This window comes from Agrobacterium sp. CNPSo 2736, from assembly GCF_004005385.1.
GTDB lineage: Bacteria > Pseudomonadota > Alphaproteobacteria > Rhizobiales > Rhizobiaceae > Agrobacterium > Agrobacterium leguminum.
Genome location: NZ_RZTX01000007.1, coordinates 1 through 114,053 on the forward strand (window position 1 = coordinate 1; position 114,053 = coordinate 114,053).

Here is a 114,053-nt window from a genome sequence, read left to right on the forward strand (position 1 = left end):
CGTCCTTTTCCAGATGCACTTCCAGAGCCGGCCTACGACAGCAGCGAAACCATCCGATGCGTCAGCTCAACAAAGGGCTATGTCAGTTTCAAGGGCAAAGCCTGGCGGGTGCCGAACGCCTTCCGGAACGAACGTCTCGCCATACGATCCCTCAACCAGACCGGCCTCTATGGCGTCTTCTTCGGCGCAACTCAGGTCGCAGAAATAAACCTCGAAAACCCATGAAAACTGTCAGGGATGTCTCCGAACATCTGTCAGGGACGTCTCCGGTCTTTACAACAAGCCCGAGGATGACGTCAGAGAGTGAGACCACGCTTAGGGATCGCCGCCGCCATCAAGCAGCACCCAACTCAGGCCGCGTGCTTCCCGATCAGCCCCGGAATATCCACCGGCTCCATCTCGTCCGATGCCTGTTCGGCGGTAACGTCGCTCGTCTGCATCCAGGTGATCAGCTCGAAGCTGCCATCGGCATTTTCGGCAATCGCCGTGCAGCTTTCCACCCAGTCGCCGGTGTTGATGTAGCGGATGCCATCCATGTCTTCCATGACAGCATGGTGAATATGTCCACAGATGACGCCATCGACATTGTTGCGGCGCGCCTCTTCGGCCACCACGCGCTGGAATTCGCCGATGAAGTTGACCGCGTGCTTGACCTGCAGCTTGGCCCAGGCCGAAAACGACCAGTAAGGCAGGCCGATGCGGCGGCGCACGGCGGCGATGGCGATGTTGAGCGCAATCGCCGCGTCATAGGCCCAGTCGCCGAGATAGGCGAGCAGGCGGGCGTTGCGCACCACCACGTCGAACTCGTCGCCATGGATGATGAGGTACTTCTTGCCGTCGGCCGCCTCATGGATCATGCGCTCGGCCACTTCGATGCCGCCGAAATGCATGCCGGGAAATTCCCGCAGGAATTCGTCATGATTGCCGGGAATATAAACGATGCGCGTTCCCTTGCGGGCCTTGCGAAGAAGCTTCTGCACCACGTCGTTGCAGCCCTGCGGCCAGTACCAGCTGCGGCGCAGACGCCAGCCGTCGACGATGTCGCCGACGAGAATGATCGTCTCGGCCTCGTGATATTTCAGGAAGTCGAGCAGATAGTCCGTCTTGGCCGCCTTGGAGCCGAGATGAACATCCGAAATGAAAAGCGTTCTGAACTGTCTGGTTTCGATTTGACCGGCCACGGATTTCATCCCCCTGTTCGGTTGCGTCCCTGCGGCTTTCTTACCTCTCAGAACCAGACTCGTGTTTCAGCAACATGACAGACGCCGGTTTTTATAGGGAATATGACGAAAGCCTTCACGAAAACGCGAATAAGCCATGGCCGCATTTGCATAAGGTGCGGTCAAATAACGGCTGTACCACGGGGAAGTTTGTTGTATTCAGGGGTCCGGAATTGAACCAGACATGACGGTGGAAAATGACCTCTCACGATAAGAACAACACGCCCGCCAACACGGCAAAGGCCGACATCGAGGAACAGGCGCTCTTTTTCCACCGCTATCCGCGCCCCGGCAAGCTGGAAATCCAGGCCACCAAGCCGCTCGGCAACCAGCGCGATCTGGCGCTGGCCTATTCGCCGGGTGTTGCCGCCCCCTGCCTCGCGATCCACGAAAATCCGGAAACGGCGGCGGAATATACCGCCCGCGCCAACCTCGTCGCCGTCATTTCCAACGGCACGGCGGTGCTCGGGCTTGGCAATATCGGCCCGCTCGCTTCCAAACCGGTGATGGAAGGCAAGGCCGTCCTCTTCAAGAAATTCGCCGGCATCGACGTTTTCGACATCGAAATCGATGCGCCCGGCATCAACGACATGGTCTCCACCATCGCAGCGCTGGAACCCACCTTCGGCGGCATCAACCTTGAGGACATCAAGGCGCCGGAATGTTTCGAGGTGGAACGCCAGCTGCGTGAAAAGATGAATATCCCGGTCTTCCACGATGACCAGCACGGCACCGCGATCATCGTCGCCGCCGCCGTCACCAACGCACTGGAACTGGCCGGCAAGTCGCTCTCGAGCGTCAAGATCGTCGCCTCGGGTGCAGGTGCGGCAGCCCTTGCCTGCCTCAACCTGCTCGTCGCCATGGGCGCGAAAAAAGAAAACATCTGGGTCCACGACATCGAAGGCCTCGTTTATGACGGCCGCAACACGCTGATGGACGAGTGGAAGGAAGTTTACGCCCAGAAGACCGACAAGCGCGTCCTGGCCGAAACCATCGACGGCGCGGATGTCTTCCTCGGCCTTTCCGCCGCCGGCGTGCTGAAGCCGGAACTGCTGGAGCGCATGGCGGAAAACCCGCTGATCCTGGCGCTTGCCAACCCCAATCCGGAAATCATGCCGGAGGCGGCGCGCGCTGCCCGTCCGGATGCGATGATCTGCACCGGCCGCTCGGATTTCCCGAACCAGGTCAACAACGTTCTCTGCTTCCCCTATATCTTCCGCGGCGCGCTGGATTGCGGCGCAACCACGATCAACGAGGAAATGAAGATGGCCGCCGTGCAGGCCATCGCCGAACTCGCGCGGGAGGAAGTTTCCGAAGTGGCCGCCAAGGCCTATAGCGGCGAAACGCCGGTCTTCGGCCCGAACTACCTCATCCCCTCGCCCTTCGATCCGCGCCTCATCCTGCGCATTGCGCCAGCCGTTGCCCGCGCTGCGGCCGCAAGCGGCGTCGCCGCCCGGCCGATCACCGATTTCGAAGCCTATCTCGACCAGCTGAACCGTTTCGTCTGGCGCTCCGGCTTCATCATGAAGCCGGTCTTCAATGCCGCGAAAGCCGCCGAAAAGAAGCGCATCATCTTTGCCGAAGGCGAAGACGAGCGCGTGCTGCGCGCCGCCCAGGTGCTTCTGGAAGAAGGCACCGGCATTCCGATCCTCATCGGCCGTCCGCAGATCATCGAAACGCGCCTGAAGCGCTTCGGCCTGCGCATCCGCCCGCATACGGATTTCGCCGTGGTCAACCCGGAAGACGATCCGCGCTACCGCGACTATGTCGATGACTATTTCGCCCTTGTCGGCCGCGTCGGCATCAACCCGGAAGCAGCACGCACCATCGTGCGCACCAACACGACCGTCATCGGCGCGCTGTCGGTGAAGCGCGGCGAAGCGGATGCGCTGATCTGCGGCCTCGAAGGCCGTTATGACCGCCACCTGCGCGACGTCAACCAGATCATCGGCAAGCAGGAAGGCGTTCGCTCCTTCGCCGGCCTCAGCCTGCTCATCACCCAGCAGGGCGCGCTGTTCCTCACCGATACTTTCGTGAACTATGACCCGACCTCCGAGGAAGTGGCGGAAATGGCCATTCTCGCGGCCAAGGAAATCCGCCGCTTCGGCATCACGCCGAAGATCGCCCTCGCCAGCCATTCCAATTTCGGTTCGCGCGATTCCGAAAGCGCCCGCAAGATGCGCCGCGCCCTGAAGATCGTGCAGGAAGCCGCGCCGGAACTGGAAGTGGACGGCGAAATGCAGGGCGGCTCGGCCCTTTCGGAAGCGCTGCGCAAGCGCGCCATGCCGAACAGCGTGCTGACCGGCGAAGCGAACCTCCTGGTTTTCCCGAACCTCGATGCCGCCAACATCACGCTCGGCGTCACCCGCACGCTGACGGAAGGCCTGCATGTCGGCCCGATCCTGCTCGGCACGGCCCTGCCCGCCCATATCCTGTCGCCCAGCGTCACCTCGCGCGGCGTGGTCAACATGGCGGCGTTTGCCGTGGTGCAGGCCTCGCATCCTTCGGTGTGATAGAGGGCGCATTAACGCAATTTTGAACAGGCTGTTGCCGCCTTGCGGCAACAGCTTATGTTATCTTCCCGAAACACGGATGTCGTGAAGTATAACGCCCCTGCCACCGGCCGGGGACATCGAACGGATCGAACAATTGACCCGCCGCAGCCGCATCATCGGCCTCCTGCTTCCCCTTGTTTTCACCGCACCGGCCGCCGCTTTCGCGGATCAGGTCTGCGATACGCTTTATGCGCAATTGCGCGAGCCGCCCCGCGTCATCGGTAACACGGCCGAGGTGCGGCGTTACGCCAATGCGCTCGCCCGCCAGAATATCGTCATCCGCAAGATCAGGAACGACCTGCGCGGCTATGGCTGCTCGTCCGGCAGCGTCATCGTCTATGGCAATCCCAATGCCGGTATCTGCGCCGAAATCGGCGATGCGCTGGCGGAAGCGGAAAGCGAGCGCGACGCCATCATCCGTGACCGCGACGACGCCATGGCGGCCGCGCGTAGCGACGACGGCGACATCAGGCGTCAGCGCATTCTCGCCGCCCTCGGTGCCAATGGCTGCAACACCCTGCCGCAGACGGAAACGCAATTGCCGCCGCCTCCGGATGTGACGCGTTATCCCGACGCCTTTCGGCAGAACGGCGACGAACCGGGACAGGCGGGGCTTTCGCCCTACCCCAACGCCGCCGCCGAGGGCGGGCTTCGGACGCTGTGCGTGCGCACCTGCGACGGCTCGTTTTTCCCCATCGCTTCCAATGCCTCACCGCTCGATTTCCGCGCCCAGGCGGAGCAGTGCGAGAAAATGTGCCCGGGGACCGAGACGGAGCTTTATTTCCACTCCATGACGGATCAGGAAACCGCCGACATGGTGTCGGCGGAAACAGGTAAGCCCTACAGGGATCTGCCAACCGCCTTCGCTTACAGAAACGCCAGCACAAAAGCGCCGGGCTGCGCCTGCAACATGGCCGCCTATCACAAGGAAATGCAAAAGCAGGAAGAGGCCGCCCGGCCGCAGCCCGAAAAACCCTATTCCGGCATCACCACCATTCCATCACCGCAAGGTGACAAGGCTGAGAAACCCGCTGAGCAGCAGCAGGCCGCCAAGCCGCCGGAACAGCCCGTTCCCGAACGCGACTATGACCCGAACGACAGCCGCGTCCGCGTTATCGGTCCGAAATTCCTGCCCGACCAGACGGGCCGGATCGACCTGAAGAACCCGGCATTGAAGGGCATTCAGCCGCAGCAATAATGACGGCGCCACCAGCCCTTGCATATTCCAATGCACCAAACGCGATGCGTCACTTCCGTACAGGCCGCGCCCATCCCCTTGGCCTGCTTCGAGCCATCCGCAGCCATGGATAAACACATTCTTCACCCCATTTGCCGACAAATATTCATATAGAAGTTGTATACGTGAACGCGATTGACTTCGCTGTAAGAGTGCATATTATTAAAAAATCCACTTAAAGTGGATCAGCATCACATGCAAAATATATATACGCCGTGCGGCTTTAGCCGCGCGCGCCTTTCATGCATCTCCAGACGACCATGTCGCCCATCTCGAACCCGAGTGGACGATCAGAGTTTCATTGACCTATGAAGCCCACAACCATCAGGAGTATAGCCATGACATCCATTCAGATCACCGCAACCGGCGTCAAATTGCTCGATCCTTTCGTCCCGGTCATCGCAACTTTGCCGACAGGCGAAGCGAAGGAATCCTATTCCATCTCGGTTTCCGGCATGGGACAGCTGACCGGCATTTCCTATACCGTGCCGGCGCATACCACGGGAAAAATCAAGGCCCAGCTGCAAATCTCGGCCCTTTCCAGCCAGGATGTGAAGGACCTCAACACGCTTGCGCTCGGAATGCTTGATGCTTCCTACCGCGAGGAGATCAACGAATACGAAAAGACCACGGCCAGCGCCAATCTTTCGGTCTGGACGTGGTTCTTCGGCGGCGGCGGCGCTTCCGCCTCTTATGAAAAGACCAAACAGGAAATGCGCTCCAAGGGCCTGACGGATCAGCAGATCACCATGCTGATGGACGCCTTCCTGGAACGCGCAAAAAATATGTCGACGGTCGAGATCGAGTTCTATGTGAACAATCAGAGCAACGACTACGCCGTCTCCGGCGACGTCTATCTCTACACGGTTTCCGGCACCATCAGCACTGAAAAAGGCACCTCCCAATACCGCATGCTGGCCGATCAGGCGGCGGCTGGCGGTCCTCCGCCGGCCGGCGGCGGCGCTCCCTCCAGCGGCAAGATCATTCCGCTGAATTGAGGGCTCGCGGGCATGGGCGGCGCAGCCCTTCACCCCCCGGGGCGCGCCGCCCCTTTTGAGCATTTCCCGGAAAAGCGGAGCCCGGTTTTCCGTCCGGAAATGCGTGAAAACAAAGAGTTAGAGTGTTTTCGTGATTCGAAGAAAAGCGAAAAAACTCTAAAAAACCGGACATCCGTCCTTCATCCCCTTTTCCATGAGGCAAGCGAATGACTTTCGAGGAACTCACCGCGCTCAAGGAGCGGCACTACCATCAGCTGACAGGCATACCCGGCGTCACGGCGATCGGCGTCGGGTTGCTTGAGGACGCCGCCGGCGAACTGACACAGGAGCTTGGCCTGATCCTTTACCACCGCGCGCCGGACCCATCGCTGAAGGCAGGTCTGATGACGACGTTCGGCGGCGCGCCGCTGCAGGTGCGGGAAGGGTCCTTCGACCGCCCGAGCGAGGCGGTGCGAGAACTGCCCGCGCCCGGGACGGCATGGAAGGATCACCCCAGACGCCTCTCCGACAACCCGCGCGAAAAAGTCGTGGAGCCGATGGTCGGCGGCATCAGCGGCAGCCCGGATTACTGGTCCTGGACGGACACAGTCGGCACCATCGGGCTGGTCGTGCGGGCCGCCAACGGAACGCCGATGATCATGAGCAATGCGCATGTCATCTGCCGGGACAATGCCCAGGTCGGCGATGACGTCTCGCAGCCGGCGCGCACCTGGTTCGGCGATCTTGCCGCCAATATCGTCGCGTTCCAGAAGGGCAACATCGTCTATCAGGGAACGACCTATGGCGTCGATGCCGCCGTCGCCAGCCCGGCGAATGGCCGGCTCGCCACCATCGGCGCAATCTACAACCTCCCCTCGCCGGTGGGGGCGGCCGTTGCGGCGCTCAACATGAATGTTACGAAATCGGGTGTGACGACCAATATCACCAATGGCGTCGTTTCCGGCTTTTACGACGTACAGCAGCCGAATATGCGCAACCAGATCGGCATATCGCCGCGCCGCGCCGGCGAGGTCTTCAGCCAGCCGGGCGATAGCGGCAGCGCCGTCATCGACACCGCCGGCAATAATGTCGTCGGGTTGTTCTGGGGTGCAAGCGGCGCGATCAGCCTCGCCAGCCCCATTCACCCCATCCTCAATCTTTTTAACTGCACCGTTGTTTGAAGAGACGATGGCCACCCTTCCCGGCCCACCCTTCCCGGCTTCGTCCGGGAGGGGTGGATTGCGCCCGGTCAACCGCCCCAGCGGTTACGAAACACCAGTTCCTCCAGCGGCACGCGCTGCCGCCAGCCCTTCACCGCCAGTTCCGGCTCGTTATAGAGCGCATCGACCCGGCCGAGGCAAAGCCAGGCGACGATTTCGATATGGTCGGGAATATCGAGAATGGTGCGAATGTCGCTATCGTGGAAAATGCTGACCCAGCCGACGCCGATGCCTTCGGCGCGCGCCGCGAGCCAGAGATTCTGGATGGCGCAGACTGTGGAATAGACATCCGTGCGTGGATTATGGGTGCGGCCCAGCACCACCTTGCCGCCGCGCGTCGGATCGCAGGTGACGCAGATGCTGAGCGGCGCCTTGCGGATGCCTTCGAGCTTGAGACTGCGATAAAGCGCCTGCTGCTCGCCCGTAAACATTGCCGCCGCCTCCTCATTGGCGCGGCTGAAGGCCACAAAGGCCGCCTGACGGACAGCGCCATCGGTGACGAGGGTAAAATTCCACGGCTGCATGAAACCGACCGAGGGCGCGGAATGGGCCGCCTTCAAAAGACGCTCCACCAGATCCTCCGGCAGCGGGTCCGGCAGAAACTGGTCGCGCACGTCGCGACGGGTCTCGATGGCGCGGTAAATCGCCTCGCGTTCCTCACCGGAAAACGGGCGGGCGGGCGAGAGCGCATGATCGAACGAACTGGCGCCGGGCGGATTGCTCACGGACGAATCGGCTGGCATCGTTTATCCCCAACAATGCGAAGGCCGGGCGCAAATGCGCACCCCGCCTCGACAACAACCTGCCGCCGTCCGCGCGGTTCGGTCTATTTCGTCAGGCCGGTCTTCTGACTAGGCTTCATCCGCCCTTTTCGCCTTCCCGAATTGCTCCAGTGGCTTTTTAAAAAGAACGTCCGCCTCACAGCGCTGGGCACGTTCCGGTCTTTCACCGGATTCCCGATTCTCCCGCCGCATGGGCAGGCACCTGACAGGGAAGCTATGGGCAAGAAAGCTTGCGGATGCAAGCTTCTTTGCGGGCGGTGCGACGATGTGACCATGGCACCCCTCACCTCCGTCATTCCGGCCTTGAGCCGGAATGACGGGCCCTCCTTTTACCGCATCACTCCACGGGGAAATATCTGACATAAGCGAACTCATCCCCGTCAGGCGACCAGTTGGGCGAATTCATCGTTCCCTGCCCGCCGAAAAGTTCGAACAGCGTCTCGGCATTGCCGCCATCCATATCCATCAGCCGCACCCGCACATCGAGATCGCGCGGATGGTCGAAAACGTCACCGTCATAGGAAATGAACACCACCTTGTCTCCCTTCGGAGACGGGTGCGGAAACCAGTCACCATAGGGGCTGTCGGTGATGCGCTCGACGGCGGAGCCATCCACCCGCACGCGCCAGATCTGCATTCGCCCGGTGCGGCTGGAATTGAAATAGATCCACTCACCGTCAGGCGAATAATCCGGCCCGTCATTGCGGCCTTCGCCATGGGTCAGCCGCGTCTCGACGCCGCTTGCTATATCTATCGAATAGATATCGAAGACCTGATCGCGAATGCCGCAATAGGCAAAGCCCTTCCCATCCGGCGACCAGCCATGCCAGTAAGAGGGAAGATTTTTCGTCATCAACTGCGGCGCACCGCCCGCCGAGGCCATGAGATAAATGGCGCTCTTGCCAAATTCCACCTTGTCGGAAATGGCGTAAAGCGACCCATCCGGCGAAATGCCGTGATCGTTGTTGCAGAGCGTCGCAAAGCCGGTATCGACCTTTTCCGGCGCGATATCAACGGCGAGAGACAGGCGGTAAAGCAGTCCTTCGCTGTTCAGCAGCAGGTATTTTCCATCTGGCGACCAGTTCGGCGCTTCGAATAGACCGGGCGTCTGCCACACCACTCGCATCTGCCGGGTGCGGATGTTGAAGATTTCGATGGAGCTGCGCATTCTGCCTCCCGGGCGTGTCCGTGTCTCGTTCAAAGCGCCGACAATGCAGACATTCCGTTTGCATCCGCCATCGCCTCGATTATGATCCTAGGGCGGCAGGCACCGTCCTGCAAATTCAAACCGGAAAAAACGCCAGCGCTCCGGCACCGTCCGTGACCCTTGCCGTTTCTCCCAGATCCGAGGTTCCGCGATGAATACCATCGCCGATCACGGCATCCGCTTCGGCCGGATCGCCGCAATGCTTCCTGTCAAAAATATCGAAAAGGCCCATGATTTTTACGTTGGCGTGCTGGGCTTCGAAAAGACCTTCGAAAACGGCAACCCTGTCGGCTTCATGATCCTCAAACAGGGCAATGCCGAGCTGCACCTGACATTGCAGCCCAGCCACAAGGCAGCGCCCTTCAATGTGGCGCATATGATGGTGAGCGATGTGGACGCGCTGCATGCGCTCTGCAAGAGCCAGGGCTTGCGCATCATCAAGGGCCTGCAGGACAAGGATTACGGTCTAAGGGCCTTTGTGTTTGAAGACCCCGATGGCAACCGCATCGATGTGGGGCAGGTTATTTAAGGCAAGTGAACGGCGCGGCGTGTCCGCGCCGTCTGTTTAAACACGAAGCCCCACTGTGGAACGAGCGCATGCCACTTGTTTCTTCTCCCCGCTGGGGGGAAGAAACAAGTGGCAACGCCGGGCAAAACATCCGCTACCAGCGCCTTCCTTCAATCACCGATCCCTGAACCGGTTGGTGATCGGATAACGCCGGTCACGCCCAAAGTTCTTCTTGGTGATCTTCACGCCCGGGGCCGATTGCCGGCGCTTGTATTCGGCGAGATAGAGCAGATGCTCTACCCGGTGCACGGTGGCGACATCATGGCCGCGCGCGAGAATCTCCTCGACCGACATTTCCTTCTCGACGAGGCATTCGAGAATATCGTCCAGCACCGGATAGGGCGGCAGCGAATCCTGGTCGGTCTGGTTGGGGCGCAATTCGGCCGATGGGGCCTTGGAAATGATATTGGCCGGGATCACCTCGCCGGAAGGGCCGAGCGCGCCCGGCGGTACATGGGCGTTGCGCCAGCTGGAAATGGCATAGACCTGCATCTTGTAGAGGTCCTTGATGGGGTTGAAACCGCCATTCATGTCGCCATAAAGCGTGGCATAACCCACCGACATTTCCGATTTGTTGCCCGTCGTCACCACCATGGAGCCGAACTTGTTCGAGACGGCCATCAAAATGGTGCCGCGCGTGCGGCTCTGCAGGTTTTCCTCGGTAATGCCCTCTTCCGTGCCCTCGAAGAGATCGGAGAGCGCCGAGAGGAAACCCTCCACCGGCTCGATGATCGGCACGATATCGTAACGGCAGCCCAGCGCCTTGGCGCAATCGGCCGCGTCCTTCAGCGATTCTTCCGATGTATAACGGTAAGGCAGCATGATGCAGCGCACCCGCTCCTCGCCCAGCGCATCGACGGCAAGGGCGGCACAGATCGCCGAATCGATGCCGCCGGAAAGGCCGAGAACCACGCTCTTGAAACCGTTCTTGTTGACGTAATCGCGAAAGCCCAGCATGCAGGCGCGGTAATCCGCCTCCTCGCCTTCGGGAATCTTCGAGAAAGGCCCGCTGTCGCAATGCCAGCCGTCCGCCGTACGTTTCCAGTCGGTAACGGCAAGTGTGGCCTCGAACTGGCTCATCTGGAAGGCAAGCGTCTTATCGGCATTAAAGCCGAAGCTCGCGCCGTCGAACACCAGCTCATCCTGCCCGCCCAGCTGGTTGGCGAAGACGAGAGGCAGGCCGCTTTCGATAACCTGTCGCAACGCCACCTGATGGCGCACATCCAGCTTGCCACGATAATAGGGCGAACCGTTCGGCACCAGCAGGATTTCCGCCCCGCTTTCGGCCAGCGTCTCGCACACGCCCATGTCGTTCCAAATTTCCTCGCAGATCGGAATACCGATCCTAACCCCACGGAAATTATAGGGGCCGGAAATCGAACCTTCGGAGAAAACGCGTTTTTCGTCGAATTCGCCGTAATTCGGCAGGTCGATCTTGTCGCGCAGCGCGATGATCTTGCCGCCATCCAGAAGCGCCACGGAATTGTGCCGGCCCGTCTCACCCTGTCGCGGAAAACCGATGACGACGCCCGGCCCGCCATCGGCGGTTTCCGCCGCAAGCTCTTCCACGGCCTTCAGGCATGCTTTCAGGAAAGCCGGCTTCAGCACCAGATCCTCAGGCGGATAGCCGGATATGAACAGCTCCGTCAGCAGCAGAAGATCGGCGCCCTGCGTCGCCGCATCGGCCCTCGCTTCGCGCGCCCTGGCGAGATTGCCCGCCACGTCGCCAACAGTGGGATTGAACTGCCCAACGGCAATCCGGAGATGGTTCTCTATATCGTGTCTGTCGCTCATGGCTTTTCAATACCGCGCCCTTGCCCGCTCCGCAACGCGGCAATTGCATGGCGGCGTCCGTTACGCTTCGTCCGCGCGCGTTCACGCTAAGGTTATCGCCGCACCCGCCAGACTCTTCAAAGTTCATGTCGCGTTCATCGCGCTTATGTGACAGTTACATGACACTTTTGCGACACCCGATTCACCTCCCCGGATCGGCCGTGCCGCCTGCAATACCGGAGTATGGGTTTGAGAGATTCGGCGCCAAAAACAACGGCTTCCGAAAAGGCTGGTTTCGTCTTTTCGCCTGCATGGACAAGGAGCCTTTCCAAGCTTCCGGGCATCGCCTATCCGCTTGCCAATCTGACGGTCGCGTCCGTCGTGCTGGTCGTGGCGCTGGAGTGGATCGCCCGCGGTTCGCTGAACGATGTCGGCGCTTTCCTCACCTCCTCCGCCCGCCCCGGCATGACCACCATTGCCGCCGTGCTCGCCCTTCTCGTGGCGCTGGATGCACTTCTTGGCAGGCGTTACCTGTCGCTGATCGCGCTTGCGCCGCTCTGCGCGCTGACGGGGCTGATTTCGGCACAGAAACAGACCTATCTTTCCGATCCGCTTTATCCATCCGACCTGCTGTTCGGCCGGCAGATCCTCGAGCTTCTGCCGACCATGCTGAAGGCCCAGCCGATGACGGCAGCACTCGTCGCCCTCGGCATCTGCGCCACGATTGCCGCTCTCGCAGCGCTGTGGCTGCTGGCGCGCCGCCATTCACCGGGCTTGAGCTGGCGAGAACGCGCCGCCGGTCTCGCGCTGGCGCTGCCGCTTCTTGCGGGTCTCGCCTCGCTTATGGACTATTCGCATTATTCCTGGGTGCGCGATCGCCTCAACATCATTCCCATGATGTGGGATCAGCAGGAAAATTACCGCCATAACGGCTTCCTGATGGCCTTTGCCTTCAATATTCCGATGGCCAATGTCTCGGCGCCGCAGGGTTACGGCGAAAACACCATTGCCGACCTGACCTCCGAACCCGCCGCCTTCGCCGCCAACAAGGGCGATTACCCCGATGTCATCATGCTGATGAGCGAATCGCTGTGGGATCCGACGCGGCTGGAAAATGTGAGCCTCTCCGCCGATCCCATGCCGACGATCCGCGCCAAACAGTCCGGCAATGTCTTTTCCCCGGAATTCGGCGGCATGACGGCGAATGTGGAATTCGAGGCGCTGACCGGCTTCTCCAACGCCTTCCTGCCCTATGGCAGCATTCCCTATCAGCAATATATCCGCCGCCCCGTGCCCTCGCTCGCCAGCTTCTTCCGTGGCGAAGGTTATTCCGCCATCGCCATGCACCCGTTCCAGGAATGGTTTTGGAACCGCAAGCAGGTCTATCAGAATTTCGGCTTCGAGGAATTCCGCTCCGAAGAGACTTTGCCCGCCATGGAAAAACGCGGCAACTTCGCCTCCGACGATGCGCTGATGGACGAGATCATGGCGACGGCCGAAAAGGCGCAGAACCCGCTCTTCCTCTTCGCCGTCACCCTTCAGGGACATGGTCCCTACGAGGCGACCCGCTACGCCGAGAACACCATCGGCGTCGACGGCGCCCTCTCCGCCTCGGCCTCGCAGGCGCTCGCCACCTATTCTCAAGGGGTGGCGGAGGCTGACGAAGCGCTGCTGAAACTGATGCGCTGGGCGAAGAAGCGCGACCGCGAAACCATCGTCGTCCTCTTCGGCGATCACCTGCCGCCGCTCGGCCAGACCTTCGTGGAAAGCGGCTACATGCCCGGCATGGTGGCCAGCCGCCGCGCGCCGCTGGAGGTGATGAAGAAGGAACACGAAACGCCGCTCGTCGTCTGGTCCTCAAAGAAGGGCGTGCGCAAGAATATCGGCACCATCAGCCCGGCGCTTTTGCCCTATCACGTGCTGAAAACGGCGGGCTTCTCCGATCCCTTCTATACCGGCACGCTCGGCGAGGTGCAGCAGGCCTTTTCCGTCATCGACCGGCATATGCTGGTGGCGACGGATGGCAGGGCCCTGCCCGACTGGTCGATCGCGCCCAATGCCGTTCCCGACGTGGTGCGCGATTACCGCCTGCTGCAATTCGACATGATGTTCGGCCAGCAATATGGCCGCGAACGCTTCTTCCCCGGTTTCAACTGGCTGCACGAGGGCGCGCCATCGGTCTGATGTTTTTCGGCGGGGACGCCTGAACCGCATGGCGGTGGAAATCATTTGAATTCCACCGCCATGCGGGTTTATCTCGGGAAACATCCGCATCGCCCCATCAGAACCGGAGACACACCGTGTCAGATATCTCCGACTATATCGTTTCGCATTTCAAGCGTTCCTCCCGCGAAATCGGCGAAGTGGAGCGGCGCATTCTGGAACTGTCGCACCAGAAAAAACTGATTTCGCGCGACACCAATGCCGAATTTTCCGCCGGCGCCAGTCTCGGCGACAGGTTGGCCGATAATATCGCCAGGGTCGGCGGCTCCTGGGGTTTCATCCTCGGTTTCTGCTTTTTCCTGATCTTCTGGGCAATCATCAACACCATCATCCTGACGACCGGCGCTTTCGATCCATACCCCTTCATCTTCCTCAACCTGCTGCTTTCCATGCTGGCGGCCATTCAGGCGCCGATCATCATGATGTCGCAGAACCGCCAGGCCGCCCGCGACCGTTTCGAGGCCGCCAAGGACTACGAGGTGAACCTGAAGGCCGAGCTTGAGGTTCTTTCCCTGCATGAAAAGATCGATGTGAAGGTGCTGGCCGAACTGGCCGCGCTCCGTCAGGACCTTGCCGCACTGCACCGCCATGTCACCCGCAAGGAAGACTGACGCCGGAAAAATTCATCCCCGCTTTTCCCCACCTCGCGATGCGCTGTTAGATTAAACGCAGTCCCGCCGGGTGGACGCCAGACGTGGCGGAAACCGAGGGACGGTTCTGAAAGGGACGGTGGCGCGTTCGTGACGACAGGACCATTTCGCAAAGCGCGGTGCACGGCCCTTTGCGAAATACGGCATGGTGAAAGACCCGGCTGCGCAACGCATCCGACCCACACCAACCTCAACCGAAGCGCAGCCGGGCAATCACCCGACGCACGCTGACCCATCCCCGACCGGCAGCGCCGGGCGGGATGAAGCTGTTGGGGTTTTAGGGCGTTTTCAGGAGTGGACGGAGGAGCGTGGGGCTTACCCCCTCTGCCCTGCCGGGCATCTCCCCCTCAAGGGGGGAGATCGGCAGGAGGCGCGAACACCACTTCATTCGCAAATATCGAGATGGGCGAAACCTGCCTGCAGATCGATCTCCCCCCTTGAGGGGGAGATGCCCGGCAGGGCAGAGGGGGGTAAGCCCCACGCTCCTTCGCCCTCCATGAATCGCACAACCTCCTGAAACCTCACCCCCAGTTACGAATCCGTCAGATTCTTGCGCTACAGATTGACGCAGGCGTTTGTTGCATTGCACTCTTGCGGGCAAGGCTGAAGGGGAATCACTCCCCATCGTCAAAATGGCATCACGACCATTTCGCGGCGACGCCGTGCCGGATGCGACATCCGGTCATTGCAATAATTCTGTTCCGGGGTTTTTCATGCACCAGTTCGATCTGATTGTTGTCGGCAGCGGTCCGGCGGGAAGACGGGCCGCCATCCAGGCCGCCAAGCTCGAAAAGAGGGTTCTGGTCATCGAGAAGGGCAGCCGCGTCGGCGGCGTTTCGGTGCACACCGGCACCATTCCATCGAAGACCCTGCGCGAGACGGCGCTCAACCTCACCGGCTGGCGCGAGCGCGGTTTTTACGGCCGCGCCTATCGCGTCAAGCAGGAGATCGATGCGGAAGACCTGCGCCGCCGCCTGCTCATCACGCTGGATCACGAAGTGGAAGTGCTGGAACACCAGTTCGCCCGCAACCGCGTGCAGCACATTCGCGGCACGGCGAGCTTCATCGACGCCAATACGATGAAGGTGGTGAAGAGCGACGGCGAGATCATGACCGTGACGGGCACCTCCATCCTGCTCACCATCGGCACCCGCCCCTACCGGCCGCCGCATATTCCCTTCGATGGCGAGGCGGTGCTCGATTCGGACGAGATTCTCGAGATCAAGGAACTGCCGCGCTCCATGGTCGTGGTCGGCGCCGGCGTCATCGGCATCGAATATGCCACCATCTTCAGTGCACTCGATACGCAGGTGACGGTGGTGGAGCCGCGCGAGACCATGCTGGAATTCATCGACAAGGAAATCGTCGAGGACTTCACCTATCAGCTGCGCGACCGCAACATGAAGCTGATCTTCGGCCAGAAGGCGGAAAAGGTGGAGCGCGACGAAAGCGGCAAATGCCTCGTCTCGCTCGGCAATGGCCGCGTGCTGAAGGCCGAGACGGTGCTGTTTGCCGCTGGCCGCGTCGGCGCCACCGATACGCTCAACCTTTCGGCCTGCGGGCTGGAGGCCGACAGCCGCGGCCGCCTGAAGGTCGATCCCGAAACCTTCCAGACCTCGGTGCCGAACATCTATGCCGCCGGCGACATCATCGGTTTCCCGAGCCTTGCCTCCACCTCCATGGAACAGGGCCGCATCGCCGCCCGCCACGCCGTCGGCGCACCGGCCGGCGAACCGCCGCAATTCTTCCCCTATGGCATCTATGCCGTGCCGGAAATCTCCACCTGCGGCCTGACGGAAGAAGAAGTCATTGAACGCGGCATTCCCTATGAATGCGGCATCGCCCATTTCCGCGAAACCTCGCGCGGCCACATCATGGGTCTCGACAGCGGCCTGTTGAAGATGATCTTCTCGCTGAAAACCCGCCGCCTGCTCGGCGTCCACATCGTCGGCGAAGGCGCGACCGAACTGGTGCATATCGGCCAGGCGGTGCTGAACCTGAAAGGCACGGTGGAGTATTTCGTGGAGAATACGTTCAACTATCCGACCCTTGCCGAAGCCTACAAGATTGCGGGGCTGGATGCGTGGAACCGCATGGGTGAGATCAAGAAGGATTAGGCTTTGCTGCGGGTAAAGAGATCACTTGCAATATGCGAAAACCTCTCCTGCCGTCATGCTCGGGCCTGTCCCGAGCATCTGCAACGTTTCGATTTATGAGACGCGATTAGATCCTTGGGACAAGCCCAAGGATGACGCGGCGTCTGGAGCGAAGATGCCGATCACTCGCACCCGGTCCCTTGACGATAGGTGACGCCTACCCTCACCACCGAATACTATACCGCGCACTCACCCCCGGCCGGAAATGATCCGCATAACCCTGATCGAGCGTCCCCCGCACCGTCAGGTGATCGCCCAGTTTCTGCTCCACCGCCACACCGCTGCTGAACTCGTTGAAACTATTGCGGCTCGCCCCCGTCAGCACAAAGGCCGTGCCGGTTTCGGAGCGGGAAAGGCGCAGCGACTGCGATACATCCAGCCCGTTCCATTGCTGCGCCGTGCCGTCATAACGCACGGTGAAATTGCGGTTCGCCTCGATATCCAGCTCCGGAGTGACGATGCGCTTCTGCTGCGAGGTCACGGAAACGCTGCTCGATCCCGTCAGCGCGTTGACGATCACACCGACATCGCGCGCAAGCGAGACGCCGGGCAATTGTTCGGCCAGCAGCGTGACATTGCCCCATACCCGCACCGGCGTATCCACCACCTGCCCCGTCTTCGAGGCATTCATGCCCATTTCCAGTCCCGCCCGAATGGGCGTATCGACCGGCAGTTTCGCGCCGATGCGCGCCGTATAGGAACGGTCTGAATTCTTCACCGGCTTCCAGATCAGCCCCGCCTCATCGGCATGGGCCGTGGTGCCCGTGGCGGTGAAAAGAGACAATAGAAGGGTAAAACCCGTTCGTGGCGACATATCTTGTCCCCTTGCAAATTAAGGGCGCACCGGGAGAACCCGGCAGGCACGGTAAAAGCTTAAGGCCAATGGTTTGGCAGCGATAAGGCCGCATAAGCGCGGCACATAATGCCCGAACGACCGCATGCAGCGGCCGGGGCAAATCATGCTGCGCAGGGTGCCAGATGAACGGGAGATGAACAAGAGCAGATGCAGCAAAAAATCATGCTGCACTGCATTGTGATCGGTAAGCTTCCCATGAGCGGTGCGCCGACCGCTTGACGAATCGGCTTTTTCCAACGGATATTTGTCACCGCGTAGCCTGCGCCTAACCTCCACGACCTTCCCCAGCAAGGTCTTCAATGGAGGCAAAGGGACCATTGTCTCAGGCAATTGTCTTGGTCCGATCGTTTCGGGCGGGTTGCTGGGGAACTGCGTCCGGGACGTGAAAGGCCTGACAATGACGCAAAATAGTAATCTAAAACGGCGTGTAAGAGCGCGCGCAGCCAAAACCGGCGAATCCTATACAGCTGCTCTCCAGCATATTCGCAGAGTACCGGACGCTCCTTTGAGCAACTCAATAAGAGTGGCGGTCGCGCAGACATCCCTGTTCAACGACCCTCGTGACGTCTCCGCCCTAAAAACCTGCGGACAGGAAATACGCCGTCTCATGGACGATGCCCATAAAGCTGGCGCACGTCTCATACATTTCCCTGAAGGGGCAACGTGCTGGCCTCATAAACGGATCATGTCAGAGATTGGTCCGGGGCAAATCGGACCATCCGACTGGACACGCTTTGAATGGGAAACTCTGCGCGAAGAACTGGAGGCGATCAGAAAACTGGCGCGCAAGCTGAAGCTTTGGACAGTTTTGGGTGCGGCCCATCGACTGACACCGCCGCACCGGCCATATAACAGCCTGTATGTCGTCTCCGATCGTGGGAAGCTTGTAACGCGCTACGACGAACGTTTGTTGTCGAACACCAAAATCTCGTTCATGTACTCGCCGGGAAATGTCCCGGTGACATTTGAAGTCGATGGCTTCCGTTTCGGTTGCGCGCTTGGCATGGAAGCGCACTATCCGGAAATATTCATGGAATATGAGAAGCTGGATGTCGATTGCATGCTGTTTTCGACCGCAGGCGAAGATGCTTCCAATGCCCCTGCGTTTGCCGCCGAGATATTGGGACATGCAGCGAGCAACACCTATTGGGTCAGCTATTCAACCCTTGCCGCCCAGAGCCCCGGCGCGCCTTCCGGAATCGCAGCACCGGATGGTCAATGGGTGGCGCAATGCCCGATGAACGGTTTACCAGCTATCGCGCTCGCAGATGTCATCATAGATCGCGAACATCCCGCGCGACCATGGCGCAGAAAAGCTCGCACCTATCTCTACACTCCTCATCAGGTGGATAACGATCCGAGAAGCGACGGCCGGAAGGAGTTCTAGCATAGCGGCCAGTGGCGATGATTATGCCGCTGGCCAACCGGTTCAAGGCCGACCACATCGCATCCTGAAACAAACAAAAAGGCCGCAGCTTTCGCCACGGCCCCTTGTTCAATCAGCTTACACTGAAGAAGATTATTCGGCGTCGCCTTCAGCGGCCTTCTTCTTGGCCGGAGCCTTCTTCTTCGGAGCGGCTTCTTCGCCTTCAGCGGCGTCGTCAGCCTTGGCGGCAGCCTTTTTCTTGGCCGGGGCCTTCTTCTTGGTTTCCGTTGCTTCTTCGGCGTCGTCAGCCAGCAGCTCTTCCTTGGAAACGGTCTTGTCCGTTACCGAGATTTCGGAGAGCAGCTTGTCGATGACCTTTTCTTCGAAGATCGGAGCGCGCAGCGAAGCGGAAGCGCCGGGGGTGTTGCGGAAGAAATCGAGGATTTCCTTCTGCTGGCCCGGGAACTGCTGCAGCTGCTGGAACAGCGCGCGCTGCATTTCTTCTTCGGTCACTTCAACGCCGGCCTTTTCGCCGATTTCGGAGAGAACGAGGCCGAGACGGACGCGGCGTTCAGCAAGCTTGCGATATTCTTCGCGGGCTTCTTCTTCGGTCGTGTCTTCGTCAGCGAAGGTCTTGCCGGACTGGGCGAGATCGGTGTTGATCTGGCGCCAGATGTTGTCGAACTCGGCGTCAACGAGGCCAGCCGGCGTGTCGAACTTGTACATCTCGTCCAGCTGGTCGAGAATCTGACGCTTGACCTTCTGGCGGGTGACGTTGCCGTACTGGCTTTCGATCTGGCCCTTGACGATTTCCTTCAGCTTTTCAGCCGATTCGAGGCCGAGCTTTTCAGCCAGTTCGTCGTTGATTTCAACGGCAGCAGCGGCAGCAACTTCCTTGACGGTGATGTCGAAGTTGGCGTCCTTGCCTGCGAGGTTCGCAGCCGGGTAGTCGGCCGGGAAGGTCACGGTGATGGTCTTTTCGTCGCCGGCCTTGACGCCAACGAGCTGGTCTTCGAAGCCGGGGATGAAGCGGCCCGAACCGAGAACCAGTTCAGCGTCTTCAGCAGCGCCGCCGTCGAAGGCAACGCCGTCAACCTTGCCGAGATAGTTCATGGTGACGCGGTCGCCGTCAGCGGCCTTGCCCTTCTTGGTCTCGTAGGTGCGGGCGCTTTCGGCGATCTTCAGGATCTGCTCGTTGATTTCGTCTTCGGAGACTTCAACAACTTCGCGGGTAACCTTGATGCCGTCATTGGCCTTCAGCTCGATGGCCGGAATGATCTCATAGGCAACGGTGAATTCGAAATCGGATTCAGCCGACAGAATCTTTTCGGCTTCCTGCTCGTCTTCGGTCATGGAGATGGCCGGCTGCGTCGCAGACTTCTCGCCGCGGCTGGAAAGAATTTCGGTCGGCTTTTCACGAACCAGCTCGTTGACGAGGTCAGCCATGATGGACTTGCCGTACATCTTCTTCAGGTGGCCCATCGGCACCTTGCCGGGACGGAAACCGTTGATGCGAACCTTGTCCTTGGCGTCAACCAGGCGCTCGTCCAGACGGGCCTTCATGTCGGCGGCCGGAATAACGACCTTGAGTTCGCGCTTCAGCCCTTCAGCGAGCGTTTCGATAACCTGCATTTTCCTAACCTTCACATCATGGCGGCGGTGCTCAGACAGCCGTTGGTTTACTTTCGAGCACTGCGCCGGAAACATCGTTCCCCGGCCGTGGCTTCCCTTATTTCTTTACACAAGCGCCTGCCGGACACCATTTAGCCTGCACCGGAGAAAAAGACCAAAGGGGAGAAATGAACCCCGAAGCTCCCCGCATCTTATAAAGATGCACTCTGGCGCAAGCGTGGCGCAGCCATGCCTTGCTTGTGGTGCGGGTAGAGAGACTCGAACTCCCACGCCGAAGCGTTGGTACCTAAAACCAATGCGTCTACCAATTCCGCCATACCCGCACGTTGGGCGGCGGTATGTCACAATGTTCAGAAAGGGTCAAGCACGCCGTTCCCCCCGCCTTTCGTTTCCTCGGGACTTTTCTCGTCCCCCGTGCCGGTGGCAGGAGGCGGACGCCCTCTTCGCTTATTCGCCACCCGCACCGGGGACAGAGCGCAACAGCCGGGCGGAGGCGATTCCGGGCGGAAAACGGCAAGCCGCATCACATCCGCCTGCCATCGACTTCCCGATCCGCCTCACCCGGCATATCGCATGCAGGCAGGCGCGGAAAACTGGCAATATTTATGCGGCTACATTGACATTATATATAGCGCGCGCCCAGTCCACATTGCCAGATTGCCGGCCCATGCTCCAAAGCAGCGATTCAGGGCTTCCGCACCCTGCCCCGCCCCTTATCCGGTCATCCCTCACGCCTTCGCACTGCCGAAGCCCTAGAGGATCACCAAAAGCACACAAATTGGTCACAAATTATGCATGAATCGCCGCAATCGGCCTCTTTTACCGGCTTGCATTGCAATGCGCGCATAGGTGACATCTTGCTTTGTCTGTTTTTGTTTTGATTAAACCGATTATATTCATGGTCATACAGAGATCGAGTTCAGCCCCGGACCAAAGCCTCCCAAGACTGGCCGCAGAGACTGAACAGCACGAAGAGGAAGATGAAAATGAACATTGCACGCTCGCTCACCAACTGGCGCAAGTATCGTCAGACCGTAACCGAACTCGGCCGCATGACCGACCGCGAACTGAGTGACCTCGGCATTGGCCGTCAGGACATCCGCCGCGTCGCCAAGACCGCCGTCGGCTTCTGATTATACGCCCCGCCGCTCCTTGCGGCGGACGCGAGACGACCTACCCAAAAAGGCCTGAGGCTCCCGCCTCCGGCCTTTTTTTCGTTTTGGGCGGTTCTCCGGGTGGAAGCGGCACTGCCACAGCCGCCCGCAGGGTCGGTAGGTGAAAAATGCATCAATGGCCGACCATTTGCGCAGCGCCCGGATAGCGTCCGAGCCCCTCCCGATGCGCCTTTTTACACCGGAAAGCCTCTTTAGCGCCGCCAAAGGCTGCAAAACCCGGCAAAACCGCCTGAAACACAGGCATTTCCGCTCATATTTTGTCCAGATGATATTCAAAGCCGCAAATTTAGCCGACATACTGCACAAATGCATGGCAGTAGCCTAAATTCTGCACTGCACAACATGGCTCAATGTCTATATATAAACCTCAACAGCCGAGAGCACAGAGAAACGCTGAGCCGGCAGACGAAATCAACAGAGATAGATTGAGGAAACGACCATGAACCCCATCCGCATCGCAAAGAACTGGATCTCCTACCGCCGCACGATCAACGAACTTGGCAGCCTTTCCAACCAGGCTCTGAGCGACATCGGCCTGACCCGTTACGACATCCGTAACGTAGCAGCCCGTTCGTTCCGCTAAGGCGTAAACGATCGTCCCGCTGCCCGACCTCCAGGGCGCGACGATTGAGCGACAGGTTAAAAAAGCGGCGCCTCTGGCGCCGTTTTTGATTCTGGCAGGATCTACTGGAAATTCTCGCCAGTCGGCGATTGACGAACATCGGCCCGGCGCACCACGCCATGCGGCACCGCCCCCCCTTTCTTGTCGGTGGCTGGTTCGCTACACTCCTCTCCCGTCATGCCGGTCCCCGGAACAAGCCCGAGGATGATCCGGCATCCAGTCACGGCGCGTCTGCGCTGTGGGAAGAGTCCGTTCAGCCCAAAGACTTGGGCTGGCTGGATTCCGGCTCAAGGCCGGAATGACGGAGGAAGATGGTCCACTACCAAAAACGCTGCCAACCATCACAGCAAATTACACATCCAGGACGGAAACGAGATCGCTCGTTACATTCGGGCGGCTCGCGGGCATAAAGACCACATCCTCTCTCACATCCCTATCCTCAAAAACATTTGGCTGCCCCGGCCATGCATGCTAGTGCATCCGCAACAATGCCGCGTCCTTCGGGACCCGTGCGGAACAATCACTCGAAAGACAGCCGCCGGACGGGAGCCTTTGCCCCGCGGCCGCCCATGGACGCCAGATGGACGCCAGCATGCAAGACAAGACCACTTCTCCCATTCACGTCGTGGGCGGCGGACTGGCCGGTTCGGAAGCCGCATGGCAGATCGCGCAAAGCGGTGTGCCCGTCATCCTGCATGAAATGCGCGGCGTGCGCGGCACGGATGCGCATAAGGGCGATACGCTGGCGGAACTGGTCTGTTCCAACTCCTTCCGCTCAGACGATGCGACGGCCAATGCGGTCGGCGTCATCCATGCCGAAATGCGGCTTGCCGGTTCTCTCATCATGGCCTGCGCCGACAGGCACCAGGTGCCGGCCGGCGGCGCACTCGCCGTCGATCGCGACGGGTTCTCCGAGGCCGTGACGAAAGAGCTGGAAAGTCACCCTCTGGTGACGATCGTTCGCGAAGAGGTAAATGGCCTGCCGCCGAAGGAATGGGGCAACTCGATCATCGCCACCGGCCCGCTGACCTCGCCGGATCTCGCCGCCGCCATCCAGGCAGAGACGGGTGAAGATGCGCTCGCCTTCTTCGACGCCATCGCCCCCATCGTGCACCGCGACAGCATCAATATGGATATCTGCTGGTACCAGTCGCGTTACGACAAGGTCGGCCCCGGCGGCACGGGCAAGGATTATATCAACTGCCCGCTGAACGAGGAGCAGTACAACGCCTTCATCGACGCGCTGATCGCCGGCGATACGGTGGGTTTCAAGGAGTGGGAAGGCACGCCCTATTTCGATGGCTGCCTGCCGATCGAGATCATGGCCGAGCGCGGCCGCGAAACGCTGCGCCACGGCCCGATGAAGCCGATGGGACTGACCAACGCCCACAACCCCACCGTCAAGGCCTATGCCGTCGTGCAGCTGCGACAGGACAATGCGCTCGGCACGCTCTACAACATGGTCGGTTTCCAGACCAAGCTGAAATACGGTGTGCAGGCGGATGTATTCCGCATGATACCCGGCCTCGAAAATGCGGAATTCGCGCGCCTCGGCGGCCTGCACCGCAACACCTATATCGATTCCCCGATCCTGCTCGACCGCTCGCTGAGGCTGAAATCCCGGCCGGACCTGCGTTTCGCCGGCCAGATCACCGGCTGCGAGGGTTACGTGGAAAGCGCCTCCGTCGGCCTCCTCGCCGGCCGCTTCGCCGCCGCCGAACAGAAGGGCGAGACCCCGAGCCTGCCGCCGGCCACCACCGCGCTCGGCTCGCTCCTCAACCACATCACCGGCGGCCACCTTTCCTCCGATGATGAGCCGGGCAAACGCTCCTTCCAGCCGATGAACATCAATTTCGGCCTCTTCCCGGAACTGGCGCCGGGTTCAATCGTCAAGCCGGAAGGCGTGAAGCGTTTCCGCGGCAAGGACAAGACGATCATGAAACGCCAGCTCATTGCCGCGCGGGCGTTGAAGGATTGCGCGGCGTGGCTCGGAACTGACGAAACGGCACCGGAGACCGACAACGTTCAACATCGTTGAGCGAACTATCGCTATGAAAAGCCTGTAGCCAATTCCATCAGCGAACATTCCAGAACGACCAGTCCGACTTGCCCTTCTGATATTTGTAATGTCGGGAGAAATACGGGTTGACTGCCGCCACATACTCGAACTCGATGGTCGTGTCGCTCAGCAACGAAATGAGCGGGCGATATTTGTAGCGACCCGAAATCACGATTGCCGTCTCTTCGGCCTTGAAGTTTCCTGCCGTCAATACCTTGTCCCACTTCACATTTTCGGCGTTGCCAAAAAAATTGTGGGGAGGAAATTCGGTCACGGGGACGTCACCCACGAGCTTGGCGCTCCTGAGCGTCAGATCGAGCTTTTCGGGATCGAGCGGCCGGCCAGCTTTCATGACAAAGGATTTGACTCCGCTTCTGACGCGCTCCTCGAATTCCGGAAAGCGGGCGGACCAGCGAGCTGTATTGTCCACCAAAGTCACGAAACGGTCGTAGCTTAGCCAGCCGCGCCCGAGTTCGATTGCCAGCGCCAGCACCAGAATCAGCACAGGCATCAACAGGGCGAATTCCACGGCGGCCACGCCGGAACGGGAACGCAGCAGCAGGACAGAGAGAGATTTCAGCTGCATCGCGATCACTCCGTCACCCGAACGGCGGTGATCGCCAGCGACACATTTTGCAATTGCGGATTCTTTCCAGAGCCGGAGAAAAGCAGATGGGTGGTGGGAAGAATGAATTTCCACTCATAACCAAGCGCCAGCAGATATTGTCCGGCCGCCGCGCTTGGCGTTTCGAACCTGTTCTCAATCGGAAATTTCACCGGTGAAGCAGCAAGGTCCGCATCCGCAATAGCGGTAAGCGATATCTTCATATTCTCTTCCGTAGTGGGGAGCAGAAAATTGGACGCAATTATGTCCCTGAAGTCCACCTTGCTGACGACCGTTCTGTTGGCCGCGGCCTTGCGAAGATATTCAGCGCCGGCACCGGCGGCCGTCGACATGTTGAGGCTGAAAAAAAGCGCAAGGCTAACTTCGATGGTGCCAAAGATCAGCACGAAATAGATCGGCAAAAGCAAGGCGAATTCGATGGCGCTCGCCGCCCGGATATCGGCAGCGAATGGCCCAAACAGATCGCGCAGACGGCGACGCAATGTCTCAAAGAGAGTCAAGATATGTGACCTCGAATGCAGTGATGATACCGCCCAGACTGTCGCTCGTCCCGGCAGCCGCAATCGACAGTTTGTAAAGCGAATAGGTATCGACTGTGACTTTGTAGCTACGGCGCTCCCAGCGGATTTCATCCGCCTTCTGGCTCATCTGAATGATTTTTTTTGCTGGACCCGTTTGCGGACGCAGCACCTGCAGTGAAATCTCGATATCGTTCGAGCCTTCGTAATCTCGGTTACGCCCGTTATACCACACCGAGATTTCATATTTGCCGGGATGCATCTCCACATATTTGAAGATCGAGCTGTTGGCGTCGCGTCTTTTTTGCCCTTCCCAATGGCTGTCGAGTTCGACGGCATAGCGGGTTGGCGGTATTCGCTCGTTTTTGCTGACAAACGAAGTTTTGTCGCTGTTCTCCTCCTCTTTGTCGCACTGCTGCGCCTCCGGCGGCTGGGAGGCCTTTTCCTCCCGCTTTGAGGGTTTGCTGCCGGCGGTCGATGCTTTTTCCTCGGACTTCGAGGCGTCCTTGTCATTTGGCTGCTCTTTGCCGGCGACCGTCGTGTCGGTTTTCTCTTTGGGAGTAGCGATCTGCGGCTCTGAAGTGCACGCTATCCCGGCAGTCGTCGGTTTTTCCTGTTCCTGCTCCCCATAACCCTGCCAGCCATGGTTCTTTCGGCAATCGGCATTGCTCCAGTCCTGGAGCTCGATACCCGGCCCCGTACCGCCATCCCATCCCAGTTCGGCATAGGTATAAACACCCCAGCAGCCGTTCGGTGTTTTGGCTCCTTTGCCGTTTTTCAGTATACGTTCCGTGCCGTTCAGCGATTTTTCGAAGGTGTTGTTGACGATGACCTCACCGTCATGGGGATAGGGCGGAATACCGCCGCAACGATAGGACAGCCGGTAGTCCAGTTTTTCGGTCTGAAACATCTTGCCGAACACGGTCTTGTAGCTGAACTTCGCCTCTATATCCGTAGTCAACCAATCGATCTTGACATCCCGGCTCACCACATCCTGCTCGGTGGAACGGATCATGGCATCGAAGGTGTCCAGTACGTTTTTACGGCGCACGTCGTCCAGCGGCACATTCGTTCGCGTCGGTTTCGTCGAACGCTCGCAGGCCTGTGCAATCACACGTTTGGACTGGCTGTAATAGGCCAAGGCCCGGCCACCTTCGAACAGAAGCCCAAAAAACAAAAGGAAAACCGGCAGAAGCAACGCCGTCATGATCGCGAAGGAGGCCGCGCGGTCCTTCATGAAAAGCGAAAACAGCCCTTCACGAACACCCTTTTTTCTTGTCCACTCAAACATCCTGAAAACACCGTCTCATGTCGCTCATCGCGGCGGGAAAGGCGCGCTGTGAAAAGCGGTGCGCCAGGGTTTCTGCCACGCTAAAAAATATCCGGCCTACCGCCGGGTGCTAAAAATTGCCTGTCGATTGGCGACTGCTTTTTTCGCAAGCAGTTCTCGCCAACCTCTCAAAATCCACGGGGTTGTTAGCATGGAAACCGTAAACCAAAGACCAACAAAAACCGGAAAATATGCTGCAAATTCATATGCTTAATTCATTTATTAATAAATTAGAACATATGAATTATTGTGGCCGTGCCGGTCATCGCCGGGCCGTTTTCGGTAATGCAGTTTTCTTCGGGGCGACAAACTTGGGCTCGCCCCTTGTCCCTCCAGCCAAGCTCGGGCAAAACAGCCCTGTTCAATCACAAGACAATGCCAGGAGATAAGATATGGACGTTCGCGCCGCAGTTGCCATTCAGGCCGGAAAGCCGCTTGAGGTCATGACCGTTCAACTCGAAGGCCCCCGCGCCGGCGAAGTGCTGGTTGAGGTCAAGGCGACCGGCATCTGCCATACAGACGATTTCACCCTGTCCGGTGCCGATCCGGAGGGCCTGTTCCCGGCCATTCTCGGCCATGAGGGCGCGGGCGTCGTCGTCGATGTCGGACCGGGTGTCACCTCGGTCAGGAAGGGCGACCATGTCATTCCGCTCTACACGCCGGAATGCCGCGAGTGCTATTCCTGCACCTCGCGCAAGACCAATCTGTGCACCTCCATCCGCGCCACCCAGGGTCAGGGCGTGATGCCGGACGGCACCTCGCGCTTCTCCATCGGCAAGGACAAGATCCATCATTATATGGGCTGCTCGACCTTCTCGAACTATACGGTTCTGCCGGAGATCGCGCTCGCCAAGATCAATCCCGACGCGCCCTTCGACAAGGTCTGCTACATCGGCTGCGGCGTGACGACCGGCATCGGTGCGGTCATCAATACCGCGAAGGTCGAGATCGGCTCCACGGCGATTGTCTTCGGTCTCGGCGGCATCGGCCTCAACGTGCTGCAGGGCCTGCGCCTCGCCGGCGCGGACATGATCATCGGCGTGGACATCAACCCCGACCGCAAGGCCTGGGGCGAGAAGTTCGGCATGACCCACTTCGTCAACCCGAAGGAAGTCGGCGAGGACATCGTGCCCTATCTCGTCAACATGACGAAGCGCAACGGCGACCTGATCGGCGGCGCGGATTACACATTCGATTGCACCGGCAACACCAAAGTCATGCGCCAGGCGCTGGAAGCCTCGCATCGCGGCTGGGGCAAGTCGGTCATCATCGGCGTTGCCGGCGCGGGCCAGGAAATCTCCACGCGCCCGTTCCAGCTCGTCACCGGCCGCAACTGGATGGGTACGGCCTTTGGCGGCGCGCGCGGCCGCACGGATGTGCCGAAGATCGTCGACTGGTACATGGAAGGCAAAATCCAGATCGACCCGATGATCACCCACACCATGCCGCTCGAAGACATCAACAAGGGCTTCGACCTGATGCACAAGGGCGAAAGCATCCGCGGCGTCGTGGTTTATTGATTGGATAAGACGCAGGCGGGCGCGCGCAACCGCACGCGCCCGCCATTTCATGCAAATGTGATCGCCTCCAACCCGCTGCAGCCATTGCGATTAACGGGACGGTAAATCTATCGTCGTAAGCCGAGACTGCGCGGTGGAGTTGAAAATCCCTCCCCGCCCAGAACGACGCCAGACCTGCGGAGAGCGACCCTGAAAATCGTACCGATCGACAACGGAAACCGCGTCGCCGCCGTCGCTCTTCTGGCGAAAGGCTTCCCGGAAAAAAGCGAGGCCTTCTGGTCGCGCGGGTTGTCGCTCGTCAGCGAACATCACGAGCGGCGCGAACTCGGTGCGATCGGGCAATTGCTGATGAAGGGCGACGATGCCGCAGGTGTGCTGCTGACGATCAAAAGCCGCCTGCCGGAGACCGAAAGGATCGTCGTCAACCTGTCAAGCTGGTATGTGGAGCCTTCCTGCCGCTGGTTCGCCCCGCGCATGTTGCAGATGGCCTCCTCCAATGAGGGCGAAATCTTCACCGATCTCACCCCCTCTCCCGAAGCCTGCAAGCTGAATGAGAGGCTGGGCTTTGCGACGGTGACCGATTGCACGCTTTTTTATCCGCTGCCCCTTGCAGCGCTTCGCCCGGCAAGCGCACGGCTGCGCCCGCCAGGAGAGATAAAACCGGAAATACTCTCCGCCGAAACGCGCGACATGCTGGAAGACCATGCCCGTCTCGGCTGCATCGTGGCGGTTATGGAGGCGGAGAACCGCCATTACCCGCTGGTCTTCCTGAAAACCACGACCAAAAGATTGCCATCCGCGCGCCTCATCCATTGCGAAGACCGGCAGGTCGCGCAAAGGCACATATCCGCAATTGCCCGCCACCTGCTTGGCCACGGCCGGCTTGCGCTGACCATGGCGGCAATGGGCGCAGAGCGAAAGGCCGGCGGGCTTGCCGCACATAAATCTGCACCGATACAAGTAAAAGGCGCATGGAACCCACGATTTATTAACGAAGCATACTCAGAGTTGGTGTTATTGCCACCGTAGGTATTTTAGTGAGTCGTGCGCGACTTGATGGAATCTTGGCCTTTACAGAAAAAGCGCCGTTCCGGGCAGGTCATTGGGAAACACGCGGGAAATGGGAGAACGAGCATGCTTGCAGCGAAAAAGAGTGAAATCGACGTTGCCGATACCATCTATTCCTATCTCTCCAACCGTTTTCCCGCCTATGCCCCCTTTTCCGCCGACACACTGCTGCTCGAAGGCGGCGTGATCGATTCGCTCGGCTTTCTGGAGCTGATGATCTTCCTCGGCGAAAGTTTCGGCATCATTCTCGATGACGAGCATTTCACGCCCGACAATCTCGGCACGCCGGCCGATCTCATCGCCTTCGTCCTCAGGGAACGGAGGAGATGACACCCCACTTCCTGCTGCACCACCTGCTTACCGCCCGCGCGGCGAGCGACGATCAGGCCCTCGTCCACAAGGCCCGATCGCTGAATTATCGCGAATTCGCTGCGGCGGCGGCCCGTTGCGCGGCGGCATTGCAGGAAGCCGGAGCGCAACGCGGAGACCGCGTCGTCATCTATCTGCCGCGCGGCATAGAGGAATGCTGGTCGATCTTTGGCGTGAGCATGGCGTCCGGCGTCTTCGTGCCGGTGAACGCATTGCTGAAGGCGCAGCAGATTCGCCATATCGTCAGGGATTGCGGTGCAAAAATCGTCATCAGCGACACCGCGATGATGGATGAGCTGAAAGCGGCGCTGGAAGACCTTCCCGAGGTCACGGTCCTGCTGGCGGAAGAGATAGAGGCCCGCGCTGGCGCACCCGCCCGGCCTTCAGCGGCAATCGGCGAAGACCTGGCCGCCATTCTTTATACCTCCGGCTCCACCGGCTCGCCCAAGGGCGTGATGCTGTCGCACCGCAATCTTCTGGCCGGCGCGCGCATCGTGCGCACCTATCTGGCAATCACCGGCAGCGACCGCATTCTGTCCCTCCTGCCCTTCAGCTTCGATTATGGCCTGAACCAGCTGCTGACGGCGGTGGAACAGGGTGCGGCCACGATCATCTCCACCTTCCGGCTGGGCGATGAGATCGTCCGCGATCTGCGCGACCATGCCATCACGGGTCTCGCCGGCGTGCCGACGATCTGGGCGATCCTGACAAAAGCGGCCCCGTCGCTTGCAAAGACGCCTCTGCCGCATCTGCGTTACATCACCAATTCCGGCGGACGCGTGCCGCAGGAAACCGTAAAAGCGCTGCGCGAGAAGCTGCCGGATACGAAAATCTACCTGATGTATGGCCTCACGGAAGCCTTCCGCTCCACCTTCCTGCCGCCCGATGAAATCGACCGCCGCCCGACCTCCATCGGCAAGGCCATTCCCGAATGCGAAATCTTCATCGTCACCGATAAGGGACAGAGGGCGAAGCCGGGTGAGCCCGGCATTCTCGTCCATCGCGGCCCGACCGTCTCGCTGGGTTACTGGAACCGGCCGGAGGATACGGCAAAGGTGCTGCGCCCTCACCCCTTCATTCCGGCGGCGCTGGGCGGCGAGACCGTGTGTTATTCCGGCGATCTGGCGGTGGAGGACGAGGATGGTTTCTTCAGCTTCGTCGCCCGCAACGATGCGATGATCAAATCGTCCGGCTATCGCATCAGCCCGACCGAGGTTGAGGAAAGCCTGATGTCGACAGGCCTTTTCCAGCAGGTCGCCGTCATCGGACTGCCCGACCCCTTCGCGGGCGAAAAGGTCCATGCCGTGGCGACTGCCGCCAACCAGAATATCGATGTAACGGCGGCGCTGAAGAAGGCCGCCGAAATGCTCGCCCCCTTCATGATCCCGCGCGCCATCGAACTGGTCGAACGGCTGCCGGTCACGGCCAATGGCAAGGTGGATTACCGCGCGCTGGTGCGCGAACGGACGGACAATGGCGCCAACGGATAAACCCCAGAGCCACGGCCCGGCTTTTGCGGCCGGGTTGTTCGACATAAGCGAGAACGATCTGATGATCGGCGGACTTCCCGTGCGCGATATTGTCGCCGGGACCGGAACGCCTTGCTTCCTCTATGACGCCGCCGCCATGCGCCGCGCCTATCGCGATCTCGAAACCGCGCTCGGCGGTTTTGCCGATATCTATTATTCGGTGAAGGCCAACCCCCTGCCCGCCATCGTCTCGCTTTTCCGGCAGGAAGGTGCGGGTGCGGAAATCGCTTCCGTCGGCGAATACCGCGCCGCCATCAGGGCCGGCGTCGCAACGCAAAACATCATCTTCGCCGGCCCCGGCAAAGGCATGGCCGAGCTGCGCGAAGTGATCGAGGGCGGCATCGGCGAAATCCACATCGAAAGCGCCGAGGAAATCGCCCGCATCGAGGCAATCGGCAAGCCGGTCAAGGCTTCGATCCGCATCAATCCGGTGCCGGATGCACAGGCCGGCGCGATGCGCATGGGCGGCAAGGCCACGGCCTTCGGTTTCGATGAGGAAGAGCTGGAAAATGTCCTGCCGCTCTTCAAGGACGCCCGATATATCGATCTCGTCGGCGTCCATATTTACGGTGGCACGCAGATCCTCGATGCCGACATGCTTGTCTCCCAGTGGCGACACGGCATTTTCCTTGCCGCGCGCATGGCCGGGATGCTCGGCAAGCCGCTCGAAACCATCGATCTTGGCGGCGGTCTCGGCATTCCCTATTTCGCAGGCGAAACGCCGCTCGATCTTGAAAAAGTCAGCGCCGCCATTCCCGACCTCAAGGCGCTCGTAAAGGCGCATCCGCTGATAACCGACGCCCATGTCATCGTCGAACCCGGCCGTTTCCTCGCCGGTCCCGGCGGCGTCTATGTGGCGGAGGTGAATTCGGTAAAGACCTCGCGCGGCACCACCTTCGTGGTGATGGATGGCGGCATGCACCACCACCTCGCCGCCTCCGGCAATCTCGGCCAGATCGTCAAGCGCAACTATCCCATCATCGCACCGGCCATGATGCTGGCGGAGCATGAGGAAACGGCAACCATCGTCGGCCCGCTCTGCACGCCGCTCGATACGCTTGCCCGCAATGCGGCGCTGCCGAAGCTCAAGGCCGGCGATCTCCTCGCTATCCTGCAATCGGGCGCCTATGGCGCCAGCGCCAGCCCTGCGGGTTTTCTGAGCCATGCGGCGGCGAAGGAGGTGCTGGTGGAGAATGGGGTGTTTGAGGTGATCGGGCGATAATCACCCCCGCAGCAACCTGTCCCCCACCGCGAACTTCGATTTCAACAGACACTCGTCATATTCCGCCTCGGCAACGGAATCGAACACGATACCGCCGCCGACATTGAAGACGGCACGGCCGTCATCAAACAGGCTGAGCGTGCGGATCGCCACGGAGAACCGCATCTCACCACTTGGAGACATGAAGCCGATTGCGCCGCAATAGGCGTCGCGCGGCGTCGCTTCCAGCTCGCGCAGAATTTTCATCGCCCACATTTTCGGTGCGCCGGTAACGGAGCCGCAGGGAAACAGGGCGGCGAAGATATCTTCCACCGTCACGTCAGGCAGAAGTTTCGCCCGCACATGGCTGACCATCTGGTGCACGGTCGGATAGGTCTCGATATCGAACAGCCGTGGCACATCAAGGCTGCCGACTTCGGTGATGCGGGAAATATCGTTGCGCAGCAGATCGACGATCATGCGGTTTTCGGCGAGCGTCTTTTCGTCCGCCAGCATCGCCGCGACAATCGCCCGGTCTTCTTCCGCATCGGCTCCGCGCGGCGTCGTTCCCTTCATCGGATGGGTTTCGATGAAACCTTGCCCGTCAACCGAGAAGAACAGTTCCGGTGAGCGCGACAGGATGACCGGGCCGCCGAGATCGACCAGCGCGCCATATTTCACTGGCTGCCGTTCGATCAGCGACCAGAAGGCCGTCAGCGGATCGCCGCTCCAGCCGGCATGGACCGGCATGGTCAGATTGCCCTGGTAACAGTCGCCGCGACGCAGATGGTCGTGTAACCGCGCGAAACGCTGGCAATAGTCTTGAAGGGTCCATGCCGGCACGGGATCGGACAGAAACGCATCCGCGTCCGGCAGATTTGCCGGGCGCGCAAACCGTCCCTCATCCGGCTGCGGGCCGGAAAAGACGCCGAAATTGAGAAACGGCACGTTGCGAGGCTCGTCCGCAAATGGCGCGAGCTTCGGCTCGAACAGGAAACCCGCTTCGTAGGACATATAGCCGGCGAGGTATTTCCCGGCCCGGCGCAGCTCTTCCATGCGCTTGAGCGCAGCAAAAAACGACGCCGGTTCATCCGCGACGATGATCTCTTCCGGCTCGGTGAAGGCTGTCACCGTGCCGGTCGTATCATCCCGGAAAAGAACGTAAGGCGCGTGTGCCAAGGAAAGCGTCCGAAACAGGAGAAAAAGTCGGGAAGAGTCAGATGGGGTCTATATCGCCCCGCGCCCACATTTCGATGGTTTCCGCATAAAAATCGGCGAAACGGCCTTCCTCGATAGACTTGCGGATACCCTGCATCAGCTCCTGATAATAGGCAAGATTGTGCCAGGAGAGCAGCATGCCGCCCAGCGCCTCGTTGGCGCGGGTGAGATGATGCAGATAGGCGCGGGAATAATCGCGCGAGGCCGGGCAGTTGGACTGCTCGTCGAGCGGGCGCATATCTTCGGCATGGCGGGCATTGCGGATATTGACCTTGCCGCGACGGGTAAAGGCAAGCCCGTGACGGCCGGAGCGCGTCGGCATCACGCAGTCGAACATATCGATGCCGCGCGCCACCGATTTCAGAATGTCATCGGGTGTGCCGACGCCCATCAGGTAACGCGGTTTTTCGGTGGGCAGCACCGGCAGCGTGATATCGAGCATGCCGAGCATCACATCCTGCGGCTCGCCGACGGCAAGGCCGCCGACCGCATAACCCTTGAGATCGAGCTGCTTGAGGCCCTCTGCGGAACGAATGCGCAGATCCGGCTGGTCGCCGCCCTGCACGATGCCGAACATGGCCTTGCCGGGTTGCTCGCCAAAGGCAACGCGGCAGCGCTCGGCCCAGCGCAGCGACATTTCCATGGCGCGCTCGATTTCCTTGCGCTCGGCCGGCAGCGCGATGCATTCATCGAGCTGCATCTGGATATCCGAATCGAGCATGCCCTGAATTTCAATTGAGCGTTCCGGCGACATATGGTGCAGCGAACCGTCCACATGGCTCTTGAAGGTCACGCCCTGCTCGTCCAGCTTGCGCAGGCCGGAAAGCGACATGACCTGAAAACCGCCGCTATCGGTGAGGATCGGATGCGGCCAGCGGATCAGCTCATGCAGACCGCCGAGGCGGGCAACACGCTCCGGACCCGGCCGCAGCATCAGGTGATAGGTATTGCCGAGAATGATATCGGCGCCCAGCTCGCGCACCTGATCGAGATACATGGCCTTGACGGTGCCGACCGTGCCGACCGGCATGAAGGCGGGCGTGCGGATGACGCCGCGCGGCATGGCGACTTCGCCGAGGCGCGCGCCGCCGCTCGTGGCTTTCAGGGTGAAGGTGAATTTGTCGTGCATCAGTTTTTCCGGAACAACAGGCTGGAATCGCCATAGGAATAGAAGCGGTATCCGGTTTCGATGGCGCGCCTGTAAGCGTCACGCATCGTTTCGAGACCGCAGAAAGCCGAAACGAGCATGAACAGCGTCGATTTCGGCAGGTGGAAATTCGTCATCAGAATATCGACCGCCTTGAAGCGGTATCCCGGCGTGATGAAGATGCCGGTGGCGTCGGACCATGGGTGGATAACGCCATTCTCGTCGGCAGCACTTTCGATCAGGCGCAGCGAGGTCGTGCCGACACAAACAATCCGTCCGCCGCGCGCCTTTACGGCATTCAGCCGGTCGGCGGTTTCCTGCGACACATGGCCGATCTCGAAATGCATCTTGTGATCGTCGGTATCGTCGGACTTCACCGGAAGGAAGGTGCCTGCCCCAACGTGAAGCGTCACGAAATGCCGCTCGATGCCCACCTTGTCCAGCGCGGCAAATAGATCGGGCGTGAAATGCAGCCCGGCGGTGGGGGCGGCAACGGCTCCCTTTTCGCGGGCGTAGATGGTCTGGTAATCGGTCTGGTCCTGCGCATCTTCCGGGCGCTTGGCGGCGATATAGGGCGGCAGGGGAATATGGCCGACGGAGGCAATCGCCTCGTCCAGTACCGGGCCGGAAACGTCGAACAGCAGCGTGATTTCGCCATCCTCGCCCTTTTCCTCGACGGTGGCTTCCAGGTGGGCAAGGCCGCAGGCATTGTCGCGCTCATAACCGAACCGGATGCGGTCGCCCTGCTTGATGCGCTTGCCGGGACGCGCGAAGGCCTTCCAGCGAGACTGATCGGTACGCATGTGCAGCGTGGCCGAAACCGCCGTCTCCGGCGCACCTTCGCGCAGGCGTACACCTTCCAGCTGGGCGGGAATGACGCGGGTATCGTTGAACACCAGCGCATCGCCGGGCTTCAGGAAGGACGGCAGGTCGAAGACGCGATGGTCTTCCATGCGGTTCTCATTCGGATCGACGACGAGCAGGCGCGCGCTATCACGCGGGTTCGCCGGGCGCAGGGCGATATTCTCCTCGGGCAGATCGAAATCGAACAGGTCTACACGCATTGCAAAGGCTCTCGAAAATATCAAAACCCGCCCTGCATTGCATGGGGCGGGTGGAAGGTGGTGACAAGACTTCCTCTAACGAGGCGTCATCCTCGGGCTTGTCCCGAGGATCTAACGATCCACAACGTCAACGTGGTTAGATCCTCGGGACAAGCCCGAGGATGACGACGGAGAGGTTCTGACAACCTTCTCAACATTCGAACCGCCCCGCAGTTGCCTGCGGGGCGGCGTGATTCATTATCCCTCAGGCCGCAGAAGCGAGCTTGATGGAAACGATCGAATCCGGGTCCTTCACCGGCTCGCCGCGCTTGACCTTGTCGATGGCTTCCATGCCTTCGATGACCTGGCCCCAGACGGTGTACTGCTTGTTGAGCCACGGCGAATCCGTGAAGCAGATGAAGAACTGCGAGTTGGCAGAGTTCGGGTTCTGCGAACGGGCCATGGAGCAGGTGCCGCGCACGTGCGGAATGGCGGAGAACTCGGCCTTCAGGTCCGGCTTGTCGGAGCCGCCCATGCCGGCGCGTGCCGGGTTGAAGCTTTCCGCACCCTTCTTGCCGAACTTCACGTCGCCCGTCTGGGCCATGAAGTCTTCGATGACGCGGTGGAAAACGACGCCGTCATAAGCGCCTTCCGATACGAGTTCCTTGATGCGGGCGACGTGGCCCGGAGCAACTTCCGGCAGCAGCTGGATCACGACCTTGCCGGTCGTCGTTTCCATGATGATGGTGTTTTCCGGATCCTTGATCTCGGCCATGATTATTCTCCTCTGTTCGGGCTCTATTGCCCTTACCTTACTTTTTGCCGACGGTGACCTTGATCATCCGGTCGGGGTTGGAAACTTCGCCGTTACCGCCGGCGCCGCGCTTGATCTTGTCCACGGCTTCCATGCCGGACACGACCTTGCCGACCACGGTGTACTGGCCGTTCAGGAACGGGCCATCAGCAAACATGATGAAGAACTGCGAGTTGGCGGAATTCGGATCCTGCGAGCGGGCCATGCCGACCACGCCGCGCGTGAAGGGAACCTTGGAGAATTCGGCCGGAATATCCGGCAGGTCGGAACCGCCCGTACCCGCACGCTGGGCGTTGAAGCTCTTTTCCATGTTGCCATACTGCACGTCGCCGGTCTGCGCCATGAAGCCGTCGATGACGCGGTGGAAGGCGACATTGTCATAAGCGCCCTTCTTGGCCAGCGCCTCGATCTGCGCCACGTGCTTGGGCGCGACATCCGGCATCAGCTCGATGACAACGGGACCATCCTTCAGCTGGACGGTGAGAAGTTCGGCGGCGGAAGCAATGGTGCTGGCGGCAAGCGCGCCTGCAAACATGGCGCCGGCAAAGGCAAATCGAACGAGTTTCATCGGATTGGCTCCAGAATGTGGGGCTGAAGTCAGCGCTTCAGCTTGGCGTTGAGGGCTTCAAGCACGGCTTTCGGCACGAAGGCGTCGACATTGCCGCCCATGGCGGCGATCTGCCGGACCAATGTGGCTGTAATGGGTCGCGACGAGGTGCCGGCGGGCAGGAATACGGTCTGGATATCGGGCGCCATCTGGCGGTTCATCCCGGCCATCTGCATTTCATAATCGAGATCGGTGCCGTCGCGCAGGCCGCGCAGCAGAAGGCGCGCGCCGTGCTCCCGGGCGGCATCGACGACCAGATTATCGAAGGAGACGACTTCCATGCGCGCCGCTTCGCCCGGCAGATGTTCGGCAAGCGCCCGCTTTATCAGCCCTGCCCGCTCCTCGAAGCTGAACAGCGGCGCTTTTCCGGGATGAATGCCGACGGCGACGATGACTTTCGACGCCACGTTCAGCGCCTGAATAAGCACATCCAGATGTCCGTTGGTCATCGGATCGAAGGATCCTGGATAAAAGGCAATCGTCATATCGCTCTCAGGTGGTGGGCGCGTCTCGACGCTTCAGCATATGTGCCGCCTTTTGTCATGGAGAGGCACGCGGCGCAAGACTTTATAACCACCCCTCACAAGCGCGGCTGCGGCGTGAACCCCGGATGAATGGGCCGTTCAGTGCGGTTTCACAGCTATTTTGTTTAAATGCACAACATCGGGAAACCGAAACGCCCCTCACTCGTTAAGCATCCGGAGAATTGAAAATGCTGGCCTTCATGATCGTCCTTTCGATCATCGCATCATTCGCTGCCGAGTATCTTTTTCTCGAATGACGACATCAGCCAGTTTCCTGAACGCCAGATGAACGAGCCATTCAAGGAAGTTTCACAGGCGCGATGCTAATCGATTTTTACGGTTGACGCGGAACATGTCGAGACATGGCGCGTTAAGAAAGAACCAAAGGAACGGACAGATGTTTATAAGAGAAAAACAGTCTACTTCGGCGAAAATCAGCGTCATCAGCACAGCCTGGACAGTACTGGTTATCGCAATGGTAGCAACGACGTTTAGCCTTTATGAACAGAAGCCTGAAAAGCTGGGCCCGGACTATCCGCAGCTGACCGCCCGTTATCAGTATATGAATTATTACTGATAACGGAGAGAATTTTCTCAAAACTCCCGGAGACGATATCATGTTCACATTTCTGACAATGCTTCTTGCCCTGATCAGCGTTATGTTCGTGACATCGATGGTTTCCGTGGTCGCCGAGATGCGACGTGAGGACGAGGAATTCAAGGCGATGATCCGGCGCGACCGCGCCTTCTGAGCGCGACGGGCCGGGCAGACGGCCGCTTAAAAGTGATTCTTTTCAACCGCCTGGACCTTCCGGGCGGTTTTATTTTGCGCCTCGCGGGGGCAACACGGCGAAGACGATGGTGGAAAATCCCGCCTCCAATCACACAAGCGTTTTCAAAACCCCGTTTTTCCAAGGCAAATTCCCTTCAATTTCCGTTTGGATTGATTTAAGGAACGCCGATACGTTGCGGGCCGGACAGCCGGCGACCGCGATGACGTTCCTGTGAGGTTTGCATAACGATGCTCGATTCCCTGAGAAATGCTTCTCGAACCATGGCAGCCAAGCTGCTGCTTCTCCTGCTTGTTGTCTCTTTTGGCATCTGGGGCGTTTCCGCATCGCTTGTCACCGCCAATTCCCACGCCGTCATGACAGTGGGCGACCAGACGGTCAGCCCCGAGGAATTCCGCCTCGCCTATCAGCGCCAGATTTCCGATCTCAGCCGCCAGTTCGGCACAAGGCTGACGACCGAACAGGCCAAGGCCTTCGGCATCGACCGTCAGGTCTTCAGCCAGCTTGCGGCCGGTGCAGCGCTTGACGAGCTGGCCTCGAAGATGAATCTCGGCCTTTCGGAAAACCGCCTCGCCAACCTCATTGCCGAAGACCCGGCCTTCAAGTCGGTCAACGGCCAGTTCGACCGCAATCTCTTCAGCGAGCGCCTGCGCAATTCCGGTTTCCGCGAGGATGACTATATCAAGGAACGCAGCAAGGTCGCCGTCCGCAGCCAGATCGTCGAAGCCGTTTCCGACGGTTTTGCCGCGCCGCAGGTGCTGGTGGAAGCGCTCAAGCAATATCGCAACGAGCAGCGCGCCGTCGATTACGTCATTCTTTCGAACGCCGTCATTCCGCCGGTCAAGGCGCCGGGCGACGACGTGCTTGCCCCCTGGTTCGAAACCAACAAGACGAAATATCGCGCGCCCGAGTTCCGCAAGTTCACCTATGTGAAGCTTGAGCCGTCCGATATCGCCGATCAGGCCGCCGTCACCGACGCCCAGATCGCCGATTATTATAACAGCCACAAGGACAGCTTCCGCACCGCCGGCCGCCGCACGGTGGAGCAGCTGACCTTCCCTGAAAAGGAAATGGCAGAGGCCGCCGCCGAGCAGATCCGCCTCGGCAATACCACCTATGACCAGGTGGTGAAGGATCAGGGCAAGACCGCTTCCGACGTCACGCTCGGCGAATTCACCAGGGATACCATCCCCGACCAGTCGATTGCCGACGCCGCTTTCGCCATCCAGAAGGATGGCGGCGTATCGCCGGTGGTCCAGGGTTCCTTCGGCCCGGTTCTCCTGCGCGTCACCGGCATCAAGCCGGAAACGACCCGCACGCTGGAAGAGGCGAAGGAAGATATCCGCAAGGACCTCGCCACCGCCGCCGCTGCGGAAGAAATCACCAATGTTCACGACCGTTACGAGGATCTGCGCGCCGGCGGTTCTTCGCTCGCCGATGCGGCAACGCAGTTGAACCTGAAACCCGTCACCATCGCCGCCATCGACGCTTCCGGCCTCGATGAAAAGGGCGATGCGGTAGAGGGCCTGCCCTCCCCGCAGCTGGCGCAGGAGGTCTTCAAGACCGAACCCGGCACGGAAGCGCTGCCGATCAATCTCGGCCGTGAAGGCTACATCTGGTTCGATGTCGACCAGATCATCGCCGCCCGCGACCGCACGCTTGCCGAAGTTCGTGACGATGTCGTGGCCGACTGGACGGCGGAGCAGCAGCGCAACGCGCTTGCCGCCAAGGCCGAGGAACTGAAGGCGCGCGTCGAAAAGGGCGACACGCTGGAAACCGTGGCCGGTGAGCTCAGCCTTGCCGTCGAACAGAAATCCGGCCTGCGCCGCAACAGCGAAGACGCTATTTTCGGCCAGCAGACGATCGCGGCGGTCTTCTCCGGCGCGGAGGGCAAGGTAGGCACGGCGGCCGATGCTGACGGTTCCAGCCGCATCCTCTTCAAGGTCACCTCGGTCGACACCAATGCGCCTGCCGACGCGCTCGCCAATGACGACCAGCAGTTCGCCGCCATTGCCCGCGCGGCCGGCGACGACATGCTGGACCAGATGGTCAACCGCCTGCAGAATGACTATGGTGTCACCATCAATCAGGCCCTCGCCGATCAGGCGATGGTCGGCTTCTAACCGGGGGGGGGCGACAAGATGGCCGAACTGAAGCCGCTGATCGCCAAGGTCGCAAATGGAGAAAGCCTGAACCGCGAGGAATCGCGGGCGGCTTTCGACATTCTGATGTCGGGCGAAGCCACGCCGTCGCAGATCGGCGGTTTCCTGATGGCGCTGCGCGTGCGCGGCGAAACGGTGGACGAAATCGTCGGCGCCGTCTCCTCCATGCGTTCCCGCATGCTGCCGGTTTCGGCCCCCGCCAATGCCATCGATATCGTCGGCACCGGCGGTGACGGCATCGGCACCTATAATATCTCGACGCTCGCCTCGATCATCGTCGCCGGCACCGGCCTGCCGGTCGCCAAGCATGGCAACCGGGCGCTGAGCTCCAAATCCGGCACGGCGGATGCGCTCTCGGCGCTCGGCGTGAAGCTCGATATCGGTCCGGAACTCATCGCCCGCTGCATCAGCGAGGCGGGTCTCGGTTTCATGTTCGCGCAGCTTCACCATTCGGCCATGCGCCATGTCGGCCCAAGCCGCGTCGAACTCGGCACGCGCACCATCTTCAACCTGCTCGGCCCCCTCTCCAACCCGGCCGGCGCCAAACGGCAACTGCTCGGCGTCTTTTCGCCGCGCTGGCTGGTGCCGCTTGCCGAAGTGCTGCGCGATCTTGGTTCGGAAAGCATCTGGGTCGTGCATGGCGACGGCATGGACGAGGTGACGACCACGGGCGTTACCCATGTCGCGGCACTGGAAAATGGCAAGATCCGCACCTTCGACCTGACGCCGAAGGATTTCGGTGTCGAGCCCGCTTCCATGGAAGATCTGAAGGGCGGCGACGGCATTGCCAATGCGGCGGCGCTGCGCGAGGTTCTGTCCGGCAAGCGCAACGCCTATCGCGACGTGTCGCTGTGCAACGCGGCCGCAGCGCTGGTTATCGCCGGCAAGGCGGAGACACTGTCTCAGGCGATGGCGATCGTCAGCGAAGCGCTGGATAGCGGCAAGGCCGCAGCCGCGCTCGACCGTCTGGTTGCCGTGTCCAACGAGGATCAGGAATGAGAGCGAGATCATGAGCGACATTCTGAAAAAGATCGAGATTTACAAGCGCGAGGAAATCGCCGCCGCCAAGGCGAAGGTTTCGCTGGCCGATCTGAAGGCCATGGCCGCAGGCCAGAGCGCACCGCGCGGTTTCTACAGGGCGCTCCGGGCAAAGCAGGCCGAAGGCAAGTTCGGCCTGATCGCCGAAATCAAGAAGGCCAGCCCCTCGAAAGGCCTGATCCGTCCGGATTTCGATCCGCCGGCTCTGGCCGCCGCCTATCAAGCCGGCGGCGCCGCCTGTCTGTCCGTGCTGACGGATAGCCCAAGTTTTCAGGGCGCCCCGGAATTCCTGACCGCCGCCCGCAATGCCTGCGCCCTGCCGGCGCTGCGCAAGGATTTCATGTTCGAGACTTATCAGGTGCATGAGGCTCGCGCCTGGGGCGCGGACTGCATTCTCCTCATCATGGCCTCGCTTTCCGACGACGAGGCGAAACGCCTTGAAGATGAGGCTTTCGCGCTCGGCATGGATGTGCTGGTGGAAGTACATGATGAGGAAGAAACGGAACGGGCGCTGAAGCTCGCTTCGCCGCTTCTCGGCATCAACAACCGCAATCTGCGCACCTTCGAAGTCAGCCTCGAAACCAGCGAGAAGCTCGCAGGCCTCGTGCCGGCGGAAAAGCTGCTGGTCGGCGAAAGCGGCATCTTCACCTTCGAGGATTGTAAGCGTCTCGAAAAAAGCGGCATCGGCACCTTCCTCGTCGGCGAAAGCCTGATGCGCAAGGACGATGTGACGGCGGCCACCAAAGCCCTTCTGACCGGCCAATCCGGCATTCTGGCAGCGGAATGATGCAGCGATGAGCGAGGCTGGAAAGCTCACCCATATCGATGCGGGCGGCGAGGCACATATGGTCGATGTCGGCGACAAGGCCGAGACCGTCCGTGTCGCCGTCGCCGAAGGCTTCGTGAAGATGAAGCCGGAAACGCTGGCGCTCATCCGCGAGGGTAATGCCAAGAAGGGCGATGTCATCGGCACCGCACGCCTTGCCGGCATCATGGCCGCCAAACAAACGGCAAATCTTATCCCGCTCTGCCATCCGCTGATGCTGACAAAGGTGGCGGTGGATATTACCGAAGACGCTGCCCTGCCCGGCCTGCGGGTTGAAGCGCTGGTAAAACTGTCCGGCAAGACCGGCGTGGAGATGGAAGCGCTGACCGCCGTGTCCATCGCCTGCCTGACGATCTACGACATGGCCAAGGCCGCCGACAAGGCGATGGAAATCGTCAATATCCGCCTTCTCGAAAAGAGCGGCGGCAAATCCGGCGATTTCCGGCGACAGGAGACTTGAATGAAACCGCTGCTGCCCGTGGATGAGGCCATAAGACGCCTTCTGGAAGCAGCGGTTCCGGTGACCGAAAGCGAAACCCTGCCGCTTGCCGAATGCGATGGCCGGGTTCTCTCGGCCGATCTCACGGCGCGCCTCACCCAGCCGCCATTCGACGCCTCGGCCATGGACGGTTATGCGCTGCGCAGCGCCGATGCGGCGGCGCTCGGCTCGGTCCTCACCGTCATCGGTCAGGCCGCCGCCGGCCATGCCTTTACCGGCACGGTGGGTGAAGGCCAGGCCGTGCGCATCTTCACCGGCGCGCCCGTGCCGCAGGGTGCGGATTCCATTCTCATTCAGGAAGATGCCGAAGTGCTGGAGGGCGGAAAAATCCGCACCACCTTCGACGTCACCGCGGGGCGACATATCCGCCCGCGCGGACAGGATTTTACCGAAGGCGAAGCAGCCCTGAAGACCGGGCAGGAACTCGGTTTCACCGACCTGACGCTCGCGGCAGCGATGAACCATGCCGCGCTCACTGTCTATCGCAGGCCGCGTATCGCCATACTCGCCACCGGCGATGAGCTGCTGCCGCCGGGAAGCGCGCCGCAGCCCGCGCAGATCATCGCCTCCAACACCTTCGGCGTCGCAGCCCTCGCCCGGCAGGCAGGTGCGGACGTTCTCGATCTCGGCATCATCGCCGATGATGACAGGCTGATCCGCACCGCCATCGGCAAGGCGGTCGCGGCGAAGGTCGATGTGCTGGTGACGCTCGGCGGCGCCTCCGTCGGCGACCACGACCTCGTACAGGCCGCCTTGAAGGCGGAGGGCATGCAGCTCGATTTCTGGCGCATCGCCATGCGTCCGGGGAAACCGCTGATGGTCGGGTCCATCGGCGCCATGCAGGTTCTGGGCCTGCCCGGAAACCCGGTTGCCAGCCTCGTCTGCGGCCTGCTGTTCCTCGAACCGCTGCTCCGCAGCATCGCTCGCCGCACGCCGCTGCAACGCACGACCACCGCCCGCACCGCCACGCCGTTGAAAGCGAATGATCACCGGCAGGATTACCTCCGCGCCCGTTTCAGCACGGACGAAAACGGCCTGCTGGTGGCGGAAGCCCATGCGAAGCAGGATTCATCGATGATGAAGATATTGGCCCATTCCGACGGGCTGATCGTGCGCCCGCCAAATGCGCCGGCGGCGGCGGCCGGGGCGGAATGCCCGGTCATCAGGCTGAAACCCTGACACGCATGCGATGCGGCCGGACCTGCGGCCGGCAGCATAACTGACCTCTTCCTGAACCCTACCGAATGGTTGCCGCGCCGTCACAAAACGGCGCTGCCGCGTGCCGCATGGCACAGAAACCGAAGATAAGACTGTAACATTCCTGTATCCCGGCACGAATGACAAAAAAAACCGCCTATAGGCAGGATTTCCACGAATTCAAAAACCACCGCGCCTTTCCGCCCCGGGATTATTTCTCCATATTGTTGTGCCAAAATAAATCACACGAATCCCGTTATTGGGATTGACAGAATAAATGCGATGCTGTCACCAAGGCGAATAGTAGAGGGAAAAATTTCCGGAATTCTTCAAAATGAAAATTACTTATATTTATCAATTAAATAAAATAAAAAGTGACGAAAATGAAGTTTCCGGGCACAAAAATTAGTTTCCCATAAATTAAGCTTTCCAAAACGAGCTTCATAATAATAATCATAGTCGATAAGCAGACTCACTGGAGTTTCTTGATGAACACGGCATCCACGCCCAAAACCACGGGGCCCGACATTGCCGGGCAGATTGCCTATGCCATGCGGAGCATGGGTGTTTCGCCGATCCCGCGTAACTACAGCCTCTTTTACGAAGCCTATATCGGTTCGAACCCTGCCCTGACGAAGGATCTGGCCGCGCTTGGAAACCGGGTCACGCAGGAGGATCTGGACGAGCTGTCCTCGCGTTACGGGGAAGGCAATCCCGCCCGGTCCATCGACGATGCGCATGAGAAGCTCAGGCGCGAACTGGAGGGTCTTCTGGGCACGCTGAGGCGCGAACAATCCTCCATCGAAAACTACAACAGGATTCTCGGCGAAACGCGCCAGCGCATCGATGACAAGAACGCCGCCAGCAGCAATATTCTGAGGAATGCGATTTTGCTGCTGGCCGAGGCCACCGGCTCGAAGATCATCGACGGCGAAAAGGCCTTCAATGATGTCAACCGCCATGCCGAGGAAATGCACCAGGTGCGTCTGGAGCTGGATGAGTACAAGCGCATCGCCAATACGGATTCGCTGACGCGCCTGTCCAACCGGCGCGCCTTCGACGACCGGCTGGCATCCGTCTATGACAGCTCCATCGGCCTGCAATATACCACGCTCGTCCTGCTCGATATCGATCATTTCAAGCGCATCAACGACACTTTCGGCCATCCGGTCGGCGACAAGATTCTTGCCACCGTCGCCTCGGTCATCCGCGCCAATGTCCGCAAGGATGGTTTTGTCGCCAGAAGCGGCGGCGAGGAATTCGCCATCATTCTGGATGGCAATACGCCGGAAGAGGTGATGGTGATGTGCGAGCGCATCCGCCTGTCACTGGAAAGCACGCCCTTCCGCAATTCGAGATCGGGCGCCGACTACGGCACGGTGACGATCTCCCTCGGCTTCGCTTCCGCCGCGCAGGCCGCCAACCCGAGCGAGCTTTACGGCCATGCCGACACCGCGCTCTACCATGCCAAGGAAACCGGCCGAAACCGCTCCGTCTATTACGAGGACGGCATGCAGAAGAACTATACAGGCAAGAACTGGCTGATTTATCGGACGTAAGAAGGATGGCGTGCGCGCCACTATCTCCCCGTCATGCCGGACTTGATCCGGCATCCAGTCACGGCGCGTCTGCGCCGTGAAAAGAGTCTCTTGCGATCAAGGACTTGATCGCAAGAGACCCCGGATCCAGTCCGGGGTGACGGAGTGAGACGCTCCGCTTTCGCCAATAGCGCAAGCCTTGCGAGGCTTGCCTCAGCGGCCCCGACGGTCGCGTCGCTATTGCGCCTCACCACATGGTCTTCGCCGCCCGCGCCGCCCATTCCCGGTCATAGGTCTCCTGATCGAATTCAGCCTTGGCCGCCTTGAGCAGAAGACCGGGTGTCGGAAGCGAGGCCGGATCGACGAAATTATCGGGGTTCCACAGTTCCGAGCGCATCAGCGCCCGGGCGCACTGGAAATAAACTTCATCGATTGTCACCACGATGACGGTGCGCGGATGTTTGCCGTCCATCTCGAAGCTTTCCAGCAGATCGGGATCGACGGAGACCACGGCGCGGCCGTTGATGCGCATCGTCGTATTCGAGCCGGGTATCAGGAACATCAGCGCCACGCGCGGATCGCGCACGATGTTCAGAAGCGAATCCACGCGGTTATTGCCGCGCCAGTCCGGCAGAAGCACGGTCCTCTCATCGGCCACCCGGACCACGCCGCCCTTGTCGCCGCGCGGCGAACAGTCCATGCCTTCCGGCCCGACCGTCGCCAGCGCCAGGAAGGGCGAAGTCTCGATCATCAGCCGGTATTCGGCCGTCAGCGTGGCTGTCACCTTGGCGATAGATGCCTCGCTCGTGCTGTCATAGATGGCCTTCAATTCCTCAACCGTGCGAATGATCGTCATGTCCGTTCCTATCCCTGCCAATTCCCTCTGTCGCCGCCGAAAGACCAGGGCGCCCTATTCCTCTGCCGCTTCCGCCTTCTCCCGCTCTGCCCGCTCGCGCGCGGTGCGGGCGGCGACGAGGTCGGCCGGCTGGGCGTTGCCGCGGATCAGCGAACGGCCGGCATAAATGCCGCCGACGACTTCCATGGCGAAACGTTCCTCATCGCGGTCGCGGAATTCTTCAACCAGACGGGCGGCGTCTTCCCGCTCCTCACCCATGGCGCCCAGCACTTCCTCGCTGAAATTCAGCGCCGATTCCAGCGTTTCACGGATCTGGTAATCGACGCCCGCCTTCAGCAGATCGATAGCGTGGCCACGGTCGTAAGCACGGGCGAGAACAGGAACCAGCGGGAATTCGTGCTTGACGATCTCCGCGATCCTGACGGCCGCCTCCTTGTCGTCGACGCAGATGAGAACCGCGCGCGACGTGCCCGCACCGGCAGCATGCAGGATTTCCGCCCGCGACCCATCGCCATAATAGACCTTGAAGCCGAATTCCGCCGCATCGCGCACGAAGTCGGCATCCTTGTCGATCAGCGACAGCGTGTAGCCCCGCGCCAGAAGCGGCTGGCTGACGATCTGGCCGAAACGCCCGAAGCCGATGAGGAGAATACTGCCCTCGACATTTTCAGGCACGTCGAGATCGTCGGTATTGGGAACCGCCGCCGGCACCAGCCGGTCATGCAGGATGACCATCAGCGGCGTCAGCACCATGGAGATGATGATGGTCGCCGTCAGTATGGCGTTCGCCTCCCGGTCGAGAATACCGGCGCTGACGGCGGCCGAATAGAGCACGAAGGCGAATTCGCCGCCCTGCGCCATCAGCACCGCCCGTTCCAGGCTTTCGCGCCGGGTGGTGCCGAGCGCCCGCGCCACGCCGTAGATCAGGAAGGCCTTGAGCAGCATGTAGCCCGCGACGCTGACGACCACGAGCTGCCAGTTGGAGGCGATGACGGCAAGATCGATCGCCATGCCGACACCGAGGAAAAACAGGCCGAGCAGGATGCCGCGAAACGGCTCGATATCCGCTTCAAGCTGGTGGCGGAAGGACGATTCCGACAGCAGCACGCCGGCAAGAAACGCTCCCATGGCCATGGAAAGTCCGCTGACCTGCATCAGAAGCGCCGAACCCAGCACCACCAGCAGCGCCGCGGCCGTCATCACTTCCCGCGCGCCGGAAGCCGCGAGCAGGCGAAAGAACGGGTTGAGAAGATAACGCCCGGCAAGGATGAGCGCACCGACGGCGGCAAGCGCAATACCGACGGAAGCCCAGCGCTCCGACGCCGTCACATGTTCGCCGCCCGAACCGAGGAAGGCGACAAGCGCCAGCAGCGGCACGATGGCCAGATCCTCGAACAGCAGGATGGCGATGATGCGCTGGCCTTTCAGGCTCGACATGCTGTTGCGCTCCTGCAGCATCTGCATGACGATCGCCGTCGATGTCAGCACGAAACCGGTGCCGGCGACGAAGGACATGATGACGGGAAAACCGAGACCGACCCCGATCAATGTCAGGCCCGCCATGCAGACCAGCACCTGCAGCGCACCCAGCCCGAAAATATCCTGCCGCATCGACCACAGCCGCGACGGCTGCATTTCAAGGCCGATGATGAACAGGAACATCACCACGCCGAGTTCGGCTATATGCAGAATGGCCTGCGAATCGGAGAAAAAACCGAGACCGTAAGGCCCGATCACCAGACCGGCGGCCAGATAGCCGAGCACCGAACCGAGGCCGATGCGCTTGAAGATCGGCGCGGCGACAACGCCTGCCGCCAGCAACACGACCACCTGGGCCAGATCATTTCCGTTCGCTTCTACAGCCACACGCCACCCCGTTTAAATAGTGAGACAAGAGCTTTGCCCTCGTCCGATTATCGGCAACGCGCAAGAACATTTCCTCCGTCATGCCGGACTAGATCCGGCATCCAGCCACGGCGCGTCTGCGCCGTGAAAGGACTCTCCCGCGATCAAGGGCTTGATCGCGCTGGACCCCGGATCAAGTCCGGGGTGACGAAGCGCGGATGCAACAACGTTGCCAAACGCAGCAGTTCTTCAACCCCTTTGCCATCATTCTCACGAGGGCGTCTCCCTCGCTGTTTTCTCTACCGGTATCGCGGTTCCCTGCTCAAGCCCTTTTCGGCGAGCTGCCGCTCATAATCCGCAAACAGCGCATCCCCGGTCTCACCCAGTTCCTTCAGATATTTCCAGGTGTAGATGCCGCTATCGTGGCCATCGTCGAAAACGATGCGAACCGCATAATTGCCGGTGGCGACCATGGAACGGATGGTAACATCGCGTTTGCCGGGCACCGTGACCTTTTGTCCCGGCCCATGGCCCTGCACCTCGGCCGAGGGCGAAAGCACGCGCAACATCTCGGCCCGAAGCCGGTAAACGCTTCCATCATCGAAGGAAACGGTCAATTCGCGCCGGTCTTTCGACACAAGCAGCTCGGTCGGCCAGGCATCGCTCATTTTTCACTTCCGTAAGCTTATGATATGCGTCAGAATTACGGACTTGCCTCACGATAGGCAAGCCACTACATCATTTGAAAGGCGCATCGCGCAATGAGGATGGAGACGTGAACAGTTTCCCCGGATCGCTTGAAAAAGCGCAATTCCTGACGGAAAACAACGCACCGATGATTGATCCCTTCGGCCGCGCCATCACCTATCTGCGCGTTTCCGTCACCGACCGTTGCGATTTCCGCTGCACCTATTGCATGTCCGAACACATGACCTTCCTGCCGAAGAAAGACCTTCTGACGCTGGAAGAGCTTGATCGGCTCTGTTCCGTCTTCATCACGCGTGGCGTGCGCAAGCTCAGGCTCACCGGCGGCGAGCCGCTGGTGCGCAAGAACATCATGTCGCTGGTGAGGAACCTCGGCCGCCATATTCGCACCGGCGCGCTGGAAGAATTGACGCTGACCACCAATGGCTCGCAACTTGCCAAATATGCCGATGAGCTGGCCGATTGCGGTGTCAAGCGCATCAACGTCTCGCTGGACACGCTCGACCGCGACAAATTCCGCCATATCACCCGCTGGGGCGATCTCGACCGTGTCATGGAGGGGCTCCACGCCGCCCAGGCCGCGGGCATCAGGGTCAAGCTCAACGCGGTGGCGCTGAAGGACTTCAACGACGCCGAAATTCCCGATCTCATGCGTTTCGCCCATGGTCGCGGCATGGACCTGACGGTGATCGAAACCATGCCGATGGGCGAGATCGAGGAAGACCGGACCGACCGCTACCTGCCGCTTTCGCAGTTGCGCGCCGATCTGGAAAAGAGCTTCACGCTCATCGACAGCGATTACCAGACCGGCGGCCCCGCCCGTTACGTGACGGTGAAGGAAACCGGCGGCCGGCTCGGCTTCATCACGCCCATGACGCATAATTTCTGCGAAAGCTGCAACCGCGTCCGCCTCACCTGCACCGGCACGCTTTATATGTGCCTGGGCCAGGACGACGCCGCCGATCTGCGCACCGCGCTGCGCGCCTCCGACAGCGACGCCTATCTTTCCAGCGCCATCGATGAAGCCCTTCTGCGCAAGCCGAAGGGGCATGATTTCATCATCGACCGCACCCACAACCGGCCTGCCGTCTCCCGCCATATGAGCGTGACCGGCGGCTGAGCGACGGCTGAGACTGTTTCTCGTCCACCCACCCATATAAACGGTTGAAATGCCGGCTGTGCCGTGCCACGTCTCTTTACATGGAGGAATGCGCGGTGACGCCGGAAAGGCGGCCCAAATCGCCCCGAAAGGGCGGCCTGGAAAACCGCGCATGGTCTGGGATATTTTGGAATGGCATTGACGGACAATACGCGCGGCGCCCTGTTGATGGCGCTCGCCATGGCAAGCTTCACGGCCAATGACGCCCTGACGAAATCCGTCACCCCCTATATCAACACCGGCCAGATCATGTTCGTCCGCGGCATCATGACGGTGGTGCTGATCTACATCGCCGCCCGCCATTTCGGCGCGCTCCGGCCGCTGAAAACCCTCATGCGCCCCATCATCATCCTGCGCTGTCTCTGCGAGGTGACTGCGGCCGTGCTCTATCTGACGGCGCTCGGCCTTATCGAATTTTCCAATGCCTCGGCCATATTGCAGTCCCTGCCCCTGGTGGTGACGCTGGGTGCGGCGCTGTTCCTGCGCGAACCCGTGGGCTGGCGGCGCTGGGTGGCGATCATCGTCGGTTTTATCGGCGTGCTCGTCATCATCAGGCCCGGCCCGGAAGGCTTCACGCCGGGTGCGCTTCTGGTCGTCGCATCGCTCGCCGTCACCGCTGCACGCGATCTGCTGACCCGGAAAATGTATGCCGATGTGCCCTCGCTCGCCATCACCGTCATCACCGCCTTCGTCAACATGGCGGTGGGCGGCCTGCTGATCGTGCCCTTCGGCGGCTGGCAGCCGATGAACTTCATGATCGTGTCGCATCTGGCCGCTTCGGCTATTCTCGTGCTCGTCGGTTATCAGGCGATCATACTGTCGATGAGATCGGGCGAAATCTCCTTCGTCGCGCCGTTCCGTTATACCGGCCTGCTCTGGGGTTTCATGATCGGCGTGTTCTTCTTCAACGAAAAGATCGACAATTACACCATCGTCGGCGCCATGATCGTCATCGGCTCGGGCCTTTATACCTTCTACCGCGAAAGCCTGCGCAAGCGCTCGCAGATGGCCAAGCGCGCAGCCGCCACACCCACCGCCGCGACCACGGTACGGCCGGCTTCCGTAACGAAAACTGCCGTTACGGAAGAAGCGGGAGAATGACATGAACAGCGGCCGTTTTCTGGACAGGACCACCCCGCCCCACATCATCACGCTGGTCGTCATCGCCGGCGTCGCGGCGCTGTGCATGAATGTGTTCCTGCCCTCGCTTGCGGCCATGGCGGTTTATTTCGAGACCGACTACGCGGTGATGCAATTTGCCGTTTCGGGTTATCTTGCCGCCACCGCCTGCCTGCAGCTCATCATCGGCCCGCTTTCCGATCTCTTTGGACGCCGCCCGGTCATGCTGGCCAGCATCGCCATCATGATCGTCGCAACGCTCGTCTGCATGCTCGCGCCCAACATCACCGTCTTCATGGTCGGGCGCGTCGCGCAGGCGGCCGTCGTTTCCGGCTTCGTGCTGGCGCGCGCCATCGTGCGCGACATGGTGCCGATGGAACAGGCGGCCTCGATGATCGGCTATGTGACCATGGGCATGTCCGTGGTGCCGATGGTGGGGCCGACGGTTGGCGGCCTGCTTAACGACATTTCCGGCTGGCAATCGAGCTTCGCCCTCCTCTCCCTGCTCGGCGTCGGCATTCTGGCGCTCGCCTGGTTCGATCTCGGCGAAACCAACCACAATAAATCGGCGAGCTTTTCGCAGCAGTTTCACGCCTGGCCGGAACTTCTGCGCTCGCCGCTGTTCTGGGGTTACGCGCTGACCTCGACCTTCTCATCGGGCATGTTCTTCTCCTTCCTCGGCGGTGCGCCCTTTGTCGGCAGCGTGCTTTACGGGCTTGCGCCGGCCATGCTCGGCCTGCAATTCTTCTTCATGGCCAGCGGTTACATGCTCGGCAACTTCATCTCCGGCCGTTATGCCAGCGAAATCGGCATTACCCGCATGATGCTGTCGGGCAATGTCATCGCCATTGCGGGCATCGCCACGACCATGCTGCTGATCTCCGCCGGGGCGGAAAGCGCCTATGCGTTTTTCGTGCCGCTCGCCTTGATCGGCGTCGGCAACGGCGTAACACTGCCCAGCGCCAATGCCGGGATGGTCAGCGTCCAGCCGCATCTGGCCGGCTCCGCCTCCGGCCTCGGCGGCGCGATGACCATCGGCGGCGGCGCCGCCCTCTCGGTGCTCGCCTCCTCGGTCCTGTCCAGAGAGGACGGAACCTGGCCGCTTCTTCTGGTGATGCTGGCGACCGGCCTTGTCGCCCTCCTCACCACCTATGTCGTAAGGCTGCAGGAAAAGCGGGAATGACGGCCCCTTTCGAAATACCCGGTCTCGTGCTCGCCGGCGGGCTTTCGCGGCGCATGGGCAGCAACAAGGCGATGGTGCAATTGGGCGATGCGCCCCTCATCTCCCATGTCATCAGCCGCATCACCCCGCAGGTCTCAGATGTCACCATCAACGCGGCCTATGGCTGGGCGGAGAGTTTCGGCCTGCCGCTGCTGCCCGATACGCTGAACGGCCATGCCGGGCCGCTCGCGGGTATTCTGGCCGGCATGCGCCATTTCCAGCACCGCGGGGATGCGGCGAGCCACTTCCTGACGGTGCCCGCCGACAGCCCGTTTTTCCCGGACGATCTCGTGGCGCGGCTTTGCGAACACCTGTCGGTCAATGCAATCGTCATCGCCGCCTCCAGCGGCCAGCTTCACCCGGTCTTTGCGCTGTGGCCGCTGGCGCTGGCCGACGATCTCGAGGCGTGGCTGAAGAACGATGCGAACCGGCGCATCCGCGCCTATCTCGCCCGCCATGTCACCCTCGGCGTGGCCTTCCCGCCGCTGGAAACGGCAAAGGGCAGCCTTGATCCGTTCTTCAACATCAACACGCCGGATGAACTGGCGCTGGCGCGCAGCTATCTGGAGAACCTGCAATCATGACAGCACAAAAGGTCTTCGGCATCGCCGGCTGGAAGAACTCGGGCAAGACCGGCCTTGCGGTCCGTATCGTCACCGAGCTGACGGCGCGCGGCTACCGCGTCTCCACCATCAAGCACGCCCATCATGATTTCGATATCGACAAGGTCGGGGCGGATAGCTGGCGTCACCGGCAGGCCGGCGCACATGAAGTCACTATCGTTTCCGGCACCCGTTTCGCCATCATGCATGAATTGCGCGGCGAACCGGAACCCTCCTTCGAGGATATTCTCGCCCGCCTCGCCCCCTACGATCTGGTGCTGATCGAAGGTTACAAATACGAGCCCGTGCCGAAGATCGAAGCACGCCGGCTGGAGGCCGCCAAGACCGAACCGCTTGCGCCGCTCGATCCGCATATCGTCGCAATCGCCGCCGATCACGCGGTGACGGACACGGCGCTGCCGGTTTTCGATCTCGACGATACCGGCCCGATTGCCGATTTCATCGAAACGACGGTGGGTCTGGTCAGGGGTTAGACACGTAGCGGCTCGACGTGACTTGGGCTGCATCCCCACATCCGTCATACCGGCCTTGAGCCGGTATCCAGCCAGCCCAGGTCCTTGGGCTGAGGAGACTCATTCCGCCGCGCAGACGCGCGTCGACTGGATGCCGGATCGAGTCCGGCATGACGGAGGAGAAAACCGCGAGAAACCAATACCCACCAAGCCCGAAGCACCCATTCCAGCACCTTTTCCGCACGCATCACCCCAAAAATGAAAAAGCCGGGCTCTTCACCCGGCTTCATCATTCCTTGAGACGCAATACCTATTCAAGGAAACTGGAGGGGTTCACCGGCGTCGCATCCTTGCGAACTTCGAAGTGAACCTGCGGACGCTTGGCGCTGCCGGTCATGCCCGATGTGGCGATGGTCTGGCCGCGCTGGACCTTCTGGCCGCGCTGCACGTCGAGATTGGCGGCGTTGCCGTAAACGGTGACCTTGCCGTCGTCATGGCGGACGAGAACCGTGTTGCCGAGCTGCTTCAGGCCGTTGCCCGCATAGATGACCACGCCGTTTTCGGCAGCCTTGATCGGCGTGCCTTCCGGAACGGAGATGTTGATGCCATCGTTGCGGCTGCCTTCGACATTGTCGCCGAAATTGTTGATGACCGCGCCACGAACCGGCCAGCGATATTTGCCGATGCCCGTGGATTCCGGTGCGACGGAAGCCATGTCGGCCTTCTTCTCGATGTCGCTGACACTGGCGGTGGCCGGTGTGGCAGGCGCAGTCGGAGCCGCGGCAGCAGCCGGCGCCTTGTAGGGCTCAGGCTTGGCGGATGCGGTTTCGACCGGCTTGGCCGCTTCCTTGGCGGGAACGGAAGCTGTCTTGATGGCATCCGTGGAAGCGCCCGGCATGTTGAGCGTCTGGCCGACGCGGATGCTTTCGTTGCTGAGACCGTTCGCCGCCTTGAGGGCAGCAACCGACACGCCGTTTTCGCGGGCGATCTTCGCAAGGCTGTCGCCCGGCTGAACCTTGTAACCACCGGTGGGCGGCAGCGGCTTGCCGCCGGGAGGCGTCAGCTTGCCGGTCTCGGAGGAAACCTTGTCACGGGCGGCGGCCTGCGACGGCAGCACGGCCACATTCCCCTCAGGGCTACGCAGCGGTGTCGGCTGGTCGCCGTTGCGGTTAAGGGCGATATCGCCAGCCGCGTCCTTGGCGGCGTTGCGGATCTGACCGAACTTCGGAATGAGGATCGACTGGCCAGCCTGCGCCGAGGATGCGGTTTTCAGACCGTTGACGCGCAGCAGTTCCTTTTCCGGAACGCCGTAGCGGTTGGAGAGGGTCGCGATGCTTTCACCGGGACGCAGGGTCACGGAGGAAGCGCCATCGGTGTGCCAGCCGTTCTTGTCGGAACGAACGGTTGCAGTCGTCAGATTGTCGGTGACGGGAGCGGCAGCCTGCCGGGCGGGCGCTGCAAGAGATGGCGCGGCCTTGGGCTGAGCGGACGGGAAAGGCTGGGCCATGGCTTCGTTGCGGGTCGACGGATCGCGGCTTGCCACCGCCGTCGGCGCCGACAGCTCGGAGCGCTGCACCGGAGAGGCCGAAGCCGAGCGGGCCGTGGAAGGCTGGACGCCGCCATAACCACCCGATTGCGGGTAGGAATTGCCCGCCATGTTCTGGTTGGCATAACCGCCCTGCGGTGCGGCAGAGGCGTAACCGCCATTCATGTCACCCTGCGGAACCGGGGCCTGCCCGTAAGCACCGCCGCCCTGACGGGCAGGAATTGACGCCGTGGTCATCTGGTCCGGTCCACTGGAAAAGAGGCCGCTGAACCGCGTTGCATCCGAGCTACAGCCCGTTGCGACGCTTGCCAGCAATGCCGCTGCGAACATTTTTGCGACTGATTTTCCGATTTTAGACGAATGTCTCATACGCATGACTCGATCTACACTGACGCCAACCCGCCGCATCGAGACCGATCCGGCACAAATTTCACTTCTTGCAAGGCCCATTTCCCGAGGTGGGGAAAACCATGCGTCGATGTTTATGATTAAAGCGCGTTAGTGTTACCACGCCGTTAAAACGTTAAGCCGTTCGGCGCTTTTTTGACACTTCGATAACCATGACGAAAACCGGATGCGTCATGTTGATACAATAATGATATTGAAAATCAGATAGTTGCGGCAATTCAGAACATTAGGAGACAAAAATAGAATGTCTCCAAAATTTTCATTTTGTCACAAATGACGCGCAATATGGGTGCTGAGCGGCAGGTAAGGCGCCTCGAACAGCTCTTCCTTCTCGAAGCGGCTGCCGGTCTTGGAGAAGCGCGTCATCACGCAACGCTCATCTTCAAGGATGATCGGCGCGATCATCATGCCGCCCGAAACGATCTGCTCGGCAAAGAAGCGGGGCATGGTGGTGAAGGCGGCGGTGGAGACGATGCGGTCGAAGGTGCCCTCGCCCACCAGACCGTTGCTGCCATCCGCCTGGCGGATGACGACATTGCGGATGGAAAGATCGTCTAGACAGTTCTGCGCCTGCTGCACCAGCGTCTTGTAACGCTCCAGCGAAAAGACGCGCTCAACCCGGCGCGCGATGATCGCGGTCATGAAACCGCTGCCCGTGCCGATTTCCAGCACGCGCTGGCCGGGTTTCAGTTGCAGCCGGGCAAGGATCTTCACCGCCATGTCGGCGCCCTCCATGAAGGCGCCGCAGTCTATCGGGATTGTGCGGCTGGAATAGGCGTCCGCCGCAAATTGCGGCGGCACGAATTTGGAACGCGGCGTCTGCTCAACCGCCGTCAGAAGGTCGAGATCGGAAATCCCCTCGCCCCTTAAGCGGAGAACGAGAGCGGCAAAACCTTCCTTTTCGACCATTGCGGATTTCAATCGGCGACTCCGAATCCAAGTGCTTGCGCAACCCGATCCTTCACCGTGTAGTCCGTCAGGTCAAGCTTAAGCGGTGTGACGGAAATCTTGCCATGTTTCAAAGCGTGGATATCGGTGCCTTCGCGGAAGGTGCCGAGACGCTCGCCGAAGCGCAGCCAGTAATAGGGAAAACCGCGGCCATCCTGGCGTTCTTCCACCGTCAGGCCGAAATCGAGCTTGCCCTGCCCCGTCACGGAAACGCCCTGCACATCGCTTAGTGCGCAATTGGGGAAATTGAGATTGAGGAAGGTGCCATCGGGCAGTTCCACATTCATCAGCTTGCGCAGGAGGTCCGGCGCATAGGTCTCGGCGACTTCCCACGGCACGACGCGGCCATCGGCGTGGCTGAAGGCCTGGCTGAGCGCAAAGGAGCGCACGCCCTGCAGCGTGCCTTCGATTGCGCCGGCAATGGTGCCGGAATAGGTCACGTCATCGGCCATGTTGGCGCCGGCATTGACGCCGGAGAGCACGATATCCGGCTTTTCCGGCAGGACTTCGCGAATGCCCATGATGACGCAATCGGTCGGCGTGCCGCGCAGCGCGAAATGCCTGTCGGAAACTTTTCGCAGACGCAGCGGTTCAGACAGGGTCAGCGAGTGCGCGAGACCGCTCTGGTCGGTCTCCGGCGCGACGATCCAGACATCGTCGGACAGCGTGCGGGCGATACGCTCCAGCACGGCCAGACCTTCGGCGTGGATACCGTCGTCATTCGTCAGCAAAATCCGCATGTTTTCCTCCGCTGCTGTATCCCACTATGAGGACACAATGATTTCTCTCACAGAAGCACCCCCACGACCGTCATTTCGGCCTTGAGCCGGAATCCAGTCGACGCGCGTCTGCGCGGCGGGAAGAGTCTTTTTTCAGCCCAAGGACTTGGGCTGGCTGGATTCCGGCTCAAGGCCGGAATGACGGCCGCGTCTTTAGCAGACGAACAGTCAGGCCGCCTTCTCGATGCGCTTCAGACCGCCCATATAGGGCAGCAGCACGTCTGGAATTGTGACGGAACCGTCCTCGTTCAGATAATTTTCGAGAACCGCGATCAGGCAGCGGCCGACGGCCGTGCCGGAGCCGTTCAGCGTGTGCACGAACTTCGTCGCCTTGTCGTCCTTGCCGCGATAGCGCGCATTCATGCGCCGCGCCTGGAAATCGCCGCAGACCGAGCAGGACGAAATTTCGCGATAGGTGTTCTGGCCGGGCAGCCACACTTCCAGATCGTAGGTCTTGCGGGCGCTGAAGCCCATGTCGCCGGTGCAGAGCGTCATGGTGCGGAAATGCAGGCCAAGGCGCTTCAGCACCTCTTCGGCGCAGGCCGTCATGCGCTCATGTTCCGCAACGGCGCTTTCCGCATCGGTGATGGAGACAAGTTCGCACTTCCAGAACTGGTGCTGGCGCAGCATGCCGCGCGTGTCGCGGCCGGCCGAGCCCGCTTCCGAACGGAAGGACGGCGTCAGCGCCGTGAAGCGCAGCGGCAGCTTCTCCTGATCGAGAATTTCACCGGAGACGAGATTGGTCAGCGTCACTTCCGCCGTCGGGATCAGCCAGCGGCCATCCGTGGTCCTGAACAGGTCCTCGGTAAATTTCGGCAATTGGCCGGTGCCGAACATCGCCTCGTCGCGCACCATCAGCGGCGAAGACACTTCGGTATAACCGTGTTCGCCGGTGTGCAGGTCGATCATGAACTGGCCGAGCGCCCGTTCCAGACGCGCGAGCTGGCTGGTCAGCACGGTGAAGCGCGCACCGGAAAGCTTGGCGGCGCGCTCGAAATCCATGTAGCCGAGCGCTTCGCCGATATCGAAGTGTTCCCTGGCCTCATGGTTCCAGCCGGGCTTCTGGCCGACCACGCGGGCCACCACATTGTCATGCTCGTCATTGCCGTCGGGCACGTCGTCGAAGGGCATGTTGGGCAGGCGCGACAGGGCATCGTTGAGCTCGGCGGTGACCTGACGGTCCTCCTCCTCCGCGCGCGGCATGTTTTCCTTGAGATCGGCGACTTCGGCTTTAAGCTTTTCGGCAAGCTCCATGTTCTTCTGCGCCATGGCGGCGCCGATTTCCTTGGAGGCGGCATTGCGGCGCGACTGCATGTCCTGCAGGGACTGGATGACGGAACGGCGCTTTTCATCGAGCGCGATCAGGCCGCTGGCGGCAGGCTCCGCACCTCGGCGTGCAAGCGCCGCATCGAAAGCTTCGGGGTTTTCGCGTATCCATTTAATGTCGTGCATCGTCGTTCCAGACCGTTGTTGCATCGTCCGTGTTTTACAGCAAAACGCCGGGCATCAGCCCGGCGCGAGGAAATGTCGTGAGCGGCGAGACCTTCAAGAATATCAGGTCTCCTCCAGCTCCGTGCTTGCGGATTCTGCCGCACGTTTCCTCTCCACGAGTCGAGCCATGTAGATGGAAATCTCGTAGAGAATGATCGCAGGCAGCGCAAGACCGATCTGGGACATGGGGTCCGGCGGCGTCAGCACGGCGGCGACCACAAAGGCCATGACGATCGCAAACTTGCGCTTCTCACGCAGCCAGTCGCTGGTCAGAAGCCCGACACGCGCCAGAAGCGTGGTCACGACGGGCAACTGGAATACCAGACCGAAGGAAAGAACCAGCGTCATGATGAGGCTCAGATATTCCGACACCTTCGGCATCAGCGAAATCGCCACCTCGCCATCCTCGGGCAATTGCTGCATGGCGAGGAAGAACCACATGACCATGGGCGTGAAGAAGAAATAGACGAGCGCCGCACCGATGAGGAAAAGAATGGGCGAAGCGATGAGGAACGGCAGGAAGGCTGCCCGTTCGTTCTTGTAGAGACCGGGCGCCACGAATTTATAGAGCTGCGAGGCGACCACCGGAAACGAGATCACCATCGCGCCGAACATGGCGACCTTGATCTGCGTAAAGAAGAATTCCTGCGGCGCGGTATAGATCAGCGACGATTTCGTGACATCGAGGCCCGCCCAGAGAACCGCCCATTTGTAAGGAATGACGAGCAGGTTGAACAGGTGCTTGGCAACGGCGAAACAGGCGATGAAGGCGACGAAGAACGCGCCGAGCGCCCAGATCAGCCGCGTGCGCAACTCCATGAGATGTTCGATAAGCGGCTGCGGCTTATCCTCGATATCCCCGCTCATGCTTCATCCTTTTTGGGCTTTGCGGCCTTGGTTTTTGCCGTTTTCGCCGGCTTGGTCTCGGCCACGACCGCCTTGTCTGCGGCAGACTTCCTGACGGTCGCCTTTTTGGCGACGGCCTTCACGGCGGGATTGGAAACAGCGGGCTTCGAAACGGCAGGCTCACTGGTTTTCGCGGCAGTTTTCGCGGCAGTTTTCACAACCGGGGCGGTTTCAGGCGTTGCCGCCGCGGCCTTGCTGCGGGCGGCGCGTTTAGGCTTGGCGGCAACCGCTTCGGCCTCCACGGTCGCAATCGATTTCGCCCGCGCGCGCTTCGGCTTCTCCTCCGTAGCGACGGCTGCGGCAACCGGCGCGGCGGATGCGGCGACAGAAGGCGGCGCATCCGGCAGCTTCATCTCCGGCTCGGGCACGCTGACCAGCGGCGCAACCGGCTCGCCTGCGACAGGCGCAGGGGTGGAAGACAGGCCGTCCGGCGGGGTGGTCGCCTTCTGCAGATCGGACTTGATCTCGTTGCCAAGCTGGCGAAGCGGGTTCATCGCATCGCGAAGCGAGTTGGTGGGGTTGAGATTGCGGACATCGGAGATGGTCTGGCGCACATCGTCCATGTCGGCCTCTTTGAGGGCCTCGTCGAACTGGGTGCGGAAATCCCCAGCCATCTTGCGAAGGCCGGCCATCGTCTTGCCGAAAGCGCGGATCATGGGCGGCAAGTCCTTCGGCCCGACGACCACGATCAATACGACCGCAATCACCAGAAGCTCGCTCCAGCCGATATCTAACATCAATATGCTCCCGAGACCCTAGCGCATCGGCCCCAAAAATCGGAATCGATTTTCGACCGGAACGATGCGCAACATACAAGTGGTAGAGCGTCCTTGTGCGTCCGAAAGAACGCACGGCGCTCTAGCGCCAGTCCCACACCAAGCGGCGACAGGCCGCTTACTTGATCTCGTCAGCCTTGTGGTCGACGGTCTTTGTGTTGGCATCGGCCGGCGGCGGCGTCTGGTCTTCGTCAGCCATGCCCTTCTTGAAGCTTTTGATGCCCTTTGCGACATCACCCATCAATTCCGGGATCTTGCCGCGTCCGAAGAGGACGAGAACGATCACCAGCACGATGAGCCAATGCCACACACTAAAAGAACCCATAACTGAAACTCCTGAATTTCGCTTTCAGACGATGTAAGACGTTTGAAAGGCTTTTTCAAACGACAAATCGTCGCTTCAACAGCGAGTGCGCATAAAGTTTTCGTGGCCCCGCCAACAGGATGGCGATATCAGTCGTCGCCATCGCCGCCGCCCGGCGCAAGCAGGCCCAGTTCCTCGAGATCGAGCTGCGTGATCGGGTCTTCGTCCTCCCGCAATTCGTCGCTCATCATCGGCAGAGGAACGCCGAAATTGGAGGGAATGCGGCCGGAAAGCAGCCCTGCCCCCTTAAGCTCCTCGAGGCCCGGCAGATCGCGCAATTCCTCAAGGCCGAAATGGTCGAGAAACTCCACCGTGGTGCCGATCGTCACCGGCCTGCCGGGTGTGCGCCTGCGGCCACGGAACCTGACCCAGCCCGCCTCCATCAGCACGTCAAGCGTGCCGCGCGAGGTCTGCACGCCGCGGATTTCCTCGATTTCGGCGCGTGTCACCGGTTGATGATATGCGATAATCGCCAGAACTTCCAGCGCCGCGCGCGACAGCTTCTTCGGCTCCTTTTCCTCGGCGCGGATGACGAAGGAAAGATCGCCGGCGGTGCGGAAGGCCCATTGCCCGCCCACCTGCACGAGATTGACGCCCCGCTCCGCATAAAGAACCTTGAGATGCTGCAGAATGGCGATGACATCCATGCCGCGCGGCAGGCGCTCGGCGATGAAAGCCACGGAAACCGGCTCGGACGAGGCAAAAACCAGGGCCTCGGCGATCCGCTCGGCCTCCCTCAGCTGGCGCTCGGAAAATACCGTGGGTTCGGGCTCTGCCCCTTCGGCCGCGATGGTGGCCTCTGCGGTCTCATCGTCATTCATCATTGTCAGTCCTTTCGGCATTCACCGCACGGTCGTCTCGTCCACCCTTGCGCATATAAATCGGCTGGAAAGCGCCCTCCTGCCGGATTTGCAGCGAGCCCTCGCGCACCAGCTCCAGCGAAGCGGCAAAGGCGCTGGCAATCGCCGTCACCCGCATGGCGGGATCGGGCACATATTGCAGCAGATACTGATCGAGCACGGTCCATTCCCCGACATCGCCGAGGAGATGGGTCAGAAGCTCACGCGCCTCGACAAGCGACCAGACCTGCCGTTTTTCAATCGTGACCTGGGTAATCGCCTGCCGCTGCCGCAGATTGGCATAGGCGCTCAGGAGATCGTAAATATTGGCCTCATAGGCCGAGCGGTTGATATGGGGAATATGCTCCGGCGCGCCACGGGCAAAAACATCGCGGCCGAGCTGGGCGCGGTTGACGAGCCGTTCCGCCGCCTCGCGCATCGCTTCCAGGCGTTTCAGCCGGAAGGCCAGCGTCGCGGCCATTTCCTCGCCCGAGGGACCGTCATCCTTCGATTGCTGCGGAATGAGGAGCTTGGATTTGAGGAAGGCGAGCCACGCCGCCATGACGAGATAATCGGCCGCAAGCTCAATGCGCACGCGGCGCGCGCTTTCCACGAATTGCAGATATTGTTCGGCGAGCGCCAGCACGGAAATCCGCGACAGATCGACTTTCTGCGTGCGGGCAAGATGCAGCAGCAGATCGAGCGGGCCTTCGAAACCCGCGACATCGATGACCAGCCCGGCCTCGCCCGTCAGCCGCTCCGGCGTCACATCCTGCCAGAGCTTGTCCATCGGTGTCGAATTGCGAGACTTGTCTGCGGCCATTGTTCCATCCGCCGGGCGTCCGGCCTGTCGTCCCGAGTAACGGGCCGCCGCCCGACTGTCAGGAAACGGCCCACATGGCGTTGAATTCGGCTCTCAGCTCCGCTTCGTCGGAAGGGTCCGCAACGGGGAAACCCGCTTCCACGGCCCGCACCCGCTCCAGCGAACGGCCGGAAAGAACGGGAACCTCCTTCACGACCTCAAGCATTTCACCCATCACACCGTTGCAATGCAAGACTATATCGCAGCCGCCCGCAACAATATTCGCAGCTCTTTCACCGAGCGTGCCCTTCAGCGCATTCATGGAACTGTCGTCGGACATCAGCAGGCCGTCAAAGCCGATGCGGCCGCGAATGATTTCCTCGATCACCTTCGGCGAGGTCGTCGCCGGCCGTTCGCGGTCGACGGCGTTGAACACCAGATGCGCGCTCATCGCCATCAATTCGCGGTTCAGCGCCCGAAACGGCACGAAATCATGGGCGTCCAGCTCATCGAGCGGCACATCAACGACCGGCAGTTCATGGTGCGAATCCACCATGCCGCGGCCATGGCCTGGCATATGTTTCATGACAGGCAGCATGCCGCCCGCCTTCAGGCCGTCGGCCGCCGCCTGCCCCATCTCGGCCACCATGGTCGGGGTATAGCCATAGGCGCGGTTGCCGATGACATTGCTGGCGCCTTCCACCGGCACATCGAGCACCGGCAGGCAATCGACATTGATGCCGAATTTCATGAGGTCGAAAGCATGCAGGCGCGACATCAGCCAGGCGGCGCGCAGGCCCGCCCCCCGGTCGCGCTCATAGATTTCACCGAGAATGCGGGCATTCGGATAGGCCTGCAGGATCGGCGGCTTGATACGCTGCACGCGCCCGCCCTCCTGATCGATCAGAACCGGCGCATCTGGCCGCCCGACAGCATCGCGCATGGCGGCGACGAGATCGGTAATCTGCTGCGGCTCGCCAATATTGCGCCCGAACAGGATGAAGCCCCAGGGCTGCTCATCGCGGTAAAGGGCAATCTCGTCGGCAGTCAGCGAAAGCCCGCTGCATCCGAGGATCATAGCTTTGCAATCGGTCATGGTGTCACGCCTGTTACAGAATAGATGGGAAGAACTTTGCCTGCTCCTCGGCCAATGCCGGGGCAGCGACGTTTACCGTCCGTCACCCCGGCCTCCGAGCCGGGGTCCAGCGCGATCAAGTCCTTGATCGCGTAAGACTCGTTTCACGGCGCAGACGCGCCGTGGCTGGATGCCGGATCAAGTCCGGCATGACGGAGGTTAGCTGCTCCGTCACTGTCGTCAGACAATCAGCGCCGGGGTACTACTCCCGGCGCATCTCTATCACCGCGCCACGAGGCAGCTACCGCCGGCCGAGCGGAACTTTTCGCACAGCGCCACGGCTTCGTTCTTGTCACCCGCCGGGATGCGGACGCGGTAGAACGTGCCCTTGCCGGCGATTTCAGCGGCCTTGATGTCGACGCCGCGTCCACCGATGACCGAGCCGAACTTGGCCGACATGTTCTGGTAGGACTTCTGGGCTTCCGCCTGGCTCGGCAGCGAGGCGATCTGGATGTAGTAGCCACCGGCGGAAGGCGTGCTGGTCGCTGCCGGCGTCGCGGCTGCCGTCTGCTGCTGCGCGGCCTGCGGCTGCGCCGGAGCGGTCGCGGGGCGGACGTTACCCTGGTTGGTCACCGTTGCCACCACATTGGCGGGCTGCGAGGACGGACGCGCCGCAGGAAGCGGTGCTGCCGACTGCGCTGCCGGCTTGGCAGCGGCGGCAGGCGTATTTGCCTGCGGCTGAGCCTGTTCCGGCGCGACCGGAACCCGCGATGCGGCGATGACGGCGGGAGCGCCCTCACCGGGCTTGGCGGTCTGCGGTGCTGCAAGCTCCTCGACCTTGTCGGTCTTCGGCGGCTGGGCTGCCGGCACCTCGACTTCCTGGGCAACCAGCGTGCCGTCAGGCTTGACGATCATGGTGCGGACCTTGCGCGGCGAAACGCCGGTTGCAGCCGAACCTTCGGTCTGTGCGGCCTTTTCTTCCGGCGAAAGCAGGCGCGGATCCTCGGTCTCGCCAACCGGCGTGCCGGCGGCTTCCACATCCGCGTCGTTTTCGCCTTCCAGCGGCAACTGTTCGGGGATCAGCGTGCGCTGAACCACATCCACCGGCTGCTCGTTGCTGGAAATCAGCGCCGGCTGCTTCGGATCGGCAGCGCTGCCGCCGGCCACGCGGTCATAAACCGCCTTGTCCTGGTTCGGCACAACGCGACCGCCCGGATTTTCCGGAACGACCTTCATCGGATCGTTATCGGCGGAGATGATGACCGGCGCGCCATTGGAACCGGTGCTGGACGAACCGCCGGAGACCAGCGCGTAAACGCCGCCGCCGATCAGCACCAGACCGATTGCGGCGGCAACCGGCATGATCCAGCGGCGACCGCCGCGTTCATCTTCCTCACGATAGGCCGCCTGATGGTCGACATAGGTGTTTTCGGCATCGCGCGGGGCGCTGCCGCGGGAAGCCGCAGCCTCCTGCATGGAGCGGCGGAAATCCTCTTCCAGCGCCCGTTCGAATTCGTCGGCCTCTTCCGGAGCCTGCGCGGGACGCGCCTGGGCGGCGCCACGGTTTTCCGCATGTTTATGACGGTCGAGACCGCCGGCGACGGCCGGCGCAAACAGCGTCGCAAGCTCGGTATCGATGTCGAGATCTTCCTCGTGACGGCGCGCGGCCGGCTTGGGTTCGAAAACCCCGACGGGCAGTTCCGGCACGTCCATCTCGATAATGTTTTCCGGATGTTCTTCCGTCTCGCCGATCTGCGAAGGATCGAAAGGCAGGCTTTCCAGCGTCTGCGGCGCGGCCGGCTGCGGTGCTGCGGCGGCCGGGCGCGGCTGAACCGCAGCAGCGGCCACCGGTGCCACGGCGGCAACGGGGGCCGGGCGCGGCTGAGGTGCCGGCTGTTCCCTCACCGGCTGCGGCGCAACGGCAGCAGCGGCAACCGGAGCGGCCGGCGGCTGGCGAACGGGCTGCGGTGCGGGCGCAGGCGCAACTTCCGCCTCGGCAATTTCAGACAGGTCCAGATCAAGATCGAGATCGTCGAGCGCAAGCTCGAAATCATCGTCGTTGAAGCCGGCGAAATCCGTGAAATCAAGTTCTTCAACAGGTGCTGCGGGCGCAGCAGCGACAATCGGCGCTGCCTTCACCGGCGCGGCGGCAACCACGGGCGGCTCCACCTTCGCGGCCTGCGCAGCGGGAACGTCCTGCACCAGCGGCGTTTCGCCGCGACCGGGAATGGAATATTTCGCGACGTCGTAGATCAGCTCGTCCATCGGCGAGAGATGTTTCGCTGCCGGCTTCTCGGCAACCTCGAACGCCAGAGGCTCTGCGGCAGGCGCAAAGGTCTCGGCGACCGGAGGCGTAAAGGACGGCGCGGTCTCTTCCGCCCGCACGACGGCAGGCGCGGGAGCGGGAGCGGGAGCGGGCTCGACCTGCGGCTCGATACGGACTGCGGCAGGCTGCTGTTCGGAACGCGGCTCGACCCGCTTCGGATCGGCGGCAGACACATCCCGGCGCGCGCCGAAATTGGCGAGCGGCAGCCGCAGGCTGGAAAATTCCAGCGAGGAACGGCCGCCATGCGACGGCGGACGCACGGAAACCGGTGCGGGCGCCTCCTCGGCGACAGCTATTTCCACCTCATCGGCGAGATCGAAAGCCTGCGGCTCTGGCGCATAGGAATGAACATCGGCGTGAATGTTGCTCGAAACATCGGCCGGAAGCTCCGGCATCGTGTGCCATTCTGGCTCGACGGGTTCTGCGGCCTGCGGTTCTTCCCATGCGACCTGCTGGGCGGCGGGCTGGTAAACCATCGGCTCGGCGGGACGCGGCTGGCGCGAATGCACATCGAAAACTTCCGCCACCGCGGAGGCATCGTCGCGGAAATCCGCGCGAATATCCTGGGTGGTCGTTTCGACGTAGTTGTGAATATAGGCCTGATCGACTTCCGGAAGCGGCTCTTCCCTCACCTCCGGTGCGGATGCGGCCACGGGCGCGGGTTCGTCCGCCGGCGCAAGCTCAGGCTCGCGGCGGGCGAAAACCGATTCGACACGCTGCATGAAATCGTTGGGGTGGATGCCCGCACGAACATCGTTTGCCGGGTCAAGAACGACCGGATCGGCGTGCGGCGCATCGTAAACCTCGAACTCCCTCAGAAGCTCATCTTCGAGGTTGAATTCCGGTTCGCGGCGGGTCGCCGGCGAAGCGGCGCGCGGCGCAGCCTCGGAACCCGCATGCGAAGGACGATCTTCGAAGCCGACGATACGCGCCAGTTCTGCCAGAGGATCGTTGTCAGCGAACCCTTCGGACCGGGCGTCCCGGTTATACGCGACATTTTTTTCGACCATTACGTGTTCCACCATCTACGCATTGCAGCTCTTGCCAGCGTATTGTGAGCAAATAATGGTGATATGTTATCGCATTTCAGCAGGTGCGTCCGCTCCTAAAAGCGTAAGGCCGGACCTCAAAACATTTGCGACAGCATTCACCAGCCCAAGTCTGGCAATGCTCAATTCTCGGTTTTTATCGTTAATAAAACGTAATTCCGGCTGGTCTTTACCCTTGTTCCAGTGTCCATGGAAGGAACTGGCGAGATCGTAGAGGTAAAAAGCAAGCCGGTGCGGCTCGTGCGAAAGGGCCGCCGATTCGATCAGGCGCGGATATTCCGCAAGCTTTGCAACCAGCTGCAACTCATTGATATCGCTAATCAAAGCAACAGAGGCCGCCATCTCCTCAGGCGAAGGTGAAAGCCCCGGAAACGCTTCCTGCGCCTGCCGGAAGATCGACATCGAGCGGGCATGCGCATATTGCACGTAAAAAACCGGATTATCCTTCGATTGTTCGGTCACTTTCGCGAAATCGAAGTCCAGCGGCTCGGAATTCTTCCGATAAAGCATCATGAATCGCACCGGATCGCGACCCACTTCGTCGACAACATCGCGCAGCGTGACGAAGTCGCCGGAGCGCTTCGACATCTTCACCGGCTCGCCATCGCGGAACAGCTTGACGAGCTGGCACAGAAGCACCGTCAGTTTCGACTTGCCTTCGGAGACGGCGCGCGCAACCGCTTCCAGCCGCTTCACGTAACCGCCATGGTCAGCCCCGAGCACATAGATCATCTCGGAAAAACCACGGTCGAACTTGTTCTTGAAATAAGCGACGTCGGCGGCGAAATAGGTGTAGGAACCGTCCGACTTCATCAGCGCGCGGTCCATGTCGTCGCCCACTTCCGTCGAGCGGAACAGCGTCTGTTCGCGGTCTTCCCAGTCTTCCGGCAATTCGCCCTTCGGCGGCGGCAGGGTGCCCTTGTAGACATGGCCCTTGAAGGTCAGATCATTGATGGCCGAGAGGATCGGGCCGCCATTGCCCTCATGCAGCGTGCGCTCCGAGAAGAACACGTCGTGCCGTACGTTGAGCAGCGCCAGATCCTCGCGGATCATCGCCATCATCGCGTCGATCGCCTTGCCCTTGACGATCGGCATCCACTTTTCCTCGGGCATGGCGCGCAGCTTGATGCCATATTCATCTGCCAGCGCCTGGCCGACGGGAACGAGATAGTCGCCGGGATAAAGGCCGGACGGAATGGTGCCGATATCTTCGCCAAGCGCCTCGCGGTAACGCAGGAACACCGAACGGGCCAGCACATCGATCTGCGAGCCGGCATCGTTGATGTAATATTCCTTGGTAACGCCATAACCGGCAAAAGCGAGCAGGTTCGCCAGCGTGTCGCCGACGACGGCGCCACGGCAATGGCCGACATGCATCGGGCCTGTCGGATTGGCGGAAACATATTCGACGTTGATCTTTTGGCCGGAACCGATGGTGGAGCGGCCGAAATCGACGCCCTGCCCGATCATGTCGGCGAGAAGACGCTGCCAGTAACCGACGGAAACCTTGAGATTGATGAAGCCCGGACCCGCGACATTGACGCTGTCCACATCGCCATCGGCCTGAAGAGCCGGCACGATGAGTTCTGCCAGCGCGCGTGGATTGGTGCCGAGCGGCTTTGCCAGCACCATGGCGGCATTGGTTGCGACATCGCCGTGGCTGAGATCGCGCGGGGATTCGACGGTAATTCGACTGAAATCGACCTTTTCGCGGTTCTCTTTCACGAGATCGAGGGTCTCGAGCGCGTTTTTGATCCTGGTATCGAAATCAGCAAAAATGTTCATCGTTCCAACCTGCGCGAAGGGCTTCTGTTTATATCCGGTCTTTTAACCGGGTCGGCTTCGCGATCGCCCGCTGCCCTATCGCAAATCGGGGGTGTGGTCAAACAGCCGCTGGTGGGCGCGCAGTGCATAACTGTCGGTCATGCCGGCCAGATAGTCGCCCACATGCCGGGCTTTTGCGGCCACGCTCATGCCGGAAATGCTGTCCACCCAGTAATGGCTCTGCATTTCCGCCGGCGTTTCCATATAACGGTGGAAAAGATCGGTGACGATCTGTGTCGCGCCGGCGCGGATGCGCATGATTTCCGGATGCCGGTAGATATGGCCGAACAGCAGTTTCTTGATCTGCCGGTCGGTCTCGGCCATTTCCGGCGAGAAGGTCGCGACGGTGAAATCGGCAGCGCGGATATCCGCCGCACTCTTCGGCTTCAGACGGGCCAGATTTTGCTGCGCAACGCCGATCACATCTTCCACCATATGAGTGATCTGCCGGCGCATGATCTCATTGGCGAAACGCTCCTTGTCGAGCACCGGATACTTCGCCCGCACCTCGGCCATCAGGCCGCCGAGGAACGGCACCTCCTCCAGCATCTCGAAGGTAAGGTAACCGGCGCGCAACCCGTCATCGATGTCGTGGGTATTATAGGCGATGTCATCGGCAATCGCCGCCACCTGCGCCTCGAGGCTGGCATAGCTGCCGATTTCCAGATCCTGCAGCTCGCAATATTCGAGAATGGGCAGCGGAACCGGTCCCTTGGTCCCCTCGCCCTTCGCATTCACCAGTGGTCCATTGTGCTTGACCAGCCCTTCGAGCGTCTCCCAGGTCAGGTTGATGCCGTCATATTCGGCATAACGGCGCTCCAGCTTGGTGACGATGCGCAGCGACTGTGCATTATGATCGAAGCCGCCATAGGGCAGCAGCACCGCATCCAGCGCATCCTCGCCGGTATGGCCGAAAGGCGTGTGGCCGAAATCATGCACCAGCGCCACGCCTTCAGCCAGATCCTCGTCGAGCTTCAGCGCGCGGGCGAGCGCCCGGGCGATCTGCGCCACCTCGATGGTATGGGTGAGACGCGTGCGATAATGGTCGCCGTCAGGGCTGATAAACACCTGCGTCTTGTGCTTCAGGCGGCGAAAGGCTGTCGTGTGGACGATACGGTCGCGGTCGCGCTGGAACTCCGAGCGCGTCAGGCTTCCGGTTTCGGGAAAAAGACGCCCGCGCGTGGTCCATGGATCCGAGGCGAAAACCGCCCTCTCGCCGCTTCCGAAACCCAATGCGCGCTGGTCTATGATCATGCATCCACCTGTTGTCTTCTCCAGCCGGGACTTCCTTTTGGTCTCGGCCATTGACCTTTTCATTCACCCTTCATACCTATCGCAGAGGTCAGCGCAAAGCATCATCGCCGCGTTGACCGTCTTCACACAGGCTATAGACCGTTAATTTGACCGGTTTATAATGGTGACAACGAGATTATTGCTCTCCGGTTCTTGACCCCGGCAGGAGAAACGACATGGAAAACAGCGACATTACCCTTTCTGAAGCTGCGGCGAAGCGAATCGCCCAGATCGTCGCGGCCGAAGCCGGCAAACAGGCGCTGCGCGTCTCGGTGGAAGGCGGCGGCTGCTCGGGCTTCTCCTACAAGTTCGATCTGGCCGAAGACAAAGCCGATGACGACATCGTGATTGCCCGCGGCGACGCGAAAGTGCTGATCGACAGCCTCTCGGTCGTCTATATGGCCGGCTCCGAAATCGACTTCGTCGACAATCTGCTCGGCCAGTCCTTCCAGATCAAGAACCCGAATGCGGTGGCAAGCTGCGGCTGTGGCACCAGCTTCTCGATCTGACATCATCTTTCCACCACATCCACAGGGCCGTTTTCCAAAAACGGTGGCAATCGCTTTTGCATCGGGTAAAAGTACCCCCGCAAAAGGGAAACTCCGATGAAGATTGCCACCTGGAACATCAACGGCGTCAAGGCGCGTATCGAAAACCTCTGCCAGTGGCTGAAGGATTCATCGCCCGATATCGTCTGCCTTCAGGAAATCAAATCGGTCGACGAGGGTTTTCCCCGGCTGGAGCTGGAGGCGCTCGGCTATCATGTCGAGACCCATGGCCAGAAGGGCTTCAACGGTGTCGCCCTGCTCTCGAAAGTCAAGCCCGACGAGGTCAATCGCGGCCTGCCGGGTGACGATGCCGACGAACAGGCGCGTTTCATCGAAGGCGTGTTTTCCGTCGATGGCGGCGCGATCCGCGTCTGCTCGCTTTACCTGCCGAACGGCAATCCGCCGGACGATCCGGTGAAATATCCCTACAAGCTTGCCTGGATGGAACGGCTGCGGCGCTTTGCCGAAGATCGCCTCGCGCTCGAGGAGCCGCTGATCCTCGCGGGCGACTACAATGTCATCCCGGAGCCGTTCGATTGCCACGACCCACGCGTGTGGGAAGGCGACGCATTATTCCTGCCGAAGACCCGTGCAGCCTTCCGCAAGCTGGAAAATCTGGGCTTCACCGATGCGGCGCGTGCAACCACGGATGAAGCAGGACTTTATTCCTTCTGGGATTATCAGGCCGGGGCATGGCCGAAAAACAATGGCATCCGCATCGATCATCTGATGCTGTCGGCCGAAGCTGCCGACAGGCTGCAATCCGTCAGCATCGAAAAACATGTGCGGGCCTGGGAAAAACCGTCCGACCATGTGCCGGTCTGCGGCTATTTCGATTTCAGTCCGGTCGGCTGACCGGCTTCCGTCATACGGAAGAAGCCGCCTCGATCGCCATTCTCAGTCCGGCTCGTTTTCAATCCGGCCAATTCTCAGTCCGGATCGTTGAACTGCATGTTCTGCGCCATGGCGATGGCGGCGCGGCGATCGTTCTCACCGGCGAGCGAAAAAGCCTGCTCCTGCAGGTTCTGGATCCAGGTGCAGTCCGCCGCCGTGCATTTGTCGAGCGCCGCCGTCATGAAGGCCAGCCCCTGCGTCGTCTGGCCTTCCTGGAAGATCAGGTTGCCGAAGATCGACATGGCGCCGGCATGGCCGTGCTTGCGGGCCTGGTTGAGCCACTTCTTGGCCTGCTGCACATCGGCGCGGCCGCCCTCGCCGGCGAGAATCATCTCCGCCAGACGGAACTGCGCCTCAGCGACGCCAAAGGTGGAAGCAACCTGGAAATAAAGCTGGCGGGCCTGCGACAGGTCCATTTTCACCGGGCTGCCCGGAATGCCGTGACGGTAATAATCGGCAAGGGAAAGCAGCGCATTGACGAAGAAGCCGGTATCTTCCGAACCCGGCTCCACGCCCTGATTGGCGATTTCGCTGTAAATCTTGAAAGCTTCGAAGTCGTTCTTGGCGACGCCATCGCCATAGGCATACATATTGGCAAGCGCCCAGCGCGAGCCGGTATGGCCCTTTTCAGCCGCGTAGCGATAGGCCTCGACGGCTTCACCCTTGTTGCCGTTCTTGTAGGCCTTGAAGCCGAACTTGAACAGGTCGAAGGGGCCGGATTCCTTGGTCACGCCCGCATTGATGTCAAAAGCCGCAGCAGGCATTGCGAGCGACGCAAGCAACATGCCCATGAGGAGCGGCTTTAAAACGTTGGCTTCACATTTCAGCATTTCAGCGAACTTCTCTCAACTCTTCCCGGCATATAGCCAATACTTGCGGAATACTGCAAAGCCGAACCCCGCCGGGTCGCGATTTTTCGAACACACTGCGTCTTTCCGGCAGCACTTTCCAGCGCACCACCGGTGGTCTTTTGCGGCAATTGCCCTAATTTTCCAGTGAGACAGATATAGGCATAATTTCCGGCAATATAACGGCATTTCGCCATCCACCGGTCAGCGCCAAACAAGAAAGCCGGATGAAATTCCCGTATTACTTGCTTAAACCCTGAATCCAAACCCGTTTTCACTTTCCGGCCTTGCGCACCACCACATCAAACGCCTGCATGTTCTTTCATTCCCGCGTCCCTAAACATAAGCCAAGCACCCTGTTTGTGGCGGGAAATGGACAGATATGCTCACATTCCAACGCGACCACACGCTTGCAGAAAAGTGTTGCCAAATCGTCACAAAACTTTTGGGCTAGAAAATTTTATCGAGCAGGAATCATAGTCGCGCATGAAAAAAGGCCCGGTTGGTAAACCGGACCTTTATTTTAGCATCTTCGGAAGGATGATGTCAGAACTTGACCTTCACGCCGGTCGAGATCGCCGCCACGACATCGCTGCCGAAGCTATAGCCAGCCTCGTCGCCGCAGGTCGCGGTGCCGACGTTGCTGCAGCGGCCGCCGCTGATCGAGGATTCACCCGAGGTCAGCAGGCCGACAGCGCCGGCGATCTTGAACTCGACGTTCGGCGTGGGCGAATAAACGAGCTGGGTGCCGATCATCCAGGTATCGGTCTGCGTGCCGATAACCGTCGATGTGCCACGATCCCAGGTCAGGCTGACGGCGCCGCTCCACTGGTCGTTGAACTTGTGGCCGATACCGCCGGTAACCGTCCAGCCGTCACGATAATAAAGATCGAGCGTGGTGAGCGAGGTGACGCCCGCAATACAGGACGGGACACCGACCTGGCAGAAAGGCACGACCTGGATCTGGCTCCAGTCCGTCCACTTGACCGAACCGAAAGCGAGCCAGTTCGGCGCAATACCGGACTGCACCTTGAGTTCGAGGCTGTCAGGCATGGAAACGGAACCGTAAACCGGGGTAACCTTGCCGCCGTAAGCGATGAGAGCCGGGCTGCCGGCTGCCGGAAGGCTTCTGAGGTCGACCGTACCGTTCAGATCGTGATCGACCGCGCTGTTATAAACGAGGCTCGTGCGGAAAGCGATTTCCGGTATCTCATAAGCGATACCTGCGCGCCATCCCCAGCCGTCGCCTTCCATATCGAGCTTGCCGACACCGGAATAAAGGGAAGGATAAGCCGGACCGAGCGCCGTCGGGGAAACCACCTGGCGGTATTTATAGCCGCTGACTTCCTGATAGAAGCCGCCACCGATGATCGAGAAATCGCCCTTGCCGAGATCGAACTTCACGCGGCAGGTGGTGGCGTAATTATGCGACTTGACCTTGGTTTCGATATTGTAGCTCGATCCCTGCCAGATGCCGGGGTTCAGATCCGCGCCCCAGGGCTGCGAATAGTCGAACATGCAGTCGCCGAAATCGCCGATGGCCGCCTTGGCGCCAACACGCGTCGACCAGTAGTTTTCAGAATCGTCGGCGGTGGTCGACCAGGAACCGGGCAGCGGACCACCGCTCTTCAGCGGATTGTCGCGCGCATTCTCCACCTTGCGCTGCGGCGCGACGAAAGTGGCGGAACTGTCGAGAACGTAGTCGGACGGATCGAACAGCAGATCGATATTATAGCCGCCGCGCTCAAGGCCACTCGCCAGTGAGGGCGTTACCGCCGCGATGCTGACTGCGAAACATACCGCGCCGCGAAAAATTGCAGTTTTTGCCATCTCTCTCCCCAATCAAGGCAATGTGATCATCAAAAGAGTGAAGCGCTTCGCAGCAAATGACAATCTGCCGCACTCTGGCACAGTTCTGCGACACTTCTCCATTTTTTACGTAAGAATTTCATGTCGATCCCCTTGCATAATCATTTTAGGTTATTTTTCTAATCCAATTGAAGCAATCAGACATAAAATGAAACAAATTCCCACTTGAGACAGGAATTGTCGCCAAATAACCACACTCACGAGTTTCCCGAGGAAACACGCTTATCAGGCCGTTTTTGTTGGATTTTTCGGCTGTTTGCGAGATTTTTGGCCGGGCATGGCGTGAAATAATCGCTCTTTCGGGCGTTCATGATTCGCCATCGCAGTGCAGCAATCAATCGAGACGAATTATTACACAGAAACAAAAACGCCCCGTTTCGAACGGGGCGTTTTGTTTTCATAAAAAAGCCGGAGGCAGCTATTACCCTGCTTCGCTGACCCGTGTGAGCGCCGTTCTCAGGCTTGCAAGCTGCACTTCCAGCTCCGCCTTCCGCTCGCGCTCGGCGGCGACCACTTCCGGATCGGCATTGGCCACGAATTTTTCGTTCGACAGCTTCTTGTCGATGCGTTCCATTTCCGCATCCACCTTGCCGATCGCCTTTTCGAGACGGGCTTCCTCGGCGGCCAGATCGATGAGCTTGCCGAGCGGCAGGCAGACCGTGGCCTCACCGACGATGATCTGCGCGGAGCCCTTCGGTGCGACATCGGCGGCGCGGATTTCATCCGCCCGCGACAGGCGCCGGATGGCGGCGGCGTGGCGGTCGAGCCGTGCTTCGGTGGAGGTATTGGCGCCGACAACCACCAGCGAGGCGGTGGCGCCGGGCGGCACGTTCATCTCGGCGCGCGCGGAGCGAATGCCGGAAACGAGATCGATCAGCCAGTTGATTTCGGCCGCCGCGGCATCGTCGCGGAATTCCGGCACCGGCCAGTCGGTCAGGCAAAGCAGATTATCCCGCTCCTCGCCCTCGCCCGCCGTATGCGCCCACAGCTCTTCCGTCATGAAGGGCATGAATGGATGCAGGAGCTTGTAGATCTCGTCCAGAACATAGGCCGCGCAGGCCTGCGATTCCTTCTTGGCCTTTTCGTCTTCGCCGCTGAAGACGGGCTTCAGCAATTCCAGATACCAGTCGCAGAACTGGTTCCAGACGAAACGGTAGAGAATGCCGGAGGCGTCGTTGAAACGGAAGTTCTCAAGCGCCGCCGTCACGTCGCGCGCCGTATTGGCAAGCTCGGTCAGGATCCAGCGGTTGATGGTCAGCGACGCGGTTTCGGCGAGGAAATGCGGATCGCGCTTCACGCCGTTCATCTCGGCAAAACGGGTCGCGTTCCAGAGCTTGGTGCCGAAGTTGCGATAACCGGCAATACGCGCCGGGTCGAGCTTCACGTCACGGCCCTGCGCCGCCATGATGGCGAGCGTGAAACGCAGCGCATCCGCACCATATTCGTCGATCAGTTCCAGCGGATCGATGACGTTGCCCTTGGACTTCGACATCTTCTGGCCGTTCTTGTCGCGAACCAGCGCGTGGATATAGACCGTGCTGAAAGGCTCGACCGGGTTGCCGGCATCGTCCTTCATGAAATGCAGGCCCATCTGCATCATCCGCACCACCCAGAAGGGGATGATGTCGAAACCGGTCACCAGCACGTTGGTCGGATAATAGCGCGCCAGTTCCGGTGTCTGCTCGGGCCAGCCAAGCGTCGAGAACGGCCAGAGCGCCGACGAGAACCAGGTGTCGAGCACGTCTTCGTCGCGGGTCAGGATTTCGCCCGGCTTGAAGTTCTCAAGCTTCTCCTCGACCCAGGCCTTCCACGGACCTTCATGGGCAATATAATGCTGGATGGCTGCCTGAAGCGCCTCTTCTTCAGTCTTCTCAACGAAGACCTGTCCGTCCGGGCCATACCATGCGGGGATCTGGTGACCCCACCACAATTGCCGCGAAATGCACCAGGGCTGGATGTTTTCCATCCACTGGAAGTAGGTGTTTTCCCAGTTCTTCGGCACGAAATTGGTGCGGCCTTCGCGAACCGAGGCAATCGCCGGCTGGGCCAGCGTCTTGTTGTCCACCCACCACTGGTCGGTCAGGCGCGGTTCGATCGGCACGCCGCCACGGTCGCCATGCGGCACCACATGCTTGTGCGGCTCGATCTTGTCGAGCAGGCCGGCTTCCTCGAAGATTTCGACGATGACCTTGCGGGCGAAGAAGCGATCCTGTCCTTCCAGACGATCCCATGCGCCATGCAGCGCCGCGGGATGGCTGAGACCGTCGAGGAAATCCTCGTTCTCCTTGATGGAGATCGTGCCGTCGATATTCATGATGTTGATGGCGCGCAGGCCGCAGCGCTTGCCGACTTCGAAATCGTTGAAGTCATGCGCAGGCGTGATCTTAACCGCGCCCGTGCCGGCCGTCGGGTCGGCATAGTCATCGGCGACGATCGGGATCTTGCGGCCGACGATCGGCAGGATGACATGCTTGCCGATGATGCCCTTGTAGCGTTCATCCTTCGGGTTCACCGCAACGCCGGTATCGCCGAGCATGGTTTCGGGCCGCGTCGTGGCGACGACGATATAGTCGCGCGTTTCGAACTCGGTGGGCTTGCCCTCCTCGTCGAAAGCGACCGGATATTGATAGGTGACACCCTTTTCCAGCGGATAACGGAAGTGCCAAAGGTTGCCCTTCACCTCGATCTGTTCGACTTCCATGTCGGAAATCGCAGTCTGCAGCTTCGGGTCCCAGTTGACGAGGCGCTTGTCCTTGTAAATCAGGTTCTGCTTGTAAAGGGTGACGAAGACCTCGAGAACGGCCTCGGAAAGCCCCTCATCCATGGTGAAGCGCTCACGCGACCAGTCGCAGGAAGCGCCGAGACGTTTCAGCTGGTTGAAGATCAGGCCGCCGGATTCGGCCTTCCATTCCCAGACTTTCTCCACGAAAGCCTCGCGGCCCATCTCGCGGCGGCCCGGAAGCTGCTGCTCCATCAGCTTGCGCTCGACGACCATCTGCGTGGCGATGCCGGCATGGTCCATGCCCGGCTGCCACAGCACGTCCTTGCCGCGCATGCGCTCGAAGCGGACCAGAATATCCTGCAGCGTGTTATTGAGCGCGTGGCCCATATGCAGGGAGCCGGTCACATTCGGCGGCGGGATGACGATGGTGAAGGTTTCCGCGCCCGGCTTGGCGTTGGCACCGGCACGAAAAGCGTTAGCCTCGTCCCAGGCTTTGGCGATCTTCGGTTCGACGGATGCGGAATCGTAGGTCTTTTCGAGCATTTCCTGACCTGAATTTTAGAGTTCTTGTGTGGATTTTTTTAAATAAGGATGGACGGGAGAGAGTCAACAGAAACCCGCCCGCGAGCCAACCATTGAGCGGACCCGTGGGTGACTATGCCCCCATAACACCTTCATCTTCAACAAAAAAGCCGCCCCGATGCCGGAGCGGCCCCTGTTTCGTCGCATCCGCAGCAATCGCACATGCGGCCGGAGCGGACCTTAGCGGCGCGAACCGCGCGCCACGCGCTCGATTTCCTCGCGCACCAGACGCTCCACGAGCGTCGGCAGATTGTCTTCCAGCCAGTCCTGCAGCATCGGGCGCAGCATTTCTGCGGCCATATCCTCGATCGAGCGCCGCTCGACGCCGTCGAAAACCTCTGCAAGCTCGCTGAACGAACGGGCGATCTGCGCACCGGCAGCGGCGGAAAGAAGATTGAGCGACAGACCGCCCTCACCATCCGCCACCTCTTTTGCCTGTGGCTCGGCCAGATCGAATGCCGGTTTCTCAACGGCAGGTTCCAGCACCGCTATGTCGAAACGCTCCGCCGTCAGCGGCGTTTCGAGGGCGCCGCGCAGCGAAAGCTGATCGAAGCGGTTTTCGGCCGAAGGCGCGCTTTCGATGGCGGCAGCGGCGGCGCGATCCTCAGCGGCAAAAGATACCGGCTGCTCGCTCACGCTGGATGCCGGCTGCTCGCTCACGCTCGCGGCGGCCGCAGCCGCCATCAGCGGCCGAACATCTGTCGGGCGCTGCGGTGCGGCGCGTTCGGAAGACGGCGCGGACGAAGGCTGCGATACAGTCGGCGCAGCAGCCTGCGGCGCGGTCTCGGCCGCGCTGCGCTGGGCCTGCGCGGCGAAAGCCTGCGGCCCCATGGCGGCGTTACGGTCTGCGGCGGCGCGCACACGGGCGGCAACATCGGCAAGAGACATGGTCTTCTCGGCGAAGCTTTCCTGCCGTTCGGCCACCGACCCCTCAGAAACCGGCGAAAAATCCGGTGCAGGCCGTGCGCCAAAAGCCTGGTTTGCGGCGGGGGGAACGCGCGCCGGCGGGCTGATCGGCTCCGCCACGAAGGCCGCTTCGCTCGCAGCCTCGTCTTCATCGTCATAGACCGGCGGCAACTGCCCGGAAAACGCACCGGCAGGTCCGGTCTCGTTGCTTTCGATGATCCGGCGGATAGACGCCAGAATCTCTTCCATGGACGGTTCACGCGCTACGCTTGGCTGAGCCATATCAATCCCCGGTTTCCACTCTTCGAGCGCCCTTGCCGCATCCCTCGGACACCGGATGAGCGCTCCTTGACCTGTTCAATTTTCACATCGCGTTTTCGACAACCGAAATCGATCGTCACACCGATGCTCTGAAACATGGCCGGCCAAGCGCCTGAGCATTTCGCCGTCCCTGTCGCAGGATCATGCGGGGCAGAAATACGCACACCCCGAATCACCCTTAGTTTAGGTCAGCATAGCGAGGAACTAAATCACTGATTCGACAAGTTTCGTGATGATGCACAGCTTTGTGAGAACGGCCCGAAAGGACGCACTCCGCCGGCAAACCGAACATAAAAACGCCGGGGCGGAAACTCCACCCCGGCGTCAAAAAAGAAGAGGATCGTTTGCCGATCAGAAAACGAATTCGGCCGCCTTGGCAAAACCCGGCAGCGGCTTGACCGAAGCATTGAAGAAAGTGGCGGCCGATGTGCTGTTGCCATCGCGGCGATAGACGGTGGCCTTCGCGGCGCCGCCATATCCGACGACGACAACCAGACGGCCGCCGTCGCGCAGCTGGTCGGTCAGTGCCGCCGGCACTTCCTCCACCGCGCCGTTGATGAAAACGAGGTCATAGGGCGCTTCGCCCGCATAGCCCTTTTCGAGGTCGCCGGTCACGACCGCGACATTGTCATATCCGAGCGAGGCGAGCGTCTCGGTCGCCTGTGCGGCCAGCGCCTCATCGCTTTCAAGCGAAACCACCGAACCGGCAAGCTGCGAAAGGATGGCAGCCGCATAACCTGCGCCGCCGCCGACTTCCAGCACCACGTCCTCCTTCGACACGGCCGAAAGCTGCAGCAGCTTCGCCAGCGGCGAGGTCTTCATGACATAACGGGCCGGACGGCCATCGCGGGCGGGACAGATCTGCAGGTCCTCGTCCACATAGGCAATCTGCCGCACACCCGCCGGCACGAATGCCTCGCGCGGCACGCTCAAAAACGCCTTCAGCACGGAATGCGACGTCACGTCGGTCGTGCGCAACTGGCTGTCGACCATATTGGCGCGTGCGGTTTCGAAATCCATCATATCGTATCGCCTCAATTTCACGGATGCCGGTCGGGAAGCCTCGGCTCCAAAAGCTCAAAACGGCAGGGTCTCACCCTCGCCTTTGGATAATCTCATAATTGCCCAAGCGCACGCTTTCAAGCGCGCTAAGCCGGATGTGTGGGAAAAAGCGACAGGATATCACACCCATGAAGGAGACTTTTTATCGTAACGATCTCTCTTCGTGCGCAGAAACTAAAAAACAAGCGCATTCGAAATTAGGGCCTTGCACCCTAAATGGATTCGTTCTAAATGCCCGCCATCGCTCAAGACGACGAGCGGTTGAGGCCTCGTGGCGGAGTGGTGACGCAGAGGACTGCAAATCCTTGTACCCCGGTTCAATTCCGGGCGAGGCCTCCATATCTTACATCACACCCAATTTCGGTATGAACTGAGCAGCGCCACACAGACGCTTGAGTTCAACTCGCCTCTCATCAAGCGAGCGACGCTGCCCCTTTTCGTGTGATCAGATCCGCCCAAGCAGAACCAGGATCAGGACGATGACCAGAACCAGTCCGAGACCGCCTGACGGGCCATAACCATAATTATGGTAACCCCAGCTTGGCAGTGCGCCGATCAGGAAAAGAATGAGCAGGATGACGAGGATGGTGCCGAGCATGTGTAACCCTCCACTATTGGCATGTGTCCTGCCTGTTTGAATGATGAAACGGGCAAAAAGTTCCCTTTCCTGTATAGCCGGCAGCATAATGGTGGAAAGGCATCCTCTTCCGTTTCAACGGGTTACACCGGAAATTCGGGGATGCGGCCTTGCCTGCTCCGTCTCGGGAAGTAATTCTCTGGCTAATTATATCGCGACAAAAAGCCCTGAAGGGCTGCAGTGGACCGGCATTCATGGGCCCTCACCAAAGCAGCGATTTATTCGAGGTAATTTCTCGGCCTATGTCTATCGGCAGTTGTCCGTCATATTAGCGCCAGTCCCCCGTACCCTGAAACTGGCGGGAGACGGAGAGATCTGGCATCACTGGCAGTGCGCCAGATCTCTCCCGCCCCTCCCCACGCTCCTCGAATTCTCTTTTGCAGGCACACGGATATTTTACCGGCTGTGTTCCGGGTTTGCCTTGCCTTGCCGGTTTCACTCCGGCTAGACCCCGGACCGGGAGGGAGAAACGAGAATCATATGTCCGGTTTTGCGAACCTCATCCCGCTTTTCATCTTCGGCCTCCTCGTCTACTTTTTCTTTCGCTGGGTCGCGCGCGACATTCAGAATCCGAAGAGCAAATAGTCGGGGAAATCGTCTCCGGCCCCCTGCCCGCCGGGAACTGCCGCGCCTCGACATCGTTTTCACGGACGCACTTCGGAGGACAGGATGAAAACGCTCGTATCATCGGCCGCTATCGCGCTTACACTGGCGCTTGCCGGATGCACCACGGCCGGACCGGCCGGCTATGTTGGCCCCGCGCCCTATGTCGAACCCATCCCCGGCAGCATCATCTACAGGGGCCAGCCGCGCACCAAACTGACGAAATCGCCGATCGGCAGTACCTTCACCCATGAATTCCGCATCGACGGCAGCACGCGGGCGGTGGAAACCTATCGCATCGCGCCGGACCGCTCGCTGGAACTCATCGACCGCCGCATCATTCGCGACTGGCTGTTCGGGCGCGACGACTGACCGCACCTTAACCGCGAGAACCGGGCCGGGAACGGGATTGCGCATCCCGGCCGCTTGGTTTAGAGCCGGGCGCAACAACCACTATGGATAGGCGATGAATACGCGCTGGCAAAAACCCGTCCTCATCGCGTTCGAAACGCCGGGCGACTATACAAGCATCGACACCACGCAGGCGGCCTCCTGGGCGCTGATCGAGGATTGGCCGATCGAAGACGGGGATGCGCTGGACAAGGCGCTGCTGATATGCGCCGCCGTCGATGCCGGCAGGAAAAAGCCCGAGGACGCGCGCAGGGCCTTCATCGCAGCCGCAATCGAAGCGGGCCTCGATATCAAGGCCTGACGGCGGAGCGACTGCCGGCCGTCGACTAAAAATGCCGCCTGCGGCGTCAGCTTTTCAGAATAAGACGTTGGATGGATCGCAACAGATGGAAGCTTCCGGAAACATGAAAAAAGCCCTGTTCATTTTTCTCCTCTCCTGCCTGGCGATCGGCCTTCTCGGCCACCTCGTGGTGGCCTTCGTCGTCACCGGCTGAAGCGCCAAAATCCTCTCCGCCGGAAGGCGGCGCGACTGGACATTAGAATTTCCTGAATTTCATTCTTTCGTTATGGAACCGCGATAAACTCTGGCCGTTCTCTTTTCGTCCAACAGGAGGAGGATTGGAATGCGTGACGGATTGAACGGTTTTCTCGAAATCTCGATGCTCGGCTTCGTGGTCGCAAGCTGCCTTTTCATGGTCAACCTACCGATCTGACCCACGGCAAAAATTCTTCTCCGACAGCACCGGCGACCTGACGTTCCGGGAGTAAAAAATGCGGCCTTGTGGGCCGCATTTCTTTTCAACGCATCACCCAATCAGGCGGAAAGCTTGGCGGCGAGTTTCGCCACATGCGCGCCCTGGAAACGGGCGGCTTCCAGTTCAATTGCGGAAGGCTGACGCGAGCCGTCGCCATCGGTGATGGTGGAGGCGCCATAGGGCGAGCCGCCCTTGATTTCATCGACGCCCATCTGGCCCTGGAAAGCGTAGGGCAGACCGACGACCGCCATGCCATGGTGCAGGAAGGTGGGGATGAAGCCGAGGATGGTCGATTCCTGGCCGCCATGCTGGGTGGCGGAAGAGGTGAAGGCCGAACCGACCTTGCCCACCAGCTTGCCGCCGAACCACAGGCCGCCGGTCTGATCCCAGAAATTGCGCATCTGCGAGGCGACCGTGCCGAAACGCGTGCCGGCGCCGACGATGATGGCGTCATATTCGGCAAGCTCGTCCACCGTTGCGATCGGCGCTGCCTGATCGAGCTTGAAATGCGAGGACTTGGCGACTTCTTCCGGCACCAGCTCCGGAACGCGCTTCACGACGACATCGGCGCCCGTCGATTTTGCGCCTTCGGCGACAGCGTAAGCCATCGTTTCGATATGACCGTAAGAAGAATAATAGAGTACAAGAACTTTCGTCATTCTCTTCGTTTCCTTTGTTGTAACTGTTTCCGGCGTACCGGCGATAAGCTTCTTCAAAAATTCAATGATCATCGGCGTTGACCCGTCAAATGTATGTGAAGAAAACCTAGCCGAGAGGCCCTTATCCCGCCAGCCGGGGATTGGCATACGCACTGTTCACCATGAGTGAACGGAAAACCGAAACGTCAACTATTTACAAAAAGACATTTTTTCAAAACCGCTTTGCATTCCCCGGGAGCGGGGCTAACGTCGGGTGAAACAGATGACGAGTGCAACCATGTCCAGTCCCTCCTCCGCCCAATCCGTCGTGACCGCCGCCATGCTTGCCATTGGCGACGAACTGCTTTCGGGCCGCACCAAGGACAAGAATATCGGCCACCTCGCGGATGTCCTCACCATGTCCGGCATCGACCTGAAGGAAGTGCGCATCGTCGCCGACGAGGAGGAAGCGATCGTGGAGGCGCTGAACGCGCTGCGCGGCCGCTATGACTATGTCTTCACGTCAGGCGGCATCGGCCCGACCCATGACGACATCACCGCGGATGCGGTCTCTGCGGCGTTCGGCCTGCCCTGCGAGCACGATGCCGAGGCGCTACGCCTGCTGGGTGACATGTATCGCGTCCGCGAGATGGAGTTCACCGAGGCGCGCAAGCGCATGGCGCGCATGCCTAGGGGGGCCGCCCACATCGCCAATCCCGTTTCCGTCGCCCCCGGCTTCGTCATCGGCAATGTTTACGTCATGGCCGGCGTGCCGCAGGTGTTTCAGGCCATGCTGGACAATGTCATGCCGACGCTGCGCACCGGCGCGAAGGTCATGTCGCAGGCGGTGCGCTCGCCCTATGGCGAAGGCGATATCGGCACGCCGCTGACGGCCATCCAGAAAGCCCATCCCGAAACCAGCATCGGCTCCTATCCCAAATATGACGGACAGCGCTTTTCGACGGAGATCGTCGTGCGCGCCCGCGACGCCGGCGTCCTGAAGGCGGCAGCAGACGCGGTTGCCGCCATGATCGAGACCATCGGCCATGAAAAAAGACAGGCAGCCAGCAAGGGCGATGCAACCGCCTAAGGCAGAAAAGGCTTGAGACAGAAAAGGCTTGAAACCGGGAAGTTTTGACCAAAATCAAGGTGGCGGTCTTTAAAGGCGGCCACTCTCCCCCCTGAGCATTTCCAGGAAAAGCGGAACAGCTTTTCCGTCCGGACAATGCGTAAAACAGAGACTTCCATCGTTCTGACGATTCGAAGAAAAGCCAGAACGATCTGAAAACGACATGTCACCGAGGAGAGAGAAATGGGTTACAAGACGATATTGGCAGTGGTCGACAATGTTTCGAACACGCAGAAGCTTGGCGAATTCGTGGTAAGCCTTGCCGATCAGTTTTCCTCGCATGTGATCGGCCTGCATATGGAAACGCTGGCCGCCGTTCCCCTCGTCGCGCCGATGGAAATTCCCGACCCCGCCACCGTGCAGGCGCTGCAGGACGTGGCGCATAAGGAAACCACCGACGTCGGCACTATCTTCGAGCGTACGCTGTCCGCCAACGGCATCTCGCATGAATGGCGCAGCTTCGTCACATCGGTGGGTTACGCCTCCGCATCTGCAATCGACAGCGCCCGTTGCGCCGATCTCATCGTCGCCCGCCAGAGCAGCTCCTCCGCACTTTCCGACAGCCGTTCGGACATTGACGGCTTCCTTTATGAAAGCGGCCGCCCCGTTCTCCTCGTGCCGCATGTGCTGACCGTTGCGAAACCGATCAAGCGCGTCCTGATCGCCTGGAACGGCTCGCGCGAGGCGACCCGCGCCACCTTTGACGCCCTGCCCTTCCTCAAGGCAGCCGATAGCGTCGAGATCTTCTCCGTCGATCAGGCCGAGAGCGAAACGCAGTCTTCCGGGCTCGCCGGTGCGGAACTGGCCGCCACGCTCGCCCGCCACGGCGTCAACGTCACCGTGACCTCGCAGGAAAAGATCGCCGGCGTCTCGCCGCAGGCGGCCATCGAAAACCGGCTATCCGATAACAGCATCGACCTTCTTGTCATGGGCGCTTACGGCCATTCCCGCTGGTGGGAACTGCTGTTCGGCGGTGTCACCCGCACCCTGCTCGATTCCATGACGGCGCTGACGCTGCTGTCGCGTTAAAAATGGATGCGGCATAAACAGCGTGCCGCAAGCCCCGCCATCTCGGTTAAAACGAGCGTCTGCCCCTTGTTTCTTCTCCCCGCCGGGGAGAAGTCCGCGGCAGCGGGATGAGGGGGCAAGGGCAGTGAGTTACGGCAGCGTTGCCCCCTCATCCGACCCTTCGGGCCACCTTCTCCCCGGCGGGGAGAAGAAACAAACGGCAATCTCCAGCTCTGTCCTTTAAGCGGAAAGCTTGCCTTTTTGCCGGTCTTGCGGCTATTAGCCAAAGCCATCGACAATTTTGACCAGATGGTAGACGACATGTCCCTTCCCGATAAAGCCTTTCCCGTCTCCTGGGACCAGTTCCACCGCGATGCCCGTGCGCTTGCCTGGCGTCTTGCCGGCCTTGAGCGGGAGTTCCGCGCGATCGTCTGTATTACCCGCGGCGGCCTCGTGCCGGCGGCGATCATTTCCCGCGAGCTGAATATCCGCCTGATCGACACGGTCTGCATCGCCACCCGCCATGATTACGTCAACCAGGGCGAAACGGTTCTGCTGAAGGGTGTCGCCCCGGAACTTTCGGCTGATGGCGGCGAAGGCGTGCTGGTGCTGGACGACCTGACCGATACCGGCAAGACGGCGCTCGAAGTGCGCGAAATGCTGCCCAAGGCGCATTTCGCCTGTGTTTACGCCAAGCCGAAGGGCGTGCCGACCATCGACACCTTCGTCACCGAAGTCAGCCAGGACACCTGGATTTATTTCCCCTGGGACATGGGCTTCACCTATCAGGAGCCGATTGCCAAGGGATCGCGCGGCTGACCAGCCCCGAAGAGAAAAATCACGCTTTGAAACCGCCCCACCCGGGCGGTTTTTTTATCTGGAAACGGCTTTATGGCGACAGCTAAAAAACACGGAAAAACCGCAGTGTCGCCTTTATGCCTCACCCCGAAAATGCGGGGTTTTGCCTTTCCCTTGCGGAAACCAGCCTCGCGCAAGCTTCAAACTTTCCCGCCAAGTCACTGATTTTTCTAAGAGCTTTTCCTATCCCCGTTTTCCACAGGCACTCCACACAATATCTTGTGGTTAAAAATGGGTTTCAATCTATGGCTTGACGAATCTGTGCCGCGAGAGGAAAGTGACAATTATGTTGCGGCGGCAACGGACCGGAAAGTAACGAGGCCGGTTCCTCCCATCTTCAGCGCGCATGTCCAAAGCGGCGTCCCGGCCATGAGGGGGCGGTTCGCCGCAGGCTTTTGCGCGCCTTTCGGAACCGCCAAAACATGACGCGGGGACTGGCGGCAGGAAGCTGTTGATACTATATTTAGTATTCCATGACATGCTTGCAGCCGAATAAGCCACGAGATACAGGGATGACATCCAAGGATAAACATCCCTTTCAGATCGGCAACAACCGGCTGCGCGAAGGCATCGCACGGCTGGACCGGATTTTTGCGCCCTTCACCGGGCGCCCAATGGACGAGGACAGAAACCATGCGCATTGAACGCCGCTTCACGAAGCCCGGCCAATCGCCTTATGCGGAGATCGACTTCCGCAAGGCCGTCAGTGAAATCAAGAACCCGGATGGATCGATCGTGTTCCGTCTGGCGGATATCGACGTTCCCGCGCAGTTCAGCCAGGTCGCCACCGACGTTCTGGCCCAGAAATATTTCCGCAAGGCCGGCGTGCCGAAGTTCCTGAAGAAGGTTGAGGAAAACGACGTTCCTTCCTTCCTGTGGCGCTCGGTGCCCGATGAAAAGGCGCTGAAGGATGTGCCGGAAGCCGAGCGTTTCGGCTCCGAGACCGATGCGCGTCAGGTTTTCGACCGTCTGGCCGGCACCTGGGCCTATTGGGGCTGGAAGGGCAAATATTTCTCGTCCGAAGAAGATGCGCTGGCTTTCCGCGACGAGCTTGCCTACATGCTCGCCACCCAGCGCGTCGCGCCGAATTCCCCGCAATGGTTCAACACCGGCCTGCACTGGGCCTATGGCATTGATGGTCCGGGCCAGGGCCACTTCTATGTCGACCCCTTCACCGGCAAGCTGACCAAGTCCAAATCCGCTTACGAACATCCGCAGCCGCATGCCTGCTTCATCCAGTCCGTTGAGGACGATCTGGTCAATGAAGGCGGCATCATGGACCTGTGGGTGCGTGAAGCCCGCCTGTTCAAATACGGCTCCGGCACCGGCTCCAACTTCTCTTATCTGCGCGGCGAAGGCGAAAAGCTTTCCGGCGGCGGCAAATCCTCCGGCCTGATGAGCTTTCTCAAGATCGGCGACCGCGCAGCCGGCGCCATCAAGTCCGGCGGCACGACCCGTCGCGCAGCGAAGATGGTCGTCGTTGATGCCGATCACCCCGACATCGAAGCCTATATCGACTGGAAGGTGAACGAGGAGCAGAAGGTTGCCGCCCTCGTGACCGGCTCCAAGATCGTTGCCAAGCACCTCAAGGCCATCATGAAGGCCTGCGTCAACTGCGAAGCTGACAATGGTGACTGCTTCGACCCGGCCAAGAACCCTGCCCTGAAGCGCGAAATCCGCGCTGCCAAGAAGGACATGGTGCCGGAAAACTACGTCAAGCGCGTCATCCAGTTCGCCGAGCAGGGTTACAAGGACATCCAGTTCAAGACCTATGACACGGATTGGGATTCGGAAGCCTACCTCACGGTATCCGGCCAGAACTCCAACAACTCCGTCTCGCTGAAGGATGACTTCCTGCGCGCTGTCGAAAATGACGGCGACTGGAACCTCACCGCCCGCAAGGACGGCAAGGTCATGAAGACGCTGAAGGCCCGCGACCTCTGGGAAAAGATTTCCCATGCCGCCTGGGCGTCCGCCGATCCGGGCCTGCACTTCAACACCACCATGAACGACTGGCACACCTCGCCGGCCGCCGGCCCCATCCGCGCCTCCAATCCGTGCTCGGAATATATGTTCCTTGACGACACGGCCTGCAACCTCGCCTCGCTGAACCTTCTGCAGTTCAAGGATCAGGCGACGAAGCGCATCGATATCGCCGATTACGAACATGCCGTTCGCCTCTGGACCGTCGTGCTCGAAGTGTCCGTCATGATGGCGCAGTTCCCGTCGCGCCAGATTGCCGAACTTTCCTACGAATACCGCACGCTCGGCCTCGGTTACGCCAATATCGGCGGTCTCCTGATGTCCTCGGGCATTCCCTATGACAGCGCCGAAGGCCGCGCCATTGCCGGTGCGCTCACCGCCATCATGACCGGCGTGTCCTACGCCACCTCGGCCGAAATGGCCGGCGAGCTTGGCCCCTTCCCGGGCTTTGCGCCGAACCGCGACAACATGCTGCGCGTCATCCGCAACCACCGCCGCGCCGCTCACGGCCAGTCGGAAGGTTATGAAGGCCTGTCGGTCAACCCGGTCGCGCTCATCCATGGCGATTGCCCGGATCAGGACCTGATCGCCCATGCCGTCGCCGCCTGGGACAAGGCGCTGACGCTCGGCGAACAGCATGGCTACCGCAACGCCCAGACGACGGTTATCGCGCCGACCGGCACGATCGGCCTCGTGATGGATTGCGACACGACCGGTATCGAACCCGACTTCGCGCTGGTGAAGTTCAAGAAGCTCGCCGGCGGCGGTTACTTCAAGATCATCAACCGCGCCGTTCCGGATGCGCTGCGTTCGCTTGGGTATTCCGAAAGCCAGATCGCCGAAATCGAAGCCTATGCCGTCGGCCATGGCAATCTCAACCAGGCGCCGGCCATCAACCCCTCGACGCTGAAGGCCAAGGGCTTCACCGATGAGAAGATCGAAGCCGTCAACGCCGCGCTGAAAAGCGCCTTCGACATCAAGTTCGTCTTCAACCAGTGGACGCTGGGTGCCGACTTCCTGAAGGGCACGCTGAAGGTTTCCGACGAGCAGCTCTCCGACATGAGCTTCAACCTGCTCGAGCATCTCGGCTTCGGCAAGAAGGACATCGAAGCAGCGAACGTGCACGTCTGCGGCGCGATGACGCTGGAAGGCGCACCGTTCCTGAAGGCCGAACACCTGCCCGTCTTCGATTGCGCCAACCCCTGCGGCAAGATCGGCAAGCGTTATCTCTCGGTTGAATCGCATATCCGCATGATGGCGGCGGCACAGCCCTTCATCTCGGGTGCGATCTCCAAGACGATCAACATGCCGAACGATGCGACGGTGGAAGATTGCGGCGCGGCCTACATGCTCTCCTGGAAGCTGGCGCTGAAGGCAAACGCCCTTTACCGCGATGGTTCCAAGCTTTCCCAGCCGCTCAACGCTTCGCTGGTGGAAGATGAGGACGACGAAGATTTCGTCGAGGAACTGATCCAGCAGCCGCTCGCCCAGCAGGCCGTGACGATCACCGAAAAGATCGTTGAACGCGTCATCGAACGCGTCTCGCGCGAGCGTGAAAAACTGCCGAACCGCCGTCAGGGTTACACCCAGAAGGCAACTGTGGGCGGTCACAAGGTCTATCTGCGCACCGGCGAATTCGGTGACGGCCGCATCGGCGAAATCTTCATCGACATGCACAAGGAAGGTGCCGCCTTCCGTGCGATGATGAACAACTTCGCCATCGCCATTTCGCTTGGCCTGCAATATGGCGTGCCGCTGGAAGAATATGTGGAGGCCTTCACCTTCACCAAGTTCGAACCGGCCGGCATGGTGCAGGGCAACGACGCGATCAAGAACGCCACGTCGATCCTCGACTACGTGTTCCGCGAACTCGCCGTCTCCTATCTCGGCCGCCACGATCTGGCCCATGTCGATACGTCGGACTTCTCCAACACGGCACTCGGCAAGGGCATCCAGGAAGGCAAGACCAACCTCGTTTCCACCGGCTGGACCCGCGGTTACAAGCCGACGCTGGTTTCCAGCAATGGCGGCGAACGTTCGTCTTCCGAGCCGAAGGGCTCGGCAACGGCCACCCCTGCCCGTGGCTCCGCCAACGTCACCTCCTTTGCCGGCTCAGCCGCCCGCAAGCTGGAACCGACGGTCGCCATCGCAACCTCCGAAATCGTCTCCTTCAAGCGGGACTATGAAGAGCGCGCCAAGGAACTGGCCGAAGAGATCGCCGAAGAAGTGATCGACGAGGTGGTTCAGGAATCCCAGCAGACCGCCACCGCCCTCTTCTCCGACAAGGCCGCCGCAGATGCCGCATCGGCCAAGGCGGAAGCCAAGAAGGTGGAAAACGAACGCCGCATGCGCTCGATCGCTCAGGGCTATACGGGCAACATGTGCTCGGAATGCCAGAACTTCACGATGGTGCGGAATGGCACCTGCGAGAAGTGCGATACTTGTGGTGCGACGAGTGGGTGCAGCTAAGCGTTAGCTTAGGCACCAAAAAATGATTAGTCTTGAGGGCTCTTTCAGATATGAAAGAGCCCTTATTTGTTTTGATATTTTATTTATTGCAACTACTGGAAACCCGTAGTTCAGAATGTTATATTTCGAATGGAATGCGCATAAGGCGTCAGCCAATCTCGCCAAACATGGCGTCAGTTTTGAAACCGCCCGCAACGTTTTTGACGATCCATTTGCCGTGGATATTGAGGATCGTTCAGCGAATTACGGTGAAGTCCGACGGCGTATAGTGGGTTTGGGCAGCGGATTGGTTCTGACCGTGATCTATACCGAACGAAGCGAAGTGATCCGCATCATCTCCGCACGAAAGGCGACACGCGCAGAGCGCAAGGAATATGACGACAATGGCTGGTAAAACCGATCAAACCGACTGGGTCCGTCTTCACGCCATGACCGACGAGGAAGCGCAGGCCAATGCGCTGGCCGACCCTGATAATCTACCGCTTTCCGCCGAACAGCTCGCCGCAGCTCCCAGAATGCCGAGGATCAAGATCATCCGCCGGGCTCTGAAGCTGACGCAGGAAGAGTTTTCCGCGCGTTATCATATTCCGCTCGGCACCTTACGTGATTGGGAACAGGGTCGTAGCGAGCCGGATCAACCGGCCCGCGCCTATCTAAAGGTCATCGCCGTCGATCCCGAGGGAACGGCCGCCGCGCTTCGTAAGGGCGCGGCATGACCCGCCTCACCCCATAAAATCCACCAGCAGCTTCACATTCAGCCCCGCAATCACCACCGCGATCAGCCAGGCAAAGGCCGAGAGCCAGAGCGGTGAGCGCAGCTCGCCCATCTTGGCCCTATCGGCGGTGAACATCACGAGCGGGAAGACGGCGAAGGAGAGTTGCAGGCTCAGCACCACCTGCGTCAGGATCAGTAGTTCCGCCGTGCCGCTATCGCCATAGAAGATGGTGACGCCGGCGGCTGGGACGATGGCGATGGCGCGGGTGATGAGGCGGCGCAGCCAGGGGGCGAGCCGCATCTTGAGGAAACCCTCCATCACGATCTGGCCGGCAAGCGTTGCCGTGACGGTGGAGTTGATGCCGCAGCAGAGGAGCGCCACGCCGAACAGCGTCGGCGCGATGGCAAGGCCGAGCAGCGGTGCCAGCAGATTATGGGCTTCGCCGAGTTCGGCAACGGTCGTCTGCCCCGCCTTGTTGAAGGTCGCCGCCGCCAGAATGAGGATCGAGGCGTTGATGGTGAGCGCGAACATCAGCGCGATGGTGGAATCGAGCGTCGCGAATTTCAGCGCCTCGCGTTTTTCGGCAATCGTCTCGCCGATTTCGCGGGTCTGCACGATGCCCGAATGCAGATAGAGATTATGCGGCATGACGGTGGCGCCGAGAATGCCGAGCGCCAGATACAGCATGTCCGGATTGGTGACGATCTCCGTCGTCGGCGCGAAACCGAGGATCACCTGCCCCCAGTCGGGATCAGCCAGCGCTACCTGAATGGCAAAGCACACGGCGATGACGCCAAGCAGGGTGATGACCAGCGCCTCCACCCAGCGGAAGCCGAGCTTCTGCAGATAAAGGATCAGGAATACATCGAGCGCGGTGATGAGGACGCCGAGTTCGAGCGGAATGCCGAAAATGAGGTTAAGGCCGATGGCCGTGCCGATGACCTCGGCGATATCGGTGGCGATGATGGCGATTTCGGCCAGCAGCCACAGCACCATCGCCACGGGTTTCGGATAGGCATCGCGACAGGCCTGGGCGAGATCGCGGCCGGAGGCGATCGCAAGACGGGCGCAGAGCGATTGAAGCACGATCGCCATGATGTTCGAGACCAGCGCGACGGTGAGCAGCGTGTAGCCGAATCTGGAGCCGCCGGCGAGCGACGTCGCCCAGTTTCCGGGATCCATGTAACCGACCGCAACGAGATAGCCGGGGCCGAAAAAGGCCATCGCCCGGCGAAACGTGCCGGCATTCGGTTTGATCCGGATCGAGCTGTGAACGTCGGACAACGAGAGATCGTCGCCGTTTCGTCGCCATCCAAAGACTGGCTTGTCCATTTTCTGCGCTTTCAAAATGGGAGATTGAATTGATGCAATTGCAAATCATTCGCATAAGCAGCGCCGACTGGCAAGGGGCGTTTTGCGGCCGGATATCAGGGTACGATGACGCAGACGCGTGTCCGGTTCGGGCGCGAACCGGCAAACGATAACGCTCTTGTGGCTAGCCCTCCTCTCCTCCCCACCGTGCGTCGGCTGGATACCGTCTGAGGCAGGGATGATGGAGGTCGGGGGAAAGGGCGGCAGCAAATGCGGAGAGGCTGTCATACCGGAGGCCTCACGGCCTTGTCATCGCCCTGCCCCGCCGATTTCGGAACGGCCGCGCACCCGCCTGCGTTGATCTTTCAGGAAGCAACCTATTGCGGGAAAGTTCATGCGACAGGGCCACAAATTCAGCCTGGTGAACCATCCGAGCCGATGGCCGAAATATATCATGGCGCACAGGAAACCACGCGACTGGCTGATGACGATCAGCGGCATCGTGCTGCTGTTTATCGTCGCCGCCGCGGTCGCCATGGGGTATCTCGTCACCAGCCATCCCGGCAAGCCGGAGCCCAACCCCGGCATCGTAGAGGAACAGGCAGCGGAAAACGGCGGATAGGTTGCGGCGCAGGCGCGCCGCTTATCAGCTCAGGCCCGCAAGGTGCCCGCTGAACTGCGCCTCGTGGAGACGGCTGTAATGGCCCTTGGCGGCCAGCAGTTCGGCATGGGCGCCGGTTTCGGCAATGCCTGTCTGGTCCACCACCACGATGCGCGAGGCATCGCGGATCGTCGCCAGCCGGTGGGCGATGACGAGCGTGGTGCGGCCTTTGGCAAGCTCCGTCAGCGATTGCTGGATGGCGCGTTCGGTTTCCGTGTCGAGCGCCGAGGTCGCCTCATCGAGAATGAGGATCGGCGGGTTCTTCAGGAACATGCGGGCAATGGCAAGACGCTGTTTCTGGCCGCCGGAAAGCTTGACGCCGCGCTCGCCAATGACGGTATCGAGCCCGAGCGGCATGGCCTCGATGACGCCATCGAGACGGGCGCGCCGCGCCGCATCCATGATGTCCGCATCCGAAGCGCCGAGCCGGCCATATTCGATATTCTCGCGGATCGTGCCGCCGAACAGGAAGACATCCTGCTGCACGATGCCGATCTGGTTGCGCAGCGAAGCAAGCTTCATCTTGCGGATATCGATGCCGTCAATGGTGATCGCGCCGCTGGTGACATCGTAAAAACGCGGCAAAAGCGAGCAGAGCGTCGTCTTGCCCGCCCCCGAAGGACCGACAAAGGCCACCGTCTCGCCGGCGCTGATCTTCAGGTCGATATTGGTAAGAACCGTCTTGCCCTCGGCATAACCGAAACCGACATGGCGATATTCAATATTGCCGCGCAGCAACGGCGCTTCCACCGCATCCGGCGCATCGACGATATCGGGCGCGGTGTCCAGCAGCTCGGTGAAGCGGCGGAAACCGGCGATGCCCTTCGGATAGGTCTCGATGACCGAATTGATCTTTTCCACCGGCCGGAAAAATACGCCCACCAGCAGCAGGAAGCCGACGAAGCCGCCTTCCGTCAGGCTGCCCGTCAGCACGAACCAGGCGCCGCAGATCATCACGATCATCTGCGTCAGGCGCATGCTCATATAGCTGAGCGAGGTGCTGGCCGCCATGATCTTGTAGGCATCGAGCTTCGTGCGACGGTATTTCTGATTGTCCTTTTCGAACAGCGCCCGCTCGTGATCCTCATTGGCGAAGGCCTGCACCACCCGCATGCCGCCGACATTTTCCTCGATACGGGCGTTGAAATCCCCCACCCGGCCGTAAAGCGCACGAAAATTCTGCGTCATGCGGCCGCCGTAACGGCTGGTTACCCAGGCGGTGACGGGCACGACGGCGGCGGTGATGAGCGCCAGCGGCACATTGACCGACAGCATCAAAAGGAACGCGCCGATGAAGGTCATGATGGCGATGAACAGATCCTCGGGGCCGTGGTGGGCCACCTCGCCGATCTCTTCCAGATCCTTGGTCAGCCGCCCGACCAGATGACCGGTCTTCTGGTTGTCGAAATAACGGAAGGAGAGCTTCTGCAGATGGTCGAAAGCCAGACGCCGCATGTCGGTCTCGATATTGATGCCGAGCATGTGCCCCCAATAGGTGACTGTCGCCATCAGCCCGGTATTCAGCACATAGATGAGGAGCAGCCCCACGGAGGCGGCAAGGATGATGGCCCATTCACCGCCCGGCAGCAGCACATCCACAAAGGCCTTCACCGCCATCGGAAAACCGAGTTCGAGCACGCCCGACAAAACCGCGCAGGAAAAATCGAGAATGAACAGACCGCGATAGGGGCGATAATAGGCGAAGAAACGGCGGAGCATGGCATGACCTGGAGATCGGGCGCGGCAACCTTACGCCGCAAGAAAAACGGAGTTTAATTGTCATATTTCAATGCGCGCGCCAAGACCGATGTTCTATTTTTACCAAAATCGTTCAATAGGTTCAGCAATAAACACACAACGGTAATGTGATCGGATTATATTGCACTTATATGTATCGGTGTGACAGAGTGGATGCACCCTTCGGGGAGAATGCGAGAAAGAGCCTGCTGTGAGTAACATTGAAAGCCGTAAGCCCAGTGGCGAACCGAGATGGCTTGGTCCCGCCAGCCCGACGCGGATCGCCCTGATCCCGCCCATCTCGGCTGCGCGCTGGCTTCTCGTTCTCGTCGCCCTTGCCGGCATTTATTTCTTCCACGGCTTTCTCGTCCCCGTTCTCGCCGCTCTCGTCATCGGTTTCGCCAGCTGGCCGGTTTATACCCGGCTTCTGCGGCAGGTGGGCGGCAACACCACGCTCGGCGCCACCATCGCCATCATCCTCATCCTCGCCTTCCTCGTCGTGCCGATCTTCATCGCCGCCTCCTATACGGCAAGCGAAATCCGCGAATGGTTCGGCTGGGCGGTGCATGTCAACAAGACCGGCGCGCCCGTGCCGGACTGGATCGCGGCGCTGCCCGCCGTCGGCCCCTGGCTCGGCGAACAATGGGTGAAATATATCGGCACGCCGGGCGCCATCGGCGAGCTCATCCAGCTCGTCAGCGGCGCCAATATCGGCAATATCTACCGGGCGATCCTCGCCGCCGGCAACGGCGCGTTCCACCTGGTGCTGACCCTGCTGTTCATGCTGATCGCGCTGTTCTTCGTCTACCGCAACGGCGCGGGCTTCACCCGGCAGGTCGATCTGGTCGGCGAACGCATCCTGCCGACGCGGTGGGAACGCATTTCCCGCGTCGTGCCCGCCACCATCAGCTCCACGGTCACAGGCATGACGCTGATCGCCATCGGCGAAGGCATCATCCTCGGCATCGCCTACTGGATCGCCGGCGTGCCCTCGCCCGTCACGCTCGGCGTGCTCACCGGCGTCATGGCGCTCATTCCAGGCGGTGCGCCGCTCTCCTTTACGCTGGTGTCGATCTATCTCGTCGCCAGCGGCTCGCCCGCCCACGGGCTGGCGCTGTTCGTCTGGGGTTCGGTGGAACTCTTCATCGTCGACAAGACCATTCGCCCGAAACTCGTCGGCGGGCCGATCAAGCTGCCCTTCCTGCCCACCTTTTTCGGCCTCGTCGGCGGCGTCAAGACCATGGGCTTCCTCGGCCTCTTCATCGGCCCGGTGCTGATGGCGCTCCTGGTCGCGATCTGGCGCGAATGGGTGCGTGAGGTGGAAATCTCCGCCGCCGCCAGCGCTGAGGCTTCGCCGCCGCCCACGCAGGAAGACGCCATTGATGAGGTTGCCGCGCTCGAAGACAATAGCGAGGAAACGACCGCGTTTCGGAAAGCGGCGTTTTGATCGTTGAAGCCTGCGGGCGGACGCCTCGACGCTGGTGCCTATAGATAGTCCTTAAACTGCGCATCCGTCATGCTCGGGCCTGTCCCGGGCATCTGCTACCGGTTGATTCTACGATACGTGATTGGATCCTCGGCACGGGGCCGAGGATGACGTGCAGGAACGGCAAACTCGCGCCTTAGGCTTAAAGCACCTTCTCCATGAACAGGCTGAGCGGATCCGGCCTGTAGGGCGCAAAGGCCTCGATCTCCACAAACCCCGCCTTGCGGTAAAGACCGATCGCCTCCGGCTGGCTGATGCCGGTTTCGAGACGGATGGCGGAAAGGCCAAGCTCGGCGCCGCGCGCGACAAGCGTATCCATGATCAGCTTGCCGATCCGCAATCCCCGCGCTTCGGGATCGACGAACATGCGCTTGATCTCCGCCGTGCCGTCACCCGCCTCCACCAGCGCGCCGCAGCCGACGACGCGGCCATCGTGCCGGGCCACGAAAAACGAGACATTGTCCTGCTCAAGCGCGCCGATATCGACCAGATGATTACTCTCGGCGGGATAAAGCGAGGCCATATAGGCGTTGGAAAGGTCGATGAGGCGCAGAACCGCATCCTGCCGGGGTGTTTCAAGCTTGATTTCGGTGGCCAATGCGATGCCTGCCTTCTCTATAAAATGCGTATTTCGTCGTAATGTCACTGCAATCGGGATAGATGAGTTTCTAGAGCATAAATCCCGACAGAGGCAACACACACCATGAAAACAGCCCTCGTTCTCATGACCTTCCTTGGCTGCGACGACAGCGCCACCGATTGCCATTACCTCGCGACCTCGCAGCAGCGCTGGACGAGCATCGAACTGTGCGACGCCGTGTCGGAAAAGGAGCTGGAGCGTTACGCCAACGCACCTTATCCAGTAGTAGTAGCCGTGTGCCAGACACCGGGCGAACAGCCCCCGCAGACGGCCGGCGCGCAACCTCCCGCCTCGGCACCGGCCACGGCACCGCAGGCAACGGCGACTGTTACGCCGAAGGAGGAGGAAAGCCTCACCAGACAGGCAATCAGCCGCGTCAGCCGTATTCTGCCTTCCACCGAAGGCATAAAGCACCTTTTGGGGACACCGGTGAGGATGGTTGAAAACAGCTATTCGTGGATCGCCAAGCGGTTCGATAAGTGATTGCTAGGAACCGATCTTCCCTCATTCCTGTGCTTGTCACAGGAATCTAGCCAGCCCAAGTCCTTGGGCTGGAAAGACTCTACTCTCCGCGCAGACGCGCGTCGGCTGGATGCCTGTGACAAGCACAGGGATGAGGATGGGAGTGATCCTGCCCGGAAACATCGCAGCAGCGTCTTATAAAACCCCTCGGGGCCTCACGCCGCCTCGACCGTCAGCGCTTCCGCATAATACCGCGCCTTCTGCCGCTCTTCGGCGATGGAGAGCTTGCGCACGGCATGCAGCAGTTCGAACAGCGTTTCGGAACCGTTGACGTCGCGGAAATGCGCCAGCAGTTCCGCCGAGACGGAGGCCGCCACATCAGAGAGCTGCGAGCGGGCGGCACGGCGCCACATCAGCGTCGCCTCGATGAAGACGTCGACAACATCGCCGAAAAGACCGACCGACTGGAACAGCGCCTTCAAGGCATGCGGCCGCCCCGTCGCCAGAATGGCGCGCACCTTGCGGTCATCGAGACCGGAGAGATTGACCATGGCCGCCGTGAAGAATTCCAGCCGGCCCGAACAGACGGCATGGATGAGCAGCGCCGGCGTCAGCTCCAGCCGCTGGCGCAGATGCTCCACCAGCGCCGGCAGCTCCGGGGAGGAAACGCTGGCGGCGATAAGGATGGTGGCGGAATCTTCCGCCTCGCGGAAAAGACTGTCGGCGCGGTTGCGCGCGATCATCGCGTGAACCAGCCCGGAGCCTGCGAGAGCTTCGCTGATGCGGCCCATCAACAGGTGACGCGCATCGGCGGGCAGCGCTTCGCGGTGAAGCAGGAGGTCGCGAATATCGGCGTCCGAACCATGGCGCTCGGCGATGCGCCTGAGCGAAAACGGCGTGATGAAGGCATCGTCGTTTTCGAGCAGGATGATGGTTTCCGGCAGGTCGCCGACTTCGGCAAGCGCTGCGCAGACACCGCGCGGCAGGTCCGGCCTTGCGGCGATGAGGGATCGCGTCAGGCTTTCTCCACGCCCGGTGAGATCGACCAGATCGGCCTCACCGAGAACCGGCGAACGGGCAATGACGGTGCAGGCAATTTCGGGCTGGTCTTCGGCGAGCGAAACGAGAATGGCGCGCGGTGCATCATGGGCATCCGCCAGCGCTTCGGCAAGCGCCAGCCGCACACGCGGCGAAGGATCGTCGAGCAGATAGGTCATCGCCATATAGGCGGCATCGCGGTTCTCGCGCGCCATGTCGGACTGAAGATAGGCACGGCCGAGAGCATTGGCGGCTTTCGCCCGCTCGGTCGAGCCAGCCTTTTCAGACCAGCGAAGAAATGCCTGTACGATCACCTGAGCCTCGAAAACATTCGCAACAATGGATGGCGGCATCATCGCCGCCACCATGTATAAAACTCTAGGCGCAAATGGTTTACGTTTGGTTCACCATAAAAATTAACCGTAGCCGAAGACGGACTATATTTACGGCGCAGTAGAGGGGCGCTGCAGCTGGAATACATCGCTGCCGCCATCGCAGTAATCCATATAGCCCATGCGCGCCACGGGTCGCGACAGCCCCATATCGATGCGCCCGTCGCGAATGATCGTTTCATCGATATGGATCGCCATGACCTGTCCGATCACCATCCACGAATCCGCCGGCTGACCGTCAACGTCCTTAAGCTGCTGTATCTGGGTCACGCGGCACTCCAGAACCGCCAGCGCCTCGCCCACGAAAGGCGCATCCACCACCCGCCCATCGACGGCGGTGAGACCGGCAAGCTGGAACTCGTCGACATCATAGCCAACGGGTGCAGAAGACGCATTCATCCGGTCCACCAGATGGCGGCTGACGAGATTGGCGGTGAAGACGCCGGTTTCCTCGACATTGCGCAGGCTGTCCTTCCTGCCGCTGGAGGAGAACATCACAAGCTTTGGCCGGTCCGAAATCGCATTGAAGAAGGAATAGGGCGAGAGGTTGAGGGAACCGTCCCTGCCCTTCGATCCGATCCAGCCGATCGGACGCGGTGCGACGATGGCCTTGAACGGATCATGCGGCAGGCCGTGCTGATTGGTGTCCGTGGTGTAGAACATCAAACGTCCCCGACCCAGGTGACGACATCGGCAAGCTCCGGCCGCGGCCGCTCCACCGGTGGGAATGTCGTCGAGCCGATATGAATGAACCCGGCCACCTTCTCTTCCGCGCCGACCTCGATTTCCGCAAGAAATGCGGAATCGAAAGCAAACCATTCGGTCAGCCAGTTCGCTGCAAAACCGCTGGCATTGGCGGCGAAGATGAGGTTGAGGCACACAGCGCCGGCGGACATGACCTGTTCCCATTCCGGAATCTTGAAATGCGGCTTTGCGGTGCTGATGACGGCGATAACGACGGGCGCGCGGGTGAAACGCGTGCGTTCCGCTTCCTGCTGCTGCAGGTCCAGTTCCGGGTTCTTTTCAAGCGCAATCCTCAGCGCCGTCTCACCGAGACGCACGCGCTCCTCGCCGCGATAGACGACGAAACGCCAGGGGGCGAGCTTGCCATGGTCAGGCACGCGCACGGCAAGGCGCAGGATGTCCTCGATTTGCCCCTTCGAAGGCCCCGGCTCGGCAAGTTGCAGGGCCGGCGTGGAACGGCGAACCTTGAGATAATCGAGGAGCTTGATATCATTTGTCATGATCAAAAATCTTCCATTCTGCTGTCATCGCAAAAACATGGGCCTTGAAATAGCCACGGCATTGGTTTTGAAGTGATCCGGGAAAATCAAGAAGTCAATCGGTATCGAAAATGTCGGCAATCAAAATCGCGGCACGTCTGACCATTGCATGTGCCGTGCTTGGCCTTTTATCGCAAGCCGCTTTTTCGCAGGACGCATTCAAAGACTTCAAGCAGCTCGGCGGCACGCCGAAAATGCCGAAGCTGAACGCTTTCACCGCCCCTTCCGCACCCAACGCCCCGGAAAGCACCGCCCGCGATATCAACATGGAAGCCAAGCTGACCAGCGAAGGCGAAGCGGTGAAGGAAGGCCTGTCCTGGCGCGTCTTCAGCCCAATTCCCGGCGCGGACGGCAAATTGCCGATGCTGGCAAGTTCGGAAGGCGGCTCGGCGGAATTCCACCTGGTGCCGGGCGAATATTTCGTCAACGTCGCCTTCGGCCGTGCGGGCGTCACCAAGAAACTCAATGTCCCAACCTCCGGCAATGTGCAGAAACAGGTGCTGATTCTCGATGCCGGCGGCTTCGTGCTGAATGCGGTTGCGGGTTCCGACAAGCAGATTTCGGGCAACCAGCTCAAATTTTCCGTCTATTCGTCAGACGCCCGCCCCGATGGCGAGCGCGGCCTCGTCATGGCCGATATCAAGCCCAACACCATCGTGCGGCTGAATGCCGGCACCTATCACGTGGTTTCCGAATATGGCAACGTCAACGCGGTGGTGCGCGCCGACATCCAGGTGGAAGCCGGCAAGCTGACGGAAGCAACCCTCCAGCACCAGGCCGCGCAGATCACTCTCAAGCTCGTTTCCGAAGAGGGCGGCGAGGCCATTGCCGATACGGCCTGGTCGGTGCTGAACGGCGGCGGCGACGTGGTGAACGAAAGCGTCAGCGCCTTTTCGACCATGGTGCTGGCGGAAGGCGAATATACCGCCATCGCCCGCAACAAGGACAAGGTCTACCAGCGCAACTTCAAAGTGACGTCAGGTCGGGATTCGGATGTGGAAGTGCTGATGAAGGACCAGGCGCCGGAAGATATGACCGGGGATTTCGAGTAGGCTCCACAACAGCCACGGCGCCTTTTGGGTCTTTTCCCTGCCTTATGTACGGCGTCATCCTTGGGCTTGTCCCAAGGATCTAATCACGTCCAATTCAATCGAGACGTTGCAGATGCTCGGGACAGGCCCGAGCATGACGGAAGAGAGCTTTCAGGACTTCGCTCGCAAACAAAAACGGCCCCCGAAGGGGCCGTAACTGTTATCAGGCAACCTGCTTCTTCGCCGCGAGCTTGCGCTTCACATCCGGCGGCGTCGCCTCGTCGACGAGGCTCGTAATCGCATCTTCCAGCGACATCGGCGTCTGGTTCTGCGAACCGAGACGGCGAATGTTGACGGTGCGCTCTTCCGCTTCCTTGCGGCCGCAGACGATGATGACCGGAACCTTGGTCACCGAATGCTCGCGGATCTTGTAGTTGATCTTCTCGTTGCGGAAGTCGGTCTCGACCGCCATGCCCGCCTCGCGCAGCGCTTCAGCAACCTCACGGCCGTAATCATCGGCATCAGAGGTAATCGTCGCGACCACGACCTGAAGCGGCGCGAACCACAAAGGCATGTGACCGGCGAAGTTCTCGATCAGAATGCCGAGGAAGCGCTCCATGGAGCCGCAGATGGCGCGATGGATCATCACCGGCTGCGTCTTTTCGGAGTTCTGGTCGATATAAAAGGCGCCGAAACGTTCCGGCAGGTTGAAGTCCACCTGCGTCGTGCCGCACTGCCATTCACGGCCGATGGCGTCCTTCAGCGTATATTCGAACTTCGGCCCGTAGAAAGCGCCCTCACCCGGCAGAATGCCGGTCTTGATGCGGCCTTCGGACTGCTCTTCGATAGTCTTCAGAACGTCCATCATCACGCTTTCGGCGCGATCCCAGAGGTCGTCGGAACCGACGCGCTTTTCCGGGCGCGTGGAGAGCTTGACGACGACTTCGCTGAAACCGAAATCCTCATAGACGGACAGGATCAGGTCGTTGATGCGCAGGCATTCCGCCGCCATCTGCTCTTCCGTGCAGAAGACATGCGCATCGTCCTGCGTGAAGCCGCGAACGCGCATCAGGCCATGCAGCGCGCCCGAAGCCTCGTAACGATGCACGGTGCCGAATTCCGCAAGGCGGACGGGCATTTCGCGGTAAGACTTCAAGCCATGCTTGAAGATCTGAACGTGACCCGGGCAGTTCATCGGCTTCAAGGCGAAAACGCGCTGATCGGCTTCCTCGTCATCGGGATGGGTGAAGGCATGGGCGGATTTCACCGCAAACATGTTTTCCTGATACCAGCCCCAGTGACCGGAGGTTTCCCACAGCGACTTGTCCAGCACCTGCGGCGCATTGACTTCCTGATAGGTATTGGCGAGCCGGCGGCGCATATAGGCCGTCAGCGTCTGGAACATGCGCCAGCCCTTGCCGTGCCAGAAGACGACGCCCGGGCCTTCTTCCTGGAAATGGAACAGGTCCATTTCGCGGCCGAGGCGGCGGTGGTCGCGCTTTTCGGCTTCCGCCAGCACGTGAAGATAATTGTCCAGCTCTTCCTGCGTCGCCCAGGCAGTGCCATAGATGCGCGACAGCATCGCATTGTTGCTGTCACCGCGCCAATAGGCGCCAGCCACCTTCATCAGCTTGAAGGCCGTGCCGATCTGCCCCGTGGAGGCCATATGCGGGCCACGGCAAAGATCGAACCAGTCGCCCTGATAATAGATCTTCAGGTCCTGACCTTCCGGAATGGCATCGACCAGCTCGACCTTGTAGTTCTCGCCCTTGGCGGCAAAAACTTGCCTGGCCTTTTCGCGCGACCAGATTTCGCGGGTAAACGGCTTGTTGCGCAGAATGATTTCCTTCATGCGCTTTTCGATCTTCGGCAGATCTTCCGGCGTGAAGGGCTCGTTCTTGGCGAAGTCGTAATAGAAGCCGTTCTCGATGACAGGGCCGATCGTCACCTGCGTGCCGGGCCAAAGCTCCTGCACGGCCTCAGCCATGACGTGGGCGGCATCGTGGCGGATGAGTTCCAGCGCACGACCGTCTTCACGCGTGACGATCTCGATTTTGCCATCGGTGATGGTCTCGGACAAATCGCGCACGGTGCCGTCAAGCGCAATGGCGACAGCCTTCTTGGCAAGCGATTTGGAGATGGATTCGGCGACCTCGCGGCCGGTCGTACCGGCGGGGTAACTGCGCACGGATCCATCGGGAAATGTAAGGGAAACAGCTTCAGACATTGTCGAATCTCCTGTCCAGTCCCGCCAACGAATGCGGGTGGTGTTGGAATAATGATTTGCCCGCGACAAGCGGACAGGCAGGCTGATAAAGGCTTTTGCCATTGCAGTCAAAGGCGAAGGATAGCTCAGCGAAGCATTTGCGCGAGACCATTGACCGTATTGGCGTTGCGGGTGGTGCCGATACCGAGCCTTTTGGTGGTCAGCACGGAAAGCAGCCTGCTCTCGCTCGGCTTGCCGCAAAAATCGATCCATAGATCGCCGCCGGCGAGAGCGATCTTTTCCCTCCCGCGGTATTTCTCCAGCAATTCGAGGACGCCGTTGTCCAGCGGCGCCCGCATCACCCGAACGCAGACATCAGGCGGATTGCCCTGGGCGAAGGGATTGTCCGCCGCCAGTTTCAGCCAGTCGCCGCCCGAACGAACGAGAATATCGACATGTTTGCCGAAGCGGTCTTCGAAGGCGCGCTCCAGCCTGTCCTCAATCTCACGAACAGGTGCAGCCCCGGCGCGAAAAACCAGATTTCCAGTCGCGACCAGCGTTCTGCATTCGGCAAATCCCAGCTCTTCCGCCAAGGCCCTGAGATCGGCCATGACGAGCCGCTTGCCTGCGCCGAGCACGATGCTGTGCAGCAGGGCCACATAGTCATTCATCGATGCAGGCTCCAGTAACGCCACGGCATCCACCAGCGCCTGCGGCCATCGAGCACTTCCGGCACCGGGTCCAGCCCGCTGGTGCCGCCCGGCCCGCAGCGCGCGACGCGAAACAGCGTCATCCATCCGCCGGCCCAAAGCCCGTGTCGGGCAATGGCTTCATAGCCATATTCGGAACAGGTGGGGATATGGCGGCAGGAATTTCCGATGAAGCCGGAAAGTGTGAGCTGATAAAGCCGGATGAAACCGACGCCCAGAAGCCGCCCCGGCGTTTTGGCAAAGCTGCCCGTCCAGTTGCGGGATCGGCCCGCTTTTTCCGCCGTCTGCTGGTGCCGGCAGCCCGGTTCGCCGCACATCGCCTAACCCGCGGCGTTGAGAGCCGGCCGTCCCTCGATCTGGTCGAGCGCATCGACCACCGCTTCGAAGGTCAGCATGGTGGAAGCGTGGCGGGCCTTGAAATCGCGGACGGGCTGAAGCACCCGCATATCCTCGAAACGGCCCGTCGGCCCCTCACCGTCCTGTTTCAGCATGGCGAGCATGTCTTCCCGCGCCTGCCGGATTTCGCCGCTGGAAGCCCCGATGATGTGGTGCGCCATGATGGAGGCGGAGGCCTGGCCGAGCGCGCAGGCGCGAACCTCATGCGAAAACGCGGTCACGATGCCGCCTTCGACCTTCAGATAGACCTTGAGCTTGGAGCCGCACAGCCGGGAGTGTTTCTCGGCGCTGGCGTCGGCATCCTCAAGAACGCCGATGAGCGGAATATTCCCGGCAAAGTCCAGAATGCGATTATTGTAGATATCGTCCATCGTCGGTGCCCGGCGCGCTCAAGATTGCCCAAAAACAGGACAGGTCAAATTTTTCAAACACAGCGTTTGTCGCAGTGAAGCTTTCCTGCCCTTCATTCTCATTATATGCTAACGAGCTTTCTGGACATCAAGCCGTGATGAAATTAGCGGCTCCGATACCGAAATAACAGCATCGGTCTTGCCAAAATGCTGTAAAACAACCACATAGCAGCAACTGCGAACAAGAGTTCGCGATGAAAAACGAATTCAGGTGCGGCCTTTACCCGCATCGGGAGAGACGGAATGGATGCGATCGTGAAGAATTTCCCCGGCGCTGGCGCAAAACCCGACGTGGCAGAAGCTCGCCCAAGCCAGGCCGAAGCGGAAGAAGCAGTGCGCGTTCTTCTGCGCTGGGCAGGAGAAAATCCCGCCCGCGAAGGACTTCTGGATACGCCGAAGCGTGTCGCCAAGGCCTATCGCGAGCTTTTTGCCGGTTATGAGCTGAACGTTCAGGACGTGCTCGGCACGACCTTCGAGGAAGTCGGCGGTTATGACGATGTTGTGCTGGTGCGCGACATCCCGTTCTTCTCCCATTGCGAACACCATATGGTGCCGATCGTCGGCAAGGCGCATGTCGCCTATCTTCCGGCGGGCCGCGTGCTCGGCCTTTCGAAGATCGCCCGCGTCGTCGAAATCTTCGGCCGCCGCCTGCAGACGCAGGAAAACATGACCGCGCAGATCGCCAGATCGATCGAGGAAACCCTGAAACCGCGCGGCGTGGCCGTCATGATCGACGCCGAACATATGTGCATGTCCATGCGCGGCGTAAACAAGCAGGGGTCGACGACGCTGACCACCAGCTTTACCGGCACGTTCAAGAACGACCCGGCCGAACAGGTGCGCTTCATGACCATGGTGCGGAACCGCTAGGCGCTGGACCGAAGGCCGTCAGGCGGTTTTCGGAAAATCCGATGCGCAAGAAAATCCAGAGTGGCGGAAGCAAATCCGTTTATCCGCCGCTCCAATCGTTCCGCCAGTTGATTTTCCGGGGTTACCATGTCCATTCCCTTTCCATCCGCCCCTGCGGATAAGGAAGTGCTCGAAAACGCAGGTCTTTTTTCGCCGAAATTCGATGCTCACGGCCTCGTCACCGCCGTTGTCACCGATGCCCGTGACGGCGAGTTGCTGATGGTCGCCCATATGAATGCGGAAGCCCTGTCGCTGACGCTGGAGACCGGCATCGCCCATTATTACAGCCGTTCGCGCGACAAGATCTGGAAGAAGGGCGAAACATCAGGCAATCTGCAGACGGTGAAGGAATTCCGCACCGATTGCGATCAGGACGCCGTGTGGCTGAAGGTCTCCGTCGCCGGCCACGACGCCACCTGCCACACCGGTCGCCGCTCCTGTTTTTATCGCACGGTCGAACTCTCCGAGGGCCAGGCGGTGACGAAGATCACCGACGATACCCGCCATTTCGATCCGGCGACCACCTATTCCGCAACTTGAACGGCCACCTTCCATCGGCCGCACCAATTTGCTACCAATATAGCGGGTTCCGGGGATAGGACGGAGCCTGACGGAACTGGCAGGGAGTGCGGTCATGTTGGGATGGGGAAATCGTCACAATCATCTTGCGGCAGGAAATCCCGAAGCCACCGGCAATGAGCCGCCCGTCACCCAGATCGTCGACAAACACCGGATAGCGCTCGCCCTTGGCGGCGGTGCGGCCCGCGGCTGGGCCCATATCGGCGTTCTGCGGGCGCTGGATGAGGCCGGCGTGAAGATCGGCATGATCGCCGGCACCTCGATCGGCGCACTGGTGGGCGGTTGTTATCTCGCCGGCAAGCTCGATGAGCTGGAGGAATTCGCCCGTTCGCTGACGATGCGCCGCATTGCCGGTCTGCTCGATCTGACAATCGGCGGCGGCGGCCTTTTTGGCGGCATGCGGCTGACAAAGCGCATGCAGGAGCATCTCGAAGGTCTGCGCGTCGAAGATCTCGACCATCCCTTCATTGCCGTCGCCACGGAGCTGCGCACCGGCCACGAAGTGTGGATTCATCAGGGCGACCTCGTCACCGCGCTGCGTTCATCCTATGCCCTGCCCGGCATTTTCGAACCCGTGCAGTGCAACGGCCGCACGCTGATTGACGGCGCGCTCGTCAATCCCGTGCCGGTTTCCGTCTGCCGCGCCTATGAGCAGGCGCTGGTCGTCGCGGTCAATCTGAATTACGACCTCTTCGGCCGCTCCGCCGTGGTCAAGCACGCCGCCTCGCCATCGCATGGCGGCGTAGCACCGGGTGTGGAAAGCCCGCCGCGTCCCGGCCTGCCGGGCGTCATGGTGCAGGCCTTCAACATCATCCAGGACCGGATTTCACGCTCGCGCCTGGCGGGCGATCCTCCCGACCTGATGATGCACCCCCGCATCAACGATATCGGCCTCTCGGAATTCCACCGCGCCAGCGAAGCCATCGACCGGGGATATGAGGAAACACGCTCCCGCATTCCGGAGCTTGAGCGCATGCAGCAGGCGTTCCGGCGCTAGCGCCCTGCTTTAAAGCACGAAACGGATAGATGAAACGCCCAGCCGTGGTGAGACCATGTATTGGTATATCTCAATCCTGCCCCCGACCGACGAAAACACACTGTGCGACACGAATCGATTGATCGGGTTTCTGGAAGAACAACCTGAACTCAAACGGACAAACGATGTCACCTTTGCGTCGGCGGAGGGTCAGCCGTGGATCGACATCACCATCGTGAAAGGAACGGCCGATGGCAACTGGTCAAGCGGCGGCGAATTGATTTCACAGTTCAATCGGGTTGAAATCGTCTGCGCCGATCATCCACAGCGAGACTTCTACGTGGAAATATCCACCAAAATAGCCGACTTTCTTCAATGGCGATACGTGACGGAAGGCGATGTATGAGTCCCGGCCCGGACTGAAGCTTTTCCAGCCATTGCACGCCGGGACGCAGGATCATCCGGCAATATAGGCCTTGATGTGCTCCGCTTCGGCTTCGATCTCGCCAATCCGCGCCTTTACCACGTCACCGATGGAAATGATGCCGGCAAGGCGGCCGTTCTCTTCAACCGGCACATGCCTGAAGCGCCCGCCCGTCATGATTTCCATCAACTCATCGGTGGTGGAATTGTGATGACAGCGAATGACATTCTTGGTCATGGCCACCGACACGGATTGCTGGAGGGAAGCGGCACCCTGGCCCGCCACGGCCTTTACGAGATCGCGCTCCGTGAAAATGCCGAGAACGACGCCATCGCCATCGGTCACGACAACGGAACCGATCTTATGCGCGTGCAGCGTTCCCGCCGCCTCGCCGATGCTGACCTCAGGACCGACAGTCACGACGTCCCGGCCCTTGCGGTCGAGAAGATCCTTTACGAATGTTGGCATGCCTTCCTCCTCTTTTCAGCGATACGCAGCGCCGCAGTCTCCCCCGGCGGTTGCAAATCAGGGGATATGGTGCGCTGAGGTCGGCATGAATGCAATCCCGGATGGGACGCGCGAAAGCAAATTTGCGCCACGGCCGACAAGGAGCGTGATCGGCTCAGACCAGTCTTCTATCGAAAAGCCCGAAGAACAGGAAACCGAGCAGAAAGCCGAAGACGTGCGCATCCCAGGCAATTTCACCGCCGACATCGCCGAATAGCGGCACGCCGACCGCGATCAGCACATTGCCGAACAGCCACATCAGCGTGAAGATCAGCACGGTGCGGTTGGAAAGCGCCCCAAGAATGCTCTGCCGCGGCATCAGATGGCCGAAGGAGGCGCTATATCCGCCACGTGCCGGGAAAGCGAAGCGGCAGGCCGCCCCCATCAGCGCCGAAACCACACCCGACGCCCCGATCAGCACCGTCACATCGCCCCAGTTCAGCGCCGCATGACCGAAGGCGGAAACGGCGGCGGAAATGCACCATAACAGCACGAAGCGCACTGTTCCGATCCGGCGCAGAACGGGCGCTCCGAAGGCCATCAGCCACAATCCGTTAAAGAGAATGTGCTCGATGCCGCCATGCAGGAAAGAATAGGTCACCGGCGTCCAGAGCCATTCCAGCCCCTGCTGGGAAAACGGCACCGCATAACGTAGCGGAATGAAGCCGAAGGTGAAGATGAACCAACCATTACCTTCCTCCGACAGAAGATAGGCGGGAACGACATAAGCGACGATCAGCGCGGCCAGAATGCCGACCAGCAGCGATGGCAGGTTGAAGACGGGATTGTTCGTGTCGTCTTTCGGCTCCGGCGTTTCCGAAACCGGCGGCTGTTCGCCGTCCCCATAGGACATGATCCCATCCCTGTCTTGGTCGAATTTTGCGTTCCCCGAGCAATATAGGAAGCCCGAACGAAAAAAAAGCCGTCCCGCCCTTGAAGCGCTCGACGCCCAAACCGCTATCGGCAAGGACGCCGGGCCGCGGGCGGTCCGGCTTGCGGGCTCGCCTTAAAATAACAGGCGACGCCATCGAATTGTGCTGACGGAGCTTTCCCCGACATGGCCGCTCCGATGCCACGACTATCGCCACCGGGCAATATCAACCCTTTGTTAACCTTAACAAATCCGCTTGGCACGAAAATCGCTACACCTCCAGATACAGACGTTCGGATGGACATGATGTCCCAAAAACGAACATGGAGAGATGCTATGAAGAGCATGGCCGGACTGGACATATATGCCTATTGGGATGAACTGCGCGGCAAACGATCGGCCCCGCGACGCGAGGACATCGATCCCGCAAAGCTGAAACATCACCTTGGCGATCTTTTTATCCTCACGGACAAGGGAGAGAACACCCCGTTCTTCCGCCTTGCCGGTACTCGTCTTTGCGATCTGTTCGGCCGGGAATTGCGGGATCGCCCATTTTCGGAATTGTGGCAGCCGGCAAATGCCGTCTTCCCCTGCCGTGTCGCGCGCGGCATCCTGCACCACCAGTTGCCCGTGGTCTTCGATGTCGAGGCGGAGGACAGCTATGGCGCGGCACCGCTGGCATTCGAAATGCTGCTCCTGCCGCTGCGCACCGATCCCGACGCCGCCCCAAGGCTGCTCGGAGCGCTGCTTGCGGAGCGGCCACGACACGAATTCGCCGCGCCCATCCAGTGCCTGTCCATGCAAAGCAGCCGCCTGCTGCGCCTGGACATCGCACCGGCAGGGTATCCGGTGAACAAGGGGGCCGAGGATACACCGCGCGCCGAAAGCTGCTGACGGACCTGTTCCAACGCTCCCCGCCCCTCCAGGAGAGGTCCGGCAGCACCGGAATCTCAAAAAAATACGTCAGAACTGTAACGATATTGCCGATCAGAAAAATTGTAGAGATTAAACAATACAGTCTGTTAACTCGCGCAAGGTAGAAACTTACCGTCATCATTCATTACAATTGCGCTGCCCATGTTTTCGTCCCGCTCGGTCAACACCGCCCAAATCCTGCGTCCGGTTGAGGAAGCTCATCTCGACGACGCCGTCCGTGTGTCCTTCACCGGCCGCCTGATGTTGCCCGACCATGAAGAATATGATTGCACCGCGACCGAGATGACCGCCGAAAGGGCGCAGTTCACCTGCTCGGGCATTGCCCGCCACGGTGACCGCGTCATCGCCTATCTCCAGCATATCGGCCGGATCGAAGGCACGGTGACATCGCTCACCGCATCGGGCTTCCTCATCGCCATCAACGCGCCGGAGCGCAAGCGGGAAAAACTCGCCGCGCAGCTCGCCTGGATCGCCAAGCGCCAATTGCTCGGCCTGCCGGAAGACCGTCGCCACGACCGCCTGACGCCGCGCAATGCGAGAGCACAGCTCGTTCTGGAAGACGGCGTGCTCGTCGCCTGCCGGCTGATCGACCTTTCCCTGTCGGGTGCGGCAATCGAGATCGAAAACCGGCCGCCGCTCGGAAGCCGGGTCCAGCTCGGCAAGAACATGAGCGGCAAGATCGTGCGCCACTTCATGGAAGGCGTCGCCGTCGAATTCGACCGCGTCCAGTCGCCCGACGCACTGATCGAATTTCTCTAAGCAGTTCCACCCGGACACGGCAGGTTTTGCGCCCGTAAGAATGCGTACGGCATTTTTGGCACGTTTTGCGCTCGCCCCAATCGCATAATTGCGAAGATTCCCGGACGGCGCCTTGGCGGTCTATGCTCTGTCTTCGCCCATATCGGGTTCACCAGCCGCTCCTGGCGTCAGGTGCTTTATTCCCACTTCTCGCTACCGAACTCCCATTTTCATACCCTGACGCCTATGGCATGCGGCAGACCGACCTGGATCCACCATAATCGGTAAAAAGGATGAGCGCGGCGGAACATGTTGCGCCCTTGGCCAGATCATCAACGGCACGAAAATCGCGCCGCAAAACTTTTTTCCAGAAAAAAATGCAGTTTTTTTGAAGTTTTTTTGTCGCTTTTTCCGGCCTGTACCAGCCTGAAACAGCCATCCCAAAACGGGAAATCCACCTCTTCGCCACGCGCCACAAGCCGGCCGCGCGCGACCACGGAAACCGCAGGACGCGGAAAACCGCTGTCAATACAGCGGTCTAGATGGCTACCAAAAACCTAAAGCCAGGATGCGTAAAATTGTAATAAAATTTGCTTTAAACACGCATAAAAACTAGTTCGAATACAGTTCAAAACAACGGCTAATTTGCTGAAATTTAAGCTCAAATTGCGCTTCGCAAATTTCCGCCGGGTCAAAATATACCTGCGAATGTCTCCTCACCACGGGGAGACAAGCAATGAACAAGAACAACCGTTTCGTTTTCACTCTGATCGCATTCATCGTCAGCGCCTTCGCGCATCAGGCAAGCGCCTCGCCGGCCGCCGTCATGCGCGTCATCGGCAAGGCCAATCCGCCGATCGGCCACTATGAATTCTGCCAGACCTATCAGAGCGAATGCCAGCCGACCTCGCTGGACAACGGCCCGATGAAGCTGACCGAAGAGCGCTGGAAGACGATGCTCGACGTCAACTACACCGTCAACACCACCATCACGCCGATGACCGACATGGAAATCTATGGCGTCGAAGAACGCTGGGCCTATCCCACCACGGTCGGCGATTGCGAAGACTTCGTGCTCCTGAAGCGCAAGATGCTGATGAACAAGGGCTTCTCTGCCTCCAACCTCTTGATCACCGTGGTTCTGCAGCCGAATGGCGAAGGCCATGCCGTTCTGACCGTCCGCACCGATCGTGGCGATTTCGTTCTCGACAACATGCGCAACAAGGTCATGAACTGGTCGGAAACCGAATATACCTACCTGAAGCGCCAGGACACCGCCAATCCCGGCCGCTGGGTCAAAATTCAGGATGGTCGCGCCACCAATGCGGTCGGCGGCATCAACTAACCGCACGACCGACCCGTCTCCCCAAATGAAAAAGCCGGCTCCGCAAGGGGCCGGCTTTTTCATGTTCAAATCCGTTAAGCGTCAGAGCAGCCCAAGCTCCGCCAGTTCCCGCCTGAGATCGGAAGGCATGTCCTCGCCGCCCGTGCCGCCGCCGAGATCGCGGGGCGCCTCGTCGTCCTTCAGGTAACGCCAGCCCTGAAACGGGCGCTTCGGCGCAGGTGAGGTTTCGATGACCTCCGGGCCGAGAATGAGATCGCAGCGGGAGATACCGTCTTCGCCCTTGAAGGAGCGGATATCGAGAAGTTTCTGCCGCGCCTGAACCTGCCCCTTGATGACCCAGTAGAGCGAACCGCCGTCGAGCAATTCCTCGACACGTTTCGGGATCATGCGGGTGGTGTGGACGCTATGCGGCTCGAGGCCCGCGGCAATTGCAGTCAGAGCACGATGCGCGACCCAGTCTCTCAAGTCCTGGATTGAATCCGCGCCAACGCAAAGTTTGATGAGATGTAAAGGCATGGTTCTATCAATGCCTTTTTGCGGCGGGCGTCAAGCATGGCAACAATGCCTGACGCCCTGCCCGTTCAGCACTCCACAACGTTCACGGCAAGGCCGCCCGTGGAGGTTTCCTTGTATTTCTCGCTCATGTCGTTGCCGGTCTGGCGCATGGTCTCGATACAGGCATCGAGCGGCACGAAATGCTGGCCGTCGCCCTTCAGCGCCAGAGAGGCCGCCGTCACCGCTTTCACCGCGCCCATGGCATTACGTTCGATGCACGGCACCTGCACAAGCCCGGCAATCGGATCGCAGGTCATGCCGAGATGATGCTCGAGCGCGATCTCGGCGGCATTTTCCACCTGTTCCGGCGATCCGCCCATGACCGCGGCAAGGCCTGCCGCCGCCATGGCGGAAGCCGAACCCACCTCGCCCTGACAGCCCACTTCCGCGCCTGAAATCGAGGCATTGTGCTTGATGATGCCGCCAATGGCGGCCGCCGTCAGCAAAAAGTCGCGCACGTCATCGACGCTCGCATCCTCATGGAAATGCCGGAAATATCTGACGGTGGCCGGAACGACGCCTGCCGCACCGTTGGTCGGCGCAGTCACCACGCGGCCGCCGGCGGCATTTTCCTCGTTCACGGCCATGGCGTAAACGCTCAGCCAGTCATTGGCCATGACCGGGTTCAGCCGGTTGCTGCGCCATTCCGCATTCAGCTTCTCGTAAATGGAGCGGGCGCGGCGGCGCACCTTCAGGCCGCCAGGCATGATGCCGTCCACTTTCAGACCGCGCTCGATGCAGCCGTTCATCGCTTCCCATATCTGGTCGAGACGCTCGTTCAGCTCCTCGCGGGAAACCACCGTCTCCTCGTTGGCCCGCTTCATCTGGGCGATGGTGCGGCCGGAACGGGCCGCCATATCCAGCATCTCCCGCGCGGTGGCGAAGGGATAAGGCACGCGCGGACCGTTATCGATGGTCTTGCCGCGCTGCTTGATCGCCTCCAGCTCCGTATCGGTCACGACGAAACCGCCGCCGACGGAATAATAGATGCGCTTGATGAGCAGCCTGCCCTGATTGTCGAAGGCGGAAAAGGTCATGCCGTTGGCATGGCCGGGCAGCGGGTTCTTCTTGTCGAAGACCAGATCTTCGGCCGGGCGGAACACATAGGACGGATGGCCGGGCGGCGTCACGGCACCGGCCTTTTCCACCGTCTCGATGATGGCGTCCATCGCATCGGGGTCGACAATATCCGGCCGTTCGCCGGTGAGACCGAGGATCACGGCACGCCCGGTACCGTGGCCG

Annotated in this window: 106 protein-coding genes, 2 tRNA genes, 1 pseudogene and 1 riboswitch (1 of these 110 running past the window's edge); of the genes and pseudogenes, 54 read left to right on the forward strand and 55 right to left on the reverse strand. The window is 60.5% G+C overall.

What is annotated here, in order from left to right:
* A pseudogene (locus EM858_RS27315) lies at positions 1–269 on the forward strand (IS481 family transposase); the annotation flags it as partial.
* An 81-nt stretch (positions 270–350) separates the two neighbouring features.
* On the opposite strand, the gene EM858_RS13495 reads toward EM858_RS27315, so the two are convergent.
* Positions 351–1,190 (reverse strand): UDP-2,3-diacylglucosamine diphosphatase, encoded by an 840-nt coding sequence (locus tag EM858_RS13495; protein WP_059760137.1) that lies wholly within the window; start codon positions 1,188–1,190, stop codon positions 351–353.
* Positions 1,191–1,417: 227 nt separating this feature from the next.
* Between EM858_RS13495 and EM858_RS13500 the strand changes: the two genes are divergently transcribed.
* From EM858_RS13500 to EM858_RS13515, 4 genes are all read left to right on the forward strand, one after another.
* Positions 1,418–3,733 carry an NADP-dependent malic enzyme gene (locus EM858_RS13500; RefSeq protein WP_020809546.1) on the forward strand — a complete coding sequence of 772 codons (2,316 nt, stop codon included), beginning with the start codon at positions 1,418–1,420 and terminating at the stop codon, positions 3,731–3,733.
* A gap of 136 nt (positions 3,734–3,869) precedes the next feature.
* Positions 3,870–4,973, forward strand: a complete 1,104-nt coding sequence (locus EM858_RS13505) for a DUF2865 domain-containing protein (protein WP_164865421.1) — start codon at positions 3,870–3,872, stop codon at positions 4,971–4,973.
* 377 nt (positions 4,974–5,350) lie between these two features.
* Positions 5,351–6,010, forward strand: coding sequence for a hypothetical protein (locus EM858_RS13510; protein WP_080816920.1), 660 nt, complete (start codon positions 5,351–5,353; stop codon positions 6,008–6,010).
* Between the two features lie 206 nt (positions 6,011–6,216).
* Positions 6,217–7,170, forward strand: a complete 954-nt coding sequence (locus EM858_RS13515; RefSeq protein WP_127756901.1) for a hypothetical protein — start codon at positions 6,217–6,219, stop codon at positions 7,168–7,170.
* Between the two features lie 68 nt (positions 7,171–7,238).
* Here EM858_RS13515 and bluB read toward each other — a convergent pair whose 3' ends face one another.
* The gene (bluB, locus tag EM858_RS13520) at positions 7,239–7,952 is read right to left on the reverse strand and encodes a 5,6-dimethylbenzimidazole synthase (protein WP_127756902.1); all 714 of its coding nucleotides are present in this window, start codon (positions 7,950–7,952) and stop codon (positions 7,239–7,241) included.
* Positions 7,953–8,028: 76 nt separating this feature from the next.
* Positions 8,029–8,212, reverse strand: a riboswitch (cobalamin riboswitch).
* A gap of 116 nt (positions 8,213–8,328) precedes the next feature.
* On the reverse strand, positions 8,329–9,159 hold the full coding sequence (locus EM858_RS13525) for a TolB family protein (RefSeq protein ID WP_127756903.1): 831 nt from the start codon (positions 9,157–9,159) through the stop codon (positions 8,329–8,331).
* 190 nt (positions 9,160–9,349) lie between these two features.
* On the opposite strand from EM858_RS13525, the gene EM858_RS13530 reads away from it, so the two are divergent.
* On the forward strand, positions 9,350–9,727 hold the full coding sequence (locus EM858_RS13530) for a glyoxalase superfamily protein (RefSeq protein ID WP_080816916.1): 378 nt from the start codon (positions 9,350–9,352) through the stop codon (positions 9,725–9,727).
* Between the two features lie 153 nt (positions 9,728–9,880).
* Here the strand turns inward: EM858_RS13530 and EM858_RS13535 are convergent, their stop codons facing one another.
* Positions 9,881–11,560: an NAD+ synthase gene (locus tag EM858_RS13535; RefSeq protein WP_127756904.1), complete on the reverse strand. Its 1,680-nt coding sequence runs from the start codon at positions 11,558–11,560 to the stop codon at positions 9,881–9,883.
* A gap of 222 nt (positions 11,561–11,782) precedes the next feature.
* On the opposite strand from EM858_RS13535, the gene EM858_RS13540 reads away from it, so the two are divergent.
* The 3 genes from EM858_RS13540 to sthA all read left to right on the forward strand — a co-directional run bounded on the left by EM858_RS13540 (position 11,783) and on the right by sthA (position 16,529).
* A complete protein-coding gene (locus EM858_RS13540; RefSeq protein ID WP_164865422.1) occupies positions 11,783–13,723 on the forward strand; it encodes an LTA synthase family protein in 1,941 nt (646 codons plus the stop codon).
* Positions 13,724–13,839: 116 nt separating this feature from the next.
* Positions 13,840–14,373 (forward strand): DUF1003 domain-containing protein, encoded by a 534-nt coding sequence (locus EM858_RS13545; protein WP_080816914.1) that lies wholly within the window; start codon positions 13,840–13,842, stop codon positions 14,371–14,373.
* Between the two features lie 752 nt (positions 14,374–15,125).
* Entirely contained in the window at positions 15,126–16,529 is a 1,404-nt protein-coding gene (gene sthA, locus EM858_RS13550) for a Si-specific NAD(P)(+) transhydrogenase (protein ID WP_004433043.1), read from the forward strand.
* 202 nt (positions 16,530–16,731) lie between these two features.
* Here sthA and EM858_RS13555 read toward each other — a convergent pair whose 3' ends face one another.
* Entirely contained in the window at positions 16,732–17,382 is a 651-nt protein-coding gene (locus EM858_RS13555) for a hypothetical protein (protein WP_127756905.1), read from the reverse strand.
* 439 nt (positions 17,383–17,821) lie between these two features.
* On the opposite strand from EM858_RS13555, the gene EM858_RS13560 reads away from it, so the two are divergent.
* Entirely contained in the window at positions 17,822–18,811 is a 990-nt protein-coding gene (locus EM858_RS13560; RefSeq protein WP_127756906.1) for a carbon-nitrogen hydrolase family protein, read from the forward strand.
* 132 nt (positions 18,812–18,943) lie between these two features.
* Here EM858_RS13560 and tig read toward each other — a convergent pair whose 3' ends face one another.
* Both tig and EM858_RS13570 read right to left on the reverse strand, forming a co-directional pair.
* Entirely contained in the window at positions 18,944–20,422 is a 1,479-nt protein-coding gene (gene tig, locus EM858_RS13565) for a trigger factor (RefSeq protein ID WP_127756907.1), read from the reverse strand.
* A 240-nt stretch (positions 20,423–20,662) separates the two neighbouring features.
* Positions 20,663–20,745 (reverse strand) — tRNA-Leu (locus EM858_RS13570).
* 663 nt (positions 20,746–21,408) lie between these two features.
* Between EM858_RS13570 and EM858_RS13580 the strand changes: the two genes are divergently transcribed.
* The 3 genes from EM858_RS13580 to trmFO all read left to right on the forward strand — a co-directional run bounded on the left by EM858_RS13580 (position 21,409) and on the right by trmFO (position 24,257).
* Complete coding sequence (locus EM858_RS13580; RefSeq protein WP_004433052.1) at positions 21,409–21,555, forward strand: DUF1127 domain-containing protein; 147 nt, start codon at positions 21,409–21,411, stop codon at positions 21,553–21,555.
* 481 nt (positions 21,556–22,036) lie between these two features.
* Positions 22,037–22,180 carry a DUF1127 domain-containing protein gene (locus EM858_RS13585; RefSeq protein ID WP_003495735.1) on the forward strand — a complete coding sequence of 48 codons (144 nt, stop codon included), beginning with the start codon at positions 22,037–22,039 and terminating at the stop codon, positions 22,178–22,180.
* Between the two features lie 619 nt (positions 22,181–22,799).
* On the forward strand, positions 22,800–24,257 hold the full coding sequence (gene trmFO, locus EM858_RS13590; protein WP_164865423.1) for a methylenetetrahydrofolate--tRNA-(uracil(54)-C(5))-methyltransferase (FADH(2)-oxidizing) TrmFO: 1,458 nt from the start codon (positions 22,800–22,802) through the stop codon (positions 24,255–24,257).
* Between the two features lie 37 nt (positions 24,258–24,294).
* Here trmFO and EM858_RS13595 read toward each other — a convergent pair whose 3' ends face one another.
* The 3 genes from EM858_RS13595 to EM858_RS13605 are packed head-to-tail and all read right to left on the reverse strand — an operon-like array spanning position 24,295 to position 26,712.
* Positions 24,295–24,864 carry a TadE family protein gene (locus EM858_RS13595; RefSeq protein WP_127757055.1) on the reverse strand — a complete coding sequence of 190 codons (570 nt, stop codon included), beginning with the start codon at positions 24,862–24,864 and terminating at the stop codon, positions 24,295–24,297.
* A gap of 5 nt (positions 24,865–24,869) precedes the next feature.
* Positions 24,870–25,403 carry a TadE/TadG family type IV pilus assembly protein gene (locus tag EM858_RS13600; protein WP_127757056.1) on the reverse strand — a complete coding sequence of 178 codons (534 nt, stop codon included), beginning with the start codon at positions 25,401–25,403 and terminating at the stop codon, positions 24,870–24,872.
* Positions 25,390–26,712 (reverse strand): pilus assembly protein, encoded by a 1,323-nt coding sequence (locus tag EM858_RS13605; protein ID WP_127756909.1) that lies wholly within the window; start codon positions 26,710–26,712, stop codon positions 25,390–25,392. Before EM858_RS13605 ends, EM858_RS13600 begins: the two co-directional genes overlap by 14 nt.
* A 431-nt stretch (positions 26,713–27,143) precedes the next feature.
* Between EM858_RS13605 and EM858_RS13610 the strand changes: the two genes are divergently transcribed.
* The 5 genes from EM858_RS13610 (at position 27,144) to EM858_RS13630 (ending at position 32,459) form a co-directional block, all read left to right on the forward strand.
* Entirely contained in the window at positions 27,144–28,271 is a 1,128-nt protein-coding gene (locus EM858_RS13610) for an S-(hydroxymethyl)glutathione dehydrogenase/class III alcohol dehydrogenase (protein ID WP_127756910.1), read from the forward strand.
* A 288-nt stretch (positions 28,272–28,559) separates the two neighbouring features.
* Entirely contained in the window at positions 28,560–29,300 is a 741-nt protein-coding gene (locus EM858_RS13615; RefSeq protein WP_164865424.1) for a hypothetical protein, read from the forward strand.
* Positions 29,301–29,405: 105 nt separating this feature from the next.
* A complete protein-coding gene (locus EM858_RS13620) occupies positions 29,406–29,669 on the forward strand; it encodes an acyl carrier protein (protein ID WP_127756912.1) in 264 nt (87 codons plus the stop codon).
* Positions 29,666–31,198, forward strand: a complete 1,533-nt coding sequence (locus tag EM858_RS13625) for an AMP-binding protein (RefSeq protein WP_127756913.1) — start codon at positions 29,666–29,668, stop codon at positions 31,196–31,198. Before EM858_RS13620 ends, EM858_RS13625 begins: the two co-directional genes overlap by 4 nt.
* Complete coding sequence (locus tag EM858_RS13630) at positions 31,182–32,459, forward strand: type III PLP-dependent enzyme (RefSeq protein ID WP_164865425.1); 1,278 nt, start codon at positions 31,182–31,184, stop codon at positions 32,457–32,459. The genes EM858_RS13625 and EM858_RS13630 overlap by 17 nt, the downstream gene beginning before the upstream one ends.
* Here the strand turns inward: EM858_RS13630 and EM858_RS13635 are convergent, their stop codons facing one another.
* The 6 genes from EM858_RS13635 to coaD all read right to left on the reverse strand — a co-directional run bounded on the left by EM858_RS13635 (position 32,460) and on the right by coaD (position 37,752).
* Positions 32,460–33,617, reverse strand: coding sequence for an aminodeoxychorismate synthase component I (locus EM858_RS13635; protein ID WP_127756914.1), 1,158 nt, complete (start codon positions 33,615–33,617; stop codon positions 32,460–32,462).
* 37 nt (positions 33,618–33,654) lie between these two features.
* Positions 33,655–34,785, reverse strand: coding sequence for a tRNA guanosine(34) transglycosylase Tgt (gene tgt, locus EM858_RS13640; RefSeq protein WP_031233875.1), 1,131 nt, complete (start codon positions 34,783–34,785; stop codon positions 33,655–33,657).
* Positions 34,785–35,867 (reverse strand): tRNA preQ1(34) S-adenosylmethionine ribosyltransferase-isomerase QueA, encoded by a 1,083-nt coding sequence (queA, locus tag EM858_RS13645; protein ID WP_127756915.1) that lies wholly within the window; start codon positions 35,865–35,867, stop codon positions 34,785–34,787. The genes tgt and queA overlap by 1 nt, the downstream gene beginning before the upstream one ends.
* 244 nt (positions 35,868–36,111) lie before the next feature.
* Positions 36,112–36,621 carry a peptidylprolyl isomerase gene (locus tag EM858_RS13650; protein WP_020810245.1) on the reverse strand — a complete coding sequence of 170 codons (510 nt, stop codon included), beginning with the start codon at positions 36,619–36,621 and terminating at the stop codon, positions 36,112–36,114.
* Positions 36,622–36,658: 37 nt separating this feature from the next.
* Positions 36,659–37,228, reverse strand: a complete 570-nt coding sequence (locus tag EM858_RS13655; protein ID WP_080816902.1) for a peptidylprolyl isomerase — start codon at positions 37,226–37,228, stop codon at positions 36,659–36,661.
* Positions 37,229–37,257: 29 nt separating this feature from the next.
* Complete coding sequence (coaD, locus tag EM858_RS13660; RefSeq protein ID WP_020810243.1) at positions 37,258–37,752, reverse strand: pantetheine-phosphate adenylyltransferase; 495 nt, start codon at positions 37,750–37,752, stop codon at positions 37,258–37,260.
* Positions 37,753–38,188: 436 nt separating this feature from the next.
* On the opposite strand from coaD, the gene EM858_RS13670 reads away from it, so the two are divergent.
* The 8 genes from EM858_RS13670 to EM858_RS13705 all read left to right on the forward strand — a co-directional run bounded on the left by EM858_RS13670 (position 38,189) and on the right by EM858_RS13705 (position 45,863).
* Positions 38,189–38,368 carry a hypothetical protein gene (locus EM858_RS13670; protein ID WP_003522749.1) on the forward strand — a complete coding sequence of 60 codons (180 nt, stop codon included), beginning with the start codon at positions 38,189–38,191 and terminating at the stop codon, positions 38,366–38,368.
* A gap of 40 nt (positions 38,369–38,408) precedes the next feature.
* Positions 38,409–38,543: a hypothetical protein gene (locus tag EM858_RS27620; RefSeq protein WP_003522748.1), complete on the forward strand. Its 135-nt coding sequence runs from the start codon at positions 38,409–38,411 to the stop codon at positions 38,541–38,543.
* Positions 38,544–38,812: 269 nt separating this feature from the next.
* Complete coding sequence (locus tag EM858_RS13680; protein WP_127756916.1) at positions 38,813–40,705, forward strand: peptidylprolyl isomerase; 1,893 nt, start codon at positions 38,813–38,815, stop codon at positions 40,703–40,705.
* Positions 40,706–40,723: 18 nt separating this feature from the next.
* A complete protein-coding gene (gene trpD, locus EM858_RS13685) occupies positions 40,724–41,743 on the forward strand; it encodes an anthranilate phosphoribosyltransferase (RefSeq protein WP_127756917.1) in 1,020 nt (339 codons plus the stop codon).
* A 10-nt stretch (positions 41,744–41,753) separates the two neighbouring features.
* Entirely contained in the window at positions 41,754–42,569 is an 816-nt protein-coding gene (gene trpC, locus EM858_RS13690; protein WP_127756918.1) for an indole-3-glycerol phosphate synthase TrpC, read from the forward strand.
* Between the two features lie 7 nt (positions 42,570–42,576).
* A complete protein-coding gene (moaC, locus tag EM858_RS13695) occupies positions 42,577–43,068 on the forward strand; it encodes a cyclic pyranopterin monophosphate synthase MoaC (RefSeq protein ID WP_065655981.1) in 492 nt (163 codons plus the stop codon).
* Positions 43,069–44,286: a gephyrin-like molybdotransferase Glp gene (gene glp, locus EM858_RS13700; protein WP_127756919.1), complete on the forward strand. Its 1,218-nt coding sequence runs from the start codon at positions 43,069–43,071 to the stop codon at positions 44,284–44,286.
* Between the two features lie 506 nt (positions 44,287–44,792).
* Positions 44,793–45,863: a GGDEF domain-containing protein gene (locus tag EM858_RS13705; RefSeq protein ID WP_127756920.1), complete on the forward strand. Its 1,071-nt coding sequence runs from the start codon at positions 44,793–44,795 to the stop codon at positions 45,861–45,863.
* Between the two features lie 226 nt (positions 45,864–46,089).
* Here the strand turns inward: EM858_RS13705 and EM858_RS13710 are convergent, their stop codons facing one another.
* The 3 genes from EM858_RS13710 to EM858_RS13720 form a co-directional block, all read right to left on the reverse strand.
* Positions 46,090–46,698: a pyridoxamine 5'-phosphate oxidase family protein gene (locus EM858_RS13710; RefSeq protein WP_080816895.1), complete on the reverse strand. Its 609-nt coding sequence runs from the start codon at positions 46,696–46,698 to the stop codon at positions 46,090–46,092.
* Positions 46,699–46,752: 54 nt separating this feature from the next.
* Positions 46,753–48,564, reverse strand: coding sequence for a monovalent cation:proton antiporter-2 (CPA2) family protein (locus EM858_RS13715; RefSeq protein ID WP_127756921.1), 1,812 nt, complete (start codon positions 48,562–48,564; stop codon positions 46,753–46,755).
* Positions 48,565–48,842: 278 nt separating this feature from the next.
* Positions 48,843–49,211, reverse strand: coding sequence for a DUF971 domain-containing protein (locus tag EM858_RS13720; protein ID WP_127756922.1), 369 nt, complete (start codon positions 49,209–49,211; stop codon positions 48,843–48,845).
* 107 nt (positions 49,212–49,318) lie between these two features.
* On the opposite strand from EM858_RS13720, the gene moaA reads away from it, so the two are divergent.
* The 5 genes from moaA to mobB all read left to right on the forward strand — a co-directional run bounded on the left by moaA (position 49,319) and on the right by mobB (position 53,844).
* Positions 49,319–50,368: a GTP 3',8-cyclase MoaA gene (gene moaA, locus EM858_RS13725; protein WP_127756923.1), complete on the forward strand. Its 1,050-nt coding sequence runs from the start codon at positions 49,319–49,321 to the stop codon at positions 50,366–50,368.
* A gap of 171 nt (positions 50,369–50,539) precedes the next feature.
* On the forward strand, positions 50,540–51,508 hold the full coding sequence (locus tag EM858_RS13730; RefSeq protein WP_003522736.1) for a DMT family transporter: 969 nt from the start codon (positions 50,540–50,542) through the stop codon (positions 51,506–51,508).
* Position 51,509: 1 nt separating this feature from the next.
* Positions 51,510–52,709, forward strand: a complete 1,200-nt coding sequence (locus EM858_RS13735; RefSeq protein ID WP_080816893.1) for a multidrug effflux MFS transporter — start codon at positions 51,510–51,512, stop codon at positions 52,707–52,709.
* Positions 52,706–53,332 carry a molybdenum cofactor guanylyltransferase MobA gene (gene mobA, locus EM858_RS13740; protein ID WP_127756924.1) on the forward strand — a complete coding sequence of 209 codons (627 nt, stop codon included), beginning with the start codon at positions 52,706–52,708 and terminating at the stop codon, positions 53,330–53,332. The genes EM858_RS13735 and mobA overlap by 4 nt, the downstream gene beginning before the upstream one ends.
* The gene (gene mobB, locus EM858_RS13745) at positions 53,329–53,844 is read left to right on the forward strand and encodes a molybdopterin-guanine dinucleotide biosynthesis protein B (RefSeq protein ID WP_127756925.1); all 516 of its coding nucleotides are present in this window, start codon (positions 53,329–53,331) and stop codon (positions 53,842–53,844) included. The genes mobA and mobB overlap by 4 nt, the downstream gene beginning before the upstream one ends.
* A 289-nt stretch (positions 53,845–54,133) precedes the next feature.
* Here the strand turns inward: mobB and EM858_RS13750 are convergent, their stop codons facing one another.
* From EM858_RS13750 to EM858_RS13810, 13 genes are all read right to left on the reverse strand, one after another.
* The gene (locus EM858_RS13750) at positions 54,134–55,699 is read right to left on the reverse strand and encodes a LysM peptidoglycan-binding domain-containing M23 family metallopeptidase (RefSeq protein ID WP_164865426.1); all 1,566 of its coding nucleotides are present in this window, start codon (positions 55,697–55,699) and stop codon (positions 54,134–54,136) included.
* 345 nt (positions 55,700–56,044) lie between these two features.
* A complete protein-coding gene (locus tag EM858_RS13755; RefSeq protein WP_003522731.1) occupies positions 56,045–56,698 on the reverse strand; it encodes a protein-L-isoaspartate(D-aspartate) O-methyltransferase in 654 nt (217 codons plus the stop codon).
* Positions 56,695–57,465 (reverse strand): 5'/3'-nucleotidase SurE, encoded by a 771-nt coding sequence (gene surE, locus EM858_RS13760; protein WP_127756927.1) that lies wholly within the window; start codon positions 57,463–57,465, stop codon positions 56,695–56,697. The genes EM858_RS13755 and surE overlap by 4 nt, the downstream gene beginning before the upstream one ends.
* 207 nt (positions 57,466–57,672) lie before the next feature.
* A complete protein-coding gene (gene serS / locus EM858_RS13765; protein ID WP_078053082.1) occupies positions 57,673–58,956 on the reverse strand; it encodes a serine--tRNA ligase in 1,284 nt (427 codons plus the stop codon).
* 102 nt (positions 58,957–59,058) lie between these two features.
* Entirely contained in the window at positions 59,059–59,862 is an 804-nt protein-coding gene (gene tatC, locus EM858_RS13770) for a twin-arginine translocase subunit TatC (RefSeq protein WP_080816887.1), read from the reverse strand.
* Positions 59,859–60,638, reverse strand: coding sequence for a Sec-independent protein translocase protein TatB (gene tatB, locus EM858_RS13775; protein ID WP_127756928.1), 780 nt, complete (start codon positions 60,636–60,638; stop codon positions 59,859–59,861). Before tatB ends, tatC begins: the two co-directional genes overlap by 4 nt.
* A gap of 157 nt (positions 60,639–60,795) precedes the next feature.
* The gene (locus tag EM858_RS13780; protein ID WP_003509722.1) at positions 60,796–61,002 is read right to left on the reverse strand and encodes a twin-arginine translocase TatA/TatE family subunit; all 207 of its coding nucleotides are present in this window, start codon (positions 61,000–61,002) and stop codon (positions 60,796–60,798) included.
* 128 nt (positions 61,003–61,130) lie between these two features.
* Positions 61,131–61,865: an SMC-Scp complex subunit ScpB gene (gene scpB, locus EM858_RS13785; RefSeq protein ID WP_127756929.1), complete on the reverse strand. Its 735-nt coding sequence runs from the start codon at positions 61,863–61,865 to the stop codon at positions 61,131–61,133.
* Complete coding sequence (locus EM858_RS13790) at positions 61,855–62,703, reverse strand: ScpA family protein (RefSeq protein WP_127756930.1); 849 nt, start codon at positions 62,701–62,703, stop codon at positions 61,855–61,857. The genes scpB and EM858_RS13790 overlap by 11 nt, the downstream gene beginning before the upstream one ends.
* A 58-nt stretch (positions 62,704–62,761) precedes the next feature.
* Positions 62,762–63,778, reverse strand: a complete 1,017-nt coding sequence (gene nagZ / locus EM858_RS13795; protein ID WP_020811354.1) for a beta-N-acetylhexosaminidase — start codon at positions 63,776–63,778, stop codon at positions 62,762–62,764.
* Positions 63,779–64,039: 261 nt separating this feature from the next.
* On the reverse strand, positions 64,040–67,093 hold the full coding sequence (locus EM858_RS13800) for an SPOR domain-containing protein (protein WP_127756931.1): 3,054 nt from the start codon (positions 67,091–67,093) through the stop codon (positions 64,040–64,042).
* Between the two features lie 66 nt (positions 67,094–67,159).
* A complete protein-coding gene (gene argS, locus EM858_RS13805; RefSeq protein ID WP_127756932.1) occupies positions 67,160–68,917 on the reverse strand; it encodes an arginine--tRNA ligase in 1,758 nt (585 codons plus the stop codon).
* A gap of 75 nt (positions 68,918–68,992) precedes the next feature.
* The gene (locus tag EM858_RS13810; RefSeq protein ID WP_127756933.1) at positions 68,993–70,210 is read right to left on the reverse strand and encodes a deoxyguanosinetriphosphate triphosphohydrolase; all 1,218 of its coding nucleotides are present in this window, start codon (positions 70,208–70,210) and stop codon (positions 68,993–68,995) included.
* A gap of 215 nt (positions 70,211–70,425) precedes the next feature.
* On the opposite strand from EM858_RS13810, the gene erpA reads away from it, so the two are divergent.
* Both erpA and xth read left to right on the forward strand, forming a co-directional pair.
* Positions 70,426–70,758, forward strand: a complete 333-nt coding sequence (gene erpA, locus EM858_RS13815; RefSeq protein ID WP_020811519.1) for an iron-sulfur cluster insertion protein ErpA — start codon at positions 70,426–70,428, stop codon at positions 70,756–70,758.
* Between the two features lie 96 nt (positions 70,759–70,854).
* Positions 70,855–71,652: an exodeoxyribonuclease III gene (gene xth, locus EM858_RS13820; RefSeq protein WP_127756934.1), complete on the forward strand. Its 798-nt coding sequence runs from the start codon at positions 70,855–70,857 to the stop codon at positions 71,650–71,652.
* 74 nt (positions 71,653–71,726) lie between these two features.
* Here xth and exoR read toward each other — a convergent pair whose 3' ends face one another.
* The 6 genes from exoR to EM858_RS13850 all read right to left on the reverse strand — a co-directional run bounded on the left by exoR (position 71,727) and on the right by EM858_RS13850 (position 79,962).
* Complete coding sequence (gene exoR, locus EM858_RS13825; RefSeq protein ID WP_003509731.1) at positions 71,727–72,521, reverse strand: exopolysaccharide production regulator ExoR; 795 nt, start codon at positions 72,519–72,521, stop codon at positions 71,727–71,729.
* On the reverse strand, positions 72,515–72,817 hold the full coding sequence (locus tag EM858_RS13830; protein WP_236776264.1) for a hypothetical protein: 303 nt from the start codon (positions 72,815–72,817) through the stop codon (positions 72,515–72,517). The genes exoR and EM858_RS13830 overlap by 7 nt, the downstream gene beginning before the upstream one ends.
* A gap of 268 nt (positions 72,818–73,085) precedes the next feature.
* Positions 73,086–74,369, reverse strand: coding sequence for an OmpP1/FadL family transporter (locus tag EM858_RS13835; RefSeq protein WP_080816881.1), 1,284 nt, complete (start codon positions 74,367–74,369; stop codon positions 73,086–73,088).
* A 460-nt stretch (positions 74,370–74,829) separates the two neighbouring features.
* The gene (locus tag EM858_RS13840) at positions 74,830–77,673 is read right to left on the reverse strand and encodes a valine--tRNA ligase (protein WP_127756935.1); all 2,844 of its coding nucleotides are present in this window, start codon (positions 77,671–77,673) and stop codon (positions 74,830–74,832) included.
* 219 nt (positions 77,674–77,892) lie between these two features.
* Entirely contained in the window at positions 77,893–78,900 is a 1,008-nt protein-coding gene (gene popZ / locus EM858_RS13845) for a cell division protein PopZ (RefSeq protein WP_127756936.1), read from the reverse strand.
* A gap of 390 nt (positions 78,901–79,290) precedes the next feature.
* Complete coding sequence (locus tag EM858_RS13850; RefSeq protein ID WP_080816876.1) at positions 79,291–79,962, reverse strand: protein-L-isoaspartate O-methyltransferase; 672 nt, start codon at positions 79,960–79,962, stop codon at positions 79,291–79,293.
* Between the two features lie 304 nt (positions 79,963–80,266).
* Between EM858_RS13850 and EM858_RS13855 the strand changes: the two genes are divergently transcribed.
* Positions 80,267–80,340 (forward strand) — tRNA-Cys (locus EM858_RS13855).
* 106 nt (positions 80,341–80,446) lie between these two features.
* On the opposite strand, the gene EM858_RS13860 is transcribed toward EM858_RS13855, so the two are convergent.
* Positions 80,447–80,599, reverse strand: a complete 153-nt coding sequence (locus EM858_RS13860; protein WP_003495626.1) for a DUF3309 family protein — start codon at positions 80,597–80,599, stop codon at positions 80,447–80,449.
* A gap of 708 nt (positions 80,600–81,307) precedes the next feature.
* On the opposite strand from EM858_RS13860, the gene EM858_RS13870 reads away from it, so the two are divergent.
* The gene (locus EM858_RS13870) at positions 81,308–81,613 is read left to right on the forward strand and encodes a hypothetical protein (protein ID WP_127756938.1); all 306 of its coding nucleotides are present in this window, start codon (positions 81,308–81,310) and stop codon (positions 81,611–81,613) included.
* Positions 81,614–81,707: 94 nt separating this feature from the next.
* Positions 81,708–81,953 carry a DUF982 domain-containing protein gene (locus tag EM858_RS13875; protein ID WP_080816871.1) on the forward strand — a complete coding sequence of 82 codons (246 nt, stop codon included), beginning with the start codon at positions 81,708–81,710 and terminating at the stop codon, positions 81,951–81,953.
* 513 nt (positions 81,954–82,466) lie between these two features.
* Here the strand turns inward: EM858_RS13875 and wrbA are convergent.
* Positions 82,467–83,066 carry an NAD(P)H:quinone oxidoreductase type IV gene (gene wrbA / locus EM858_RS13885; protein WP_059760465.1) on the reverse strand — a complete coding sequence of 200 codons (600 nt, stop codon included), beginning with the start codon at positions 83,064–83,066 and terminating at the stop codon, positions 82,467–82,469.
* A 277-nt stretch (positions 83,067–83,343) separates the two neighbouring features.
* Between wrbA and EM858_RS13890 the strand changes: the two genes are divergently transcribed.
* From EM858_RS13890 to EM858_RS13925, 7 genes are all read left to right on the forward strand, one after another.
* Positions 83,344–84,135, forward strand: coding sequence for a competence/damage-inducible protein A (locus EM858_RS13890; RefSeq protein WP_127757059.1), 792 nt, complete (start codon positions 83,344–83,346; stop codon positions 84,133–84,135).
* 222 nt (positions 84,136–84,357) lie between these two features.
* Positions 84,358–85,203, forward strand: a complete 846-nt coding sequence (locus EM858_RS13895; protein WP_127756939.1) for a universal stress protein — start codon at positions 84,358–84,360, stop codon at positions 85,201–85,203.
* A gap of 300 nt (positions 85,204–85,503) precedes the next feature.
* Complete coding sequence (gene gpt, locus EM858_RS13900; RefSeq protein WP_003523375.1) at positions 85,504–86,001, forward strand: xanthine phosphoribosyltransferase; 498 nt, start codon at positions 85,504–85,506, stop codon at positions 85,999–86,001.
* Between the two features lie 551 nt (positions 86,002–86,552).
* Complete coding sequence (locus EM858_RS27625) at positions 86,553–86,684, forward strand: hypothetical protein (protein WP_272872483.1); 132 nt, start codon at positions 86,553–86,555, stop codon at positions 86,682–86,684.
* Positions 86,674–90,492, forward strand: a complete 3,819-nt coding sequence (locus EM858_RS13915; RefSeq protein ID WP_127756942.1) for a vitamin B12-dependent ribonucleotide reductase — start codon at positions 86,674–86,676, stop codon at positions 90,490–90,492. Before EM858_RS27625 ends, EM858_RS13915 begins: the two co-directional genes overlap by 11 nt.
* Positions 90,493–90,607: 115 nt before the next feature.
* On the forward strand, positions 90,608–90,886 hold the full coding sequence (locus tag EM858_RS13920) for a BrnT family toxin (RefSeq protein ID WP_127756943.1): 279 nt from the start codon (positions 90,608–90,610) through the stop codon (positions 90,884–90,886).
* Positions 90,876–91,208, forward strand: a complete 333-nt coding sequence (locus EM858_RS13925) for a helix-turn-helix domain-containing protein (protein ID WP_162936633.1) — start codon at positions 90,876–90,878, stop codon at positions 91,206–91,208. The genes EM858_RS13920 and EM858_RS13925 overlap by 11 nt, the downstream gene beginning before the upstream one ends.
* 6 nt (positions 91,209–91,214) lie before the next feature.
* Here EM858_RS13925 and EM858_RS13930 read toward each other — a convergent pair whose 3' ends face one another.
* Positions 91,215–92,540 (reverse strand): Nramp family divalent metal transporter, encoded by a 1,326-nt coding sequence (locus EM858_RS13930; RefSeq protein WP_080816861.1) that lies wholly within the window; start codon positions 92,538–92,540, stop codon positions 91,215–91,217.
* 373 nt (positions 92,541–92,913) lie between these two features.
* Between EM858_RS13930 and EM858_RS13935 the strand changes: the two genes are divergently transcribed.
* Positions 92,914–93,141, forward strand: a complete 228-nt coding sequence (locus EM858_RS13935) for a hypothetical protein (protein WP_003523379.1) — start codon at positions 92,914–92,916, stop codon at positions 93,139–93,141.
* Between the two features lie 24 nt (positions 93,142–93,165).
* Here EM858_RS13935 and EM858_RS13940 read toward each other — a convergent pair whose 3' ends face one another.
* On the reverse strand, positions 93,166–94,899 hold the full coding sequence (locus tag EM858_RS13940) for an ABC transporter ATP-binding protein (RefSeq protein ID WP_065656016.1): 1,734 nt from the start codon (positions 94,897–94,899) through the stop codon (positions 93,166–93,168).
* 229 nt (positions 94,900–95,128) lie between these two features.
* Between EM858_RS13940 and EM858_RS13945 the strand changes: the two genes are divergently transcribed.
* A complete protein-coding gene (locus EM858_RS13945) occupies positions 95,129–96,364 on the forward strand; it encodes an AI-2E family transporter (RefSeq protein ID WP_127756944.1) in 1,236 nt (411 codons plus the stop codon).
* A 181-nt stretch (positions 96,365–96,545) separates the two neighbouring features.
* Here EM858_RS13945 and EM858_RS13950 read toward each other — a convergent pair whose 3' ends face one another.
* Positions 96,546–97,001: a GNAT family N-acetyltransferase gene (locus tag EM858_RS13950; RefSeq protein WP_127756945.1), complete on the reverse strand. Its 456-nt coding sequence runs from the start codon at positions 96,999–97,001 to the stop codon at positions 96,546–96,548.
* A 105-nt stretch (positions 97,002–97,106) separates the two neighbouring features.
* Between EM858_RS13950 and EM858_RS13955 the strand changes: the two genes are divergently transcribed.
* A complete protein-coding gene (locus tag EM858_RS13955) occupies positions 97,107–97,526 on the forward strand; it encodes a hypothetical protein (protein ID WP_127756946.1) in 420 nt (139 codons plus the stop codon).
* 194 nt (positions 97,527–97,720) lie between these two features.
* Here the strand turns inward: EM858_RS13955 and EM858_RS13965 are convergent, their stop codons facing one another.
* The 3 genes from EM858_RS13965 to EM858_RS13975 all read right to left on the reverse strand — a co-directional run bounded on the left by EM858_RS13965 (position 97,721) and on the right by EM858_RS13975 (position 100,179).
* Positions 97,721–98,911, reverse strand: a complete 1,191-nt coding sequence (locus EM858_RS13965; protein WP_127756947.1) for a DUF2336 domain-containing protein — start codon at positions 98,909–98,911, stop codon at positions 97,721–97,723.
* Positions 98,912–98,986: 75 nt separating this feature from the next.
* Complete coding sequence (locus EM858_RS13970) at positions 98,987–99,598, reverse strand: flavin reductase family protein (RefSeq protein WP_127756948.1); 612 nt, start codon at positions 99,596–99,598, stop codon at positions 98,987–98,989.
* Entirely contained in the window at positions 99,598–100,179 is a 582-nt protein-coding gene (locus EM858_RS13975; protein WP_059760236.1) for a nitroreductase, read from the reverse strand. Before EM858_RS13975 ends, EM858_RS13970 begins: the two co-directional genes overlap by 1 nt.
* Positions 100,180–100,289: 110 nt before the next feature.
* On the opposite strand from EM858_RS13975, the gene EM858_RS13980 reads away from it, so the two are divergent.
* Positions 100,290–101,270 carry a hypothetical protein gene (locus tag EM858_RS13980; protein ID WP_003523389.1) on the forward strand — a complete coding sequence of 327 codons (981 nt, stop codon included), beginning with the start codon at positions 100,290–100,292 and terminating at the stop codon, positions 101,268–101,270.
* 202 nt (positions 101,271–101,472) lie between these two features.
* Here EM858_RS13980 and thrS read toward each other — a convergent pair whose 3' ends face one another.
* The 4 genes from thrS to EM858_RS14000 all read right to left on the reverse strand — a co-directional run bounded on the left by thrS (position 101,473) and on the right by EM858_RS14000 (position 104,932).
* A complete protein-coding gene (gene thrS / locus EM858_RS13985; protein ID WP_127756949.1) occupies positions 101,473–103,476 on the reverse strand; it encodes a threonine--tRNA ligase in 2,004 nt (667 codons plus the stop codon).
* A gap of 125 nt (positions 103,477–103,601) precedes the next feature.
* Positions 103,602–104,126: a DUF1697 domain-containing protein gene (locus tag EM858_RS13990; protein ID WP_127756950.1), complete on the reverse strand. Its 525-nt coding sequence runs from the start codon at positions 104,124–104,126 to the stop codon at positions 103,602–103,604.
* The gene (gene yidD, locus EM858_RS13995; protein ID WP_003523392.1) at positions 104,123–104,482 is read right to left on the reverse strand and encodes a membrane protein insertion efficiency factor YidD; all 360 of its coding nucleotides are present in this window, start codon (positions 104,480–104,482) and stop codon (positions 104,123–104,125) included. The genes EM858_RS13990 and yidD overlap by 4 nt, the downstream gene beginning before the upstream one ends.
* Positions 104,483–104,485: 3 nt before the next feature.
* A complete protein-coding gene (locus EM858_RS14000; RefSeq protein WP_003523393.1) occupies positions 104,486–104,932 on the reverse strand; it encodes an iron-sulfur cluster assembly scaffold protein in 447 nt (148 codons plus the stop codon).
* Positions 104,933–105,214: 282 nt separating this feature from the next.
* On the opposite strand from EM858_RS14000, the gene folE reads away from it, so the two are divergent.
* From folE to EM858_RS14020, 4 genes are all read left to right on the forward strand, one after another.
* Entirely contained in the window at positions 105,215–105,841 is a 627-nt protein-coding gene (gene folE, locus EM858_RS14005) for a GTP cyclohydrolase I FolE (protein WP_003495569.1), read from the forward strand.
* Positions 105,842–105,967: 126 nt separating this feature from the next.
* Positions 105,968–106,420, forward strand: a complete 453-nt coding sequence (gene hisI, locus EM858_RS14010) for a phosphoribosyl-AMP cyclohydrolase (protein ID WP_127756951.1) — start codon at positions 105,968–105,970, stop codon at positions 106,418–106,420.
* 94 nt (positions 106,421–106,514) lie between these two features.
* Positions 106,515–107,456: a patatin-like phospholipase family protein gene (locus tag EM858_RS14015; RefSeq protein WP_127756952.1), complete on the forward strand. Its 942-nt coding sequence runs from the start codon at positions 106,515–106,517 to the stop codon at positions 107,454–107,456.
* Between the two features lie 55 nt (positions 107,457–107,511).
* Positions 107,512–107,841, forward strand: coding sequence for a hypothetical protein (locus EM858_RS14020; protein ID WP_127756953.1), 330 nt, complete (start codon positions 107,512–107,514; stop codon positions 107,839–107,841).
* A 51-nt stretch (positions 107,842–107,892) separates the two neighbouring features.
* Here EM858_RS14020 and EM858_RS14025 read toward each other — a convergent pair whose 3' ends face one another.
* Together EM858_RS14025 and EM858_RS14030 are read right to left on the reverse strand one after the other, a co-directional pair.
* On the reverse strand, positions 107,893–108,327 hold the full coding sequence (locus EM858_RS14025) for a CBS domain-containing protein (protein ID WP_080816834.1): 435 nt from the start codon (positions 108,325–108,327) through the stop codon (positions 107,893–107,895).
* Between the two features lie 154 nt (positions 108,328–108,481).
* Entirely contained in the window at positions 108,482–109,219 is a 738-nt protein-coding gene (locus EM858_RS14030; protein ID WP_003523400.1) for a rhomboid family intramembrane serine protease, read from the reverse strand.
* Positions 109,220–109,573: 354 nt separating this feature from the next.
* On the opposite strand from EM858_RS14030, the gene EM858_RS14035 reads away from it, so the two are divergent.
* Both EM858_RS14035 and EM858_RS14040 read left to right on the forward strand, forming a co-directional pair.
* Positions 109,574–110,131, forward strand: coding sequence for a PAS domain-containing protein (locus tag EM858_RS14035; RefSeq protein WP_164865427.1), 558 nt, complete (start codon positions 109,574–109,576; stop codon positions 110,129–110,131).
* 183 nt (positions 110,132–110,314) lie between these two features.
* Positions 110,315–110,932 (forward strand): PilZ domain-containing protein, encoded by a 618-nt coding sequence (locus tag EM858_RS14040; RefSeq protein WP_003508056.1) that lies wholly within the window; start codon positions 110,315–110,317, stop codon positions 110,930–110,932.
* Positions 110,933–111,155: 223 nt separating this feature from the next.
* Here the strand turns inward: EM858_RS14040 and EM858_RS14045 are convergent, their stop codons facing one another.
* On the reverse strand, positions 111,156–111,440 hold the full coding sequence (locus EM858_RS14045; protein WP_236774680.1) for a hypothetical protein: 285 nt from the start codon (positions 111,438–111,440) through the stop codon (positions 111,156–111,158).
* Between the two features lie 207 nt (positions 111,441–111,647).
* Here EM858_RS14045 and EM858_RS14050 point away from each other — a divergent pair, with 207 nt between their 5' ends.
* Complete coding sequence (locus EM858_RS14050) at positions 111,648–112,256, forward strand: transglutaminase-like cysteine peptidase (protein WP_035260634.1); 609 nt, start codon at positions 111,648–111,650, stop codon at positions 112,254–112,256.
* An 81-nt stretch (positions 112,257–112,337) separates the two neighbouring features.
* On the opposite strand, the gene EM858_RS14055 is transcribed toward EM858_RS14050, so the two are convergent.
* Together EM858_RS14055 and EM858_RS14060 are read right to left on the reverse strand one after the other, a co-directional pair.
* A complete protein-coding gene (locus tag EM858_RS14055) occupies positions 112,338–112,772 on the reverse strand; it encodes a DUF1489 family protein (RefSeq protein WP_127756955.1) in 435 nt (144 codons plus the stop codon).
* Positions 112,773–112,837: 65 nt separating this feature from the next.
* On the reverse strand, positions 112,838–114,053 hold the 3' portion of the coding sequence (locus EM858_RS14060; RefSeq protein WP_059760254.1) for an L-serine ammonia-lyase. It continues 188 nt past the right edge of the window; the window shows 1,216 of its 1,404 coding nt (coding positions 189–1,404); the start codon falls outside the window, past its right edge — the gene reads right to left on this strand; its stop codon occupies positions 112,838–112,840.

What these genes read in the sequence shown, in the direction of transcription:
- EM858_RS13495 (WP_059760137.1), bottom strand. Translation starts at nt 1,190, where the DNA reads ATGAAATCCGTGGCCGGTCAAATCGAAACCAGACAGTTCAGAACGCTT.
- EM858_RS13500 (WP_020809546.1), top strand. Translation starts at nt 1,418, where the DNA reads ATGACCTCTCACGATAAGAACAACACGCCCGCCAACACGGCAAAGGCC.
- EM858_RS13510 (WP_080816920.1), top strand. Translation starts at nt 5,351, where the DNA reads ATGACATCCATTCAGATCACCGCAACCGGCGTCAAATTGCTCGATCCT.
- EM858_RS13515 (WP_127756901.1), top strand. Translation starts at nt 6,217, where the DNA reads ATGACTTTCGAGGAACTCACCGCGCTCAAGGAGCGGCACTACCATCAG.
- bluB (WP_127756902.1), bottom strand. Translation starts at nt 7,952, where the DNA reads ATGCCAGCCGATTCGTCCGTGAGCAATCCGCCCGGCGCCAGTTCGTTC.
- EM858_RS13525 (WP_127756903.1), bottom strand. Translation starts at nt 9,159, where the DNA reads ATGCGCAGCTCCATCGAAATCTTCAACATCCGCACCCGGCAGATGCGA.
- EM858_RS13530 (WP_080816916.1), top strand. Translation starts at nt 9,350, where the DNA reads ATGAATACCATCGCCGATCACGGCATCCGCTTCGGCCGGATCGCCGCA.
- EM858_RS13535 (WP_127756904.1), bottom strand. Translation starts at nt 11,560, where the DNA reads ATGAGCGACAGACACGATATAGAGAACCATCTCCGGATTGCCGTTGGG.
- EM858_RS13540 (WP_164865422.1), top strand. Translation starts at nt 11,783, where the DNA reads ATGGGTTTGAGAGATTCGGCGCCAAAAACAACGGCTTCCGAAAAGGCT.
- sthA (WP_004433043.1), top strand. Translation starts at nt 15,126, where the DNA reads ATGCACCAGTTCGATCTGATTGTTGTCGGCAGCGGTCCGGCGGGAAGA.
- EM858_RS13555 (WP_127756905.1), bottom strand. Translation starts at nt 17,382, where the DNA reads ATGTCGCCACGAACGGGTTTTACCCTTCTATTGTCTCTTTTCACCGCC.
- EM858_RS13560 (WP_127756906.1), top strand. Translation starts at nt 17,822, where the DNA reads ATGACGCAAAATAGTAATCTAAAACGGCGTGTAAGAGCGCGCGCAGCC.
- tig (WP_127756907.1), bottom strand. Translation starts at nt 20,422, where the DNA reads ATGCAGGTTATCGAAACGCTCGCTGAAGGGCTGAAGCGCGAACTCAAG.
- EM858_RS13580 (WP_004433052.1), top strand. Translation starts at nt 21,409, where the DNA reads ATGAACATTGCACGCTCGCTCACCAACTGGCGCAAGTATCGTCAGACC.
- EM858_RS13585 (WP_003495735.1), top strand. Translation starts at nt 22,037, where the DNA reads ATGAACCCCATCCGCATCGCAAAGAACTGGATCTCCTACCGCCGCACG.
- trmFO (WP_164865423.1), top strand. Translation starts at nt 22,800, where the DNA reads ATGGACGCCAGCATGCAAGACAAGACCACTTCTCCCATTCACGTCGTG.
- EM858_RS13595 (WP_127757055.1), bottom strand. Translation starts at nt 24,864, where the DNA reads ATGCAGCTGAAATCTCTCTCTGTCCTGCTGCTGCGTTCCCGTTCCGGC.
- EM858_RS13605 (WP_127756909.1), bottom strand. Translation starts at nt 26,712, where the DNA reads ATGTTTGAGTGGACAAGAAAAAAGGGTGTTCGTGAAGGGCTGTTTTCG.
- EM858_RS13610 (WP_127756910.1), top strand. Translation starts at nt 27,144, where the DNA reads ATGGACGTTCGCGCCGCAGTTGCCATTCAGGCCGGAAAGCCGCTTGAG.
- EM858_RS13620 (WP_127756912.1), top strand. Translation starts at nt 29,406, where the DNA reads ATGCTTGCAGCGAAAAAGAGTGAAATCGACGTTGCCGATACCATCTAT.
- EM858_RS13625 (WP_127756913.1), top strand. Translation starts at nt 29,666, where the DNA reads ATGACACCCCACTTCCTGCTGCACCACCTGCTTACCGCCCGCGCGGCG.
- EM858_RS13630 (WP_164865425.1), top strand. Translation starts at nt 31,182, where the DNA reads ATGGCGCCAACGGATAAACCCCAGAGCCACGGCCCGGCTTTTGCGGCC.
- tgt (WP_031233875.1), bottom strand. Translation starts at nt 34,785, where the DNA reads ATGCACGACAAATTCACCTTCACCCTGAAAGCCACGAGCGGCGGCGCG.
- queA (WP_127756915.1), bottom strand. Translation starts at nt 35,867, where the DNA reads ATGCGTGTAGACCTGTTCGATTTCGATCTGCCCGAGGAGAATATCGCC.
- EM858_RS13650 (WP_020810245.1), bottom strand. Translation starts at nt 36,621, where the DNA reads ATGGCCGAGATCAAGGATCCGGAAAACACCATCATCATGGAAACGACG.
- EM858_RS13655 (WP_080816902.1), bottom strand. Translation starts at nt 37,228, where the DNA reads ATGAAACTCGTTCGATTTGCCTTTGCCGGCGCCATGTTTGCAGGCGCG.
- coaD (WP_020810243.1), bottom strand. Translation starts at nt 37,752, where the DNA reads ATGACGATTGCCTTTTATCCAGGATCCTTCGATCCGATGACCAACGGA.
- EM858_RS13670 (WP_003522749.1), top strand. Translation starts at nt 38,189, where the DNA reads ATGTTTATAAGAGAAAAACAGTCTACTTCGGCGAAAATCAGCGTCATC.
- EM858_RS27620 (WP_003522748.1), top strand. Translation starts at nt 38,409, where the DNA reads ATGTTCACATTTCTGACAATGCTTCTTGCCCTGATCAGCGTTATGTTC.
- EM858_RS13680 (WP_127756916.1), top strand. Translation starts at nt 38,813, where the DNA reads ATGCTCGATTCCCTGAGAAATGCTTCTCGAACCATGGCAGCCAAGCTG.
- trpD (WP_127756917.1), top strand. Translation starts at nt 40,724, where the DNA reads ATGGCCGAACTGAAGCCGCTGATCGCCAAGGTCGCAAATGGAGAAAGC.
- trpC (WP_127756918.1), top strand. Translation starts at nt 41,754, where the DNA reads ATGAGCGACATTCTGAAAAAGATCGAGATTTACAAGCGCGAGGAAATC.
- moaC (WP_065655981.1), top strand. Translation starts at nt 42,577, where the DNA reads ATGAGCGAGGCTGGAAAGCTCACCCATATCGATGCGGGCGGCGAGGCA.
- glp (WP_127756919.1), top strand. Translation starts at nt 43,069, where the DNA reads ATGAAACCGCTGCTGCCCGTGGATGAGGCCATAAGACGCCTTCTGGAA.
- EM858_RS13705 (WP_127756920.1), top strand. Translation starts at nt 44,793, where the DNA reads ATGAACACGGCATCCACGCCCAAAACCACGGGGCCCGACATTGCCGGG.
- EM858_RS13710 (WP_080816895.1), bottom strand. Translation starts at nt 46,698, where the DNA reads ATGACGATCATTCGCACGGTTGAGGAATTGAAGGCCATCTATGACAGC.
- EM858_RS13720 (WP_127756922.1), bottom strand. Translation starts at nt 49,211, where the DNA reads ATGAGCGATGCCTGGCCGACCGAGCTGCTTGTGTCGAAAGACCGGCGC.
- EM858_RS13730 (WP_003522736.1), top strand. Translation starts at nt 50,540, where the DNA reads ATGGCATTGACGGACAATACGCGCGGCGCCCTGTTGATGGCGCTCGCC.
- EM858_RS13735 (WP_080816893.1), top strand. Translation starts at nt 51,510, where the DNA reads ATGAACAGCGGCCGTTTTCTGGACAGGACCACCCCGCCCCACATCATC.
- mobA (WP_127756924.1), top strand. Translation starts at nt 52,706, where the DNA reads ATGACGGCCCCTTTCGAAATACCCGGTCTCGTGCTCGCCGGCGGGCTT.
- mobB (WP_127756925.1), top strand. Translation starts at nt 53,329, where the DNA reads ATGACAGCACAAAAGGTCTTCGGCATCGCCGGCTGGAAGAACTCGGGC.
- EM858_RS13750 (WP_164865426.1), bottom strand. Translation starts at nt 55,699, where the DNA reads ATGTTCGCAGCGGCATTGCTGGCAAGCGTCGCAACGGGCTGTAGCTCG.
- surE (WP_127756927.1), bottom strand. Translation starts at nt 57,465, where the DNA reads ATGCGGATTTTGCTGACGAATGACGACGGTATCCACGCCGAAGGTCTG.
- serS (WP_078053082.1), bottom strand. Translation starts at nt 58,956, where the DNA reads ATGCACGACATTAAATGGATACGCGAAAACCCCGAAGCTTTCGATGCG.
- tatC (WP_080816887.1), bottom strand. Translation starts at nt 59,862, where the DNA reads ATGAGCGGGGATATCGAGGATAAGCCGCAGCCGCTTATCGAACATCTC.
- tatB (WP_127756928.1), bottom strand. Translation starts at nt 60,638, where the DNA reads ATGTTAGATATCGGCTGGAGCGAGCTTCTGGTGATTGCGGTCGTATTG.
- EM858_RS13780 (WP_003509722.1), bottom strand. Translation starts at nt 61,002, where the DNA reads ATGGGTTCTTTTAGTGTGTGGCATTGGCTCATCGTGCTGGTGATCGTT.
- scpB (WP_127756929.1), bottom strand. Translation starts at nt 61,865, where the DNA reads ATGATGAATGACGATGAGACCGCAGAGGCCACCATCGCGGCCGAAGGG.
- EM858_RS13790 (WP_127756930.1), bottom strand. Translation starts at nt 62,703, where the DNA reads ATGGCCGCAGACAAGTCTCGCAATTCGACACCGATGGACAAGCTCTGG.
- nagZ (WP_020811354.1), bottom strand. Translation starts at nt 63,778, where the DNA reads ATGACCGATTGCAAAGCTATGATCCTCGGATGCAGCGGGCTTTCGCTG.
- EM858_RS13800 (WP_127756931.1), bottom strand. Translation starts at nt 67,093, where the DNA reads ATGGTCGAAAAAAATGTCGCGTATAACCGGGACGCCCGGTCCGAAGGG.
- argS (WP_127756932.1), bottom strand. Translation starts at nt 68,917, where the DNA reads ATGAACATTTTTGCTGATTTCGATACCAGGATCAAAAACGCGCTCGAG.
- EM858_RS13810 (WP_127756933.1), bottom strand. Translation starts at nt 70,210, where the DNA reads ATGATCATAGACCAGCGCGCATTGGGTTTCGGAAGCGGCGAGAGGGCG.
- erpA (WP_020811519.1), top strand. Translation starts at nt 70,426, where the DNA reads ATGGAAAACAGCGACATTACCCTTTCTGAAGCTGCGGCGAAGCGAATC.
- xth (WP_127756934.1), top strand. Translation starts at nt 70,855, where the DNA reads ATGAAGATTGCCACCTGGAACATCAACGGCGTCAAGGCGCGTATCGAA.
- exoR (WP_003509731.1), bottom strand. Translation starts at nt 72,521, where the DNA reads ATGCTGAAATGTGAAGCCAACGTTTTAAAGCCGCTCCTCATGGGCATG.
- EM858_RS13835 (WP_080816881.1), bottom strand. Translation starts at nt 74,369, where the DNA reads ATGGCAAAAACTGCAATTTTTCGCGGCGCGGTATGTTTCGCAGTCAGC.
- EM858_RS13840 (WP_127756935.1), bottom strand. Translation starts at nt 77,673, where the DNA reads ATGCTCGAAAAGACCTACGATTCCGCATCCGTCGAACCGAAGATCGCC.
- popZ (WP_127756936.1), bottom strand. Translation starts at nt 78,900, where the DNA reads ATGGCTCAGCCAAGCGTAGCGCGTGAACCGTCCATGGAAGAGATTCTG.
- EM858_RS13850 (WP_080816876.1), bottom strand. Translation starts at nt 79,962, where the DNA reads ATGATGGATTTCGAAACCGCACGCGCCAATATGGTCGACAGCCAGTTG.
- EM858_RS13860 (WP_003495626.1), bottom strand. Translation starts at nt 80,599, where the DNA reads ATGCTCGGCACCATCCTCGTCATCCTGCTCATTCTTTTCCTGATCGGC.
- EM858_RS13870 (WP_127756938.1), top strand. Translation starts at nt 81,308, where the DNA reads ATGAAAACGCTCGTATCATCGGCCGCTATCGCGCTTACACTGGCGCTT.
- EM858_RS13875 (WP_080816871.1), top strand. Translation starts at nt 81,708, where the DNA reads ATGAATACGCGCTGGCAAAAACCCGTCCTCATCGCGTTCGAAACGCCG.
- wrbA (WP_059760465.1), bottom strand. Translation starts at nt 83,066, where the DNA reads ATGACGAAAGTTCTTGTACTCTATTATTCTTCTTACGGTCATATCGAA.
- EM858_RS13890 (WP_127757059.1), top strand. Translation starts at nt 83,344, where the DNA reads ATGTCCAGTCCCTCCTCCGCCCAATCCGTCGTGACCGCCGCCATGCTT.
- EM858_RS13895 (WP_127756939.1), top strand. Translation starts at nt 84,358, where the DNA reads ATGGGTTACAAGACGATATTGGCAGTGGTCGACAATGTTTCGAACACG.
- gpt (WP_003523375.1), top strand. Translation starts at nt 85,504, where the DNA reads ATGTCCCTTCCCGATAAAGCCTTTCCCGTCTCCTGGGACCAGTTCCAC.
- EM858_RS27625 (WP_272872483.1), top strand. Translation starts at nt 86,553, where the DNA reads ATGACATCCAAGGATAAACATCCCTTTCAGATCGGCAACAACCGGCTG.
- EM858_RS13915 (WP_127756942.1), top strand. Translation starts at nt 86,674, where the DNA reads ATGCGCATTGAACGCCGCTTCACGAAGCCCGGCCAATCGCCTTATGCG.
- EM858_RS13920 (WP_127756943.1), top strand. Translation starts at nt 90,608, where the DNA reads ATGTTATATTTCGAATGGAATGCGCATAAGGCGTCAGCCAATCTCGCC.
- EM858_RS13925 (WP_162936633.1), top strand. Translation starts at nt 90,876, where the DNA reads ATGGCTGGTAAAACCGATCAAACCGACTGGGTCCGTCTTCACGCCATG.
- EM858_RS13930 (WP_080816861.1), bottom strand. Translation starts at nt 92,540, where the DNA reads ATGGACAAGCCAGTCTTTGGATGGCGACGAAACGGCGACGATCTCTCG.
- EM858_RS13935 (WP_003523379.1), top strand. Translation starts at nt 92,914, where the DNA reads ATGCGACAGGGCCACAAATTCAGCCTGGTGAACCATCCGAGCCGATGG.
- EM858_RS13940 (WP_065656016.1), bottom strand. Translation starts at nt 94,899, where the DNA reads ATGCTCCGCCGTTTCTTCGCCTATTATCGCCCCTATCGCGGTCTGTTC.
- EM858_RS13955 (WP_127756946.1), top strand. Translation starts at nt 97,107, where the DNA reads ATGAAAACAGCCCTCGTTCTCATGACCTTCCTTGGCTGCGACGACAGC.
- EM858_RS13965 (WP_127756947.1), bottom strand. Translation starts at nt 98,911, where the DNA reads ATGGTGGCGGCGATGATGCCGCCATCCATTGTTGCGAATGTTTTCGAG.
- EM858_RS13970 (WP_127756948.1), bottom strand. Translation starts at nt 99,598, where the DNA reads ATGTTCTACACCACGGACACCAATCAGCACGGCCTGCCGCATGATCCG.
- EM858_RS13975 (WP_059760236.1), bottom strand. Translation starts at nt 100,179, where the DNA reads ATGACAAATGATATCAAGCTCCTCGATTATCTCAAGGTTCGCCGTTCC.
- EM858_RS13980 (WP_003523389.1), top strand. Translation starts at nt 100,290, where the DNA reads ATGTCGGCAATCAAAATCGCGGCACGTCTGACCATTGCATGTGCCGTG.
- thrS (WP_127756949.1), bottom strand. Translation starts at nt 103,476, where the DNA reads ATGTCTGAAGCTGTTTCCCTTACATTTCCCGATGGATCCGTGCGCAGT.
- EM858_RS13990 (WP_127756950.1), bottom strand. Translation starts at nt 104,126, where the DNA reads ATGAATGACTATGTGGCCCTGCTGCACAGCATCGTGCTCGGCGCAGGC.
- yidD (WP_003523392.1), bottom strand. Translation starts at nt 104,482, where the DNA reads ATGTGCGGCGAACCGGGCTGCCGGCACCAGCAGACGGCGGAAAAAGCG.
- EM858_RS14000 (WP_003523393.1), bottom strand. Translation starts at nt 104,932, where the DNA reads ATGGACGATATCTACAATAATCGCATTCTGGACTTTGCCGGGAATATT.
- folE (WP_003495569.1), top strand. Translation starts at nt 105,215, where the DNA reads ATGGATGCGATCGTGAAGAATTTCCCCGGCGCTGGCGCAAAACCCGAC.
- hisI (WP_127756951.1), top strand. Translation starts at nt 105,968, where the DNA reads ATGTCCATTCCCTTTCCATCCGCCCCTGCGGATAAGGAAGTGCTCGAA.
- EM858_RS14015 (WP_127756952.1), top strand. Translation starts at nt 106,515, where the DNA reads ATGTTGGGATGGGGAAATCGTCACAATCATCTTGCGGCAGGAAATCCC.
- EM858_RS14020 (WP_127756953.1), top strand. Translation starts at nt 107,512, where the DNA reads ATGTATTGGTATATCTCAATCCTGCCCCCGACCGACGAAAACACACTG.
- EM858_RS14025 (WP_080816834.1), bottom strand. Translation starts at nt 108,327, where the DNA reads ATGCCAACATTCGTAAAGGATCTTCTCGACCGCAAGGGCCGGGACGTC.
- EM858_RS14030 (WP_003523400.1), bottom strand. Translation starts at nt 109,219, where the DNA reads ATGTCCTATGGGGACGGCGAACAGCCGCCGGTTTCGGAAACGCCGGAG.
- EM858_RS14035 (WP_164865427.1), top strand. Translation starts at nt 109,574, where the DNA reads ATGAAGAGCATGGCCGGACTGGACATATATGCCTATTGGGATGAACTG.
- EM858_RS14040 (WP_003508056.1), top strand. Translation starts at nt 110,315, where the DNA reads ATGTTTTCGTCCCGCTCGGTCAACACCGCCCAAATCCTGCGTCCGGTT.
- EM858_RS14050 (WP_035260634.1), top strand. Translation starts at nt 111,648, where the DNA reads ATGAACAAGAACAACCGTTTCGTTTTCACTCTGATCGCATTCATCGTC.
- EM858_RS14055 (WP_127756955.1), bottom strand. Translation starts at nt 112,772, where the DNA reads ATGCCTTTACATCTCATCAAACTTTGCGTTGGCGCGGATTCAATCCAG.